The following is a 114794-nucleotide window of genomic DNA, read 5'->3' as shown; positions in this document are numbered from 1 at the left end:
TCCACCCCGCCCTCAAGGCCGCGCTGACCTTCCCCCTGGCCTGGGGAAACTCCCCCCTCCGTGACTTCCGCGCCTGGCGGCGGGCCGCCCGCGCCCAGGTCGAGGAGCTGCTGATCGTCGGACGGCAGGACGGGACGCCGTACGCCCCCGAGTTCGGCGAGCGGCGTCAACAGGACGGCTACACGAGCGAGTTGGTCACCCTCTCCCTCACTCGCCACGAGCGGGTCCGGGCCGTCCTCCTCACCCCCGACGGGCCCGGACCCTTCCCCGCGGCGCTGCTCCTGCACGACCACGGGGCGAAGTTCGACATCGGGAAGGAGAAGCTGGTCCGGCCCTGGTACGACGACGTCCGGCTCGCCTCCGCGCAGGGCTGGACGGACAAGTACTTCAGCGGACGGTTCGTCGGCGACGAACTGGCCCGGCGGGGTTATGTGGTGCTGGTCGCCGACGCGCTCGGCTGGGGCGACCGCGGGCCCCTCGCCTACGACCAACAGCAGGCCCTGGCCTCGAACTTCTACCACCTGGGCTCCTCGCTCGCCGGCCTCATGGCCCGCGAGGACGCCCGCGCCGCCGGTTTCCTCGCCGGGCTCGACCGGGTGGACCGGCGGCGGGTGGCGGCCGTCGGGTTCTCCATGGGCGCGTTCCGCGCCTGGCAGACGGCCGCGCTCAGCGACGACATCGCGGCCACCGCGGCCGTCTGCTGGATGACCGGCCTCAAGGAGATGATGGTGCCCGGCAACAACACGCTGCGCGGGCAGTCCTCCTACTACATGCTCCACCCGGGGCTTCCCCGGTACCTCGACTTCCCCGACGTGGCGAGCATCGCCGCACCCAGGCCGATGCTGTTCTTCAACGGCGGGCTGGACCCGCTGTTCCCCGCCGACGGCGTCCGCACGGCCCACGACAGGCTGCGCACCGTCTGGCGTTCGCGTCACGCCGAGGAGCGGTTGCACCTGAAGACCTGGCCCGACCTCGGCCATGTCTTCGTCGACCGCATGCAGGACGAGGTCCTCACATGGCTCGACTCCGTCCTGTGACCCGTCCCCCCACCGCAGTCGAACGACGAAAGGACCCGCACTCCATGTCTCGTCGTACCGCTCTCGCCGCCCTCGCGGCCCTCACCCTGGGGGCCGGACTCGCCGCGCTCCCCACCCAGGCGCAGGCGGCCACCGTGGTCGTCAGCAACTCCACCGACCTGTCCAACGCCATCAAGAACGCCGTCGCCGGCACGGTCATCCAGGTCCGAGGCGGCACCTACTACCCGACCGCCACCCTCCAGTCCACGGCCAACGGCACCTCGTCGTCGCCGGTCACCCTCACGGCGTACGGCTCGGAGACGGTGAAGATCGACGGATCGTCGCTGCCGTCCGGCGACTGGATCTTCAAGCTCACCGCGGACTACTGGAACGTCTCCAACATCACCTTCCAGAACTCCCCCGACAGCGCGGTCGTCTGCCAGTCCTGCACCGGCACCAACTGGAACAACATCAAGACCATCAACGGCGGCGACTCCGGCTTCACCCTCACCGGAGACGGCACCGTGAACAACACGGTCAAGAACATCGACAGCTACGGCAACTACGACTCCGCCAACCACGGCGAGAACGCCGACGGAGTCGCGGTCAAGTTCGGCTCCGGCACCGGAAACCTCATCACCGGCGCCCGCCTCTACAACAACTCGGACGACGGGATCGACTTCTGGTCCTTCTCCTCGCCCGTCACCGTCGAGCACACCTGGTCCTTCGGCAACGGCGTCAACCGCTGGTCCGACTCGGCGTTCGCGGGCGACGGCAACGGCTACAAGCTGGGCGGCGACGGCGAGGTCGTCGCGCACGTCGTCAACAACTCCGCCGCCTGGGGAAACGCCGGAAACGGATTCACCGAGAACTCCAACACCGGCGCGATCGTCATCAACCGCACCACCGCCTACGCCAACAGCAAGTGGGGCTACTACTTCGCCACCAGCTCCGCCAAACTCGGCAAGAACCTCGCCGTGAGCAACGGCGGCGGCTCGGTCAGCAAGGGCTCGTCGGTCACCTCGTCCGGCAACAACTGGGACTCCGGGATCTCGACGCCGGCGTTCAGGTCGACGGACGCGAGCACGACGTACAACTCCCGTAGTTCGAGCGGCACTCTGCCCACGACCACGTTTCTGACGACGGGCTCGACGACCATCGGGGCGACGATGGACTGACGGCCGAAGGTGAGCCCGGCGACGCCGGCCGGGCTCACCGGACCGGTGTGCCGACGGTGCGCCGGGAGCAGGATTTTTCTGGCCTCGTCCTCGACGCCCACCGGCGCCGTCGCTCTGCCCGGCCTTCACCTTCGTGAACATGCCGACGTGGGCGACATCGATGCCCGGGACCTCCGCGGGGTCTTTGCCGTCGCCCCTCTGTCGAACACCCCCGTTCGCAGTTGCGGTTTCCGACGTCAGGAGGAGCGGGTCAAGAGGAGGTCATGCCGGGATCATGTGCGGGCAATCCCGCCGGTAATGCGCCGACACGGGTTGCGTATCGATCGGATAACGGGCCTCGCGTCGCTGGTGTGATGCGCGTAGACAATGCCCTGACCTGGTGCAACCTTTCTCGAACCAGATCCGGAGATCTCATGCGGAAGTCCCTCAGAGCGGCCGCCGTCGGCGCCGCCTGTGTCGTCGCGGCCGGCGCCCTGTACGGCGCGGGCGCGGCCACGGCCGGTCAGTCCACGGCCAACTCCACCCACGAGCCCTACAACATCGGGCTCCTGGTGAAGGACATCGACACCTACTACGGCACCGCCCTGGACGCCAACGGCGTCTACCAGGCGTCGCCGACCAGCCCGTACGCCAAGGACCTCGCGAGCATCGACAAGGCCGCGAAGAAGTACATCGACGACGCGGCCCGCAAGGCCCGTCACAAGGGCGAGAAGCCCGCGGTCGTCTTCGACGTCGACGACACGCTGCTGCTCAGCCTCGACTACGAGAAGCGCTACAACTACACGTACAACTCGGCCACTTGGGCGGCGTACGTGAACAAGGCGGACCGCCCGGCCGTCTTCGGCAGCCCCGAACTCGTGCAGTACGCCACGAAGAAGGGCGTGACCGTCTTCTACAACTCGGGTCTCGCCGAGGCGCAGCGCGCCGCCGCCGTGGAGAACCTGAAGAAGGTCGGGGCCGACGTCAATCTCGACACCGACCACGTGTTCCTGAAGAACACGGCGGCCCCGCCGTCCTACCTCAGCGCCTGCGCCACCCCGGGCGCCTGGACCTGCACCACCGTCCAGTACAAGTCCGGCACCCGCAAGCACATCGAGGACGACCTCGGGTACGAGATCATCGCCAACTTCGGCGACCAGTACTCCGACCTCGAGGGCGGCTACGCCAAGCGGACGTACAAGCTGCCGAACCCGACGTACTACGTCGGCTGACGCATCGTCATGAGCTGACGTAACGTCAACGGCCGTTCCGTACGGGCTCGATCGACTCCAGGGTCGGCACGACCGGCTCGATCGTCCCGTCCGGGGCGAAGCGGAGCCGGTCGATCGTGGTCTCCCGGTGCATTCCGTCGCCGCCCGGCCGGCCGGGGCCGTTCAGCGCGAACCGGTGGTAGACGATGTACCACTCGTCGGTGCCGGGCACGTTCACCACGGAGTGGTGGCCGGTGGCGAGGATGCCGTACTCGGGACGCTTGGACAGGATCGTCCCCCGCTTGGTCCACGGGCCGAGCGGGGACGGTCCCGTCGCGTACGCCACGTGGTAGTTCTCACTGCGGGTGTCGTCCTCGGACCACATGAAGTAGTACGTCCCGCCGCGCTTGACGACGAAAGACCCCTCGCGGAAGTCGTCCGGGGTGATGTCCTTCACCCGCGCCGGGTCGAACGACACCATGTCGTCGTTCAGCGGCGCCACGTACCCGTGCCCGTTGCCCCAGTAGAGGTACGCCTGTCCGTCGTCGTCCGTGAAGACCGCCGGGTCGATCATCTGACCGCTCCAGGCGCCCCCCTTCGCCACCAGCGGCTTGCCCAGCGCCTCCTTGAAGGGACCGGCGGGGGAGTCGGCGACCGCGACCCCTGTCTGCTGTTCGGCGCAGAAGTAGAAGTAGTACTTACCGTCGCGCTCGGCGATCGCCGGCGCCCAGGCGTAGCCGTCCGCCCAGCTCACGTCGGGCCCCAGGTCGAGGACGACGCCGTGGTCCGTCCAGTGGACCAGGTCCTTGGAGGAGTACGCCTTGAACCGCGTCCCGCTCCAGCCCTGGTAGCCGTCGGTCGTCGGGTAGATCCAGTACTCGCCGTTCAGGTAGTGGACGTCCGGGTCGGCGTTGAGGCCGGGCAGGGTCGGGCTGCCGGTGCGCACGGCCTCCACGGTCCAGGTGCGGACGGTTCCGTCGGCGGCGGTGACCGTGTACGTCTGCGGCGTGCGGAAGTCACGGCGCGTGCCGGACCGCGGGCTGACCCGCGCGCCTTCGCCGACCCAGAGTTTCGGGGCCAAGTTCCTCAGGTCCGCGCCGGGTTGCATCGGCAGGACCACCTTCGAGGACGCCTCGGTGACGATCGCGTACCCCTTCTGGCCGTGCCCCTTCCGGTCCTTCGCCGTCGCGTCGACGACCGACGTCGGCGTGTTCGGGTAGGCGGCGAGCAGCCGGTCGTACTCCGTCTGCGTCACCGGAAGCACCGTGCCGTGCCGGGGGCTGGCCGGAAGCTGGTAGTCCGTCGACATGGTCCAGCGGCCCGAGTCGAGGTCGGTGGTCTCGAAGGGGACGTAGCCGCGGCCGCCGTACTCGTCGATGAACAGGTACCACTTCTTCTCGGTGTTCGACCTGAAGACCGTCGGACCCTCGCCCCGGCTGATCGAACCGCTGCCGATGCAGTCGGAGACGAGGTCGTACGACGTCGACGTCAGGCTCGTCGACTTCTCCCCGGTGACGAACTTCGAGCAGGGCGAGCTGGAGGACGGGTCCCGCTCGTCCTTGGTGTAGCGGTAGTAACTGTTCTTGTACTTCACGACCGTGGAGTCGATGACCGAGTAGCCCGGGTCGTCCCAGACCTTGGGCTCGCTGAAGGTGCGGAAGTCCTTCGTCGTCGCGTAGAGCATCTTGTTGTACGTCGATCCGGTGTGGCCGGGATCGTCGTCGGCGTAGAGCTTGGACGCCCAGAAGACGACGTACTCGCCGAGACTGTCGTCCCAATAGGCCTCCGGAGCCCAGGTGTTGCCCGCGCTGTCGGGAGCCACCTTCACCAGGCGCTGGTCGGTCCAGTGGACCAGGTCCGTGGACTCCCAGATCATGATCGACTTGCTGCCGTGGCGCTGGACCTGGTCCCAGTTGCCGCTGCTGTACCGGTACATCCGCAGGTCGGTGGCGATGAGGAAGAACTTGTCGCCCTCGGGGGAGCGGATCACGAACGGGTCGCGCAGTCCCTTCTCCCCGATGGTCGAGGTGAGGACCGGGCTCCCGCCGTTCAACTCCCGCCAGTGCAGGGCGTCGTTGCCGCGGCTGAGGGCGTAGCGGATCTGTTCGCCGTCGGCGGTGCCCTCGCCCGTGAAGTAGGCGAAGAGGTAGCCGGCGTACTTCGGGTGCGTCACTGGTGGGGCTCCGGAGGTGGCGGCGGCGGTGCTGGGGGGTGAGGCGAGGAGGGTGAGGAGGAGCGCGAGCAGAGTGAAGAGGGGGACCAGGAGCGCGCGAGCGGGGGTGCGGCTGCGGGAGCTGCGGGGGCGCATGTCACATCCTGTGGGGGAGTGGGGGTTTCCGTGGGGTTTCTTTGATGTGTGGTGCCTTCGGAGTGTCACCAGTGGGGGACGGGGCGTCAATCGGTGGGGGCGGGGCGGGAGGTGAGCGAAAGTTTCGAGTTTTCTCGTGCGGGTGCGGCAACCTGTTCCCGCCCTGGCGGCGACTGGTGTGCAGAAACGGGCCGGGGCGGCCCCTCCGGCCCGTTTCCCTCCATCACCTTCATCGAAAGGAACGCCCCGTGCGCATGAGCACCGGACGTCACCGCAGGACGCGCACCCTCTCGATCGCCGCCGCGGTGGCCGTCGCCGCGGGGGCGGGCGGCGTCTACCTCGGCCTGTCGAACGGCGGCGCGCAGGCCGCGTCGTCGACGGTCACCGTCTCCACCACCGCCCAGCTGGAGTCCGCCGTGAAGAACGCGGTCGCCGGCACGGTCATCCAGGTCCGCGGCGGCACGTACTACCCGACGGCCACCCTCAAGTCGACGGCCAGCGGCACGAGTTCCGCCCGCATCACGCTCCAGGCCTACGGCAGCGAGAAGGTGAAGATCGACGGCTCCAAACTGCCGGCCGGCTCCTGGCTCGCCGGGATCTACGGCAGCTACTGGACCGTGCAGAACCTCACCTTCCAGTCCTCCCCGGCCCAGGGCTTCGTCGTCACCTCCTCCACCGGCGGCGTCTTCAAGAACCTGGTCACCGCGAACAACGGCGACTCCGGGTTCACCCTGCGCGGCGACAACACCGTCGGCAACCTCGTGCAGAACCTGGACAGTCACGGCAACTACGACGCGGCCGGACACGGCCAGAACGCGGACGGCATCGCCATCAAGTTCGGCTCGGGGACGGGGAACCGGATCACCGGGGCGCGGCTCTACAACAACTCGGACGACGGCCTCGACCTCTGGCAGTTCTCCACGCCGGTCACCATCGAGCACTCCTGGGCCTTCGGCAACGGCAAGAACCGGTGGAGCGACTCCGCGTTCGAGGGCAACGGGAACGGGTTCAAGCTGGGCGGCGGGGGCGTCGCCGTCGCGCATGTCGTCAACGACAACGCGGCCTGGGACAACACGTTGAACGGGTTCACGGAGAACTCCAACACCGGGGCGATCGTGTTGAACCGCAACACGGCCTACGCCAACACCGAGGCCGGTTTCTACTTCGCCACGAGCAAGGCCCGGCTCGCCCGGAACCTCGCGGTGGGCAACAAGGGCGGGTTGGACAAGTTGGGGTCGTCGACTGTCTCCGCCGCGAACAACTGGGACGGTGGGGTGGCCACGCCGTCCTTCAAGTCGACGGACGCGAGTACTGCGTATGGCTCCCGGCAGGCTGGCGGGGCGTTGCCGGTGACCACGTTCCTGACCACGGGGTCGACGACTATCGGTTCGACGATGGACTGACTGCAGTTCGCGGGCTGCCGGCTGAGCGTGGCTGGTCGCGCAGTTCCCCGCGCCCCTTCAAGTACGCTGGCGCCCCCGCCGATCTTCAGTGGCGGGGGCGTTGCGCGTCCTCAGCGAGCCTTCTCAAACCAGCAGGTCGACGCAGTCGAACGACGTCCCCGGGCTCAGGTAGGTCGTGCCGCTGGAGCCGCTCACGACGTTGAGCTTGAGGACGTTGTACTGGCTCGGGTCCGTCTTCCAGGCGGTGGCGGGGACGTTGAAGGCGAAGGTGTGGTTGTTGCCGCGGTACGAGCCTGTCGTCAGGGAGCGGGTGGAGGGCTGGGTCGGGGCCGCCGGGACGGGGGACACCCAGTCGTTCACCGTGACGCGCGGACGGCCGCCCGCGAACGCGTCCGTCACGCCGACCCGCAGCGTGTGCGCGGCCGCCGCCTGGGCCTTCGTCAGCTTGAAGTAGAGGAGGACGCCGTCGTTGACGTTCTTCCACTGGTACGCGGGGAAGGACGCGGCCGCGTCGGCGTCGCCGATCGTGACGTTCCCCGTCCACCTGGCCGCGCGGGCGTCGGACGGGTGGGCGTACGTCATGAGCTGGGCGTTCTTGAACTCGCCGGGAGTGCCGTCCCAGTCGCCGAGCCGCCAGACGGTCTTCGCGGCAGACGGGTCGCCGGCGATGCTCAGCGTGTGCAGACTCGTCGTGCCGCCCGCGGTCACCTTCACGTCCTGCGTGTGCACCGCCAGTTCGCCCTTGTGGACGGTCAGGGTGTACGTCCCCGGCAGCATCCCCTTGCAGGAGAACGCGCCGGTGCCGGGCGCGGCCTTCGTCCAGTACTGGGCGTCGGAGTTGGCGAAGCCGACGGTGTAGGGATGCCCGGCGGCCATGCCCTTCAGGCCCACGCCCGCCACCTTGCCGCGGCCCGCCCTGCCGACCCAGCCGGTGATGCCGAGACCGTCCGCCCAGGAAGCGTCCAGGTTGGCGTGGAAGAGGGAGGAGGAGGGCGCGGGGCCGTCGGTGAAGGCGAGGACGTACGGGCCCTGGAGGCCGAAGCGTTCGGCCTCCGTCTGGGCCTCGTTGTAGTGCAGGATCTCGTACAGGCCCGCGCCCTTGTCGTTGGAGTGGCGCAGCAGCGAGCGGTAGAAGGGGCCGCCGGAGGCCTTCTCGTGGTTGGAGCGGACCAGGTAGAGGCCGACCGAACCCGTCGTGAAGCCGACGTGGTCGTAGTCGATGGTGCGCTTGCCCGAGTAGTGCTTGGAGTGGGTGGTGCCGTCCGCGCGCCTCCAGACGTCCCCGGCCTCGATGATCGTGTCCGAGGCCTCGATCCAGGAGTCCGAGCCGGTGTTGGGGAACATCCCGGGCTTGAGGCGGACGATGTACCGGGTCGCGGTGAAGGAGGCGTCCGCCTTGTTCGTCCAGAGGTAGACGTTGTTCTGGCCGCTGCGGGCCGCGTACCACTGGGTGATCGCACCGTGCGCGACCTTGATCAGGATCGTCGAGCCGGACTGCCTGACCGTGACGGTGGACGTGCCGAGACCCGACTCGACGTGCGAGTGTCTGCCGCCGTAGCCCTCGTACTCCTTGCCCTTGTAGGCGAGGGAGGTGAGGTCGCCGGTGGTCTTGGAGACCTTGAAGACCAGGGAGGCCCCGGTGTCCACGACGTAGTTCTTTCCGTCGTCGGAGTAGCCGAAGCCGGCGGCGGACGCGGACGAGAGGAGGCCGGCGCCGCCCGCGACGGCCGTGCCGGTGGCGGCGACTCCGATCGCGGAGGCCCCGAGCACACGTCGGCGCGTGAGGTGTCGTTTCTTGTGCGTGCTCAAGGGTCTTGCTCCGTCCGCACCGGCTACTGGTGACTCTTGCGACGTATGGTCGTCACCGGTGCGGAAAGGGTTGCCGCGCTCGCGGAGAATTTTCTGCGAGCTGTTCGGAACCAGTCCTACGAGCTTCTACGAGTCGCCCTCGTCGTCCTCGTGGGAGGCGAAGTCGCCGCCCACCGATCCCTGCTGCTTGTCGGACGTGCCGGTGATCGCGTAGGTGTCGTCCTTCGCGTCCCGGCCGCCCCGGTCGTGGTCGTACTGCCCGGCGAACACCCACTCGCCCTTGGGGACCGTACGGCCGTCCTTGAGCACCCAGGTGTAGACGAGGAAGCCGTCCCGCTCGGCGACCGTGAACGTGAAGTCGTCCTCGGGCAGCGAGCGCCAGGCGCCCGCCGAGGACACCCCGCCGGTCTGCTCGATCTTCAACTGCACGGTCAGCGCGGTGAGTTGCTCGGACGTCTTCAGCGTCACATTGCTCTGCGCCCAGAAGTCGTTGCTGTGCGGGTCGACCGAGCCGTCCGACCACAGCGGGCCGTCCTGGTCGTCGCCGACCGCCGGCAGCAGTGTGGCCGCGGACGCCGAGGGCGTCGCCTTGTCGGAGTGGCTCGGGGAGGTGCTCGGCTTCGCCTGGTCCTGTGCGCCGCCGCCGGAGCTCGGCGTGACCTTCGGGGAGGCCGGCGGGCGGCTCGTCGCCTCCGGGGACTCGACCGGCGTCGGCGAGACGGCGACCGTCTGCTGGGCCGGGGTGTCGCCGCCCTTCACCGCGGACGCCACCGCGTATCCGCCCACCGCGAGCATGCTCGCGACCGCGGCCGTGGCGCCCACGATCCGGGCCCAGCCCCACAGGGGCGTACGGGTCGCCCGGTGGGCGGTCCGGTCCTGGCCCTGTCCCTGGCCCGCCATGCCGCGCTCGACCCGCGCCAGGATGCGCGCCCGGTCGGGTTCGTACGCCTCGGCCGCCTCGTGCAGCCGGGAGCGCAGATCGTCGTGCACGTCCCGCCGCATCGTCATCGGTCCCTTCCTCCGGCCTCACCGGTGCGGGCCATCGCACGCACCTTAAGCGGAGATCCCTTGACGCCGAGCAACTTCTGCAACTCGGCCATTCCCTTCGAGGTCTGGCTCTTCACCGTACCCACCGAGACCCCCAGCGCGAGCGCGGTGTCCTTCTCCGAGAGATCGAACGCGTGCCGGAGCACCACACAGGCCCTTTTGCGGAAGGGGAGTCTACGCAGCGCCGACTGGACGTCCACCGCGCCCGCGACGTCCGGGTTCTCCGTGCTCTCCTCGCGCTGCGACCAGAACAGGGCGATCCTGCGGCGCTCGCGGACGGCGCTGCGGATGCGGGTGCGGGCCAGGTTGGCGACGACGCCACGGGCGTACGCCACCGGATGGTCGGCCGCGCGCACCCGGTCCCAGCGGTTCCACAGCGCCAGCAGCGCGTCCGCGGCCAGGTCGTCTGCGGCGTCCGCCTCACCGGTCAACAGATGAGCGAGCCTGGCCAGTTCGGCGTAGTGGCGGTCGAAGAAGGCATGGAATTCCACGGAGGCCTCGTCGTCCACGACTGTGCCCACGGGTGACCTCTTCTCGGTGCGGTGCTCTGCACCGGCGGGGGTGCCGGCTGTGCGTGTCATGTGAATGACCTGGGGATGTCCCGGGGAGGGCCTGGGACGAGATCCGGAAGCGTAGCAGTGATCTACCTCTTGGATTGGTACGGGGGTTCGAACATCATGTGGCGTCCGGGAGCTGCGCGGAGGCCCGATTCCGTAACACGGCGAAAACCTGAGGACGGTTCAACGCAGGAACAATCCAGCCAGCATCCGCACACGATCATTCAGGTAGCAGGGAGCAGCACGTGGAAACTGTGGACCGGTTCTTCAAGATCTCCGAGCGGGGGTCCACCCTCGGCCGGGAGATACGCGGCGGCTTCGCCACGTTCTTCACCATGGCCTACATCCTTGTCCTGAACCCCATCATCCTGGGCAGCGCCAAGGACAAGTTCGGCCACACCCTCGACCCGGTCCAACTCACCACCGCCACCGCCCTGGTGGCCGCGGTGATGACGATCATCATGGGCGTCGGCGGCAACCTGCCCCTCGCGCTCGCCGCCGGCCTCGGCCTCAACGCGGTCGTCGCCTTCCAGATCGCCCCGCTGATGAGCTGGGACGACGCGATGGGCCTCGTTGTTCTGGAAGGTCTTCTGATCTGCGTCCTGGTGGCGACCGGTCTGCGCGAGGCCGTCATGCACGCCATCCCGCAGTCGCTCAAGCAGGCGATCAGCGTCGGCATCGGTCTGTTCATCGCCTTCATCGGCTTCGTCGACGCCGGCTTCGTCAGCCGTATCCCGGACGCCGCGAACACGACCGTTCCCGTGCAGCTCGGCGGCACCGGCAGCCTCAGCGGCTGGCCGGTCCTCGTCTTCTGCCTCGGCGTGCTGCTGACCATCGGACTGTTCGCCCGCAAGGTCAAGGGCGCGATCCTGATCAGCATTGTGACCATGACGGTGCTGGCCATCGTCATCAACTCGATCGCCGACATCAAGTCCTGGGGCCTGACCACCCCGTCGTGGCCCGACAAGCTTCTCGACACCCCCGACTTCGGGCTGCTCGGTCACTTCAGCCTGTTCGGCGCGTTCGGCGAGACCAGCGCCATCACGGTCGTCCTGCTGGTCTTCACGCTCGTCCTGTCCGACTTCTTCGACACCATGGGCACGGTCGTCGGCATCAGCGCGGAGGCGGGTCTGCTGGACGAGGAGGGCAAGGTGCCGAACCTCGGTCGTGTGCTGCTCATCGACGGCGCGGCGGCGGTCGCCGGCGGCGCGGCCTCCTCGTCCTCCGCGACCTCCTACATCGAGTCCGCGGCCGGCGTCGGCGAGGGCTCGCGCACCGGCTTCTCCAACCTCGTCACCGGCGGCCTGTTCGCCCTCGCCCTGTTCCTGACCCCGGTCCTCACCATCGTCCCGCTCCAGGCCGCCGCCCCGGCCCTCGTCGCCGTCGGCTTCCTGATGATGACCCAGGTCAAGAGCATCGACTGGGACAAGTACGAGATCGCCATCCCCGCGTTCCTGACGATCGCCGTGATGCCGTTCACGTACTCGATCACCAACGGCATCGGCGCGGGCTTCCTCGCCTACGTGCTCATCAAGACGGTGCTCGGCAAGGCGAAGGACGTGCACTGGCTGCTGTGGGGGGCTTCGGCGCTGTTCGTCGTGTACTTCGCGATCGACCCGATCGAGCAGATCCTGGGCACGAAGTAGGACGCGTGAAGTGAGGCGCGTGAAGTGAAGTGAGACGCGTGAAGTGAGGTGAGGGGCGGCTCCTTTCGGGGCCGCCCCTCGTCTTCAGCCCTGGTGGCTAGCTCTTCAGCGCCGCTTTCATCATGGCCTTCGCGACCGGGGCGGCCAGACCGTTGCCGCTGACCTCCGAGCGGGCCGCGTTCGACTGCTCGACCACGACCGCCACGGCGACCTCCTTGCCGGTCGAGTCGGACTTGCCGTACGACGTGAACCAGGCGTACGGCGCCTTGCTGTTGTTCTCGCCGTTCTGGGCCGTGCCCGTCTTGCCGCCGACGGTGACGCCGTCGATGATCGCGTTCGTGCCGGTGCCCTTCTCGACGACCGTCTGCATCGCCGACTGGAGTTGCCCGGCGGTGGCGGAGCTCACGATCCGGGTGCTGGACGCCTCGTCGTCGTAGTCCTTCAGCACGTCGCCGCCGCTGTCGGTGATCTGCGAGACCATGTGCGGCGAGACCAGCTTGCCGCCGTTGGCGATGGCCGCGGACACCATGGCCATCTGCAGCGGGGTGGCGGTCACGTCGAACTGGCCGATGCCGGTCAGGGCCGTGGACGACGCGTCCATGTCCGAGGGGTACACGCTCGCGTACGCCCGCACGGGCACGTCCTGGCTGTCGTCGTTGAAGCCGAACTTCTCGGCCATGGCCCTGAGCTTGTCCTGTCCGAGCTGGACGGCCATGTGGGCGAAGACGTTGTTGCAGGAGTACTGCAGCGCGACCCGGATCGTGGCGTTCTCACAGGGCGCCGAGGTGTTCTCGTTCGCCAGGTCCGTCCGGGTGCCCGGCAGCGTGTACGGGTCCTCGCTGTCGGTCTTCTCGTCCACCGACGAGTACAGCCCGTCCTCCAGCGCGGCCGCCGCCACGACCAGCTTGAACGTCGAGCCCGGCGCCAGCGGCTGGCGCAGCGCCCGGTTGGTCAGCGGCTTGTCGGAGTCCGCGTTGAGCTTCTTCCAGGCCGTACCGGCGGTGTTGGCGTCGGTCAGCGACGACGGGTCGTACGACGGGGTCGAGACCACCGCGAGGATCTTGCCGGTCGTCGGGTCGATCGCGACGGCCGCGCCCTTCTTGTCGCCCAGCGCGTCGTACGCCGCCTTCTGCACGTCCGGGTCGATCGTCGTGATCACGTCACCCGGGTCGGCCCGCTTGTTGGTGACCGTGTCCATGACGGTCTTCAGCCGGGTGTCCGTGCCGTTGAGCAGGTCCGTGTAGATGCCCTCCAGCTGCGTCGGGGCGTAGCTCTGCGAGGCGTACCCGGTCACCGCCGCGTACAGCTCGCCGTCGGTGTACGTGCGTTTGTATCTGAGGTCGCCGCCCGACGTGGCCGCCGAGCCGGTGATCGCCTTTCCGGCCACGATGATGTTCCCCAGCGGGTCCGCGTACGTCTCGATCGCGTTGCGCCGGTTGTCCTTGTCGTCCGCGAGTGCCTGGCCCTCGTAGAACTGCACCCAGGTCGCCCGCAGCAGCAGGGCGAACACCAGGAGCAGCGCGAAGACCGAGGCGCGCCTGATCGTCTTGTTCATTGCGTACAGAAGGACGAGGGGGCGGGAAGGAATCGTTCCCTTACGGTGCTTTTCTCATCGAGTGTTCATACGCGATCGGGTGTGCATGCGTGAGCGGCGGGCCTTGCGTGATCGGGCGGGCCTGCTCGGTCGGGCGCGTCTCACGCCTCCAGGCGCAGCACGACCTCGTCGATCTCCTCGCCGCGCGCGTGCGCGTACCCCCTGGTCCGTTCCGTCGTCCGGAAACCGCACTTCTCCAGGACGCGCAGGGAGCCTGCGTTGTCGGCCGCCGCCCTGGCGTACAGCGGGCGCTCCGGGATCTCGGCCAGCAGGTCGCGCAGCGCGGCCGTGGCGATGCCCCGGCCCCAGTACGCCCGGTCCACCCAGTACGTCACCTCGCGCTCGCCCGGCTCCCCGTACACCGCCGCGCTGCCCACCACGTCCCCGTCGGCCAGGATCGTGCGCAGTACGGCGGACGAGGCGCGGATCTTCTTCCAGTGGGCGTCGAAGGCGTCCCGGTCGGCCGGGTCCTGCGGGGTGAACGCGGCCATCCGGAGGGACTCGGGGTCGTTCGACTGCCGGTAGAACACCGGCAGATCACTGTCGTGGACGCTGCGCAAGGCGATCTGCATGCCTCAGAGCCTACGGGTGGCGAGCGTCAGCCGGTCCCGCGCGTCGAACAGTGCGTCCTTGACCAACTGCTCGTGCGCCGGGGTGAGTCGGGCCACCGGCACCGAGCAGCTGATGGCGTCCCGGGCCGGCGTGCGGTACGGGATCGCCACGCCGAAGCAGCGCAGGCCGAGGGTGTTCTCCTCGCGGTCCACGGCGAAGCCCTGCTCGCGGACCTGGTGCAGCTCCTCGATGAGCTTCTCGCGGTCCGTGATCGTGTGCTCGGTCAGCGCCGGAAGCGTCTCCGGGAGCAGCTTGCGGACCTGCTCGTCGGAGTACGTGCTCAGCAGCGCCTTGCCGAGCGAGGTGGAGTGGGCCGGGAGCCGGCGGCCGACCCGGGTGAAGGGGCGCAGGTAGTGCTGGGACTGGCGGGTGGCGAGGTAGACGACGTTGGTGCCGTCGAGGCGGGCGAGGTGGATGGTCTCGGTGGTGTCGTCCGAGAGCCGGTCCAGGGTCGGCCGGGCGGCCGCGACGACCTCGTCGCCGTCGATGTAGGAGGTGCCGACGAGCAGCGCCCGCACCCCGATGCCGTACCGCGTGCCCGTCGCGTCCGTCTCCACCCAGCCCAGCTCCACGAGCGTGCGCAGCAGCATGTAGAGGCTGGACTTGGGATACCCGACGGCCTCCTGGACCGACGCCAGGGAGTGCATACCGGGGCGGCCCGCGAAGTATTCCAGCAGCTCAACCGTCCGCACCGCGGACTTGACCTGCGCTCCGCCCCCCGTCTCGCCAACCGACATCGCCCTTGACCCCTTCGTTCGACGAGAAATAGTCTCCAGCATATTCACTATCAGAGACAGTGTTCAGCATATCGAACGACCTTGATGTCTCTGATACCCCAGATACACAGCACGTGGAGGGACCCGCGGTGGCAGCAGCACCAGTCTGGAGTGTCGACCCCCGTACCGGGAAGCAGCGCGAACAGGTTGCGGTGGAGGCCACGGCCCAGGAGGTGGACTCCGTCGTCCGCGCCGCCCACCAGGCGCGCGGTTCCCTCGCCGACCGCACCGTCCGCGCGGCCTTCCTGCGCAGCGCCGCCGACCGGCTGCAGGCGGCCAAGGAGCAGCTGGTCGAGGTGGCCGACGCCGAGACCGCGCTCGGCCCCGTCCGGCTGAACGGCGAGCTCGCCCGCACCTGCTACCAGCTGCGGGCCTTCGCGGACATCGTCGACGAGGGCGCCTTCCTCGACGTCGTCGTCAACCACCCCGACGACACCGCCACGCCCCCTATCCCCGACCTGCGCCGCTACAAGGTGCCGCTCGGGGTCGTCGCCGTCTATTCGGCGTCCAACTTCCCCTTCGCGTTCTCCGTCGCCGGAGGCGACACCGCGAGCGCGCTGGGCGCCGGCAACCCGGTCGTCGTCAAGGCCCACCCCGACCACCCGGCCCTGTCCGAGCTGGTCGCCAAGGTGCTGCGTACCGCCGCCGCCGAGCACGGCATCCCGGAGGGCGTCCTCGGTCTCGTGCACGGCTTCGAGGCCGGCGTCGAGCTGATCAAGCACCCGCTGGTCGCCGCGGCCGGCTTCACCGGGTCGATCCGGGGCGGTCGCGCCCTGTTCGACGCGGCGGCCGCGCGGCCCGTGCCGATCCCGTTCCACGGCGAGCTGGGCTCGCTCAACCCGGTCGTGGTGACCGAGGCCGCCGCCGCCGAGCGCGCGGAGGCCATCGGGGCCGGGCTCGCCGGGTCCATGACGTTGGGCGTCGGACAGTTCTGCGTGAAGCCGGGCCTGGTGCTGGTGCCGTCCGGCGCGGCCGGGGACGGCCTGGTCAAGTCGCTGACGGACGCGGTGAGCGACACCGACGCGGGCGTACTGCTCGACCACCGGATGCGCGACAACTTCATCGCCGGGGTCGCCGAGCGCGCGGCGCTGGCGGACGTGGAGTCGCCGGTGACGCCCGGGTCGGGCGGGGAGCACACGGTCAGCGCCGGGTTCCTGACCGTGCCGGCTTCCCGGCTCGCGGCCGAGGGGGAGCACGATCTCCTGCTGGAGGAGTGCTTCGGGCCCGTCACCGTCGTGGCGCGCTATGAGGACGAGGGGGAGGTGCGGGGGGTTCTCTCGCGGCTGCCGGGGAACCTCACGGCGACGGTTCAGCTGTCCGAGGGGGAGGCCGCCGGCGAGGGGCGGGGGGCTGAGATCCTCGCCGAACTGACTCCGCTGGCCGGGCGGGTGCTGGTGAACGGCTGGCCGACGGGGGTCGCCGTCGCGCCGGCGCAGCATCACGGGGGGCCGTACCCGGCCACGACGTCGACGTCGACGTCCGTGGGCGGGACCGCCATCGAGCGGTGGCTGCGGCCCGTCGCCTACCAGAACACTCCTGCGGCGCTGCTGCCGGTGGAGCTTCGGGACGAGAACGAGTTGGGGCTGCCGCGCAGGTTCAACGGTCACTTGGAGCGGTAGCGCTCCGCGCGTGCGCCGTAAGGGGTTTCGGCGGTTCGCGGGCTGCGGGGCCGTTGTGGTGGGTCGCGCCCACGCGGCGGAGCCGCATATCGATACAGTCCCGCGCCCCTTAGGGATCTCACGCTGCCTGAGATGATGGGGCCATGGACGTCTCGCTTCCCGAACTGCCTTTTCCCCTCCGTACTTATGGGCCTCAGGGCAACTGGTCCTACGAGGACGGGGTGCTCACCGGGTGGGCCGGGCCTCGGCAGGATCGGTTCGTGCCGCCGGCCGGGGACGGGGTGGATCCCGCCTCCGACGCGCCCCGGCTGCTCGGCGCGCCGGAGGGCGACTTCCAGCTGATCGCGCGGGTCACCGTGGGGTTCGGCTGGGCCTTCGACGCGGGGGCGCTGTACGTCCATGTCGGCGAGCGGGCCTGGGCCAAGCTGTGCCTGGAGTACTCCCCGGACGTGGCCACCGTCTGCACGGTGGTCACCCGGGGCCACTCCGACGACGCCAACTCCTTCACCGTGGAGGGCAGTTCGGTCTGGCTGCGGGTGAGCCGGACCGGCCGGGTCCTCGCCTTCCACGCCTCCCGCGACGGACAGCGCTGGACCTTCGTCCGGCTGTTCACGCTGGGCGAGGAGAAGGAGAACGACGCGGCCCTGGTCGGCTTCATGACGCAGTCGCCGATGGGGGACGGGTGCGTGGTGACATACGACCATCTCGAGTTCAGGACGTTTTGGCCCGACGACCTGCGGGACGGAAGCTGAGCGGACGGGCGCGGTCCCGCCGTACGGGAACCGGTGCGACGACCGGCGCGTCCTGGCTTGCATGATCGAAGAGAGCCGGACCGAGAACCGAGTGATCCGCACCGCGGTGCCCGCCGAGGCGGAGGCCGTCGCCGCGCTGCATCTGCGCGCCCGGGCGACGTACTACCCCGACGGGATCCCGCAGGACGGCACCGACTGGCTCGCCGTCTGGCGCGCCGCCATCGAGCGCCCCGACGGGCATGTGCTGTGCGTGATCGACGACGGCCGGCTCGTGGGCCTCGCCTCCTTCCGCACACCGGAGGGCGCCCCGGAGGACTCGGTCAAGCTGTTCCAGTTCCACGTCGACCCCGACCGCTGGCGCTCCGGCATCGGTACGGTCCTGCACGAGGCCTGCGTGGAGGAGTGGCGCGCCGACGGCCACCGCGCCGCCGTCCTCGACGTGCACGTCGACAACCGGCGCGCCCAGGCCTTCTACGCCCGCCAGGGCTGGATCCCGGACCCGGAGAACCCGCCCGCCGAGGACGACCACCATCTCTTCCTGCGCTTCTCCGTCGCTTCCGCGTGACCGGGTCCGCGTGACCGGGGAACGAACCCGGCGACCGGGGAATGAACCCCCACCGCTTGAACGTTCACGCACCTAGGCGGAGGGAGTCTCCGTACCCGTACGATCTGGAGAGAGCCGAGACATGCGCGTCGAGATCTGGAGCGACATCGCCTGCCCCTGGTGCTACGTGGGCAAGGCCCGCTTCGAGAAGGCGCTCGCGGCCTTCCCGCACCGTGACCAGGTCGAGGTCGTGCACCGTTCCTTCGAACTGGACCCCGGCCGCGCCAAGGACGACGTACAGCCCGTGCTCGCCATGCTCACCAAGAAGTACGGCATGAGCCAGGCGCAGGCGCAGGCCGGCGAGGAGAACCTGGGCGCGCAGGCCGCCGCCGAGGGCCTCGACTACCGCACCCGCGACCGCGACCACGGCAACACCTTCGACATGCACCGGCTGCTGCACTTCGCCAAGGAGCAGGGCCGGCAGGACGAGCTGATCCAGCTCCTCTACCGGGCGAACTTCGCCGAGGAGCGGTCCGTCTTCTCCGAGGGCGCGGAGCGGCTCGTCGAGCTGGCCGTAGAGGCCGGCCTCGACGCCGACGCCGCCCGTACGGTGCTCGCCGACCCGGCCGCCTACGCCGACGAGGTCCGCGCCGACGAGCGCGAGGCCGCCCAGCTCGGTGCGAACGGCGTGCCCTTCTTCGTCCTCGACCGCTCCTACGGCGTCTCCGGCGCCCAGCCCGCCGAGGTCTTCGCCCAGGCGCTGACCCAGGCGTGGGGCGACCGCTCCCCGCTGAAGCTGATCGACGCCGGCGGCGACGGCGACGGTGCGCAGGCGTGCGGCCCCGACGGGTGCGCGGTGCCGCAGCAAGGCTGAAAGCCGCAGGTCGGGGCCGATCCATAAGCGTTGCTTGGCGAATCCACGGAGAAATCCGCAATGGACTGCGGCTTCCCGCGGCCGCAGAGTGGAGCCATGGAGACCTTCGAGAGCCTCGTCCGCGCCGAGTTCACCCCGAAGACCACGTATCTGAACACCGCGAGCAACGGCCTGCTGCCCGCCCGTACCGTCGCCGCCCTGCACGAGGCGGCGCTGCTGCGGGCCGAGGGCAGGCCGGTGACTGCGCTGTACGAGGACGTCGAGGCCTGCCGGGCCGCGTACGCCCGGCTGGCCGGCGTTCCGGCATCCCGGGTGGCGCTGGGCGCCTCGGTCGCCGCGCACACCGGGGTGATCGCCGCCTCGCTCCCCGCGGGCGCGGAAGTCCTCACGGCCGAGGACGACTTCGCCTCCGTGCTGAACCCGTTCCACGTCCGCGGCGACCTCAAGGTCCGCGCCGTCCCGCTGGAGCGGATCGCCGAGTCCGTCCGGCCCGGCACGGCGCTCGTCGCGGTCAGCGCCGCGCAGTCCGCCGACGGCCGGATCGCCGACCTGTCCGCCCTGCGCGAGGCCGCCCGCACCCACGGGGCGCGCACCTACGTCGACTGTTCGCAGTCCGTCGGCTGGCTGCCGACGGACGCCGACGCCGACGACTTCTCCGCCGCCGTCTCCTTCAAGTGGCTGCTCGGCCCGCACGGCGCGGCCTTCCTCGTGGTCCCGGAGGACTTCGGCGGGCTGTCCCCGATCCTCGCGGGGTGGGTCGCGGGCGAGGTGCCCGGGGAGAGCTGTTACGGCCCGGTGGCCGAACTCGCCCACTCGGCACGGCGGTTCGACCTGACGCACGCCCTGTTCACCTACGCCGGACTGCGCCGCTCCCTCGAACTGGTCGAGGAACTCGGCGTGCCGGCGATCCGCGCCCACGACCTCGCCCTCGCCGACCGCTTCCGCGCGGGCCTCGCCGACCTCGGGCAAGAGCACCTTCCGGCTCCCGGCTCCGCGATCGTCTCCGTGCCCGGACTCGGCTACCGCCAGCCCGAGTTGGCCGCCGCCGACATCCAGGTCTCCGACCGCTCCGGCAACCTGCGCGCCGCCTTCCACCTGTTCAACACGCCCGCCGACGTCGACCGCCTGCTGGACGCGCTGTCAGGCTGAGTTCTCACCGCACCCGGCTCTCACCGCAGGGGGGTGAAATCCCTCGCCCCGATGAACTCCGGCCGCCGCACCGGAGCCGCGAACGGCTCCACGGCCGCGTTCTCCACGCTGTTGAACACGATGAACACGTTGCTGCGCGGGAACGGCGTGATGTTGTCGCCGGACCCGTGCATGCAGTTGCAGTCGAACCAGGTCGCCGAACCCGCCTTGCCCGTGAACAACTTGACGCCGTAGTCGCCTGCCATCGCCGTCAGCGCCTCGTTCGACGGCGTGCCCGCGTCCTGCATCTGCAGCGACTTCTTGTAGTTGTCCCGCGGGGTGGCCCCGGCGCAGCCGAGGAACGTCCGGTGCGAGCCCGGCATGATCATGAGCCCGCCGTTGGTGTCGAGGTTCTCGGTCAGCGCGATCGAGACGGACACCGTCCGCATGTTCGGCAGACCGTCCTCGGCGTGCCAGGTCTCGAAGTCGGAGTGCCAGTAGAAGCCGCCGGCCCCGAAGCCCGGCTTGACGTTGATCCGCGACTGGTGCACGTACACGTCCGAGCCGAGGATCTGCCGGGCCCGCCCGACGAGCCGCTCGTCGCGCACCAGCGCCGCGAACACCGCGCTGAGCCGGTGCACCTCGAACACGGACCGGATCTCCTGGGACCGCGGCTCGACGATCGACCGCTCGTCGGCCCGGATCGCCGGGTCGGCGATCAGCCGCTCCAGCTCCCGCCGGCAGACGACGACCTCGTCGTCGCTGATCAGCTGGTCGACGGCGAGGAAGCCGTCGCGCTCGTACGTCTGGAGGCCGGCCGTCGGGATCGGGCCCGGGGTGTCGGGGGCGCCCCAGACGACCGGGTCCTGGCGGGGGACGGCCACCTCGGCGGCGCGGCGGGTGGGGTACAGATCGGTGAGCATGGTCGTGGTCATGCTGCTCAGGCCTCCTCGGGTTCGGTCAGCAGGGGGTAGACGCCGTTCTCGTCGTGGTCCTCCCGTCCGGTCACGGGCGGGTTGAACACGCAGAGGCAGCGGAAGTCCTCCTGGACGCGGAGCGTGTGCCGCTCGTGCCCGTCGAGGAGGTACATGGTGCCGGGCACGATCGGATACGTCTTCCCGGTCTCGTGGTCGGTGAGCTCGGCGGCGCCCGCGACGCAGACGACGGCCTCGACGTGGTTCGCGTAGTGCATCGACGTCTCGGTGCCGGCGTACAGAATCGTTTCGTGCAGCGAGAATCCGACCCGCTCCCGGGCCAGGACGATGCGCTTGCTCTCCCAGGTCCCGGAAGCGGCCCGGACATGCCGGTCGGTGCCCTCGATCTCCTCGAACGATCGGACGATCACGGTGGAGTGTCCTTCCTGTCGGACGGTGTTGCCTGTCGGACGGTCTTGCCTGTGGGACGGTCTTGCCTGTCAGACGGTCTCGCGGACGGCGCGGGCCAGGATGCTGAGGCCCTCGTCCAGTTCCTCGGGGGTCACGGTCAGGGCCGGCAGCAGCTTGACGACCTCGCTCTCGGGCCCGGACGTCTCGATCAGCAGCCCCAGTTCGAAGGCCCGCCGCGCGATCCGCTCGGCCCGCGCCTTCTCGTGGAACTCCATGCCCCACACCAGACCGCGGCCCCGGTACTCCTTGACGTCGGCGAGGTTCTCCTCCGTGATCGAGATGAGCCCCTGCTCGACCTGCTCGCCGCGCGCCCGGGTCTGCTTCTCCATCGCCGAGCCGTCGGCCCAGTACGTCTCCAGCGCGGCGGCGGCCGTGACGAACGCGGGGTTGTTGCCGCGGAAGGTGCCGTTGTGCTCGCCCGGCTCCCACACGTCCAGCTCGGGCTTGAACAGGCACAGCGACATGGGCAGCCCGTAGCCGCTGATCGACTTCGACACGGTGACGACGTCCGGCATGATCCCGGCCTCCTCGAAGGAGAAGAAGGCCCCGGTGCGCCCGCACCCCATCTGGATGTCGTCGACGATCAGCAGCATGTCCTGCCGCTCGCACAGCGCCTTGAGCGCCCGCAGCCACTCGGGGCGCGCGACGTTGATGCCGCCCTCGCCCTGCACGGTCTCCACGATCACGGCGGCGGGCTTGTTGAGCCCGGACCCCTGGTCCTCCAGCAGCCGCTCGAACCACAGGAAGTCCGGGATCTGCCCGTCGAAGTAGTTGTCGAACGGCATGGGCGTGCCGTGCACCAGCGGGATCCCCGCCCCCGCCCGCTTGAAGGCGTTGCCGGTCACGGCGAGCGACCCCAGGGACATCCCGTGGAAGGCGTTGGTGAACGACACGATCGCCTCGCGCCCCTTCACCTTCCGCGCCAGCTTCAGCGCGGACTCCACGGCGTTGGTGCCGGTCGGACCCGGGAACATGACCTTGTAGGGAAGGCCGCGCGGCCGCAACACCAGGTCCTGGAAGGTCTCCAGGAAGGACCGCTTGGCGACGGTGGACATGTCGAGCCCGTGGGTGACGCCGTCGCGCAGCAGATAGTCGATCAACGCCCGTTTCAGCACGGGGTTGTTGTGGCCGTAGTTGAGGGATCCGGCCCCGGCGAAGAAGTCGAGGTAACGGTGGCCGTCCTCGTCGTGCATACGGCTGCCCTGCGCGCGGTCGAAGACGACGGGCCAGCCACGGCAGTAGCTGCGCACCTCGGATTCGAGGGTCTCGAAGACGCTGAGGTCGGGCTGGGCGATGGACATGGGGAAACGCTCCTCGGTGTGGGGGGTCAGAGGGAGAGGGGGCCGATGCGGTACAGGACCTCGGGGTCGTGCGGGCCGTCCGGGAACAGCCCGGCGTCGAACAGCACCTCGCGGGCGACGCTCGCCCCGTGCCGCTCGGCATAGGAGGCGAACAGCCGCTCCGAGGCGGTGTTGCCCGGGGAGATCGTGGTCTCGACGGCGGTGAGCGGGTATGCGGCGGCGACCTGGGCGGTCAGCCCGTCGAGCAGCGCGGCGGCGAGGCCGCGACCGCGGTGCGCCGGGTCGACGGCCACCTGCCACACCAGCAGGGTGTGCGGGGAGTCCGGCCGTACGTATCCGGTGACGAATCCGGCCGGAGTCCCGTCCTCCGCGCGGGCCACCGCCGAGGTGGCGGCGAAGTCGCGGCACCACAGCAGATAGCTGTAGGACGAGTTCAGGTCGAGTGTTCCGGATTCCTTGGCGATATGCCAGAGCGCGGCCCCGTCAGCCACGGACGGACGGTCGATGAGCAGGTCTGCTTGTGCGGCAGTCATGCGGATTGAACTTACCGAGGGAAATTCAAATATGCATGGAGGGGCGGCGATGGTTCCGTGGTGCTCGCGTGATGAGGGGATAGTTTGGAACGTTATGACCCGAATAAAAGGTGCATATCTCCACCCCTGTGCAATGCGTCACGCGACTGTGATGTGTCCGAAAATTCCCCGTGTTTAGTCACGTGGAATCCGGGCAGAAGAACTTGGGAAAGCTATCCTGGAAATAAAATAAATAACTGTCTCGGAATTACGAACTACGGCTACTGGCGTGACAGCTCGATCTGATAGCGAAGGAAACCGCGGTTCTCCGCGACCTTGTCGTAGAGACGTCGTGCCGTGCTGTTGGACTCGTGGGTGTTCCAGTACACGCGGCAGCAGCCGCGGGCCCGGGCCCAGTCGGAGACGGCGGTGATCAGTGCGCGAGCCGCGCCCTTGCCGCGTACGTCCGGTGCGGTGAAGAGGTCTTGGAGGTAGCAGACGTCCGGTCCCGACGTGCTGGGGTGGACGAGGAAGTGCGTGATGCCGACGAGCCTGCCGTCCAGTCTCGCGCCGAGGGCGTGCAGACGGGTGTCCGCCTGGAATTCGCGCCACGCCCGGTCGTACATCTCGGACGGCTCGACTCGCTGATAGAAGTCGATGTACCCGCGGAACAGGGCCTCCCAGTCGTCCCGCTCGGACGGCACGAGCTTTCCGATGCTGATCATGCGGCACCCCCACTGCTGAACGTAGAAACCGACAGGTACACCATGCCCGGCGTGGGTGTGGGTGTGGGTGTGGGCGTGGGCGTGGGGGTGCTCAGGGCGAACGGCCGGTCGGCCGCCCCCGGCAGGCCGCGCCCGACCGCTCCCCCGGGCCCGCCCCCTACCCCCAAGCCCGCTCCGCCGCCCGCAACGCCCCCACCACATCCACGTCCAGCCCCGCCTCCGCCAGCGCGGCGCCCAGTGCGGTCAGACTGTTGCGGACCGCCCCCGGGGTCGCGTCCGCGCCGTAGTGGTTGACGCGGATCATCTCCTTGGCCAGGGCGCCTCCGCCCGCGGCCAGCGGCAACGCCGGGTCGCTCTGCAGGGCCCGGGTCACCAGGGCCGATGCCGCGACGGTCGACGGGGTGCGCAGGGTGGTGGCGACCGGGGCCGCCTCCGTCGCCTGGTGCACGTACGGCTCCAGGCCGCCGCCCAGGGCCACCGCGCCCGCGCGGGTCGCCCTCGCGGCGGACGCGTGCCGGGCCGTCACCGTGTCCAGGCCCTCCGCCTCGATCCGCTCGACGCACGCCTCCAGAGCCAGCATCTCCAGCTGCGCCGGCGCGTGCAGCAGGGCCTTGCGGCCGCCGTCGATCCAGCGCTCCTTCCAGTCGAGGAGGGAGAGGTACGAGCGGCGCGGCGCCCTCGGGTTCGCGGCCATCCGGGCCCACGCCCGCTCGCTCACCGACACCGCCGACACGCCCGCCGGGCCGCCCATCGCCTTCTGCGCCCCGATCACGCACAGGTCCACGCCCCACGCGTCCGGCAGCACCGGCTCCGCGCCGACGGAGGCGACCGCGTCCAGGTAGAACAGCGCGCCGTGCTCCCGTACGGCCTCGCCGATCTCGGCGACCGGGTTGGTGTTCCCGGTCGCCGCCTCCGCGTGGACCAGCGAGACGAAGTCGATCTCCGGGTGCTCGGCGAACGCCTCCCGGATCTGCGCGGCCGTGACCGCCGTGTGGAAGGGCGCCGCCAGGTCGATCACCGTCGCGCCGCAGTCCCGCAACCAGTCGCCGAAGGTCTGCCCGTAGGGGCCGGTGATCACGTTCAGCGCGGTCGTGCCCGGACCGGCGGTACCGCGGATCGCGCCCTCCAGCGGCAGCAGCGCCTCGCCCTGCATGATCACGACGTCCTGCTCGGTGTGCAGCAGACGCGCCACGCGGTCCTCGATCGACGCGAAGCGGGCGGCGCTCAACGGGGCCAGGTCCAGGAACGGGTGGGTCACGGCGGTGGTCTCTCTTCGCTCACGGGGTACAGATGACGAGAGTAACCGGCACCTACCCCACCCTCCCCGCTGGTTACTTCTTAGGTCGAACGGCCCCATGGCCATCGGTTTAATTTGAGAGCCTCAAACTTCTCCTTATAATCAGAAGCCATCAGAACCCACAGTTCTCTGACAGGAAGGCCCGCCTTGAACACGTTCCCCGGGCGCCGGACCCATGTCCTGGCCGCCGGCACCGCGACGGCCGCGCTGATGCTCGTGGCCGCCTGTACGTCGAGCGACAGCGGCGGCAGCGGTTCCAAGACCGCCGCCGGCGGGGTCGAACTCGTCAAGGCGGGGCAGCTCACCACCTGCACCCATCTGCCCTACCCGCCCTTCCAGTCGGAGATCGACGGCAAGGTGCAGGGCTTCGACGTGTCGCTCATCGACCTGGTCGCCAAGGACCTCGGCGTGAAGCAGCAGATCCTCGACACGCCGTTCGAGAACTTCAAGACCGGCGCCTTCCTCAACTCCGGCGAGTGCGACCTGGCCGCGGCCGGCATGACCATCACCGCGGAGCGCAAGAAGAACGTCGACTTCTCCGACCCCTACTTCGACGCCACCCAGGCCGTTCTGGTCGACAAGAACAGCGGGGTGAACTCGCTGGCCGACGTGAAGGCCAAGGACGTCAAGCTCGGCGCGCAGGCGCAGACCACCGGCGAGGACTACGCCAAGAAGCAGGGCTTCGACCCGGTCTCCTTCGAGTCCTCCGACGCCGTCCTCAACGGCCTGCGCACCGGCCAGGTCAAGGCCGTCGTCATCGACTACCCGGTCGTCCAGGGCTGGCTGAAGGACAAGGCGAACGCCGACGCCTTCAAGGTCGTCGACAACCTCAACACCGGTGAGCAGTACGGCTTCACGGTGAAGAAGGGCAACGCCGAGCTGGTCGCCGCGATCAACAAGGCGCTGGCCGCCGCCAAGGCGGACGGCACGTACAAGACGCTGTACGAGAAGTGGATCGGCCCCTACGACGAGTCCGCCGCCGCCCCTTCGGCCTCCGCCTCGGCCTCCTGACCCCATGGCCGATACGGACGTACGACTCCAGCCTCGCAAAAAGGGTCTGACCAGACGTCAGAAGCGCAGCCTCTCGCGTGGTGCGCAGTACGTCGTCTTCGTCGCCGCCGTGATCGTGTTCGCGGTCACGGCCGACTGGGGGCGGCTGAAGAACCAGTTCGCCCAGTGGGACATCGCCCGGCAGATGTTCCCGGACGTGCTCACGCTCGCGTTGAAGAACACCGTGCTGTACACGGTGTCCGGCTTCGCCCTCGGGCTGGCGCTCGGGCTGGTCGTCGCGCTGATGCGGCTGTCCTCCGTCGGCCCGTACCGCTGGGTGGCCGGCGTCTACATCGAGATCTTCCGCGGCCTGCCCGCCCTGCTGATCTTCGTGTTCATCGGCGTGGCCGTGCCGCTGGCCTTCCCCGGCACGGAGATCGTCGGCGGCACCTACGGCAAGGCCGCGCTCGGTCTCGGCCTGATCGGGGCCGCGTACATGGCGGAGACGTTCCGCGCGGGCATCCAGGCGGTGCCCAAGGGGCAGACGGAGGCGGCCCGTTCGCTGGGCTTCTCGCCCGCCCGCGCGATGGTCTCGGTCGTCATCCCGCAGGCGTTCCGGATCATCCTCCCGCCGCTCACCAACGAACTCATCATGCTCTTCAAGGACTCCTCCCTCGTGCTGCTGCTCGGTGTGACCCTGGAGGAGCGCGAACTGTCCAAGTACGGCCGTGACCTGGCCAGCACGACCGCCAACTCCACGCCGATCCTGGTCGCCGGCCTGTGCTATCTGCTGGTGACCGTCCCGCTCGGCTTCGTCGTGCGCCGTATGGAGGCCAAGGCACAGGAGGCCGTGAAATGAGCCGACCGGAGATCGAAGTACGCGGTCTGCACAAGTCGTTCGGCGCCAACGAGGTTCTGCGGGGCATCGACCTGGAGATCGGCCAGGGCGAGGTCGTCTGCGTCATCGGCCCGTCCGGCTCCGGCAAGTCGACGCTGCTGCGCTGTGTGAACCTGCTCGAAGAGCCCACCAAGGGCCAGATCTTCGTCGGCGGCGCCGAACTCACCGACCCGGACGTCGACATCGACGCCGTACGCCGGCGTATCGGCATGGTCTTCCAGCAGTTCAACCTCTTCCCGCACCTCTCGGTGACCGAGAACCTCACGCTTCCGCAGCGCCGGGTGCTGCGCCGGGGCAAGGCCGAGGCCGCCCGGATCGCCGCCGAGAACCTGGCCCGCGTGGGCCTGTCGGAGAAGGCGGACGCCTACCCCGCCTCCCTCTCCGGCGGTCAGCAGCAGCGTGTCGCCATCGCCCGGGCCCTCGCCATGGGCCCCGAGGTGATGCTCTTCGACGAGCCGACCTCGGCGCTCGACCCGGAGCTGGTCGGGGACGTCCTCGCGGTCATGCGCATGCTGGCGAACGAGGGCATGACGATGATGGTCGTCACCCATGAGATGACCTTCGCCCGCGAGGTCGCCGACCGGGTCGTCTTCATGGACGGCGGAGTCGTCGTCGAGGACGGCGCCCCCGCCCAGGTCATCGGCGCCCCCGGCCACGAACGCACCCGCCACTTCCTCTCCCGCCTCCTCGACCCCGCGATGGCGGAGGTGGAGGAGGAGCCGCAGGAGCGGCTTGACTAAGGTGCCGGGCATGAGCGATCAGGCGGTGCTGCACGTGAAGGGACGGGTCCTCGCCGGCCCGGCCGAGGACCAGGTCCACGACGAACTCTGGGTGATCGACGGCCGTGTCTCCTACGACCGTCCCGTCGGCGCCCGTGACCTGCGGACCGTGGAGGGCTGGGCGCTGCCCGGCCTCGTCGACGCCCACTGCCATGTGGGCCTCGGCCCGCACGGCCCGGTCGGCGTGGACGTCGCGGAGAAGCAGGCGCTGACCGACCGCGAGGCGGGCACCCTGCTGATCCGCGACGCCGGCTCCCCCTCCGACACCCGCTGGACCGACGACCGCGACGACCTCCCGAAGATCGTCCGGGCCGGCCGGCACATCGCCCGCACCCGCCGCTACGTCCGGGGCTACGCCCACGAGATCGAGCCCGACGACCTGGTGGCGTACGTCGCTCAGGAGGCCCGGCGCGGCGACGGCTGGGTCAAGCTGGTCGGCGACTGGATCGACCGCGACCTGGGCGACCTGGCCCCCAGCTGGCCCCGGGACGCGGCCGCGGCGGCCATCGCGGAGGCCCACCGGCTGGGCGCGAGGGTGACGGCCCACTGCTTCGCCGAGGACTCGCTGCGCGACCTGGTCGAGTCGGGCATCGACTGCATCGAGCACGCGACGGGGCTCACGCAGGAGCTGATCCCGCTGTTCGCCGAGCGCGGTGTCGCGATCGTCCCGACGCTGGTCAACATCGCCACGTTCCCCGACCTCGCGGCCGGCGGCGAGGCCAGGTTCCCGCGGTGGTCGGCCCACATCCGCCGACTGCACGCCCGCCGCTACGACACCGTCCGCGCCGCCTACGACGCCGGCATCCCGGTCTTCGTCGGCACGGACGCCGGCGGCACCCTCCCGCACGGCCTGGTCGCGGCCGAGGTCGCCGAACTGGTCACGGCGGGCATCCCGGCCCTCGACGCGCTGGCGGCGACCGCCTGGCGGGCCCGCGCCTGGCTCGGCCGCCCCGGCCTGGACGAGGGCGCACCGGCGGACCTGGTGGTGTACGAGAGCGACCCGCGCGCGGACGTGCGCGTCCTGGCGGCTCCGCGCCGGGTGGTGCTGAACGGGAAGGTCATGCGCTGAATCGGGCCGTGCTCAAGGAGGGGGCGCGGGCGGCTGTGGAGAACATGTGTGCCGTCAGATTCGAAGAAGTGCACGAAAATCTCACGTTGGAGTGAACTCGCGTCAGCTTGCTGACCGTTCACGCCTCGTGCGCGATTCTTGCCGGGTCCCGAAGCGTTCTCTTCTGGGGGTCCCACCCTTGCACAGCATCGACTTCCGCATGCCCGCACGCCGTTGCGTCACCGTCGTGGCGGCCGCGACCCTGGCCGCAGGTCCCGCGGCCCTGGCCGCGGCGGGCTCCGCCCACGCGAGTGACGACCAGGGGCGCGCGAGCGCCGCCGTCCTGCGCACCGGCCTCGACGTGGCCCTGCTCAACAAGACCGTCCACGTCCCGCTCGCCGTCTCCCTCAACGAGGTGCGGGCCCCGAAGAGCGCCGAACGGACCGCGCTGACCGCCGAGTTGGACGGGGTCGACGGCGGAAGGCCGTTCAGCGTGCTGCGCGCCGAGGTCGCCGAGGCCGAGGCGACGGTCGACGACGCCAAGGCCGAGGCGTCCACCCGCCTCGCCCACGCCAAGCTGCACGTCCCCGGCCTTCCCCTGCTCTCGGTCGTCGAGGTCGGCACGGTCACCTCGAAGGCGACCTGCGAGGCCGGCAAGACCCCGGTCGCCGAGTCCAACCTGCTCGGCTCGGTGACCGTCCTGGGCAAGAAGGTCTCGGTGAGCACCGGGGGCACGACGGATGTGAAGGTACCGGGCGTGGGCGAGGTCCGCCTCGACCTGTCGAAGCGCGAGACCACCTCGCGTACGGCCGCCGCCACCGCCCTCGAACTCACCGTCTCGCTCAACCCGTTGAACCTCAACGTCGCCGAGGTCCATGGCACTCTGACCCTCGCGAAGGCGACCTGCGAGGCCCCCTCCGCACGGAAACGGGAGCCGGAGCCGGGACAAGAGCAGGAGACAGGGCAGGAAGCCGGGGAAGCCGGGCACGGTCAGGAGCAGGCGTCCGGGCCGAGCGCCGCACCGGCCGCCGACGTCAAGCCCCAGGGCGCGCCCGCGCAGGCGGACCTGGCGCAGACCGGCGGGAGCACGATGACGCCGTACATCGCCGGCGGGGCCGCGGCGCTGCTGGTCGCGGGCGGGGGAGCGGTGGCTCTGGCCCGCCGCCGCCGAGGCTGACCGACCGGAGGCCGTGATGGACAGTGGAGCGGCGCGGCACGCCGGGCCACTGTCCACCACGGCCCCCTGGGAGCGGTTCCGCTTACCCCCGGGTCACCGTCAACGCCTGGTCCAGCGCCTGGAGGAAGCGGTTCACCGTCGTCCGGTCCCGGACCGCGAGGCGCAGCCACTCCTCGTCGAGCCCCGGGAAGGTGTCCCCGCGCCGGACCGCGAACCCCAGGGCGCGCAGCTGTCGGCGGACGGCGGCGGCCCCGGGCAGCCGTACGAGGACGAAGGGGCCCTCGGCGGGCTCCACGACCCGCAGCCCGTCCGGGCCGAACTCGGTGAGTCCCGCCACCAGATGGGCCCGGTCGGCCGCGCCGCGACGGGCCGCGTGGGCCGCCTCGGCGAGCGCCTGGGGGGACACGCACGCCTCCGCCGCCGCCAGCGCCGGAGTGGACACCGGCCACAACGGCTGGGCGCGCTCCAGCTCGGCGATCGTCTCCGGGGCGGCGAGGACGTAGCCGATCCGCAGCCCCGCAAGGCCCCAGGTCTTCGTCAGGCTGCGCAGCACCACCAGACCCGGCACGTCGGTCCGTTCGGCGAGGGACTCGCGCTCGCCCGGCACCGCGTCCATGAACGCCTCGTCGACCACCAGCGTCCGCCCGATCCGGGCCAGCCGGGCGAGCGTCGTCGCCGGGTGCAGCACCGACGTCGGGTTGGTCGGGTTGCCGACCACCACCAGGTCGGCCTCCTCGGGGACGGCCGCCGGATCCAGCCGGAAGCCGTCCTCGGCCCGCAGCACCACCCGCTCCACGCTGTGCCCGGCATCCCGCAGCGCCGCCTCGGGCTCCGTGAACTGCGGGTGCACGACGACCGGCCGACGGACCTTCAGGGCGCGGGCGAGCAGCACGAACGCCTCCGCCGCGCCCGCCGTCAGCAGCACCCGCTCCGGCGGCAGCCCGTGCCGCGCCGCCACCGCGGCCCGCGCGGCCCGCCCGTCCGGGTAGGCCGCGAGCGAGCCCAGGGAGGCGGCGATGTGCTCGCGCAGCCAGCGCGGGGGCGTGTCGGCGCGGACGTTCACGGCGAGGTCGACCAGCGCCGAGCCGTCGTCGCGCACCTCGGCGTCCCCGTGATGGCGCAGATCGTGGTCCCCGTCAGTGCGCATGCGCGTGCCCACTGTGATGGTGGTGATGGTGGCCGTCGTCGTCCGGGTGGAAGTGCGGCTGCTGCGGCAGCCCCACCCTGTCCTCGAAGCCCGGCAGCGCGATGCGGTACACGCACGAGTCGCAGTTCATCCGCAGATCGCCCTCGACGGCCTCCCGGTACCGCTCCATCACCAGGTCGAGCAGCTCGGGCTCGGGACCGATGACGTCCGCCGACCGCACCTCGACCTCCGGGTGCGCGGCCGCCCAGCCCTCGGTCTGCTGGCGCACCCGGTCCGGCAGGATCCCGGTGAACAGGAAGTAGGGCAGGACGACGATCCGCCGCGCGCCCAGCTTCACGCACCGGTCGAGCCCGCTCGGCACGTCCGGCGCGGCCAGCGACACGAACGCCGTCTCGACGCCCGCGTAACCGCGCCCCTCCCACAGCAGCCGCGCCGCCTTGTACACCTCGGCGTTGGCGTCCGGGTCCGTCGAGCCGCGCCCCACCAGCAGCACGGTCACATCGGCCAGGTCCTCCGGCGTGCGCCCCACGGTGCCCAGCGCCTCGTCGAGCCGTCGCTCCAGCACGTTCAGCAGCGCCGGATGCGGGCCCAGCGGACGTCCGTACGTGTACGAGATCCCCGGGTGCCGCTCCTTCTCGCGGGACAGGGCCGCCGGGATGTCGCCCTTGGCGTGCCCCGCGGACACCAGCATCAGCGGCACGGCGGCGAACCGGCGTACGCCCCGCTCCACCAGTTCGGCGACGGCCTCGCCCAGCGGCGGCGGGGACAGCTCGATGAAGCCGCCCGCGACGGGCAGTTCGGGGTGGCGGAGCCCCAACTCCCTGACGAAGGAGCGGAACGCCTCGGCCCCGGCGTCGTCCCGGGTGCCATGGCCGGCGATGAGCAGGGCGGGCGGCGGCGGGGTGGTCACGATTTCTCCTGGTGGTGCGCAGCGGAAGGTGAGACAGGGTGGTACAGCAGGGCGTTGAGCGCGGCCGCGGCGACCGCCGACCCGCCCTTCTCGGACACGTTGCTCACGGCGGGCAGTCCGCTCTCGCGGAGCGCGGCCTTCGACTCGACCGCGCCGACGAAGCCGACGGGCAGCCCGATGACGAGCGCGGGGGAGGCGTCGAGCGTCAGCAGCTCCTCCAGGGCGGTCGGAGCGTTGCCGATCACCCAGAGGGCGCCGGGCCCGACCTCCTCGTAGGCCAGCCGGATCGCGTGCGCCGAACGCGTCAGCCCGGGACCGGACTCGGCGTCCTTGAGCCGGCAGACGGTCTCGCGCCTGGTGATCCCGGCCGCGACCATCTCCACGTCCACGACCACGGGCGCGCCGGCGTGCAGTGCGGCGTGGGCCTTCGCCAACTCGCCCTCGTCCAGCACCAGATCGGAGGCGTACTCCAGGTCGGCCGCGGAGTGGACGACCCGCTCGACGACCGCCCGGGTCAGCGGCGGGAAGTGCGAGGTGTCCAGGCGGGCGCGCAGCCGGCGGAAGGACTCCTGCTCGATCGGATGGACCACACGGTTCACTGGGCGCCCTCCTGCGATGCCTGCCAACGGTAGCCACGCGGCGTCACCATGCGCCCCGCGATGTCCCGGGTCGCCGTGTTGCCGACGGTCACGACCGTCATCATGTCGACCCACGCCGGGTCGAGCGCGGCCAGGGTCGTCAGCCGACTGGTGCCGTCCGGCCGCGAGGCGTTCCGGACGATGCCCACCGGCGTCGTCGGCTCCCGGTGCTCGGCGAGGATCGCGAGCGCCTTGGGCAGCTGCCAGTCGCGGCCCCGGGAACGCGGGTTGTAGAAGGTGACGACGATGTCCGCCTCGGCCGCGGCCCGCACCCGCCGCTCGATGACCTCCCACGGCGTGTGCAGGTCGGAGAGGCTGATCGACACATGGTCGTGGCCGAGCGGCGCCCCGAGGATCGCGGCGGCCGCGAGCGCGGCGGTCACGCCCGGCACCCCGACCACGTCGATGTCGTCGGACGCCTCCGCAAGCGCGGGCGACGCCATGGCGTACACGCCGGCGTCGCCGCTGCCGATGAGTGCGACGGCCTGCCCCTTCCGCGCCTCGGCCACCGCCGTACGGGCCCGCTCCTCCTCTGCCCCGAGCCCCGACTCCAGGATCCGGGTGCCCGGCCGCAGCAGGTCGCGGATCTGGTCGACGTACTGGTCGAGCCCCACGAGCACGGCGGCGCGCCGCAGTTCGGCCAGCGCGCGCGGGGTGAGCAGATCGCGGGCGCCCGGCCCGAGCCCGACCACCGCGAGCCGCCCGCGCACGGGCCGCCGTACGACGGCACAGGTGGCCATCGCCGGCTGCCCGTCCGCGCGCGTCGACTTCCGCTTGGGGACGAGGAGTTCACCCCCGGCGACCAGCGCGGCGGCCTCCGCGACGGACGGCGTGCCGACGGCGGCGAGGGGTGCGGCGGAGGGGTTCGGCACGGCGACGGCCGCCAGCTCCTGCGCGGAGTAGGCGACCACGGGCACTCCGAGCCGTGCGGCCGCCTCGACGATCCCCGGCTCGTCGGCCTTGGCGTCGACGGTGGCGAGCACGGCGACGCTACGGGCGGACAGTCCCGCCTCCCGCAGCGCGCCCCCGATCACGTCGAGCACCTCCTGGACCGGGGCGCCCTTCGACGCGCCGACGCCGACGACGAGGGACGGCGGACGCAGCAGCACCTCCCGGTCACCGGGTTCGACGGACCGGTCGGTGATCCGGACGGTGTGGGAACCGGAACCGCAACCGGAATCGGAACCCGAAGCGAGGCCGGTGAACGGCACCGGTGGCAGCGGCCACGCCGTCTCCGCGTCCAGCGCGACCGGCTCCCCGTCCAGCAGGGCCCGCGTCACCTCGGCCACATCGCCCTCCACGGGCAGGCCGAGGGTGTCCAGGCCGGGGACGCCGACGGCGTCCGTCGCCGTGGTCACCACCGGCTCGGCGCCCAGCAACTCGCCCACGGCGAGGGCGAGTTCATTGGCGCCGCCGCCGTGTCCGCCGACCAGCGACACGGCGAACCGGCCGCCCTCGTCGACGCACACCACACCCGGGTCGGTCGCCTTGTCGCCGAGCAGCGGCGCGATGAGCCGGACGACGGCCCCCGTCGCCAGGAAGCACACGAGCTGCTCGCACTCCGCGAACGCCCGCCGTACGGCGTCCCCGACAAGGCCGTCGTACACGCGCGCACGGTCCGGCCACGCCGCGGCCAGCCGGTCGCGTGCCGCCGCCCCCGCCGCGGTGGCGGAAATCAGGCCGATCACAGAGCAACTCCTTCATGAGAAAAGGGGATCGAGCCCCCGAGATGTCGGGTCCCCCACAGCAGAAAGACGGGATTGGTCGCCGCGAGCCGGGTCACGTCCCCCGGCAGCGGCGCGAGCCGCGAGGACTGCAACAGCACGCCGTCGCAGTCGAACCCGGCGTCGGTGAGCGCGCCGCGCACGGCCGGGACCCGGTCCAGCGCGGCCAGCGCGACGACCACGGTCCGCCGGGCCCGCCGCGCGCACGCGGCGACGATCCCGGGCAGGTCACGGCCCCCGCCGCCGACGAACACGGCGTCGGGGACGTCGAGTTCCGCCAGCGCGTCCGGCGCCGTGCCGGGCACCACGTGCACGTCGACGCCGTGCGCGGCGGCGTTGGCGCGGATCCGGCCGACCCCGTCCGGGGACTTCTCCACCGCGCTGACGGCCGCGCCCAGCCGCGCGCACTCCACGGCGACGGAACCCGACCCCGATCCCACGTCCCAGACCAGGTCGCCGGGGCGCGGCCCGAGCCGGGCCAGCGCCAGCGCCCGCACCTCGAACTTGGTGATCATCGAGTCGCGGTGCGCGAAGTCGTCCTCGGCCAGCGCCCACCCGGCGGGCGGCTGGGCCGGCCCCGAAAGCGTGCGAGGGCCGCCCGGCGGGCGGGACTCGTCCAGGCACAGGACGACGCTCACCGCCGTACCCCAGTCGCGGCCCGCGGCCTCGGCGGGGGAGACCCGCTCCACCCGCTCGCGCACCGGGTCGCCGAGCGCGGAGGCGACCACGAGGACCCGGTCGGGCGCGGTGCGGGCGAGCGCGGCGCCCAGCTCGGCCGGCCCGGCGCCCGGCCCGGTCAGCACGCCGACCTTCGCAAACGCCCGGCAGACGTGGACGGCGGTCCGGGGATCCCGCCCGTGCGCGCTGACGACGACGGCGTCGTCCCAGGTCAGCCCGAGCCGCGCGAAGGCGGCGGCCACGGAGGACACCCCCGGCCGTACGTCCAGCAGCTCGGCCCCGAACCGCTCGGCCAGCGCCCGCACGATCCCGAAGAACCCCGGATCCCCGGAGGCGAGCACGACGACCGGCCGCCCCTTCTCGACGTACTCCTCGACGACGTCGAGCGCCGGCGCCAGCGGACCGAGCACGATCCGCTCCGCGCCGTCGGGCAGTCGTACGGCGTCCAGGTGCCGACGCCCGCCCACGGCGAGCTCGGCCCCCGCGAGGACGTCCTCGGGCGGCGGCGCACCGGTTCCGGTGCCGACGACCGTGATCACGTACTCGCACCCCGCGCGCGCAGGGCCCGGCGGGCCTCCGGGTCGGCCTTGCGATAGCCGTGGAAGTGGCCGGGGTGGTAGAGGTGCGAGCGGGTGCCGTGGGCGCCGAGGGCCGGGCCGACCAGGAACAGGGTGTGCTTCCAGAGCTTGTGCTCCTTGACCGTCTCCTCCAGCGTGCCGATCGTGCACGTCACGATCAGCTCCTCCGGCCAGGTGGCCTGGTAGGCGACGACGACCGGGGTCTCGGTCGGGTAGCCGCCCTCCAGCAGCTCCCGCACCAGCTGCCCGCTGCGGGCCGCCGACAGGAAGATCGCCATGGTCGTGCCGTGCCTGGCGAACTCCCGCACCTCCTCGCCGGGCGGCATGGGCGTCTTGCCGCCGCCGAGCCGGGTCAGCACGACGGACTGCGCGACCTCGGGGATCGTCAGCTCGCGCTGGGCGAGCGCGGCCACCGCGGAGAACGAGGAGACGCCGGGCACGATCTCCGTCTCGATGCCGATCTCCCGGCACCGGTCCACCTGCTCCTGCGTGCCGCCCCACAGGGCCGGGTCGCCGGAGTGGATCCTGGCCACCCGGAAACCCTCTCGGTGCGCCCGCTCGTACACCGCCACCACGTCCTCCAGGGACATGGCGGCCGAGTCGAGGATCTGCGCGCCCTCGCGCGCGTGCTCGAGAACCTCCGCCTGGACCAGGCTCGCGGCCCAGATCACCACGTCGGCGTCGGCGATGGCGCGCGCGGCACGGAACGTCAGCAGATCGGCGGCGCCGGGGCCGGCACCGACGAAGGTCACCTTGCCGGTGGGGGCATCGGCCATGGATTCGGGTCCTCTCACAACAGTCATAACGGGGTGTATCGGGATTCAGTGGGCGTGATGCCGTGGCCGGATGTGCGCGATGGGGGGTCGATCGGATAGCAAGGCCCTATGGCGGTCTTCGTCGCGCTCGGCGCGTTCCTCATGACGCTGGCCGGCGGCTGGACGGCACAACGCGTGACCGACCGCCGCCACCTGGTCCTCGGACTGGCGGGCGGCCTGATGCTGGGCGTGGTCGGCCTGGACCTGCTGCCGGAGGCGCTGGCCACGGCGGGCACGGAGGTCTTCGGCGTCCCGGCCGCCCTCCTGCTCTTCGTGGCGGGCTTCCTGCTCGCTCATCTGGTGGAACGTCTGCTGGCCGTACGCCAGGCCGCGCACGGCGCCGAGGAGCACGACGGCCGGGCCCCCGAGGTGGGCCTGACGGCGGCCGCGGCGATGGTCGGCCACAGCGCCATGGACGGCGTGGCGATCGGCGCGGCCTTCCAGGTCGGCGGCGGCATGGGTCTGGCGGTGGCCCTCGCGGTCATCGCCCACGACTTCGCGGACGGCTTCAACACCTACACGATCACCAGCCTGTACGGGAACGCCCGCCGCAGGGCCCTGGCGATGCTGTTCGCGGACGCGGCGGCCCCGGTCCTCGGCGCCGCCTCGACGTCCTTCGTCACCATCCCGGAGCAACTGCTCGGCGGCTATCTCGGCTTCTTCGCCGGCGCGCTCCTCTATCTGGCCGCCGCGGAGATCCTCCCCGAGGCCCACCACGAACACCCCGCCCGCTCGACCGTGCTCTGCACGATCGCCGGCGCGGCCTTCATCTGGCTGGTGGTCGGCCTGGCCTCTTGAGGGCCGGGGGGCCGGGGACGGCCAGGGGGCCTGGGAGGGCGTTGAGGGCTGCGCGGATCGTGAGGGCGGTGACGACGGCCGGGACGGCCACGAGGCTTGAGACGGCCGGGACGGGGAAGACGCCCACGACGGCCGGGCCGGTGAGGAAGGCGCGGTCGGCGACGACGGCCCCGACCCACGGGGCGACGACGACGGCCGTGGGGTCACAGCTTGCCGCCCCGCCCGCCCTCGCGCCGCGCGGGCGCGATGAGCGTCGAGAGATACGGCAACGCTTCGCCGTCCAGCTCGGCGGCGGGCCGGATGGACTCCTCCGCCAGCCCCAGCGCCGACCCCCACACGGCGTCCCCGAGCCGACCGGTCTCCCGCAGCGCCTCGGCGACCTCGGCGGCCTGCCGCCCGAACTTGTACGCCACGACGGTCCCCGGCCCGGCCAGCGCGTCCTTCAGCACCGCCGACCCGGCGGTCACGGGCACCAGCGTCAACGGCTCGGTGCCCTCCGTCAGCACGGCCCCCGACCGCGCCGCCAGGTCCTGCATGGCGGTGATCCCCGGCACGGTCTCGACCCGGGTGCCCGGCACCAGCTCGACGATGGTCTGCGCGAGATAGGTGAACGTGGAGTACACGTTGGGATCGCCGATGGTCGCGAAGGCCACGGACGCGTGCTGCCCGAGCAGCTCGGCCACCCGCGCCCCGGCCGCGTCCCAGGCGGCCTCGCGCCGCCCCCGGTCGGTCCGCTCGTTCAGCGCGAAGACGACCCGGACGACCTTCTCCTGCGGCACGTAGTGCAGCACGGTCGCCTCGGCCCGCCCCGGCTCACCGCCGTCCTTTCCGTCGGACGCGGCCATCACGGGTACGACGACCACGTCGGCGGCGCGCAGGGCGTTGACGCCCTTGACGGTCACCAGCTCCGGATCCCCGGGCCCCACCCCGACTCCGACCAGTCTGCTGCTCATGACGTCCGGCACCTCTCCACGAACCGACGGGCCACACCGGGCTCGGACGCCCAGTGCGTGTGCAGATAGCTCGCGTGCACACCGCGCTCCACAAAACCTTCCACCCGCCGTTCAGGAGTGCGCACACCCCAGGCGGGAACCGCCCCCGAGCCGGGCTCGACCACGGTCCGGTGGAACTCGTGCCCCCGCATCCGCGTCCCGGCCACGGCCAGCACACTGTCGCTCACGGCCACCGCGTCCCGATACCCCAAAGTGAGCCGCTCGCTCATCCGCGCCGTCGCGTCCAGCACCCCGCACATCGGCAGCCCGTCCAACTCCCGGCACAGGTACAGCAGTCCGGCGCACTCGGCGGCGAGAGGAGCGCCACGCTCCGCGAGTTCCGCGACCGACTTGCGCAGCTGCTCGTTGCCGGACAGCTCGGCGGCGTACACCTCGGGAAACCCGCCCCCGATCACCAACCCGGCCGTACCGTCCGGCAGTTGCTCGTCACGCAGCGGATCGAACACGACGACCTCGGCGCCGGCGGCGGTGAGGAGTTCGGCGTGTTCGGCGTAGGAGAAGGTGAAGGCGGGGCCGCCGGCGACGGCGACCCTCACCGTCGAGCCCGGCCCGGCTGTGTCCAGCCCGTCCGGCGTTTGAGGGCGAGGCCCCTTCAGGGCCGAAAGCGGGGGTCCGGGGGCGCCGGCCCCCAGGGCCTCAGCCGCATCCCAAGCCGCACAGGACAAGGCACCCGCACTCCGCGCCAGCCCGAGCAGCGCCTCAAGATCACACCCGGCGTCGACCTGCGCGGCCATCGCGGCCACGGCCTCCACCGCCGCAGCCTGCCGCTCGGCGACCGGCACCAACCCCAGATGCCGCGACGGCGTGTCCACCTGAGCCACCCGCCGCAGCACACCCAGCACCGGCACCCCGGCCGAGTCCAACGCCTCCCGCAGAAGAGACTCGTGCCGTTGCGACCCGACCTTGTTCAGGATCACGCCGCCGACCCGCACCTCCGGATCCCAGGAGGCGAACCCGTGCACCAGCGCGGCGACGGACCGCGACTGCGACGAGGCGTCCACGACGAGCACGACCGGCGCCCGCAGCAGCTTGGCGACATGGGCGGTGGACGCCAGTTCGCCCTCGCCCGCCGCCCCGTCGTACAGCCCCATCACACCCTCGACGACGGCGAGATCGCACCCCCGCGCCCCGTGCAGGAACAGCGGTCCGACCAACTCGGGCCCGCACAGATACGCGTCGAGGTTCCGCCCCACGCGCCCGGTGGCGAGCGCGTGGTATCCGGGGTCGATGTAGTCCGGCCCGACCTTGTGCGGGGACACGGCGAGCCCCCGCGCGGCGAACGCGGCCATCAACCCCGTGGCGACGGTGGTCTTGCCGCTGCCCGAGGAGGGCGCGGCGATGACCAGCCGAGGGACGGCGGAGGAAGAGGACGGGGAGGTCAGCACGGCGTCACCACTCGATGCCCCTCTGCCCCTTCTGCCCGGCGTCCATGGGGTGCTTGACCTTGGACATGTCCGTCACCAGGTCCGCGACCTCGACGAGCTTCTCGGGAGCGTTGCGCCCGGTGATCACGACGTGCTGGGTCCCGGGCCGATCCCGCAGCACCTCCACCACCTCGTCGACGTCCACCCACCCCCAGTGCATCGGGTACGCGAACTCGTCGAGCACATACAGCTTGTACGTCTCGGCGGCGAGGTCCCGCTTGACCTGCTCCCAGCCCTCGCGGGCCTTCTCCTCGTTGTCCATCTGGGAGTCGCGCTGGACCCAGGACCACCCTTCGCCCATCTTGTGCCAGTCGACGGAGCCCCCCCCGCCGCTGGCCCCCAGCACCCGAAGGGCGTTCTCCTCCCCGACCTTCCACTTCGCCGACTTGACGAACTGGAACACCCCGATGGGCCACCCTTGGTTCCAGGCGCGCAGCGCCAGCCCGAAGGCGGCGGTCGACTTGCCCTTGCCGATGCCCGTGTGCACGACGACGAGCGGCCGGTTACGCCGCTGACGTGTCGTCAGTCCGTCGTCCGGTACGACACTCGGCTGCCCCTGCGGCATTACGCGGCCCTCCTAGAAGTCCCCGAAGTCCTCTGAACATCCCTGACCAGCCCGGCGATCGAGTCGGCCCGCAGTTCGTCGAGCGTCACCGCGGCACCCCCCAGCTCACCCGCGACCTGCCCCGCGAGCCCCAGCCGCACGGGCCCCGACTCACAGTCGACGACCACGGACGCGACGCCCTCGGCGGCGAACAGCCGGGCCGCCCGCCCGGCCAGCGCGACCGGCTCGGGCCCGCCCGTGGCCCGCCCGTCGGTCACCAGCACGACGAGCGCCCGCCGCGCCGGATCCCGCAGCCGCTCGACCCGCAGCACGTCATGCGCCTTGAGCAGCCCGGCGGCCAACGGCGTCCGCCCACCGGTCGGCAACGACTCCAGCCGTACCGCCGCCGCGTCCACCGACGAGGTGGGCGGCAGAGCGACCTCCGCGGCCGCGCCCCGGAAGGTCACCAGCCCCACCTTGTCCCGCCGCTGATACGCGTCCAGCAGCAACGACAGCACAGCACCCTTCACGGCGCTCATCCGCTGCCGGGCGGCCATCGATCCGGAGGCGTCGACGACGAACAGCACGAGGTTGCCCTCGCGTCCCTCCCGGGTCGCCTGCCGCAGATCGTCCCGCCGGATCACGAGCCCGCGCCCGGACCGCCCGCGCGCCCGCTGATGCGGCGCGGCCGCCAGCACGGTCGCCGCCAGGTGCAGCTTGGTGAGCGCCCCCTGAGGCCGTCGGGACCCGGTGGTCCGCCCATGCTCGGTCCGCGCCCGCGACCGCCGCCCGGCGGCCCCCTCACCGATCCCGGGCACACTCAGCACCTTCGTACGGAACGGCTCGGCGGCCCGTACGGCGGACTGCTCCCCGGCGCCGGAGGGCTGCGGCTCCCCGCCCTCGCCGGCCTCGGGCCGCGCGGCGGTGTCACCGCCCTCGGGGCCGTCGCCGTCGGACTGCGGCGGCTGCCCGCCGCCCCCGCCGGGCCCGTCGGGATCCGGATCCTCGTCGCCGTCGCTCTCGCTCTCGCCGGAGAACTCCTCCAGCGTCTCGTCCAGCTTGTCCTCGTCGAGCCCCGGCGCGTCGAACGGATTGCGCCGCCGCCGGTGCGGCAGCGCGAGCAGCGCCGCCTGCCGTACGTCCTCGGCGAGCACGTCGGTCCGCCCGGCCCAGGCGGCCAGCGCGACCGCGGTCCGCGCCATCACGATGTCGGCGCGCATGCCGTCCACCTCGAAGGCCGCACAGGTCGCCGCGATCTGCCGCAGCGCCCCGTCCCCGAGCCGCACGGACGGCAACAGCTCCCGCGCCGCCACGATCCGCGCCCGTACGGCGGACTCCTCGTCGGCCCACCTCTCGGCGAACCCCTCCGGATCGTCGTCGTAGGCGAGCCGTCGCCGCACGACCTCCACCCGCTGGTCGGGCTCCCGCGAGGCGGCGACCTCCACGGTCAGCCCGAACCGGTCGAGCAACTGCGGCCGCAGCTCGCCCTCTTCGGGATTCATGGTCCCGACGAGCAGGAAGCGGGCCGCATGCCGTACGGAGACGCCCTCGCGCTCGACGTAGGAGGCGCCCATCGCGGCCGCGTCCAGCAGCAGGTCGACGAGATGGTCGTGGAGCAGGTTGACCTCGTCGACGTACAGGATGCCCCGGTGCGCGTCGGCCAGCAGGCCCGGCTCGAAGGCCTTCACGCCCTCCGCGAGCGCCCGCTCGATGTCGAGCGCGCCGACCAGCCGGTCCTCGGACGCGCCGACCGGCAGCTCGACCATCCGGGCCGGCCGGGACTCGAACGCGCCCGGCTCGTGCGGCCCGTCCGGGCAGGCGGGGTCGGGTGAGCCGGGGTCGCACGAGAACCGGCACCCGGTGACGACGTCCAGCGTGGGCATCAGCGCCGAAAGCGCCCGCACGGCCGTCGACTTGGCGGTGCCCTTCTCACCGCGCACCAGCACACCGCCGACCGCCGGAGACACGGCGTTCAGCAGCAGCGCGAGCCGCAGATCGTCCTGGCCGACCACGGCCGTGAACGGGAACGGGGTACTCACTGGTCGCCCTCCAGATCGCCTTCGAGCTCCAGGTAGGTGGCGCGCAGACGCTCGAGCGTGTCCGCGTCCGGCTCGGCCCACAGCCCGCGGTCGGCGGCTTCGAGGAGCCGCTCGGTGATGCCCCGCAGCGCCCACGGGTTGGACTTCTTCATGAAGTCCCGGTTCTCCGGATCGAAGACGTACTCGGCGCTGAGCTTCTCGTACATCCAGTCGTCCACGACCCCGGCCGTCGCGTCGTACCCGAAGAGGTAGTCGACCGTCGCCGCCATCTCGAACGCGCCCTTGTAGCCGTGTCGGCGCATGGCCGCCATCCAGCGCGGGTTGACCACCCGCGCCCGGAACACGCGGTGCGTCTCCTCGCCGAGCGTGCGCGTCTTCACCTGGTCCGGCGTCGCCGAATCGCCCACGTACGCCTCGGGGTTGGCCCCCGTCAGATGCCGGACCATGGCGACCATGCCGCCGTGGTACTGGAAGTAGTCGTCGGCGTCGACGAGGTCGTGTTCGCGGGTGTCGACGTTCTTCGCCGCCACCGCGATCCGCTTGAACGCCGTCTCCATGTCCCCGCGCGCCGCCCGCCCCTCGAGCCCGCGCCCGTAGGCGTAGCCGCCCCAGACGGCGTACACCTCGGCCAGGTCCGCGTCCGAGCGCCAGTTCCGCGCGTCGATCAACGGCAGCAGCCCGGCCCCGTACGCCCCCGGCTTGGAGCCGAAGATACGGGCCGTCGCGCGCCGTCGGTCGCCGTGCTCGGCGGCGTCCTCGTCGACGTGGGCGCGCACGTAGTTCTGCTCGGCGCTCTCGTTCAGCTCGGCCACCGTCCGCACCGCGTCGTCGATCAACCCGACGACGTGCGGGAACGCGTCCCGGAAGAAGCCGGAGATGCGGACCGTGACGTCGATGCGGGGCCGGCCCAGCTCCTGCGGGGGGACCACCTCGAAGCCGGTGACCCGGCGTGAGGCGTCGTCCCACACCGGGCGGCAGCCCAGCAGCGCCAGGATCTCGGCGATGTCGTCGCCCTGGGTGCGCATCGCGGACGTGCCCCACACCGTCAGGCCGACGGACTTCGGGTACTCCCCGGTGTCCTGCAGATACCGCTGGACGAGGGAGTCCGCGAGCGCCTGGCCGACCTCCCAACTCAGCCGGGACGGAATGGCCTTGGGGTCCACCGAGTAGAAGTTGCGCCCGGTCGGGAGCACGTTCACCAGCCCGCGGGTCGGCGAGCCGGACGGGCCCGCCGGGACGTAACCGCCGTCCAGCGCCTTGAGGATGTGGTCGATCTCGTCGGTCGTCCTCGCCAGCCGCGGCACGACCTCCGTGCACGCGAACTCCAACACCGCGACGGCGTCCGGGAGTTCGGCCCCCACCACCTCGCGCACCAGCGCCGGGACGGCGGCCGTCTCCCAGCCCCGCCGCTCCATGCCCTCCGCGAACCGGCGGCACAGCTGCTCCAGCAGGTCGATCGCGTCGGCCGCCGAACGGGCCGGACCCTCGACCAGGTCGGTCAGCTCCACCGGCGCCTTCACCGGCGCGCCCGGCTCGGCGAGCAACTCCTTCTCGACCAGGCCGAAGTGCTCGGCGAGGCAGGCCCGCAGCCCCGGCAGCGCGTTCGCCGTGCCGCCCCACACCTGCGAGGCCCGCAGCACGGCCAGCACGAGGTTCACCCGCGCCTCGTCGACCGGACCGCCGCCGAGGATGTGCAGCCCGTCGCGGATCTGCACGTCCTTGATCTCGCACAGATAGCCGTCGATGTGCATGACGAACTCGTCGAAGGCGTCGTCGTCCGGCTGGTCGTCCACATGCAGGTCGTGGTGGAGCTCGGCGGCCTTCACCAGCGTCCAGATCTGCGCCCGCACGGCCGGCGCCTTGGTCGGGTCCAGGTCGGAGACGAGCGCGTACTCGTCGAGGAGCTGCTCCAGCTTGGCCAGGTCGCCGTAGGTGTCGGCGCGCGCCATCGGCGGCACCAGGTGGTCGACGACCGTGGCGTGTCCACGCCGCTTGGCCTGGGTGCCCTCGCCGGGGTCGTTGACGATGAACGGGTAGATCAGCGGCAGTTCGCCGAGGACGGCGTCCGGCGCGCACCCGCCGCTGAGCCCGAGTCCCTTGCCGGGCAGCCATTCCATCGTGCCGTGCTTGCCCATGTGGACGACGGCGTCCGCGCCGAAGGAGTGGTCCAGCCAGCGGTAGGCCGCCATGTAGTGGTGCGACGGCGGCATGTCGGGGTCGTGGTAGATCGCGATCGGGTTCTCGCCGAAGCCGCGCGGCGGCTGGATCATCACGACGACGTTCCCGAACTGGAGGGAGGCCAGCACGACGTCGTCGCCGTCCACGTACAGGTTGCCCGGCGGCTCGCCCCACGCCTGCAGCATCCCGTCCCGCAGCTCCGGGTCGAGCCGGTCGAACCAGGCCCGGTAGTCGGCGAGCGGCACGCGCGCGGGCGCGGCGGCCAGCTGCTCCTCCGTCAGCCATTCGACGTCGTGGCCACCGGCGTTGATGAGCCGGTGGATCAACTCGTCCCCGTTGTCGGGGTGTCCCTCGACGACGTATCCGGCGTCCCGCAGCGCGTCCAGCACCCGCACCGCGGAGGCCGGGGTGTCGAGTCCGACCGCGTTGCCGACCCGCGAGTGCTTGGTCGGGTAGGCGGTGAAGACGAGCGCCAGCTTCTTCTCGGCGTTCGGCTTGTGCTTCAACTGCGCGTGCCGTACGGCGATTCCGGCGACGCGTGCGGCCCGCTCGGGGTCGGCGACGTACACCGGGACGTCGTCCGGACCCTGCTCCTTGAAGGAGAAGGGGACCGTGATGAGCCGCCCGTCGAACTCGGGGATGGCGACCTGCATCGCCGCGTCCATGGGGGACACGGCCGCGTCGGAGTCCATCCAGGCCGCATGCGACGAGGTCAGGCAGAGTCCTTGCAGCACCGGCACGTCGAGGTCGGCGAGGGCGCCGATGTCCCAGGCCTCCTCGTCGCCGCCGGCCGAGGCCTGCGAGGCGTGCGTGCCGCCGGCGGCGAGGACGGTGGCGACGAGGGCGTCGGTCCTGCCGAGGATCTCGTACAGCCCGGAGTCCGCGCCGCGCAGCGAACCGCAGTACACGGGAAGGGCGTTGGCGCCCTTCGACTCGATCGCGTCGCACAGGGTGTCCACGAAGCCGGTGTTGCCGCTCAGCTCGTGGGCCCGGTAGAAGAGCACGCCGACGGTCGGCCGCCCGTCGACGACGGCACGCTCGCCGTGGACGCCGTACTCCGGCATCTGCTGCGGCTCCAGGAAGCCCTCGCCGGTCAGCAGCACGGTGTCGGACAGGAACCGGGCCAGCTCGGTGAGGTTGGCGGGACCGCCCTCGACGAGATAGCGCAGCGCCTCCGCCACGACACCGGCCGGCGCCGACGACTCGGCCATCAACTCCGCGTCCGGCACGGTCTCGCCGCCCAGCAGCACCGTCGGCACGCCCGACGCCTTCAGCGCGGCCAGCCCGTCCTCCCAGGCCCGCTTCCCGCCGAGCAGCCGTACGACGGCGAGGTCTGCGCCGTCGAGCAGCGCGGGCAGCTCCGTCGCGACGTCGACGCGGGTCGGGTTGCCGATCCGGTACGCGGCGCCGGAGGCGGCCCGGGCCGCCAGCAGATCCGTGTCGGCGGTCGACAACAACAACACTGTGCTCATGCGGGCGCTCCCGGTGGAATGAAAGGCAGTCCTTGCGGCGCGCCCGACTCGATGAGCCGCCAGAGCGCGTCGGTGTCCGCGTGCTGTTCGATCAGGTCGCCGAGCCGGTCGAGCTGCTCCTCGCGCAGCGCGGCGAACGAGGTGTCGGCGGCCGGCGTGAAACGGCGGCCCGCGGCGGCCGCGACCTCGCGCAGGAAAGCGCGCCGGAAGCCGTCCGACTCCAGCGAGCCGTGCCAGTGCGTGCCCCAGGTCTGTCCGACCCGGCAGCCGTCCAGGAAGGCGGCTCCGCCCAGGATCTCGGCGACCCCGTGGTGGATCTCGTACCCCTCGACGGCCTCGCCGAGGGCTTCCCCCACCGGCCGGGTGAGGGTCTTCTCCCGGGCGAACCGCACCCGGACCGGAAGGAGCCCCAGCCCTTCCACGTGCCCCTGCCGGCTCTCGACCTCGTCCTCGATGTGCTCGCCGAGGATCTGGAAGCCGCCGCAGACGCCGAGGATCGGCCGGCCCTCGGCGGCCCTGCGCATCAGGGCCTCGGCCAGGCCGCGTTCGCGCAGCCACTCCAGGGCCCGGACCGTGCCCCGGGTGCCGGGGACGACGACGAGGTCGGCGTCGGCGAGCTCCTCGGGCCGGTCCACGAACCGCACGACGACGCCGGGCTCGGCGGCCAGGGCGTCCACGTCGGTGAAGTTGGACAGGAGGGGGACCGCGCAGACGGCGACCCGCAGGACGTCCTCGCCGACGGGCGGGGAGACGTTCGACTCCCGCACGGTCCCGCGCAGCGACACCCGAAGCCCGTCCTCCTCGTCGATCCCGAGCCCGTGCCGGAACGGCAGCACGCCGTACGTCCGCCGTCCGGTGAGCCCGTGCAGCATGTCGAGCCCGGGTTCCAGGAGGCTGACGTCTCCCCGGAACTTGTTGACGAGGAACCCGGCGACCAGCTCCTGGTCCTCGGGGGAGAGAAGGGCGACCGTGCCGAAGAAGGAGGCGAAGACGCCCCCGCGGTCGATGTCGCCGACGACGAGCACGGGGAGCCGGGCGCCCCGCGCGATCCCCATGTTCACGATGTCGGTCCGCCGCAGGTTGATCTCGGCCGGGCTGCCCGCCCCCTCGCAGATCACCGCGTCATACGTGGCCCGCAGCTCGGCGAGAGACTCGAGAACGGTGTTGAGGAGTCTCTGCTGCCGCCCTCCGTGATAGCCGCGTGCGCTCATCTCCCCGACGGGCTTCCCGAGCAGCACGACCTGACTGCTCTGCTCGCCGCCGGGCTTGAGCAGCACGGGGTTCATCAGCGCGGTCGGCTCGATGCGGCAGGCCTGCGCCTGCATGGCCTGCGCCCGCCCGATCTCCGCGCCCTCCCGCGTCACGAACGAGTTGAGCGACATGTTCTGCGCCTTGAACGGCGCGACCTTCACCCCCTGCCGCACCAGCCACCGGCAGATCCCGGCCGTGACGACGCTCTTGCCGGCGTCGGAGGTGGTGCCGGCGACCAACAGCCCACCGCTCATGACGTACGCCCCTTCAGCCGGACCTTCGAGTCGAGGCGCGCGGCGACGGTGCGCGCGGCGACCGTGCGCGCGGCGACCGTGACGCCGAGCGCGAGCAGGCCGACGCGGCGGGAGAGCCGGGCGGCGCGTTCGATGTCGTGGACGACGACGGCGCGTCCCGCCGCCCCGTTGAGCACGGGCCGGTGCTCGACCCGGCCCCCGTACGACAGGGTCCCGCCCAGCCGTACCCCGAGCGCGCCCGCGAAGGACGCCTCCACGGGCCCGGCGTTGGGGCTGGGGTGCTTGCGGGCGTCGGCGCGCCAGGCCCGTACCGCACCTCGCGGATCGTCCCCGGCGACGGCCGCGAGGACGGCGGTCAGCCGCGCCCCCGGCCAGCCGGCGAGGTCGTCGAGGCGCGCGGACGCCCACCCGTAGCGTCGGTGACGGGCGGACCGGTGCCCGACCATGGCGTCCAGGGTGTTGACGGCCCGGAACCCGAGCAGCCCCGGCACCCCGGCCACCCCGCCCCACACCAGCGCGCCCACGACCGCGTCCGAGGTGTTCTCGGCGACGGACTCGACGACGGCGCGGGCGATCCCGTCGGCGTCCAGGGACTGCGGATCCCGCCCGCACAGATGCGGCAGCCGCGCCCGCGCCGTCTCGACGTCCCCCGCGTCGAGGGCCTGCCCGATGGCCCGGGCCTCGCGGGCGAGGGAGGTCCCGCCGACGACGGCCCAGGCGGCCGCGCCGGTGAGGGCGACGGAGGCGGCGGGGGAGGCGCGTACGACCCGGGCGGCGAGGGCCCCCAGGGTCACCGCGCCGCCGGCGCACACCGCGGTGTGCAGCGCGCCCCACCCGCGGTGGTCCCGCCACAGCACCCGCTCCACGGCGCCCGCGGCCCGGCCGAACGCGGCGACCGGATGTCCCCGGCGCGGATCGCCCAGGAGCAGGTCGCAGAGGAGGCCGGCGGCGGCGCCGTACGCGTAGACGCGATCGGCACGCACCGGGTCAGCCGACGGTGGGGGCGGGGGCGGGGGCGGGGTGCGAGCCGGGACTGGTCCTCGAACGGCAGCCGAGCATGGCGATATGTCCTCACTCAGGGTGTCCACGCCCTGGTTCGACGAGACCGGCGGTGAGAGTTCCTGGCTCCCGGGGCTTTCTACCCCGGTGACAGTGGCGGGACCGCACCGGATTCACACCGGTTTCCTCTCCAGCCGCCGTACATGGCTCCGGCAGTCCACCACGGGCCCGGAAGGGCCGTCAACTTGCTGTTGACCTGCGAGGCTGGAGTGTGCTGAGCCCCACACAGGGGTGGTTCGCGAGGCCACGAAAGAGGGGTGCGGGACGGCGATCCGTCCCGCACCCCTCAGTGCTCGAGATGACCCGTCAGGCCACGATCAGCGAGATCCCGTACGCCACCGCCGCCGCGCACGCCGCGAAGCAGGCGTACGCGCCGGTCACCGCGAGGGCGGCCGAGCCGCCCTGCTCGGCGGCGCGTTCCTGACGCGACAGGCCCATGATGCCGAGGGTGAACAGGGCGACGACGCCCACCGTGACCACGAGGCTGACGCCGAAGACGGAGCCCAGGGCTGCCCAGTCGATCTTCATACTGCTTCTCTTCCTTCGTACCGGGGGCGCGGGCTCAGACGGCCGCGGCCGGCGGGGCGGCGGGCGCTGCGGGAGCGGTCGACTCGGCGGCCGGGGACAGGATGGTGGCCGTCAGGTCGTCGGTGACCGTGCCCGTGGGCGGCGGGGTCACGGCCGCGATCGCCGTGGTGACCACACCCGGCGGCTCCTCGGCCTCGACGACGTTCGACGCGTCCACGACCTCGCGCCGGGAGATCTTCCAGATCGCCGCGCTGGAGGCGATCAGGAAGGCCGCGACGACGGCCGTGCCCCAGTCGCCGAGGTCCGTCACCGACTCGGCGAGCGCGCCCACCAGGGCCGCCGCCGGCAGCGTCAGCCCCCAGGCCACGAACATCCGGGTCGCCGTCGACCAGCGGACCACCCCGCCCTTGCGGCCGAGGCCCGCGCCCATCACCGAACCGGAGACGGAGTGCGTGGTGGAGAGGGAGAAGCCGAGGTGGGAGGAGGCCAGGATGACGGTCGCCGCACTGGTCTGGGCGGCGAAGCCCTGCTGCGGCTGAAGGTCGGTCAGGCCCTTGCCCATGGTGCGGATGATGCGCCAGCCGCCGAGGTAGGTGCCGAGCGCGATGGCCATGCCGGCCGAGAGGATGACCCAGGTGGGCGGGTCGGAGTCGGGGGCCACGGCGCCGCCGGCGACCAGGGCGAGGGTGATGATGCCCATCGTCTTCTGCGCGTCGTTGGTGCCGTGGGCGAGGGAGACCAGGCCGGCCGAGGCGATCTGGCCCGTGCGGTAGCCCTTCGCCGCAGCCTTGCCGTCGGCCTTCTTGCCGAGGGTGTAGGAGAGGCGGGTGGCGAGCATCGCCGCCACGCCCGCGACGATCGGGGCCGCGATCGCCGGGATCAGGACCTTGGTGACCAGCACGTCACCGTGGACCGCGCCGGTGCCGGCCGAGGCGATGGTCGCGCCGATCAGACCGCCCATCAGGGCGTGCGAGGAGCTGGAGGGCAGACCCACCAGCCAGGTCAGCAGGTTCCAGAGGATCGCGCCGACGAGGGCGGCGAAGATGACCTCGGGACGGATGCCGGTCTCGTCGACGAGACCCTTGGAGATCGTGTTGGCGACCTCCACCGAGAGAAAGGCGCCCACAAGGTTGAGCACGGCGGACATGGCCACCGCGACCTTGGGCTTGAGCGCACCGGTCGAGATGGTCGTGGCCATCGCGTTGGCGGTGTCATGAAAACCGTTCGTGAAATCGAACGCGAGTGCGGTGATTACCACAATCGCGAGGATCAGCGAGAAGTTTTCCATTTACCCAGGCAATCGTTCGAGGTCATTGGTTGGTTGACCGTAGGCAACCTGGGTGAACGGAAGATGAACTGGGGCGGGCTTCGCGGTGTCTTGATGAAGGGTTTGACGCCACGCCCGGATCGGCGGCCCGGCGGCGGCCCAACTGCCGCACGGCTAGGCGCCCCGGGCGAACCTCGCCAGCTGTCCCGCGGAGCCGTTGAAGAGATTCTGGTCACCCGGCAGACCGCCCCTGTCGGCGTACTGCCAGAAGGTCCACGACGACCAACCGGCGGGCAGCGTCCCGGCGTCCGCCGACCCGTGGCGGGCGATCCACAGCGCGTGGTCTGCGGCGAAGGCGCCGCTGCCGCCCGTGCAGGCGTTCCACCAGTGGGTGGTCGTGTAGATCACCGGGCGGCGGCCGGTGAGCCGGTTCACCTCGTCGCTGAACGCCCTGATCCAGGCCACCGTCCCCGCCCTGCTCAGGCCGTAGCACGGACGCCGCGCGTCGTACGGGTTGTACTCGACGTCCAGCGCGGGCGGCAGCGTCCTGCCGTCGGCGCTCCAGCCGCCCCCGTTGTGTACGAAGAACGCCGCCTGCGCCTCGCCCGGGCCCTGGTCCGGGCGCGCGAAGTGGTACGCGCCGCGTACCAGTCCGGCGGCTCCGGCGCCGTCGAACTGCGGGCCGAAGTACGGGTTGCGGTAGGCGGTGGACTCGGTCGCCTTGACGTAGACGAACGTGGCCCCGGCGGCCTTCGCCGCCTCCCAGTCGACGGCCCTCTGGTGGGAGGAGACGTCGTGCCCTCTCGGCTGCTCCGCCGCCACGGCCGCGGTGGCCGCGGGCGGATCGGCCAGCGCGGTTCCTGCCGCGGCGAGCGCCACGAGCAGGACCGCCCAGAGGCGGGCACGGGCGGAGGTACGGGTGTGGGCCATGGTTTCCCCCGGAACGGCGGCGTGCGCGACGGTGTGCACGACGAACGCCCCAGAGGCTAGGGGAAGATCCGGCCGGATCGGTGGATGCCGGTCGATACCCGGCCAATCACCTGGACCAGATGATGTACGCCGATATGCGCCCACCGTGTCCGCGGGCGACGACGGGCCACGGCCCCTGCTGGCAGGATCGCGGCATGGCTGAGCAGCGACGTGATCAGGGAGAAGCCCGGGACTCCCGGGACGGCGTACAGGGCGTGGAGGGCATGGAGGGCGTGGGCGTGGAGGGCCGGGTGGGCGTGGCGGAGGCGCGGGCCTGGGAGGCGCTCGTCGCGACGGCCCGCCGCACCGTGGCCGACGGACTGGTCGTCGGCACCTCCGGCAACGTCTCCGTCCGTGTCGGCGACACCGTGCTGGTCACCCCGTCGGGCGTGCCCTACGACCGGCTCGCCCCGGCGGACGTGACCGGCGTCGACCTGTCCGGCCGACAGGTGCTCGGCACGCTGGTCCCGACGAGCGAACTGCCCATGCACCTCGCCGTCTACCGCACCACCGACGCCCGCGCCGTCGTCCACACCCACGCCGTGCACGCCACCGCCGTCTCGACCCTCGTCACCGAGCTGCCCCGCGTCCACTACATGGCGGGCGCCCTCGGCGGCCCCGTCCGGGTCGCCCCCTACGCGACGTACGGCACCCAGGAGTTGGCCGAGAACATGCTCCGCGCCCTCGCCGACCGCACCGGCTGCCTGCTCCAGAACCACGGCACCCTCACCTACGGCGCCACCCTCGACCAGGCCTACGACCGCACGGCCCAGCTGGAGTGGATGTGCCGCCTCTGGCTCACGGCCTCGTCCCTCCCGGACCGAACCCCGACCCTCCTGACGGAGGAACAGGTGGCGGAGGCGGGGGAGCGACTGCGGGGGTACGGGCAGAAGCCTTCGTCCGAGGGCGCGGGCGCGGGCGCGGGCGAGGGCGCTGGCGGCGGCGAGGGTGCGGGCGAGGGCGCGGGCGACTGACCGCGTTTCGAGCCGCGATGGAGGCTGATCATGGCTGGCTGGCTGGCTGGCTGGCTGGCTGGCTGCGATGGCGGATGCCCGTCGCCGACTGACCTTCCGGCCGCGACGGTGATCGGCCGTGGCTGTCTGCCCCTTCCGGCCGCGATGGCGACCGCCCATGACTGACCGCCCCTCCCGCCCCGACCGCGACCCGCCGTCGCCGACCACCCCGCTGACCGCGACGCCGACCGGCCGCGACCGACCCCGAGGGCCCGAACCGGGGGCGCCGAGCCCCCTACACGCAACCCCGACGCAACCCCGACACCACCCCCGCGCCCTGCCGCGCGTCACCCCGAGTCGCTCCACCACTGGCCGGTCCGAGGGATGGCCAGGACACTGGACGGGTGCGCACTGTCACCGCGACGGCCGCCGCCGTCACCGCAGCCCTCGCCGCCGGCGCCGCCAGTGTCGCCGCCGGCCGGTTCGCCAGCGACGCCGCGCTCAAGGCGCCGCCCGGCCGGCCCCTGCCCACCGAGCCCCGGCTCACCGTGCACGGCACCGCCGCGGGGCAGGTCACGCTCACCCGCGCCCTCGCCGCCCTGCGCCCCGGCACCTACGGCCTGTCCGGCGACGGCTCCCACGCGGTCGTCGGGCCCGTCCTGGCCCACGCGGCGCACTCCGCCGACACCGTCGTACGCCGCCTGGAGCGCGTCACCCACGGCAGCCTCGACCCCGGCGACTCGGTCTGGCTCACCCCGAACCTGTACGTCGGCAGCCCGAGCGCCGCCCTCGGCCTCGACCACGCCGACGTCGACGTGCCCGGCGAGCTCGGCGCGCTGCCCGCCTGGTTCGTGCCCGGCGCCCGGCGCACCTGGGTGATCGTCGTGCACGGCCTGGGCGCCACCCGGGAGCACGCCCTGAACGTCCTGGGCTTCCTGCACCGCCGCCGCTTCCCGGTCCTCGCCCTCGCCTACCGCGGAGACCTCGGCGCCCCGCGCCCCCCGGACGGCCTGAACCACCTCGGCGCGACCGAGTGGCGCGACGTCGACGCGGCGATGCGCTACGCCGTGCGTCACGGCGCCGAACGCGTCGTCCTGTTCGGCTGGTCCACCGGCGCCGCCATGGCCCTGCGCGCCGCCGCCGACTCGGGGCTGCGCGACCTGGTCTCGGGGCTCGTGCTGGACTCGCCGGTCCTCGACTGGCAGGCGACGCTGCGCGCCCTCGCCTCCGCCCGGCACACCCCGGGCGCGCTGCTGCCGCTCGCCGTCCGCGCCGCCCAGGGCCGCACCGGGCTGCACGGCGGCCGAAGCGGCCGAAGCGGCCGTGACGATCACGGCGGTCTCGCGGCCGCCGACCCGGCCCGGCTGAAGGTCCCGACCCTGATCTTCCACGGCCCCGACGACGCCGTGGCCCCCTGGCAGGCCTCCCGTCGCCTCGCCGACCGCCGCCCCGACCTGGTCACCCTCCACGCCGTTCCGCGCGCCCCGCACAGCGCGATGTGGAACGCCGACCCCGCCCCCTACGAAGAATCCCTGCGCCGCTTCCTGACCCCCCTGAGCTGACCTCGCCACTGACCTCGCCACTGGCCTTGCCGCTACTCGCCGCCGACCTCGCCGCAGCCCCCGTCGGCGAACCGGCCCGGACCGGTCGCCAAGGTTCCGTTTAAGCCCGTACCACTGGCCTGAACACGCCTCCTCGCCCCTCTCCGCACCCCGTGCCTTGGCCAGTCCCGTAGCCCGCCGTGACATTCCGTTTGGGTTTTCGGACCGTCAACCGGAAGACTGCACCCGTGACGTCCCGTATCCCGCGCGACTCCAGGCTTCGACTCGTCCGCCCGCGACCCCTGGCCGCCGCCCCCTCAGCTGTGAACGAGCGGCGCTCGCGCCGCCCCGCACCCCGCCCGCCGGAGGGCACCCCGGCACCCGCGGAGCTGGCCAGAATGGCGCGCTCCGGACTGGCCTCGGCGGCGCGTGTCGCCCGCTGGGCCGACAACGCCCTCGGCCCCGGCCGCGACGCGGCGACCGACGACGGCAAGGCCACCCTCTCCGACGCGACCGCCGAACGCGCGGCGAGCGATCTGGGCCTGACACCGGCCCAGATCCGCGCAGACTGGGACACCGCCCGCCTCGCCGGTCTCGTCGAGGTGCACGGCGACAGCGCACGCCCCGGATGGCGACTGCGCGCCTGGAACCGCGACGACAGCGCCGTCCTGCGCGGCTGGGTCGCCCTCTTCGACGCCTGGTCGCTCGCCTCCGCGGAACCCGCCGAGGAAGAGCCCGCCGCCGTCGCCGAGGTCGTCTCGGCCATGCCCCAGGTGCTCTCCTTCCTCCAGCTGTCCGCCGGGCCCGTCCCCGTCGACCAGCTCCTGGACCTGCTGCGCCAGCGCGTCACCGAACTGCGCACCGCGCGCTGCGAGGTCCCCTACGGCGCCGGCACCGAACCCGCCGAGCCCGCCGCCGTGCCCCCCGTCGACACCGAGCCGGCCGAGCCCGCGCGGGACGCCGAGCTCGCCCCCCTCCTCGACTGGGCCCTGCACGCCCTCGCCGCCGTGGGCGCGCTCACCTGCGGCGACGGCCACGCCACCCTCACGCCCCTGGGCAGCTGGGCGGTCTGGGTCAAGCTGGAGCAGATCTGCGTCGCCGCGCAGAGCCCCGCCGGGAACATCGAGCAGGCCGCCGAGGACATGCTCCGCGGCTGCGCCCAGCTCCGCCCGAACGCGGCCCGCGCCGAGTACCGCGCCTGGCTCGCCGCCCGCACCGTCGGCAGCGCCGTCAACGAGCTGCTGGCGGCCGCCCGCGGCGAGGACGCCCTGCTGCGCGGCCTCGCCTTCGAGGCGCTGCGCGTCGTCGGCGCCCCGGCCGAGCCCGACGTCCGCGCCGTCGTCGACGACTCGGCCCTGCGCCCGTACGCCCTGCTCTGGCTCGCCGAGCACGACGGCGTCGACCCCGAGGACGCGCACGAGGTCCTCACCCGCAAAGAGGCCACCTGGCTCTGGGTCGACACCGCCGCCGCCGTCGCCGACCACGGCGAGGCTCCCATGCTCGTGCGCCACCTGGAGTCCGCACTGCAGCCGACCGTGCCCGCGCTGCTGGCCGAGGTGCGGGCCGTGGGGCATCCGCGCACCGTGCAGGTGCTGGTGGCGCTCGCCGCCGCGCACCCCGACCCGGCGCTGGCCAAGGCCGTCCGCCGGGCCGCCTTCCAGGTGCACACCGGCGGCAGCTGAGCGGGGCCGCTCGCCGCCCCCGTGTCCGGGCCGCCGAGCCCCCGTGTCCGGGCCGCTCAGGCCTGTATGTCGGGGGCGTACGTGCCGAAGCTCCAGATGTTGCCCTCGACGTCCCGGGCCATGTAGTCCCGGGAGCCGTAGTCCTGGTCGGTCGGGGGCAGCAGGATCTCCGCGCCGTGCTCCACGGCCCGCCGGTGGTGTGCGTCCACGTCGTCCACGACGACGTACACCCCTGTCGGGCCCGCGTCCTTCATCGCCGTGTCGAAGACGCCGCCGCGGCCCTTGGAGCCGAGCATCACCGCCCCGTTGCCCTGCACCAGCTCGGCGTGCATCACCGAGCCGTCCTCGCCCTCGTAGACCGACAGCTCCGTGAACCCGAAGGCCTCGGTGAGCTGGCGGATCGCCGCTTTCGCGTCCGCGTACAGCACCGTCGGGTAGAGGCTCGGACGTCCGCTGTTGGCGCCTGTCATGCCGATCACTCCCTTGTGATCACCGGTGATCACCGCCGGAAATGTCACCTGCGGTCCAGTCTGGCAGCCACCACCGACAACGGCCCTCGAGCCGAGATCGAACACCAGAACACAGAAAAAGTGCTTGCACGGTCCCGTTAGACTGGCCTCATGGCCATTCTCCTCGCGCATTAGACGGCGGGAACGTCCTCAGCCGCCCATCCCGCCAACAACCCCGCCTGGAGTCTGTCCGTGATCTCCGCCTCCGGCATCGAGCTGCGCGCCGGTGCCCGCATCCTCATCGAGAACGCCTCCTTCCGCGTCGCCAAGGGCGACCGAATCGGCCTCGTCGGGCGCAACGGCGCCGGCAAGACCACGCTGACCAAGGTCCTGGCCGGTGAGGGCATCCCCGCCGGCGGCCAGGTCACCCGCTCCGGCGAGGTCGGCTACCTCCCGCAGGACCCCCGCACCGGCGACCTCGACGTCCTCGCCCGCGACCGCATCCTCTCCGCGCGCGGCCTGGACATCCTGATCCGCAAGATGCGCGAGAACGAACAGCGGATCGCCAACGGCTCGGGCGCCACCCGCGACAAGGCCATGCGCCAGTACGAGCGCCAGGAGACGGAGTTCCTCACCAAGGGCGGGTACTCCGCCGAGGCCGAGGCCGCGACCATCGCCGCCGCGCTCAACCTGCCCGACCGGGTGCTCGGCCAGCCCCTGCACACGCTCTCCGGCGGTCAGCGCCGCCGCGTCGAACTGGCCCGCATCCTGTTCTCCGACGCGGACACCCTGCTCCTCGACGAGCCGACGAACCACCTGGACGCCGACTCGATCGTCTGGCTGCGCGACTACCTCAAGACCTACCGCGGCGGCTTCATCGTCATCAGCCACGACGTCGACCTGGTCGAGACGGTCGTCAACAAGGTGTTCTACCTGGACGCCAACCGCTCTCAGATCGACGTCTACAACATGGGCTGGAAGCTCTACCAGCAGCAGCGCGAGTCCGACGAGAAGCGCCGCAAGCGCGAGCGGCAGAACGCCGAGAAGAAGGCCGCCGCCCTGCACTCGCAGGCCGACAAGATGCGCGCCAAGGCCACCAAGACGGTCGCCGCGCAGAACATGGCCCGCCGCGCCGACCGGCTGCTCTCCGGCCTGGAGGCGGTCCGCCAGGCCGACAAGGTCGCCAAGCTGCGCTTCCCCGAGCCCGCCCCCTGCGGCAAGACCCCGCTGATGGCCGAGGGCCTGTCGAAGTCGTACGGCTCGCTGGAGATCTTCACCGACGTCGACCTGGCGATCGACAAGGGCTCCAGGGTCGTCATCCTCGGCCTCAACGGCGCCGGCAAGACGACCCTGCTGCGGCTGCTGGGCGGCGCCGAGCAGCCCGACACCGGCGAGGTCATCGAGGGCCACGGCCTCAAGCTCGGCTACTACGCGCAGGAGCACGAGACCCTCGACCCGGAGCGCACGGTCCTGGAGAACATGCGCTCCGCCGCCCCCGACCTCGACCTGGTCGAGGTCCGCAAGACGCTCGGCTCGTTCCTGTTCTCCGGCGACGACGTCGACAAGCCCGCAGGCGTCCTCTCCGGCGGCGAGAAGACCCGGCTGGCCCTGGCCACCCTGGTGGTGTCGTCGGCGAACGTGCTGCTGCTCGACGAGCCCACCAACAACCTCGACCCGGCCAGCCGCGAGGAGATCCTCGGCGCACTGCGCACCTACAAGGGCGCGGTCGTCCTCGTCACCCACGACGAGGGCGCCGTCGAGGCGCTGCAGCCCGAGCGGATCATCCTGCTGCCCGACGGCGTCGAGGACCTGTGGGGCTCCGACTACGCGGATCTCGTCGCCCTGGCTTGATCGAATACGTGATCCACGGCGTATGGATCATTCGGCCTACCGGTGATCCATCATCTGTGTGAGATCTCCTCGTATCGAGGTGTGTCCTACATCGATTTTCCGGCCGATCCCTTTGTCGACAAGGGATCGGCCGTCGCGCGTCTCTGACCAGGCACTTCGCACGGCAACCCGTTCGGCCCCACGAACGCCACTGGGTGGAATCACAGATTCCACTTGTGGGGACGCGCTCCTGTCGTCAAAACCATGTCGCACGGACCTTGCCGAATGGGTGGCCATCGCGCCCCGGAGGGGTGATCATGAGGGGACCAGAGCGCACTTCCCATGAGGAGGCACGGGTGGCCGAGACTCTGAAGAAGGGCAGCCGGGTAACCGGCGCCGCGCGCGACAAGCTCGCGGCAGACCTGAAGAAGAAGTACGACTCCGGTGCGAGCATTCGGGCGTTGGCCGAGGAAACCGGCCGCTCGTATGGCTTCGTGCACCGGATGCTCAGCGAGTCGGGCGTCACGCTTCGTGGGCGTGGCGGGGCGACCCGAGGCAAGAAGGCCGCCTCGTCCTGACACGGGCGGCCCCTGTTCGGGCGGCTCATCGGCTTCGACGGTGGCCACCCGGTCGGTTCTCCGATCGACCGGGTGGTTACTGTGCAGTCACTTAGCTGACCGCTAGCTGACCGCACCCATCGGAGGCATCCCATGGCCACGCCCGACCAGGAACTCGTTCCCCTGCTCGACAAGGACGGCGTACGGCTCACCGTCGACGACGCGCTCGCCACGGTGACGCTGGCCAACCCGGCCAAGCGCAATGCGCAGAGCCCCGCCATGTGGCGGGCTCTGGGCGAGGCCGGACGGCAGCTGCCGGGCTCCGTCCGCGTGGTCGTGCTGCGCGGCGAGGGCAAGTCCTTCTCCGCCGGGCTCGACCGGCAGATGTTCACGCCCGAGGGGATCGAGGGCGAACCGTCCTTCATCGATCTCGCGCGCAGTGGCGACGCCGAACTCGACGCCGCCATCGCCGAGTTCCAGGAGGGCTTCACCTGGTGGCGGCGCAGTGACGTCGTGTCCATCGCCGCCGTCCAGGGCCACGCCATCGGTGCGGGCTTCCAGCTCGCGCTCGCCTGTGACGTGCGCGTCGTCGCCGACGACGTGCAGTTCGCCATGCGCGAGACGAGCCTCGGCCTCGTGCCGGACCTGACGGGCACGCACCCCCTCGTCTCCCTCGTCGGCTACGGCCGTGCGGTCGAGCTCTGCCTCACCGGGCGGTTCGTCGGCGCACAGGAGGCGGTCAGCTCCGGCCTGGCCAACCTCGCCGTACCGCCGGCGGAACTCGACGCCGCGGCGCACGACCTGGCCACGGCGATCCTTGCCGCGCCCCGGGAGGCCGTCATCGAGACCAAGGCGCTGCTGCGCGGCGCCGGGGACCGTGCCTACGACGACCAGCGCGCCGCCGAGCGGGCGGCGCAGGCCCGCCGACTGCGCGACCTGGCCGGCCTCGGCGAGTGAACCCGAGGCGCGTGCACCCCAGCTGACCTCAGCCGACGGCCGTCACCAGCACGGCGACCGTCGGACGGTCCGCCAGCGCCAGCGACACCGCTCCGCGGACCTCCCGGGCCACCTCCACGGCCCGGCGGTCCGCGCTCACCGTGATCTCCACGCGCACATGCCGCCGAGGCAGGGCGGCTGCCCCGGCCGTCCCGTCTCCGTGCAGCTCCTCGATACGCACCGCCCGCCCGAGAACCCCACTCGTCCCGGTCACCCCCGGCACCCGCAACGCAACGGCAACAGCCCGCGCTTCATCCCCGGCCGGACCCGTCCCGGCCGGACCCGTTCCGGCCGGACCCGTTCCGGCCGGACCCGTTCCGGCCGGGGCTGCCCCGGCCGACGACGGCCCGCCCGCCGACGGCCCGGCAGACGGCAGAGGCGGTTCCGCCTGAGCCTGCGTCTCCGCTTCCACCCGCGCCTCCCTCTTCGCCCCTGCCCGCGCCTCCTCGTCCAGCAGCTCCGTCACCCGCAGGTCCACCTCCGTCACCACCAGCCCCAGCCGCTCGGCCGAGGCCGTCGCCAACGTGGTGCGCAGACGGGCGGCCGCCGCGGGCAGCGGTTCGGACGCGCCCGCCGCGAAGTCCGCCGTCACCCGCAGCGGCCCCGGCGGCAGCGCGCTCGGCGGTGGCGGTACGACGGGCTCGCCCGCCTCCGCCGTGTCACCGCCGGAGGCCGTCCCGCCCGCCGGCCCCACCCTCAGCACCCCGAGGCGCACGCCCCGCAGCTCCCGCACCGCCCCTCGCAGCACCGTCTGCGCCGCCTCCTCCGTGATCCACGCGCCGTCGCGCGCTCCACCCAGGGGAAGCAGCCGCCCGAGGCCCAGCTGATGCCGTACCGCACTAGTCCACCCGTCAGCCGTCATTCCTCCAGCCTGCCGCATCCCCGGAGCGCAGCGGGGCAACCGCGCTTACGGTGGTGGAGAGGACGACGACCGAAGCGGACGTAAGGACGTACGGGCGATGACCGACAACGTGACGGAACAGAACCGGACGCAGAGCTCGGACGGCGGTTCGGAGCCGCTCGGGACCCGCAAGGCAACCACCAGACGGGGCGGCGGGGATCCGGCGACCCGCGGCCGGACCACCATCGCCGACGGAGTCGTGGAGAAGATCGCCGGCCTCGCGGCCCGTGACGTCCTCGGCGTGCATGCGATGGGCAGCGGCTTCAGCCGCACCTTCGGGGCCGTGCGGGACCGGGTGCCCGGCGGGTCGAAGTCGGTGACGCGCGGGGTGAAGGCCGAGGTCGGCGAGGTGCAGACCGCGCTCGACCTGGAGATCGTCGTCGACTACGGCGTGGCCATCGCGGATGTGGCGCAGGCCGTCCGGGAGAACGTGATCGCGGCCGTGGAGCGGATGACCGGGCTTCAGGTCGTCGAGGTCAACATCGCGGTCAGCGACGTCAAACTGCCCGACGAAGAGGACGAGGAACCGGAGCCCCGGATCCAGTGACATGACGGCAGACAGCGACGAGGGGAGTGCACCTTGAGCATGGCAGTGGTCGGCATGATCGCCGGCATGGCGCTGGGCTTCGCCGGATACTTCGGCGGGTTCGGAGCCTTTCTGCTGGTGGCGGCGCTGGGCGCCATCGGGTTCGTCGTCGGCCGGTTCCTCGAGGGGGACCTGGAGCTCGGCGACTTCTTCCGCACGCGTACGCGTGACGACCGGCGCCGGTGACGCAGATGAGCGCGGGGACCGACGTGCCGGACAGCCGCCCGGCCGTCGTCCCGCCGGGCGAGCGCGGCGCGACCCGCATCGCCGACCGGGTCGTGGCGAAGATCGCCGCGCAGGCCGCGCGCGAGGCGGCCGGTCCGCTGCCGCCCGACGCGGCCCGCCCGCACGCCACCGTGGTCGTGCACCATGACGCCGCGCACGTCCGGGTCCATCTGGAACTCGGCTATCCGACCGACATCGGCGCCCGCTGTCACGAGGTGCGTCGACATGTCGCCGAGCGGGTAGGCGCGTTGGTGGGACTGGAGGTTCCCGAGGTCGCCGTCCAGGTCGAACGGCTGCACCTGACGGCGGCCCACGGTGCGGCGCACGGGAGGACGCGATGAGCGAGCCCCGCGGCTCGGAGACCACACTGCCCGTCCTGGACAAGCCCCCACAGGGCCCACGGGACCAGGGCGACGCCCCGCCCCCGGACGGCGGCGAGCGCCGCTTCTGGTCGGCCCGCCGCGTGCCGGCGGGCATCGTCGCGGCCGCGCTGCTGGTCCTCGCGGGAGCGTTCCTCTACGACGTGGCCGCCGTCCGGGCCGGCCGCTCGGCCCTCGCCTGGCGGCGTGGCCTGGCCCGGCAGCTCGCGGAACGGCCCCTCGACGACACCTGGGTCCTGCTCGGCGCGGGCGTCGCGGCCGCCCTCGGCCTCTGGCTCGTCCTGCTGGCCGTCACCCCGGGCCTGCGGGCCGTCCTGCCGATGCGCCGCCCCCACCCGGACGTCCGCGCCGGACTGCACCGGAGCGCCGTCGCGCTGGTGCTGCGCGACCGGGCCATGGAGGTGGCCGGCGTGCAGTCGGTCCGGGTCCGGGCCCGCCGCCGCAAGGCCGACGTCCAGGCGGTCTCCCACTTCCGCGACCTGGACGACGTACGCGCGGACCTGGACGCCGTGCTCGCCGACGCGCTGCGCGGTCTGGGCCTGGCCCGTCCGCCCGCCCTGTCGGTGCATGTGCGGCGCACGGTACGGAAGGGGTGAGGGCGATGCTCAGGACCGTCAACCGCGTCCTGCTCGGAGTCGTGGGGCTCGTGCTGCTCGCCTTCGGCGCCGCGACCCTCGCCGTGGGCCTGGGCGCGTCCCCGCCTGCCTGGTGGCTGTACGACGGCCCCCACGACGTCCTGCTCAGCACCGCCCGGCGCACCCGCTGGCGCGACGACGGCTGGTGGTGGCCGACGGTCATCGCCGTGCTGGCGCTGCTGGTGCTGCTCGCCCTGTGGTGGCTGGCGTCGGTCCTGCGCCGCCGTCGGCTCGGCGAGGTCCTCGTCGACACGGGCGACGGCGCGGGCGCCCTGTTGCGGGGCCGCGCCCTGGAGGGCGTACTGGAGCGGGAGGCCGCCGGCCTGGACGGGGTGGCCCACGCCCATGTGCAGCTGACGGGCCGCAGGGAGGCCCCGCAGACCCGCGTGCGGCTCCAGCTGGAGCCGCATGTGGATCCCGGAACGGCCCTGCGGCACCTCACCGATCAGGCCCTCGCCCACGCCAGGGACTCAGCCGCCCTGAAGGCACTGCCGGCGGACGTGCGGATGACCGGCGTCAAGCACAAGGCGGAAAGGGTCAGCTGACCCCTGGTACTCCAATACTCCGGTCCTCCGGTCCTCCACGGCGACCGGAGTACTGGAACCTGTGCCGCATCCCGCCGTCAGAACCCGTGCCGCATCCCGCCGTCGACCGGCACCATGGTCCCCGTCAGATAGGAGGCGGCCGGAGACAGCAGGAACGCGGCGACCCGTCCGAACTCCTCCGGGGTCCCGTACCGGCGCAGCGGGATCCGGGACTCGTTCGCGGTCCGGGTGGCCTCGGGGTCGGCCGACAGCGCGTCCAGCTCGCGCACGCGGTCCGTGTCGATCCGGGCCGGCAGCAGCCCCACGACGCGGATCCCGCGCGGGCCCAGCTCGTCGGAGAGGGACTTCGCGAATCCGGCGAGCCCCGGCCGCAGCCCGTTGGAGATGGTCAGCCCCGGAATCGGCTCGTGCACCGACCCCGACAGGACGAACCCGATGACCCCGCCGGCCTCCAGCTCGGCGGCGGCCGCCCGCGCGAGCCGCACCGCGCCGAGGAACACCGACTCGAACGCCGTCTGCCACTGCTCGTCCGTGTTGTCCGCGACGAACCCGGGCGGCGGCCCGCCCACGCTCACCAGCACGCCGTCGAACCCGCCGAAGGCCTCTCGCGCGGCCGCGATCAGCCGGGCCGCCGCCTCCGGGTCGGCGTTGTCCACGGCGACCCCGAGCGCGTCGGGCCCCAGCTCGGCCGCCGCGTCGGCGACGCGCTTGTCGTCCCGCCCGGTCACGACCACCTTCGCGCCGTCCGCAACGAGCTCGCGCGCGGCCGCGTTGCCGAGACCGCGGGTGGCTCCGGTGACGACGTACACCCGGTCCTTCAGTCCAAGATCCATGGCTCCTATCCTCCCCTACCGTGCCCGCGGGCCGTCGAACAGGGCGAGGGCGGTGTTCACCAGGCCGATGTGGCTGAAGGCCTGCGGGAAGTTGCCGAGCTGTCGGCCGGCCACCGGGTCGTACTCCTCCGCCAGCAGTCCCACGTCGTTGGCCAGGTCCACCAGCCGTTCGAAGAGCTCGCGGGCCTCCTGCGTCCGGCCCGTCATGTGCAGCGCGTCCGCGAGCCAGAACGAGCAGGCCAGGAAGGCGCCCTCGTCGCCCGGCAGACCGTCGACGACCTCGCCCTCGGTGCTGTAGCGGCGCACCAGACCGCTGTGGCCGAGCTCCTCGCGCACCGCGTCCACGGTGCCGACGACCCGGGGGTCGTCCGGCGGCAGGAAGCCGACGCGCGGGATGAGCAGCAGCGCCGCGTCCAGTTCGGCGGAGCCGTAGTACTGGGTGAAGGTGTTGCGTACGGGGTCGTAGCCCTTCTCGCAGACCTCGGCGTGCACCTCGTCGCGCAGGGCGCGCCAGCCCGCCAGGTCGCCGTGCAGGCCCGGGTCGTCCTCCATGCCGCGTACGGCGCGGTCGGCGGCCACCCACACCATCACCTTGGAGTGCACGAAGTGCCGTTGCCCGCCGCGCACCTCCCACAGCCCCTCGTCCGGCTTGTGCCACTCCGTGCGCAGGAACTTCAGCAGCAGCGCCTGCAGCGACCACATGTGCGGCTTGCTCGGCAGCCCGGACCGCCGGGCCAGCGACAGCGAGTCCAGGACCTCGCCGTAGACGTCGAGCTGACGCTGCTTCACGGCGCCGTTGCCGATCCGTACCGGCGCCGAGCCGGCGAACCCCGCCAGCCACGGCACCTCGTACTCCGGCAGGCGCCGCTCACCCGCGAGGCCGTACATGATCTGGAGTTCCGCCGGGTCGCCCGCCACCGCGCGCAGCAGCCAGTCGCGCCACGCCTCGGCCTCCTCCAGGTAGCCGACGGCCAGCAGGGCGTTCAGGGTGAGCGTGGAGTCGCGCAGCCAGCAGAAGCGGTAGTCCCAGTTGCGCACCCCGCCCAGCTCCTCGGGCAGCGAGGTGGTGGCGGCGGCGACGATGCCGCCGGTGGGGGCGTAGGTGAGGGCCTTGAGGGTGATCAGGGAGCGCATCACGGCCTCCCGGTGCGGCCCCTGGTAGCGGCAACGGGCCGCCCATGCCCGCCAGTCGGCGACGCTGGTCTCCACCGCCTCGAAGGGGTCGCACAGCGGTGGGCGGGGATGGTGCGAGGGGTGCCAGGTCAGGACGAACGCGACCTTCTCGCCGGGGCCGACGGTGAACTCCGAGAGCGTGGAGAAGTCCTCGCCCCAGGTGTGCACGGGCGGCTCGCTGCGCAGCCAGGTCGAGTCCGGTCCCGCGACCGCCACCCGATGGCCGTCGACCCGGCGCATCCACGGGACGATCGAGCCGTAGTCGAAGCGCAGCCGCAGCGTGCTGCGGACGGTGACCCGGCCGCGCAGGCCCTCGACGACGCGGACGACGTCGGGGGCCTGTTCGCGCTGCGGCATCAGGTCGGTGACGCGGATCGCGCCCTCGTCGGTCTCCCACTCGGTGTCCAGGACCAGGGTGTCGGGGCGGTAGGCGCGGCGGGTGCAGTGGCCCTTCGCGCCCTTGGGGGCGATGCGCCAGTGGCCGTTCTCCTCGTCGCCGAGGAGGCGGCCGAAGCAGGCCCCGGAGTCGAACCGGGGCAGGCAGAGCCAGTCGACGGAACCGTCCATGCCGACCAGGGCGGCGGTCTGTTCGTCGCCGATGAGGGCGTAGTCCTCGATACGGGGGTGCACGGGATTCCGGGTTCCCGGCGGAACCCGGGTGCAATCAGGGGTGCGGCCGGGGGAGTGACGCGGCGCTCGCACCGCCGCCGGATCCCGAGAAGATCACCCCGGGGTGCGCCGGGGCCTGGTTGAGCACCCATAGGCCGATCAGTGTGGCGAGGGCGAAGACGACGGCGATCAGCACGGCGAGCACCAGCCGGCGCCGGCGTTCGCGCCGCAGCCATGCGCCGCGCGCCGTGCGATAGGCGTCCGGGGCCGGGCGCACCCCGCCGGCCAGTGCCTGAAGGGCCTCGCGCAGCTCCCGCTCGGTCCGGTCCGTGTCGTTCATCGCCGGGCCTCCATCGCCTGGGTGAGCGCGGCCAGGCCGCGTGAGGTGTGCGTCTTGACGGACCCGCAGGAGATGCCCATCGCGGCGGCGATCTCGCTCTCCTTCAGCCCGAGCCAGTGCCGCAGCACGAGCGCCTCGCGCTGGCGGGCCGGCAGCTGCTGGAGGGCGTCGATCAGTACGCGCTGGTCGTCGTGGAGCAGGGCGGTGCTCTCCGCGGAGGCCACGGTGTCGTCGGGCAGCTCCGGCGGGCTCTCCACGTGCCGGCGGGCGACCTGGAGGTGACGTATCCGCATCCGGGTCAGATTGCAGACGGTGGAGCGCAGGTAGGCCTCGGCCGCCTCGACGTCCCGCAGCCGCCGCCACTTGCGGTAGATCTGGTAGTAGGCCTCGGCGACCACGTTCTCCGGGTCGTCGGCGCCCAGGAGCACGGCGAGCCGCAGCATCGAGGCGTAGTGCAGCTCGAAGAGCCGGGCGAGACCGGCCTCGCGCTCCAGCTCGGCCGGGTCGCTCGCCACGGGGGTGAGCGGCTCGACGTGGGGCCGCTGCAGGGGGATCGGGTGTCTGCGTCTCACGGGTGGTTCGCTCCCGTCTCGGGGCGCCGCCTGAGGGTCAGGCGGGACGGCAGGTCGGTCGTGTCGGCGCCGCGCGGGACACGGAGGCGTTCCAGGACCGCGGTGCCGGCCACCGCGACCGTCAGGTTGAGCAGCAGGGCCGCGATCCCGGCGTAGATCTCCAGCGGGCCGAATCCCAGGGCCACGATGGACGAGAAGCCCTCGCGTACGACGAGGAAGGTGCCGGCCGCCATCCCGGCCGCCCAGCCGGCGAGCAGCGCGCGCGGATGCAGCCGCCCGGTGAACAGCCCGACGGCCACCGCCGGGAAGATCTGCAGGATCCACACCCCGCCCAGCAGCTGGAGGTTGACGGCGTCCTGGTCGCGCAGCCCGAACACGAACGCCACCGCTCCCCCTTTCGCGGTCAGCGACACGGCCTTGGCGATGCGCACCTGCCGTTTGGGCGTGGCCGTCGGATGGACGTACTCGACGTACACGTTCCGTACGAAGCTGGTGGCGGCCGCGATCGACATCACGGCGGCCGGGACCAGGGCTCCCACGGTGATCGCGGCGAACACCAGCCCGGCCAGCGGGCCCGGCATCAGCCGGTCGACCAGCATCGGCACGGCTGCCTCGGCGCCCCCCTTCGGAGCGCGTACGCCCGCCGCGAGGGCGGCGACGCCGAGGAACCCGAAGAGGGCCAGCAGTCCGGTCCAGGCGGGCAGCGCCGCGGAGACCTTGCGCAGGGTGCGCGGCCCGTCGGCGGCGAACCCGGCGGTCAGGACGTGCGGGTACATCAGCAGCGCCAGCGCGGAGCCCAGCGCGAGCGTGGCGTAGGCGGGCTGCTGCGCGGGGGAGAGGAACAGCGGGGAGTGGGCCACGTCGGCGCCGCCCAGCCGCCGGGCCGCGCCGTCGAACACGGCCCCGGGCCCGCCGAGCCGCTCGAGCACCAGCCAGCACACGGCGGTGAGCGACACGAACACCGCCACCGCCTTCAGCGCCGAGATGACCGCGGGCGCCCGCAGCCCGTGCCGGTAGGTGGCCACCGCGAGCCCCGCGAACAGGGCCACCATCACCAGGTCACCGACCGCGCCCCGCGGATACACGCCCCCGGCGGTCAGCACCGCCCGTATCCCGAGCAGTTGCAGCGCCAGATACGGCATCGTCGCGAGGATCCCGGTCAGCGCCACCACCAGCGCCAGCGGCGGCGACCCGTACCGCCCGCGCACGAAGTCGGCGGCGGTGACATAGCCGTTCCTGCGGGCCACGCTCCACAGCCGGCTCAGCAGCACGAAGGCGAGCGGGCAGACGATCACCGTGTACGGCACCGCGAAGAACGCGGGCGCGCCGTTGCCGTACGCCAGTCCCGGGACGGCCGTGAAGGTGTACGCGGTGAAGATCGTGCCGCCGAGCAGCAGCCAGGTCCAGACGGGGCCGAGGGAGCGGTCGGCCAGCGCCCAGCCCTCCAGGGAGGGCAGCCGGTCGCTGGGGCGCAGCCGGCGCGCGGTCACGGCGAGCAGCGACGCCCCGCCGATCACGGCGAGGAACGTCGTGGTCATGGCGCCGTCGGCCATGGGTCACCGTCCTTGGTGTGCCTGTCCCCTCACCGGTCAGTTGCGCGGACGGCGGTTTCGGTTGACGTGAATCAGGCGGAAATCCTCTGGAAATTCGCTGTCAACCACTTCCGGAGGGTGGGCAACTCTTGCACAGACCGACAGCTAGCGGGAGAGCCGCCCGCAGCTGACCTCTGCGACAACTGCAACCTCTGCAACCTCCGCACCCTCTGCTGTATCTCTCCGCGCACCTCGGGTCCCGAGGTGAACCGCACCGCCCAGGCGAGGAGCCGCCATGCCTACGTCCACCCTGCCCGAAACCGGCCTGCCGGTGCCGGAAAAGTCGCGTATATCACCAAGGTCCGTCCTGCTGTGGAGCGTCGTCGCCCTGCTCGGCGCCGTCGCCTGGGGCGTCCTCGCCCTCGCACGGGGCGAGAAGATCTCGGCGGTCTGGCTGGTCGTCGCGGCCCTCGGGTCGTACGCCATCGCCTTCCGCTTCTACTCCCGCTTCATCGCCCGCCGCGTGCTGAAGCCGGACGACCGCCGGGCCACCCCCGCCGAACGGCTGGAGGACGGCGTCGACTTCCAGCCCACCGACCGCCGGGTCCTGCTCGGCCACCACTTCGCCGCGATCGCCGGCGCGGGACCGCTGGTGGGACCGGTGCTCGCGGCCCAGATGGGCTATCTGCCCGGCACCCTGTGGATCGTCGCCGGGGTGATCTTCGCGGGGGCCGTGCAGGACATGGTCGTGCTGTTCCTGTCGATGCGCCGGGACGGCAAGTCGCTCGGGCAGATGGCCCGCGACGAGATCGGCCGCGCGGGCGGGGCCGCCGCCCTGATCGCCGTCTTCGCCATCATGATCATCCTGCTGGGCGTGCTGGCGCTGGTCGTCGTCAACGCGCTCGCCCACTCGCCGTGGGGCACCTTCTCCGTGGCGATGACCGTGCCCATCGCCCTGTTCATGGGCTTCTGGCTGCACCGCATCCGCCCGGGCCGGGTCGTCGAGACCAGCTTCATCGGCGTCGCGCTGCTTCTGCTGGCGATCGTCGGCGGCGGCTGGGTGCAGAACTCCTCGCTGGCCGACGCCTTCACCCTGAGCCCGACGACCCTCGTCTTCTGCCTGATCGGCTACGGCTTCGTCGCCTCCGTCCTGCCCGTGTGGATGCTCCTCGCCCCGCGCGACTACCTCTCCACCTTCATGAAGATCGGCACGATCGCGCTGCTCGCGGTCGGCGTCGTCGTGGCCGCGCCCGTGCTCAGGGCGGACGCGGTGAGCGACTTCGCCACCTCGGGCGCCGGCCCGGTCTTCGCGGGCTCCCTCTTCCCCTTCCTGTTCATCACCATCGCGTGCGGCGCGCTGTCCGGCTTCCACGCGCTCGTCGCCTCCGGGACCACCCCCAAGCTGATCCAGAAGGAGTCCCAGGTCCGGCTGATCGGCTACGGCGCGATGCTGATGGAGTCCTTCGTCGCGATCATGGCGTTGATCGCCGCGGCGACCCTGGAACCGGGCCTGTACTACGCGATGAACGCGCCCGCGGGACTGCTGGGCGCGACGGCCGAGTCGGCGTCCCACGCGGTCGCGGGCCTCGGCTTCACCATCACCCCCGACCAGCTCACCCAGGCCGCCAAGGCGGTCGAGGAGCAGACCCTGATCGCCCGCTCCGGCGGCGCGCCGACCCTCGCCGTCGGCATGTCGGAGATCTTCTCCGGGGTCTTCGGCGGCACCGCGATGAAGGCCTTCTGGTACCACTTCGCCATCATGTTCGAGGCGCTGTTCATCCTGACCACCGTGGACGCGGGCACCCGGGTCGGCCGCTTCATGCTCCAGGACATGCTCGGCAACGTCTGGAAGCCGCTGGGCCGGGTCAACTGGAAGCCCGGCATCTGGCTCTGCAGCGGCCTGGTCGTCGCCGCCTGGGGCTACTTCCTGCACTCCGGCGCCACCGACCCGCTGGGCGGAATCAACCAGCTCTTCCCGCTCTTCGGCATCGCCAACCAGCTGCTGGCCGCCATCGCCCTGACCGTCTGCACGACCGTGCTCGTCAAGTCCGGCCGGCTGCGCTGGGCCTGGGTCACCGGCGTCCCGCTGGCCTGGGTGGTCGCGATCACCTTCACCGCCGGCTGGCAGAAGATCTTCTCCGACGATCCCAGGGTCGGCTTCTTCGCCCAGCGCACGCGCTACGCCGACGCCCTCGACGCCGGCCAGGTCCTGCCGCCCGCCAAGTCGCCGGCCGACATGCACACGGTGGTCGTCAACTCCACGGTGGACGGCGTCCTCATCGCCGTCTTCCTGCTGCTCGTCGCCGTGGTCATCGTGAACGCGGCAGTGGTGTGCGTCCGGGCCGTACGATCCCCCGTCCCCCTCCCGACGACCGAGGCGCCGTACGTCGAGTCCCGCATCGACGCGCCGGCGCGGCCGACGGAGTCCCTGGCGGGGGCCCTGGCGGAGCCCCGGACGTGAGGGTCGCCCTGCGGTGGGCGCGGGCCGTGCACTGGTATCTGCGGGAGCTGACCGGGGAGACGGAGTACGACCGCTACTGCGAGCGGCACCGGCGCCACCACCCGCTCGCTCCGGTCCCGAGCAGGCGGGAGTACCAGGTGCTGCGCGCCCTGCACCGCGAGGAACACCCGCAGAGCCGCTGCTGCTGAACCGCCGGCTGCGCGGTGGGCCGTAGGCAGTGGGCTGCGGGCGGCGATCGTGGGCCGGCGAGGGCCGGCGAGGGCGGAACGAGAGCCGGCGAGGGTGTGACGGACGTAGGCGCGTCCGCTACACCGTCGCCGGTTCGGCCTGTTCCGTCTGCTGGGCCGCCGCCTGTGCCCGGTCGCGGGCCTCGCGGCGGGCCTGGACCGCCCAGCCGACGGGGACGCCCGCGGAGAACAGCCACCACTGGATGGCGTACGCGTAGTTCAGCGCGGCGTCCTCGCTGCCGGGCGCGCCGACCAGCTCCGGCGTGCCGCCCTTCGGCTCGGGCGCCGTCTGCGCGACGTACCCGCCGAGGACCTTCTCGCCGAGCCGCCGGGCCTCCTGCTCGCTGTTGATCAGCATGACCTGTCGGTCGGGCAGCCCCTTGAGGTCCTTGATGCCGCTCGCCGCGGTCGTCTCGTCGGGCATCAGCCGCCCGGTGACGGTGGTCCTGCCGCTGGGCGGCGCGGGAATCTCGGGGAACGAGGTCTGGGTCGGCGCGTCCGCGGGGATCCAGCCCCGGTTGACCAGCACCACCGTGCCGTCCGTCAGGACGAACGGGGTGAGGACGAGGAAGCCGACCGTCTCGTCGGAGTTGACGCGCCGCCGCACGACGACTTCCCGCGCCGTGTCGTACGTGCCGGTCGCGGTCACACCGCGATAGCGCTGGTCGGTGGTGACGGTGTGTCCGGGCGAGGTCAGCTTCTCCACGGGCACCGGCTCGGCGTGCAGCGCGTCGGAGACCAGCTGGTTGCGGGCGGTGCGCTCCTCGTAGCGGTGCATCTGCCAGAAGCCCAGCCTGATCATCGTGGGGATGAGGACGAGGGCGACCAGCGTGAGGATCACCCACTGCCGGGACAACAGGAAGCGGTACACCCCACGACCGTACCTCTCGGTCGTGGGGCGCTCTCGGCGGGGTACCCGGTCACACCTTGTCGACGATGCCCGCCTTCCCCTCGGCCCGGGCGCAGTGGGCGCCGCAGTACCAGTGGCTGTCGACCTCGACGCCCTGACCGATGATCTGCACCCGGCAGTGCTCGCAGATCGGGGCCATGCGGTGGATCGCACAGGAGAAGCAGTCGAAGACGTGCACCGCTCCCTGGGCATGGATCTCGAAGGTCATTCCGTAGTCATTGCCGCATACTTCGCATCTCGCCATGCGCCACAGGGTGAGCCGTCGCCCCTGCGCGGGCGAGCGGGCGGCGGGCGAGTCGCGCGCCAATCACCCGTACGTCGGTCCGTCCTCGTACGTCGGCCCGTGGACGCCGGTCAGTCCCCGGCGGCCGGCTCCACGTCCCGCAGCAGCTGACCGAAGGCGGCCTCGTCCACGACCGGCGTCCCGAACTGGCGCGCCTTCAGCACCTTCGACGTGCTCGAGTCCGGGTCGTTGGTGACCAGCAGGCTGGTCAGCCGGGACAGGCTCGTCGCCACATGCAGCCCCGCCTCGGTCGCCCGGTCCTCCAGCAGCTCGCGCTCGATCGACGTGTCGCCGGAGAACGCGATCCGCATGCCCTGCTTGAGCCTTTTGCCGTCTTCGTACCGCCCGGGGTTGGGGTAGGGGCAGGCGGGCCTCTTACGGGACGGACGCCAACTGGTCGGCCGGTATCCGCCGTATCCGCCGTAGCCGCTCTGACCGCCCGGCTGCTGTCCGATCCGGGGCGCGGGCCGGTCGGCCCACTCCGTCAGCGGCCGGCACTCGTGCAGCGGCAGCCGGACATTGCCCGCCGCGGCGGCCCGCAGGCTCGGCCGGAACGCCTCCGCCAGCACACGGGCGTCGTCCAGCGCATGGTGCGCCCGCTGCTGGACGACGCCGAAGTGGGCCGCCAGCGACTCCAGCTTGTGGTTGGGCAGCGGCAGGCCCAGCTCCTTGGAGAGCGCGATGGTGCACAGCCGCTGACGCACCGGAGCTTCGCGCTCCGCGCGCGCGTACTCCCGCGCGATCATCTGCCAGTCGAAGACCGCGTTGTGCGCGACGAGCACCCGCCCGTCGAGCCGGCCCGCGAACTCCTCGGCCACGTCCCGGAAGAGCGGCGCGCCCTCGAGTACCTCGCTCGTCAGACCGTGGATCCACACCGGTCCCGGGTCGCGCTCCGGGTTGACCAGGGTGTACCAGTGGTCCTCGACCTCACCGCGCGCGTCCAGCCGGTAGACGGCGGCGGAGATGATCCGGTCGTCCCGGGCCAGGCCGGTGGTCTCCACGTCAACGACCGCGTACCCCTGGGGATACGCGGTCGGCCACTCCGTCGGCCACTGTGGGGGGGACGACACTGCGGTCGTGTGGTCTTCGAGCATGGTTCACGAGGATACGGGCCGCCACTGACACCTCGCCGCGCGGATCGGCAAGAGAGTGCGCACGGAAGCCCGCCGGGTCGTACGGCAGTTCCTCTCACGCACGCGTGCCTCACCGGCCGTCAGCCCAGCGCGGCCACCAGGTCCCCCGCCGCCAGCGCGGTCAGACCGCAGCCGTCGACCGGGCCCGGCAGCAGCCGGTACACCTCGCCGGTCGCTCCCTCCGGCGCCACCCCGCCGTGCACCAGCGCCAGCAGCACCCGCTTCTTCGCGGCGGCTTCGGCGGCGAGCGCCTCCACGGAGCCGCCCCGCGGAACCTCCCGCCGCTCCGGCGCGTCCAGCGCACGCACGCGTGCCGCGAACGCGGCGTCCGGCTCACCGGCGCGCCGACGGTAGTGCCACAGCTCGTCGAGGACGCCCGGCGACGGCGCGCGCCGGAGCACGGCGACCTCGTCGGCGCGGGCGGCCGCGTGCCACACCGCCAGGTCCCACAGCGTCGTCCGGCCGGAGGCGAAGTACTGGTACAGGTCCCGTCCGGCCCGGCCCAGGTCGGCGGCGTGCCGGTACACGTTGTGATAGCCCTCGGCGGCCGACAGATGCAGGTCGGTCCACAGGAACGTACGCCGGTGCAGGTCGACCAGGAGCGGGACGTGCACCCGGGAGTCGCCGACCAGGTCGTAGCGCTGGCGCACGGTGCGCGGGTCGTACGACGCGTCGCGCGCCTCCTCGGCCGCCGAGGGCAGCGTCATGAAGCCCGCGAAGGCGTCCAGGAGCCGCTCGAAGGGGATGTCGTTGTAGCTGAAGACGACGGGCAGCGCGTAGCGCACGCCGAGGCTGCCGAGCGAGGCGAGGTCCAGGTCGACGTACTCGGTCGCCCCGTGCGGCGCGGGGGCCGAGGTGAGGTCGCCGGAGTGCACGGCCCACCGGTCGCCGTACACCAGGCTGGTGTAGTCGCACAGGCCGGCGAACTCCCAGTTCTCGTCGTACAGCGCCACCGACAGATCGAGGTCGACGCGGGTCTTCGCGGGCTCCGTCCAGTGCAGGAACAGCCGCATGACCTCGCCCTCGGGCAGCGGCTGGGTGCTGCCCCGGGGCACGGAGACCAGGCTCTTGGCGTCGGCGCGCTCGGTGGCCGGGACGGCGAGTCCGGTGAGCGCCGAGTCGAGCACGGCCAGCTCCACGCGCGAGGCGGCGGACAGCCGGCGCACCGCCTCGGCCTCCAGCAGCGCGCACACCGCGCCGGTCAGCGCGGCCGACAGCGGCGCCCGCGTGTCGTCGAGGGTGTACGCGTGCGTGACCTGCCCGCGCGGGAAGAACACCCGCCGCGCGGCCGGAAGGTGACGGATCCTCATCCGCCCCAGCGCGGCCAGCAGCGGCGCGGGCCCGGCCTGCGGCAGGGTGCGCCGCAGCACGTCCGCGAACTCCTCGGGCAGGACGTCGAGTTCCCGCAGCCGCAGGAGGTGGTCCAGCCGCCGCAGCAGCTCGCCGGGGCGCTGCGCGAGCAGCGCGAGCGCGGCCGGCACGTCCGCGACGGCCAGCGCCTGCTCGACGCGCGCACGCCAGCCGACGGGCCGCAGCCGGGTCCCGACGACCCGTACGGCGTCCGGGTGCGCGGCGGCCGTACGCAGCAGCGCCCGGCCGAGTTCGCCGAGTTCGCCGACATCGGCGCCCGTGGGGTCGTCTCCCGCTCCCGCGAGGTCCGTCCCGCGCAGGACGGCGAAGGCGAGCGCGGCCTTCGGGTGGCGGGCGTGCTGCTCGTAGGGGTGCAGGATCTCGGCGGCGCGCTTCCAGAGGGACGGGTGGCGCAGCACGTCCTCCACGAGGGAGGGGGCCGGCAGTCCGTCGAGGACGGAGAGCAGGCGTCGCCGCAGGGCGCGCGGCAGCGTCCGCAGCCGCACCGGCTCGATCAGGTCGGCCTCGCCGCCGGACCACACGCACAGCAGCCGCAGCACGTCCGTCGCCGTCGTCAGATGACGGTCCAGCAGCTCCAGGGCGTCGGACCGCCGCGCGCGCGTCCGCAGCATCCGCCCCAGCACCAGCGCCTTGGTCTCCCGGACCGGCACGTCGTCCGGGAACCACTTGACGCCTGGCGGGGTGTGCGACAGCAGCACCGCCAGATCCGCCCGGTCCCGGGGCGGCAGCGGCGTACGACGGGCCAGCAGCGTCCGCAGCGCCGTCACGGCGTCCGCCCGCGCGTCCAGGCCGAGCGCGAGCAGCTTCAGCGGGCCCACGGCCACCTCGCGCGCGTGCCGCGGCGGCGCCGGCTTCAGGAACGGATCGTCGGGGTCGATACGGCGGTGACAGATCGGGCAGCCCGAGTAGTCCGCGCCGTCCCAGCACTCCCCGCACACCAGATGCGCGCACGGCGACACCGGCTGGACGCCGCCGACCGTGCCGCACAGCACACAGGGCTGCTTCGGCCACTGGAGCAGCAGCGTGAAGACCCGGTCGACCCACAGCTGGAAGGTGTCGTCCGGCACCGAGGCCGGGAAGCTGCGGAACAACGGCATGTGCGTGCGGTCCGCGCCGAGTTCGGCGTCGAGGTGCGCGACGACCTGCTGTCCGGCCTTCGCGAGCCCCGCGGGCCCCAGCCACGCCAGCGCCGCCCGCAACGGCGCGTTCGGCGCGAACCCGCGGTCCAGCAGCTCGGCTTCCAGGGCGAGGAGCCCCAGCTCGGTCGACGGATCACCGGGCCGCGGCCCGGCCTGGTCGACGTAGACGGTACGGAGACGGCGGAGCAACACGGACGCCAGTGCGGACAAGCGGGATCCCCCGGAACGCTAGGAATGTCCCCGGACTCGGCGGGGCGAGAGGTCTGTGGAAGAGGCCCGTGAAAAGAGGCCTGTGGAAGAGGTCTGCAGAGGCGGGGGCGGAGAGTGGGCGCGCTACGAGATCCGTAGGAAGGGAGAAGGAAGCACACCGGCGGAGCCGCCCCCGCGATGACGACTGTAGGAGGGGCGGGAGATGGAGCGCCACTGGTTTTCGTCCACCGTTGTGGCACCTGTCGTGTGGGGTGGGAGCCCGCCTGCCCGCTTTCCGTGTGCCATCCTGGCCTGTCGCGATGGACGGTCGGGGGAGGCGGTCGGTCATGGGGAACAGACAGGCGTTGATCATTGCCGTTCCGCTGTACGAACTCTCGGACCGGTTCCCCGACTTGACGGAAACGGTCGGCCGGGACGTCGAGTTGATGACCGGGGCGCTGCACTCCTCCGGGTACAGCGTCGAGTGCATCGGAGCCGCCCCGGGCGAGCCCGCGCTGCGCTCACGGATCCGGAGCGTGATCAGCAGGGTCTGCGCCACCGCGCCCGAGGACGGCACGGTTCTCATCCACTTCACCGGGCACGGACTGTCCGTGGACGGGGCGGACCATCTCGTTCCCCCGGACGCCCAGTTGACGTGGGCGACGGACCCGCCGGAGGTGATGCTGGACAGCCTCATCGGCCTCGACCTGGCCGAGTTGCTGAAAGGCTGCCGGGCCGGCACGGTCCTGCTGACCGTCGACGCCTGCCGCGACGAGCCGGCTTCCGAAGGCGCGTCCCATGGTGGACCCGCGACGAACTTCCCGGCCTGGCGGGAGCGGGTGGCCGTGCTCTTCGGCTGCGGCCCCGGCCAGACCTGCGGCTCCGACGAGGAGAACGGCAGCCATTTCACGCGGGCGCTCGCCGACGCCCTGCACGCCGACACCGCGCCCCGTACCGTCGCCGACGTCATCCGTCACACCGTCCGCAGAACGGCGGAGTTCGCCCGCAGCGCCCGCCAGGTGCAGACGCCCACGGCTCACTATGCGCCCAGCGGCCCGGACGCGATCCGCGCGGTCGAACTCTGCGCAGGCCGCGCCCTTCACGAGGAGTGGGCGACCGCGGTCCGCGACCCCGAACTGTGGGCGGCCGTCGAGGGCTGCACGGACGTGCGCCGCGCCGAACTCCAGCGCGCTCTGGTCGGGTTGGCGGGCGAGTGCGCCAAATTGCGCGGCAGCGCGCTCGCCGGAGTCCCGGATCCCTGGACGGACGACGACTACCCCGTGCGGGTGCTCGTCCGCGGGCTCAGGCCCCTGCTGGCGCCGTCGCAGACGCAGGGCGGTCCGCTGCTGGACGCGGGGGAGTTCGCGGTCCTCGCCGCCGCGCCCTTCGTCCGTGAGGCCGTCTACGCGATGGGCGTCAAGGAGGTCACCGCCGTCGACCCCTTCCGTCTCGACCCGGACACCGGCCCCCTGGGGCGCGAGCCCGTGCGCGTCGACCTGGAGCACACCTTCGCCGCGCACGCCCTGCTCTGGCGCAAGGGGCGCGAACTGGCCGGACGAGGCCGGGAGGAGGACGCGGAAGCCGTGGCGGCCTGGCTGATGCACCGTCATATCGGCGGCAACGAGCAGCTCTGGGACACCTATGCTCCCCAGCTGCTCGTTCCTCTCGCCAAAGCGCTGCTCGGTCCGGACACGACAGTCGCCCGCATCGAGGAACTCGCCGACGAACTGGTGCGGGTCTGCCGACAGACCGGAGTCGCCCCGGCCGAGCCCTACCAGGGGGAGCGGGAGAACGCGGACACCCGCTGGCGCGTGGACGAACTCGCCCGCACGGACGGCACGGTGGAGCGCTGGCGCCCGCGCGAGCTGTCCTGGCTCATCGGCGTCGCCGGAATGCTCGGCGGCGACCTGCGCCAGCTGCCCGGCGTCCTCGTGGACAACATCGGCATCACCGACGGTCTGCGGCCCGCCGAGGCCGTGGCGAGCGTAAGGGAGCTGCGCTGGGACCGGGGCCGTCTGAGCCGGAACCTCGACCTGGACCTGCCCTGCCCGCACCCGGCGGTGCACGCCGCGCTGGAGACCCTGACCGGCTGGGCCGACGACGCCGTACAGAACATCCGGCGCCACGTCGCCCCCGCCGAGCCCGCCGCACTCCTCGCCCAGCTGCCCGAGCGGATCACCTGCCGCAGGCTGCGTCCGCAGTACGACCGGACCACCAAGGGCGACGTCTACGGCGTGCCGCTCATGCGGTTCGGCCTCGCCGAGGACGAGATGCGCGAACTCCTCATGGGCACCCAGCTGTACGGCGACCCGGCCCTGGCCCTGCGCGAGCTGTACCAGAACGCCCTGGACGCCTGCCGCTACCGACAGGCGCGGCTGCGCTACGGCAAGGCCGACGGGAACGTCCCGTACACCTGGCAGGGCGAGATCGTCTTCCGGCAGGGCGTGGACGAAGAGGGCCGTCCCTACGTGGAGTGCGAGGACAACGGCGTCGGCATGGACCGCATGACCCTGCGCGGCACCTTCTCGCGGGCCGGCCGCCGTTTCGAGCAGTCCCGCGAGTACCGCAGGGAACAGGCCCGCTGGCGCCGTGCGGACCCCGCGCTGCGGATCTACCCCAACAGCCGGTTCGGCGTCGGGGTGTTCAGCTACTTCATGCTGGCCGACGAGATCAGCATCTGGACCCGTGCGACGGACGAGTACGGCCGTGCCGACTCCAGCGGAGGACTCCGCGTCGACGTGGCCTCCACCGGCAGCCTGTTCCGCATCCGGCGGGGCGAGGAGGCACAACCCGTCGGGGGCACGCGCGTGCGGCTCTACCTCCAGAAGAGCGACATCGACGTGGCGGGGGAACTCGGCAAGCGGGTGTGGCGGTCCGAGTTCGGGATGCGGGTGGAGAACGGGGAAGAGGCGGTGCGGAGTTGGGAGAAGGGGGCGCTGTACTACTTCGGCGACGCGGAGCGGCCCGTCCCCGCGACGCCGGACGCGTGGTGGGTGGAGGGGAAGGGGTGTCTGCTGGTGGACGGGATCCTGGTGGACGGGGTGTCGATGGGAGTGCTGGAGGACGGTAGCGCCCGTGCCTGGCTCGACTCGGTCGGCAGGCATCGCACTTCGGACACCGACTCCAGGGAGTGGCATCAGCAGGGCGCCCATCCCTTCGGGTTCGTGGTGGATCTGCGGGAGACGCACGCACCCGACATCACCACCGACAGGTCCAGGATCCTGTCGTACGACCGGTCCTGGGTGGACGCGCAACTGCTCCAGGCCGCAGACGCGTTCGAAGCCCCCGAGTGGCTCACGCTGGAGTGGCTCTGGGCGTTCGCCCAGGTGCATCCCGCCGCTTCGGTCCGGGTGACGGAGCTGCTGCTGGCGGCCGACGCGCGGATCACGAGCAGAGCCGAGTGGGACCGAACGGCGGTCGTCGACTTCCGCCGTGTGGGCTGTTTCCCCGCGGACGCGTTTCTGGTGCGCCTGAGCGAACGCGGAGGGGCCCGTCTGCCGGGGAGCCTGTCGAGGGATTCGGGCGTGATGTCCTGGCGGGCGGCTGCCTTGCATGAGGTGGGAATCGAGCTGGGCAGCCCGGCGTTGGAGGCGCTGGCGCTACCGGACACGGTGGAGGGCTACCCGGCCCCGGAGGCCTGGGAGGCGCGACTCGACCTGCATGAGATCTACATGTTCAGAGCCTTGTGGCAGGCGGCTCTGCCGCAGTCCCCGGACGAGCGGGTCACCTTGGGCGAACTCATGGGGCGTATGCGCCGGTACGTCGTGGCGGGCCTCGACGTGCCCGCTGTCACCGGACTCGACGGGGCGCACCGGATGCAACTCGACGCGACCGACTGCGCGATCCTTTACAGCCGCGGTTACTTCGGAGGGCTTGTCGGCGCACGAGGTCCGAACCCCGCCCGTGAGGACGTGATCGACGTGCTCCGGCGATTCAGCGTGACGCAGTCCCTTTCGATACGGGAGGCCATGACCAGGGCCCGGCGTTTCGCCGCGGCCGGATTCCCGTTGGAAGTGCCGGAGAACGCCGACACGGCTCCGCAGGACGCGATCGCCACACGGGAGGAACTCGCCGTGCTGCGCTGGCATCCCCGGTTCTACGATCCCGATGCGCTGCTTGAAGGCACCGCTCCTGCGCAGGACGTGTACGACGAGGTCCTTCGCCGGTACGCATGGCTCGGCTGGCCGACGGAGGGACCGGTTCCCGCCACCCCGCCCACTGGTGGACGCCCCGGGCGGGCAGCCGTGCGGGACCTGCCGCAGTCCTGGACCCCGGAGCAGCGTGACGAATACACCAAGAGCTTCGGCATCCGCGAATCCACGTCCGACAGTGAGCTGTCGCTCCGTCAGATGGCCCGTGCGTCAGGGATACTGGCCCTTTCGATGACGCAGGTGGCCCAACGGTTCCAGGGCGTCCTCGCGTCGAAGGCGCTGCGCGTCCCCGAGCTGGGAGATCTCGGCGAACGTGTCTTCACCAGACTCGACAGCGACCTCCTCGGCGCCGTCAACGGCGATTTCTTCGACGACGCCTGGCTGCCCGCCCAGGCTCCCTGTCCCGCGTCCCTGCTGGAGGTGGCGCAGGCGGTGCGCCGGGTCCAGGCGCCGGAGGGGCCGGTGAGGGAACGGCTCGCCGACCTCGCGGACGCCGGACTCGTGGACGAGCGCGCACCCGGACTCGTCGCAGGCTGGCGTGCCGTCACGGTCGGTGACTGGGACCTGTTCCTGTGCAAGGACCGGAACTTCAGGTCAGGCATCAGCTTCGGCTGGGATCGTTCGCCGTCCATGCATGGCATCAAAAGAGCCGTGCAGGGCACCGCGGTACGTCATGGCCTCGACGTCTTCTTCGCACTCCTCGCCGCGGCGGCGGCCGGAATCACGCTGGGCTCCGCGATCGAACGACTGCTCGTCCTGGGGCCCCTCCTCGGCCTTGACGTCTCGCCCCTGAACCAGGCGGCCACAGCAGCCACGTCAGATCTCCGGCCCACCCCCGCCGACCTCCTGTCCTGCTGCACGACGGTGGACGACGTCCCGCGCTGGTGCCCTCGTCCGGACCCCGCCCTCCTGGTGGCCCATGCCCGGGACAGCGACGGCACACTCGGCGACAGCGTGACCGCCCTCACCCGTTACGCGCCGCTCGGCGCCCCCTGGCAGGATCCCCCCGAGACCGGCGCCCCCTGGGCCGACCACCGTCCCTCCGCACACGACAGCGCCCTGTTCCAGCCGGATCTCGTCGGCGACGGCCCCGTCGGCCCGCTCCAGCTGCTGCGCGTCGCCGCCCGCTTCGGCTGGTCGCTGACCCGCGCGTGGGACCGGCTGGCGCTCTACCGGCCGTTCGGCCTCGACCTGCTGGTGGACCGGCCGGAGCCGGCCGTGGACACGGTGCCGACCTGGCGCGACCTGATCCTGCTCACCGAGCAGTACACCGGCCGGGAACCCGCGCTCACCGGCGAGGTGACGGCCGACCGCATCGCCGTCGCCGCCCGCGAGCTGGGACGGCCGACCCGCTGGGTGTACGACCGACTCGCCCTGTACGCCTCCCTGTTCGGCCTCGTCCTGTCCGCAGGGCCGCCCGCCGAACCCGCACCGACACCGCCCGCCGAGCCGGCCCTGCCGGCCGCCGACGTCTCCTGAGGAATCCCATGCCCGAACATCGGCAGACCGCCTTCCACGAACACGAGACGGAGGTCCGACCCGAGGAGCCGTTCGCCGTCGTGCGGTCCGACGACGGCCGCTGGTACACGGTGACCGGCCCCTGCCCGACCTGCGGGGCACGGACCGTCTTCCGGGTCGCGTACGGCGTCCTCGGAGCGTCCAAGGGCCGGCGCAGCCCCGAGCCGCTCACCGGAGCCGTCCCCGTCTACTGCCAGTGCGGCTACCCGCACCCCGAACGGCCCCCGGAGTCGCCCGACACCGGCTGCGGCGCGTTCTGGGACGTCCCGGTACCCACGGCGGGGCAGGGCGGAGCACCGTGACGGACCTCGCGAAGAAGCGCTTCGCCCAGCTCGGGCAGCAGCTCCAGTACGACCAGCTCGGCACCGTGCGCCGGCAGGCCGAGGGCTGGCGCAACGGTCTGACCGGGCTCACGGGACTCGTGGGCGTGGTCTTCGTGCTCAAGGGGCGCGAGAGCGTCGCGGGCATGCCGGAGGCCTGGCGCTGGACCACGGCCCTGCTGCTGGTGCTCGCCTTCGTGCTCCTCCTCGCCGGTGCGCTGGGCGCGGTTCGGGCCGCGCACGGCCAGCTGGGCGAGCAGACCTGGCTGAGCGGCGACCGGCTGCTCACGGCCGTCCTGGACGAGGTCGAGCGCACCCAGGACGCGCTGGTCAGGGCGCGGCGGCTGGCCGTCGCCGGGCTGTGCGCCATCGTCGCCGCGATCGCGGTGTCCTGGCTGGCGCCCGTGGCGGACCCCGCCTCGGACTCGGGGAAGGGCGGTCCGTACGTCGTGGTGGACACCGACAGCGGTGTGCGGTGCGGGGAGTGGGCGGTGAGCGACTCCCGGGCGGTGACGATCAAGCCCGCCAAGGGGAAGGCGTGGATCCGGATCCCGATGGGGAAGGTCCGGTCCGTCACGCCGACGGACGCCTGCTGACGTGTACACGTGGTGGGGTGTCGGCGTGGGCCGACGGCCTGCGGGGATGCCATCCTCCGTCCTATGAGTCCTGAGACGGAACCCACCCACGGCGAGGCGCACTCCGGTTCGCTCGGCTCGCGCCTCAACTGGCTGCGTGCCGCGGTCCTCGGCGCCAATGACGGCATCGTGTCCACGGCCGGCCTCGTGGTCGGTGTGGCCGGGGCGACGGACGACCGGTCCGCGCTGCTGACCGCGGGTCTGGCGGGGCTGCTGGCCGGGTCCATGTCCATGGCGGCGGGGGAGTACGTCTCGGTGTCCACCCAGCGGGACTCCGAGAAGGCTGCCCTTGCCCTGGAGCGGCGGGAGCTGCGCGAGCAGCCGGAGGCCGAACTGGAGGAGCTGACCCAGCTGTTGGAGGAGCGGGGCCTGACCCGGGAGGTGGCCCGCGAGGCCGCCGTGCAGCTCACGGAACGCGACGCGCTGCGCGCCCACGCGCGCGTGGAGCTGGGCATCGACCCCGACGACCTCACCAACCCCTGGCACGCGGCCTGGGCCAGCTTCCTCGCCTTCACCGCGGGCGCCCTGCTGCCCCTCCTGGCGATCGTCCTGCCCCCGCCGGACTGGCGGCTCCTGGTGACCGTCGGCTCGGTGCTGGTCGCCCTGGCCGGCACGGGGTGGAGCAGCGCTCGGCTGGGGGAGGCCGCCGTGGGGCGGGCGGTGCTGCGGAACGTGGGGGGCGGGGCGCTGGCGATGGGGGTGACGTACGCAGTGGGGGTCTTGTTGGGGGCTGCGGGGGTTTGAGGCCCCGGCATCGCCGGGCGTGCTGGGCGGCGGGCGGGGTGGCGCGCTTGGCGGGGCGGCGCGCTTGGCGGAGATCGCCAAGAAGCAAGCGCATACCCCCGGTAATACTTGTGGGTAACAACGTCTAGCCGCGGCCGACCAGCGGTTCTACGGTTCCCCCATGCCGAACCTGCCCGATGTCGTGCTGTGGTCGATACCCGCCTTCGTGCTGCTCACCGTGGTCGAGGTGATCAGCGTCCGGATGCATCCCGACGAGAACGCCGCGGGCTACGCGGCCAAGGACGCGGCGACGAGCATCGGCATGGGCCTGGGGAGCCTCGTCTTCGACTTCGTCTGGAAGATCCCGATCGTCGCGATCTACACGGCGATCTACGAACTGACGCCCCTGCGCGTGCCCGTCCTGTGGTGGACGGTCCCGCTGATCCTGCTCGCGCAGGACTTCTTCTACTACTGGTCCCACCGCGGCCACCACGTCATCCGCGTCCTGTGGGCCTGTCACGTCGTCCACCACTCCAGCGAGAAGTTCAACCTCACCACCGCGCTGCGCCAGCCCTGGACCACCCTGACCGTCTGGCCGTTCTACGTCCCCCTCGTCGCCCTCGGCGTGCACCCGGCCGCGCTCGCCTTCTGCTCCTCGGCCAACCTCGTCTACCAGTTCTGGATCCACACCGAGCGGATCGACAAGATGCCCCGGTGGTTCGAGTCCGTGTTCAACACGCCCTCCCACCACCGCGTCCACCACGCCTCCCAGGGCGGCTACCTCGACCGCAACTTCGGCGGCATCCTCATCGTCTGGGACCGGCTCTTCGGATCGTTCGTGCCCGAGGTCGACCGGCCCGTCTACGGGTTGACGAAGAACATCAATACGTTCAACCCGATCAAGGTCGCCACCCATGAGTACGTCGCGATCGTCAAGGACATCAAGGCGGGGCGCGGTTGGCGCGAACGCGCGGGACGGGTGTTCCGCGGACCGGGCTGGCAGCCGGCGCCCGTGCCGGAGCAGAGCGTTCCGGCCGAGGAGGCCACGGCCGCGTGAACCCGCGTCGCGTCCTGTCCGTCGCCTTCGGCCTCGCCGTCCTCGTGGACCTGGTCTCGCTCGCCGTCGGCTCCGACCTCGGGCACACCGTCGCCAAGCCCGTCCTGATGCCGCTCCTGGCCGGGTACGCGGCCCTGCGCGGCGCACCGCGGCTCCTCGTCGCCGCCCTTCTGTGCGGCTGGGCCGGCGACTCCCTGCTGCTGTCCGCCGCCGACCCGGCGTTCCTCGCCGGCATGGCCTCCTTCGCGGCCGGTCACGTCTGCTACCTCGCCCTCTTCAAGACGCACGGCTCAGCGACCGCGACCGCGACCGCGACCGCGACCGCGACCGCGACCGCGACTGCGAGTGTGACCGCGAGTGCGACTCCACGCGTGCGTGCCGGTCTTCTCGCCCTCGGCTACACAGCCGCACTCGGCGCCGCCGTCGCCCTGCTCTGGCCGGACCTCCCCGCCGACCTGCGCATCCCCGTGGCCGGCTACAGCACCCTCCTCACGGCCATGGCCTGCGCCGCGGCCATCCGGCTCGGCCTCGTCGCCGGGCTCGGCGGCGCGCTCTTCCTGCTCTCCGACACCCTCATCGCGACCGGGGTCGCCGACTGGCCCCAGCCGCCCAGGCCCGACTTCTGGATCATGCTCACGTATGCCGCCGCCCAGTTCCTGCTGGTCCAGGGCACGCTCGGTACCCTCGCCGAGCGACGCGCTCCGTCGGCGGCGTACGGTGAAGTGCGCTCGACCACCCCCTGAGCGCACCGCACCAGCAGACCGGCACCGCACCAGCGGACCCGCGACGAGAAGGACCCTCGCCATGCGCGCCACCACCATCCACGCCCCGTTCGACATGCGCGTGGAGGACGTGCCCGAGCCCGTGGTGCAGCTGCCCACCGACGCCGTGGTCCGGGTGCTGCGCGCCTGCATCTGCGGCAGCGACCTGTGGGCGTACCGCGGCGAGGCGGCCCGGCAGCCGGGGCAGCGGATCGGGCACGAGTTCCTCGGGATCGTCGAGGAGACCGGCTCCGAGGTGAGCGGCGTCAAGGCCGGCGACCTCGTGGTCGCGCCCTTCATGTGGTCCGACGGCGTCTGCGACTACTGCCGCGAGGGGCTCACCACCTCCTGCGTGCACGGCGGCTTCTGGGGCGCCGTGGGCTACGACGGCGGCCAGGGAGAGGCGGTGCGCGTGCCCTACGCCGACGGCACCCTCGTACAGCTGCCGAAGGACGCGGCCTCCGACGACCACCTGCTGTCCGCGCTGCTCACCCTGTCGGACGTCATGGGCACCGGCCACCACGCGGCCCTCGGCGCGGGCGCCGGCAAGGGCGCCACGGTCGCCGTCGTGGGCGACGGAGCCGTCGGCCTGTGCGCCGTGCTCGCCGCCAAGCGGCTCGGCGCCGAGCGGATCATCGCACTCGGCCGCCACCGGGTCCGTACGGACATCGCCCGCCGCTTCGGCGCCACCGACGTCGTCGCCGCGCGCGGGGACGAAGCCGTCGAGGCCGTCCGCGAACTCACCCGCGGACAGGGCGCGCACGCCGTCGTCGAGGCGGTCGGCACCGAGCAGTCCATGCGGACGGCGGTGAGCATCACCCGCGACGGCGGCGCCATCGGCTTCGTCGGCGTCCCGCACGGCAGCGGCACCGGACTCGACCTGGGCGTCATGTTCGACCGCAACCTCGCCCTGCGCGGCGGCGTCGCCCCGGTCCGCGCCTACATCCCCGAGCTGCTGCCCGACATCCTGGACGGCACGATCGACCCGTCGCCCGTCTTCGACCTGACGGTCGGCATCGAGGGCGTACCGGACGGCTACAAGGCGATGGACGACCGCACCGCCCTCAAGGTCCTGGTGACCAACTGACGCCCTGACCGACGGGAGTACGTCACTGGCGTCACTGGCCGGAGTGCGTCATCTGGGCGGCAGAGGCAGCGCCGTCAGCAGCCCCGACACCGCGACCACCACACCCAGCACGGCGACCTCCACGCGCGCGGGGACGCAGGCGGTCAGCGGGTCGGGGGCCCGGCGCAGCCGCGTCCGCGCCCCCAGGGCGAGCAGGGCGATCGCACCGACGAGGAGCACCTTGGCGAGCAGCACGCGCCCGTACGCCGTCGTCGCCAGATGGCCCAGCATCGTGTCCAGCGGCATCCGGCGCAGTGAACTGCACACGCCGGTCGCGGTGACCCCGGCGAGCAGCAGGGCCGCCACGCGCGCGTAGAGGCCCAGCAGCGCGGCGCCCGCCGCCGCGCCGTCCGCGGCCCACGACCGCAGGGTGCGCAGCACGTGCAGCAGCCCGCCCGTCCACATCGCCGCGCACGTCAGATGCACGACCGTCAGCGTGGAGCCCAGCAGCGGAGTGTGCTCGGTCCACGGATGCGCCCGCAGCGCCTCCGCCAGGACCACCACGGCCAGCGGCCACGCCTGGCGCACCGGCCGACGGGACAGCGCGCATACCCCCGCCGCCGCGAACGCGCCCGCCGCCAGGAGCGCCAGGACGGCGTCCCGTGGCCGGTACAGCGCCTCCAGGTCGATCGAGGCGAGCCCCAGCGCCGCCACGAGCCCCACGCCGGCCGCGTACGGCGCCCAGCTGCCCGGCAGGTCCTGCGCGCTGCACCGGCGGGCCAGCCCGTTGATGAACAGCTCGCCCACCGGCACGCAGAGGGCGACGAACAGCACCGTCCGCAGCAGCGCGACACCGTCGGCGTCGGGCGGCGCGGCCTCCCCGGTGCCGTGCAGGGCCAGGGACGGCCCGAGCAGCGGGACCAGCGTGGCCAGCCCCACGAGGACGAGAAGCGCGACGGAACGGCCGGTACCGGTACGACCGGTGGGGCGGGCCGCCTCGGTCACCTGGGTGGTCGGTGGTATCAGGTTCACGCCACGATCTTCACCATCCATGATGAAGTGGGACAAGTCGGATAAAGCGATCGGAGGAATGGCGTCACCGCCACGGCATCCTCAGGCCCAGCGCGCCGGATCGGCCCCCCAGGGCCCCGGCGGCCGCGCCCACTCCACCGGCCCGCCGTCGAAGGACACCGGCGAACGGGCGTACCGCAGCCGCCCGATCCCGCTGTCGGTCTCCGCGAGCCAGGCGTCCGGCCCTTCGTGCGCCGCCCCGGACGCTTCCGTCTCCCCGCCCGCTTCCCCGCCCGTCTCCGCGCCCTTCTCTCCGCCCGCCGCCACTCCCGCCGCCAGGCCCCCGGTCAGCCACGCCGCCGTCCGCGCCAGCGCCAGCCGTACGAACCGGCCGCCCCCGTCGTGCGACTGCTCGGTCAGCGCCCGCAGCACGGCCGCCGCCAGCAGATAGCCGGTGCCGTGGTCGAGGGCCTGCGCGGGCAGCGTGCCGGGCCGCTCGGCCGCCCCCTCGACGGCCGCGATGCCGGTGGCCGCCTGCACCAGGCTGTCGAAACCGCGCCGCCCGCCCCACGGCCCGTAAGCGCCCCATGCCGACACCTGTGCCACGACCAGCCCGGGCCGGCGCTCGGCCAGCGCCTCGGGGGAGAGCCCGAACCGGTCCAGGGCGCCCGGCCGATACCCGGTGACCACCACGTCCGCCTCCGTCAACAGCTCTTCGAAGGCGCGCCGGTCGGCCGTCAGATCCAGCAGCGCCGACCTCTTCCCGAAGTCCGTGTCGGCGTGCTGGTCGGGCAGTTCGGGCAGATGGGGCGTGTCGAGACGCAGCACGTCCGCGCCCAGCAGGGCGAGGGTGCGGGTGGCGACCGGCCCGGCCAGGACCCGGGTGAGGTCCAGGACGCGCAGTCCGGCGGCGGGCAGCAGGGGAGTGCCATGGAGCGGCGGGAGCGCACGCGCGCGTACGCCGTCCAGTCGGCCGCGTTCGATCAGGGGGCGTGCGGCCACCGCGGCCGCCTGCTCGTGCGCCGCCCATTCCTGCGGTGTACGCAGGGCGACGGCCAGGCCCCCGGCCTCGTACACCGCCTCCTCGACCTCCCGCGCCGACCGCGTCGCGAGCGCCGCCTCGACGGCCGCCGGGTCCTTTGCCGTGCCCAGCACCCCCAGCAGCCGCGCGCGGTGGTGCGGATAGTTGGCGTGCGTGCGCACCCACCCGTCGGCCGTCCGCCAGAACCGCGACAGCGGCGCGAAGGAGACCGGCGCCCGCCCGTCGACCAGCAGATGCCGCTCGCTGACGAACGCGGTCGCCACCGCCCCGTCGTCCACCCGCACCCCGGGCACCCGGGGCAGCCCGGCCCGCCGCGCCCCCAGCTCCGCCCCGGCCAGCGCGCACGCCCCCACACAGGCCCGTGCCAGCTCCCGCACGGGCAGGCGCGCGGGCAGCACGCCCTCGCGTACGACGGTCGACACGCGCGCGAGGAGAGCGGGATCGCCGCCCAGTTCCGACCAGGCGAACTTGATGTCAGTCATGATTTCACTATGCATCATTGATTCAATCAACATATACAGAAAAGGGCCGGGCGGATGTCCGCCCGGCCCTGACCTGCTTTGCCCTGTCCTGTTCCCGAAGGGCTACTTCAAGACTCGGCTACTTCACGACTCGCCTACTGCACGACTCGGCTACTTCACCGCACGCAGCGCGTTCACCACGCCGAAGCCGAAGAAGCCGTTGTAGCGCTTGCCGCCCACGCACGTCGCGTCGACCACGCCGTCGCCGTTGCCGTCGTACGGCTCGGCCGGGCACCCCGGGTTGTCCGCCTGCAGCTTGAGCAGCGCCTGCAGCTGGGCCGGAGTCGCGTGCGGGTGCGTCGACTTCAGCAGCGCGGCGACGCCGGCCACGTGCGGGGACGCCATCGACGTGCCCTGCAGGAAGCCGTACGTGTTGTTCGGCAGCGTGGACAGGACGCGGCCGTTGGCCGACGGGGTGTCGGGGATCTGGTACTTGTCGCCGCCCGGAGCCGCCACGTCGATGGCGCCCAGGCCGTACGTGGAGTAGTACGACTTGGTCCCCTTGACGCCCACGGCGCTCACCGTGACCACGCCCGGCAGCTGGGTCGGCACGTCGAAGCACTCGTGCGGGTCGATCGTCCGCGTCACCGGAGTGGAGTCGTCCGGGCTGCTGGAGTCGACCAGCGCGTCGGAGTCCAGGTCGTGGTTGGAGTTGCCCGCCGAGGCCACATTGAGCGTGCCCTTGTTCTGGGCGTACAGCTGGGCCCTGTTGACCGAGTCAACAATGGCCTTCTGGTCGGGGTCGTCCATGCAGTTGTACAGCCACGGGTCCACGTAGTAGCTGTTGTTCGTGATCTCGACGCCGTGGTCGGCGGCGAACACGAAGGCGCAGACGACGTTCTCCGGGTAGAAGAGGCCGTCCTTGGGGTCGCTCACCTTGATGCCGGCGACCTTCACCCCGGGCGCGACGCCGGCTACGCCGATGCCGTTGCGGGCCGCCGCGATCTCACCGGCGACATGCGTGCCGTGGTAGTCCTCGGCGGTGTACGGCCGCCAGGCGCCCTCGCTGGTGTCCGCGACGCCGCCGACGCAGTTCGCCGACTGGGACGCGGAGAAGTTGGGCGCGAGGTCCGGGTGGGTGTCGTCGACGCCGGTGTCGATCACGGCGACCGTGACCTTCTTGCTGCCCGGGTTGATCTCGGCGGCCTTGTCGGCGCCGATCGCGCGCAGGTCCCACTGGTCGGCCTCGAGCGGCTCGCTCTGGCCCGCCGCGTCGGACGCCTTCTCGATCTTCGCGGCCTCCGCCTTGGACAGGACCTGGGCGGCCCCCTCGTCGGTGGTCCCCGCGGGGCTGAGCGGCGCGGTACGCGTCGCGCCCGCCGACTGCACCCCGCGCACCGCGCGTATCTGCGGCCCGAAGTCGGGGTTCGCCGAGTGCACGACGAGCACGCCGATCTTGTCGTACGCCGCGACGACCGTGCCGCCGGCCGCGACGACCGCCTTCTTCACCGACCCGATCGTGCGGTGGTCCACCTTGGTGTTGACGACGTACGCCAGGGTTCCGGCGTCGGCCGTCTGGGTGGCGGGGGTCGTGACGGGGGCCGCCGAGGCCGCCGTCGGCAGGGAGCCGAAGGCGGCGGTCAGCGACAGCACGACGGGCACCGCGAGGGCGAGTCGACGTCTGGAAGGCAGATGAGCCATGGGGTCTCCACATCATCCGGAAACGAGACCGTCCAAGCACAGGTCGCGCTTGGACAGGTACATGACGGGTGGTGCTCGCCCGAAGCTATCTTCCCGACTCGCTGGCCAGCAATGACCTTCGGCGACGACTTCCGAAAGAACCCGATCGAGTTGAACCGGCCCTAGCGTGCCGCCGTGACCTTGGGCAGGGAGCCCGAGGACGATCGAGCCCCCGCACACCAGCCGTCCGCAACGCGAGGAGACTCCGTGGCCACCGAGACACCGCCCCCCTCGAAAGCCCCCACCCAACTCCCGCCCACCGAGGAGTTCGTCGCGGTGCAGGAGAGCGCGGAGTTCGGTGAACTGCGCCGCTCCTACCGCGGCTTCGCCTTCCCGCTGACGGTCGCGTTCATCGCCTGGTACCTGCTGTTCGTCCTGCTGTCCAACTACGCGGGCGACTTCATGGGCACCAAGCTCTTCGGCAACATCAACGTCGCCCTCGTCCTGGGCCTCGCCCAGTTCCTCACCACGTTCCTCATCGCCTGGTGGTACGCGCGCACCGCCGCCGCCAAGTTCGACCCCAAGGCAGAGGCGATCAAGTCCCGGATGGAGGGCGACGCATGAGCATCGCGCAGCAGAGCGTGCTGGCCGTCTCGGACGGCGGGTTCCTGGCGGCCGGCGAGGCCAGCGAGCACCGTACGCTGATCATCAGCCTGTTCGGGGTGTTCGTCGTCGCGACCCTCGTCATCACCGTCTGGGCGGGCCGTCAGACCAAGGACGCCGCCGACTTCTACGCCGGCGGCCGCCAGTTCACCGGCTTCCAGAACGGCCTCGCCGTCTCCGGCGACTACATGTCCGCCGCGTCCTTCCTCGGCATCGCCGGCGCCATCGCCCTCTTCGGCTACGACGGCTTCCTGTACTCCATCGGCTTCCTGGTCGCCTGGCTCGTCGCCCTGCTCCTGGTCGCCGAACCACTGCGCAACTCCGGCCGCTACACGATGGGCGACGTCCTGGCGTACCGCATGCGCCAGCGTCCCGTCCGTACCGCCGCCGGCACCTCCACCATCGTCGTCTCGATCTTCTATCTGCTGGCCCAGATGGCGGGCGCGGGCGTCCTGGTCTCCCTGCTGCTGGGCATCACCAGCGACGGCGGCAAGATCGGCATCGTCGCCCTCGTCGGCGTCCTGATGATCGTCTACGTCACCATCGGCGGCATGAAGGGCACCACCTGGGTCCAGATGGTCAAGGCCGTGCTGCTCATCGCGGGCGCCCTGCTGCTGACCTTCCTGGTCCTGCTGAAGTTCGACTTCAACGTCTCCGACCTGCTCGGCTCGGCCGCCGACAACAGCGGCAAGGGCTCGGCCTTCCTGGAGCCCGGTCTGAAGTACGGCGCCACCGGCACGACCAAGCTGGACTTCATCTCCCTCGGCATCGCCCTGGTCCTGGGCACCGCCGGTCTGCCGCACATCCTGATCCGCTTCTACACGGTGCCCACCGCCAAGGCCGCCCGTAAGTCGGTCCTCTGGGCCATCGGCCTGATCGGCGCCTTCTACCTGATGACCCTCGCCCTCGGGTTCGGCGCCGCCGCGCTGATCAAGCCGGACGAGATCACCGCCTCCAACAAGGCGGGCAACACGGCCGCGCCACTCCTGGCGCTGCATCTGGGCGGCGTCGACTCCAACTGGGGCGCGGTCCTGCTGGCCACCATCTCCGCCGTCGCCTTCGCCACGATCCTCGCCGTCGTCGCGGGCCTCACCCTGGCGTCGTCCTCGTCCTTCGCGCACGACATCTACGCCAACGTCATCAAGAGGGGCACGGCCACCGAGAAGCAGGAGATCAACGCGGCCCGCTACGCCACCATCGGCATCGGGGCCGTCTCCATCCTCCTGGGCGCCCTCGCCCGCGACCTCAACGTCGCCGGCCTGGTCGCCCTCGCCTTCGCGGTCGCCGCCTCCGCCAACCTCCCCACGATCCTCTACAGCCTCTTCTGGAAGCGGTTCACCACCGCGGGAGCCCTCTGGTCGATCTACGGAGGCCTCGTCACCGCGGTCGGCCTGGTGCTGTTCTCGCCGGTCGTCTCCGGCAAGCCCACCTCGATGTTCCCGGACGTCGACTTCCACTGGTTCCCGCTGGAGAACCCCGGCATCATCTCGATCCCGGTCGGCTTCCTGCTGGGCGTCGTAGGCACCCTCCTGTCGAAGGAGGAGCCCGACACGGGCAAGTACGCCGAGCTGGAGGTCCGCTCCCTGACCGGCACCGGAGCCCACTGAGTCCACTGAGTCCACTGAGTCCACTGAGTCCGCCTCCGAGTGCGGCCCCTCCGAGCGGCCGCGTCGTAGATCCCTACGACGCGGCCGCGCCCCATGTCGTGCGATCGGGCCCTGTCGCTGTCAGTGGCGTCACGTAGGCTCGCAGGTGACGGAAGAAGTCAGAGCTGCGACGAGGGAGGGGGCCCACGTGCTCATCGACACCTACGGCCGGGTGGCCACCGACCTACGGGTCTCGCTGACCGACCGGTGCAATCTGCGCTGCACCTACTGCATGCCCGAGGAGGGCCTGCAGTGGCTGGCCAAGCCCGACCTGCTGACGGACGACGAGATCGTCCGGCTGATCGACATAGCGGTCCGGACGCTAGGCGTCGAGGAGGTCCGCTTCACCGGCGGCGAGCCCCTGCTGCGCCCCGGCCTGGTCGGCATCGTCGAGCGCGTCGCCGCCCTGACCCCGCGCCCCCAGACGTCCCTCACGACGAACGGCATAGGCCTCAAGCGCACCGCCGCCGCCCTCAAGGCCGCCGGCCTGGACCGGGTCAACGTCTCCCTGGACACGCTCCGCCCGGACGTCTTCAAGACCCTCACCCGCCGGGACCGTCACAAGGACGTCCTCGACGGCCTCGAAGCCGCCCGCGAGGCAGGCCTGACCCCGGTGAAGGTCAACTCCGTCCTGATGCCCGGGCTGAACGAGGACGAGGCCCCCGACCTGCTCGCCTGGGCCGTGGCACACGACTACGAACTGCGGTTCATCGAGCAGATGCCCCTCGACGCCCAGCACGGCTGGAAGCGCGAGGGCATGGTCACCGCCGGCGACATCCTCGCCTCCCTGCGCACCCGCTTCGACCTGACCCCCGAGACAGACGCGGAGCGCGGTTCGGCCCCGGCCGAACGCTGGCTGGTCGACGGCGGCCCGCAGCGCGTCGGGGTCATCGCCTCCGTCACCCGCCCGTTCTGCGCGGCCTGCGACCGCACCCGCCTCACGGCCGACGGCCAGGTCCGCACCTGCCTCTTCGCCCGCGAGGAGACCGACCTCAGAGCGGCCCTGCGCACCGGCGCCCCCGACGAGGAGATCGCCCGCGTCTGGCGGCTGGCGATGTGGGGGAAGAAGGCCGGTTCGGGACTGGACGACCCCAGTTTCCTCCAGCCGGACCGACCGATGTCAGCGATCGGCGGGTAGGGGACGTCAGGGATCGGCGGGTAGCGGACGTCAGCGATCGGCCGGCAGCGAAGCCCCCGGCTCCTCCCACTCCGTCAACGGCACGACGTCCTTCAAGAACCCTCGTACGCCCAGGAACTGGGACAGGTGCTCCCGGTGCTCCTCGCACGCGAGCCACGTCTTGCGCCGCTCCGGCGTATGGATCTTCGGGTTGTTCCACGCCAGCACCCACACCGCGTCGACACGGCAGCCCTTGGCGGAACAGATCGGGGTCTCGTCACTCACAGGGCTCAGGGGAATCACAGGTTCGGCTCACAGGCTTGTCTCGCCCCGCGCACACAAAGGCGACGCCGAGCAGCCACGGGGGGAGCTGCCCGGCGTCGGTCCGTCGCTCCGACGGGGGATGCGGAGCGCGTACGAAGTATGTCACGGCGAGCCCGTCGCACGGCACTGGAACAACATGATTGATCTGAGCTTTTCTTGAGCTTGGCGCACAGCCGACTCATGGCCGACGCTCAGCCTGTTCGGACGCCGTGTCCTCGTGGACGGAGCGCTCGAAGGGCTCCGCTTTCGGGACGGATTCCGCCGCCCGGTCCTCCACGATCACCGGTTCGATCATGGGCCTCACGGGTGCGGTCACGAAGGTCGAGGGAAGCCCCGGTGCGTTCTCCCGCCCCGCGTTGGCGAACACCACCGCGACATAGGGGAGGAGCGCGCCGATGACCAGCGCCACGAAGGCGACGTGCTGTTCCACGTTCCACAGCACCGCGGCGAGGATCACCGACACCGTACGGATCGACATCGAGATGATGTACCGCCGCTGCCGGCCCCGCACATCGTCCTGGAGTCCCTGGCGGGCGCCGGTGATCCGGAACACCTGGACGTTGCCGCCGCCACCATGCTTCCGCATCACATTCCACCATCCGCCCGCATCGGACTCGCCCCGGCCCGTCGCCGGTCCCCACCCCTTCGGGGAACCGGGCCGGGACACCCTCCACGGTACGCCGCGCCTCCGTCGCCTTCGAGACCGGGTCGCCTCGGGCCTGGGGAGACGTCCTGCGCCGTAGCGCGTACGGCCGCACCCGACATGCGCCGTACAGAGGGCGGACCGAGACTGAGGGCACTGCTCACGTCGAGCTGAAAGAGGAGGCAGCCATGGGCTGGTTGTGGGCGATCATCGTGGGGTTCGTACTGGGTCTGATCGCCAAGGCGATCATTCCGGGCAAGCAGCACAGCCCCCTCTGGCTGACCACCATCTTCGGCATGCTGGGCGCGATCGCCGGCAACGCCCTCGCCCGCGCCGCCGGAGTCGAGGCCACCTCCGGCATCGACTGGACCCGCCACGCCTTCCAGCTGATCGCCGCGATCATCATCGTCGCCCTCGGCGACATGCTGTACATGGCGACGCTGGGCAAGCGCAAGCAGCACACCTGAGAAGCCAGGCCCTGACGCGAAGGGGGCGACCTCCGCCGGGAGGCCGCCCCCTTCACGTCGTACGCCTTCGGTCACATGCCTTCGGTCACACGCCCTGACTGACCGAGCTCATGTTGAAGTCCGGCACCCGCAGCGCGGGCATCGCCGCCCTGGTGAACCAGTCGCTCCACTCCCGGGGCAGCGTCTTCTCCGTGCGCCCCGCCTCCGTCGCCCGGCCCAGCAGCCCGACCGGCGACTCGTTGAACCGGAAGTTGTTCACCTCGCCGACGACCTCGCCGTCCTCGACGAGATACACGCCGTCCCGGGTCAGGCCGGTCAGCAGCAGGGTCGCCGGGTCGACCTCGCGGATGTACCACAGGCAGGTCAGCAGCAGTCCGCGCGTGGTGTCCGCGACCATCTCCGCCAGCGAGCGGTCCGCGCCGCCGTCCAGGATCAGGTTGTCGACCGCCGGGGCGACCGGCAGCCCGGTCAGGGCCGCGCTGTGCCGGCTGGTGGTGAGATGCCTCAGCTCGCCGTCGCCGATCCACTCGGTGGCGCCGGTGGGCAGCCCGTTGTCGAACACCGACTGGTCGCCGCCGGAGGAGTGCGCGATGACGAACGGCGCCGACTCCAGGCCCGGCTCGTTGGGATCGCTGCGCAGGGTCAGCGGCAGCTCGGTCAGCTTCTCGCCGAGCCGGGTGCCCCCGCCCGGCTTGGAGAACACCGTCCGGCCCTCCGAGGCGTCCCGGCCCGACGCCGACCACAGCTGGTAGATCATCAGGTCGGCCACCGCGGTCGGCGGCAGCAGCGTCTCGTACCGCCCGGCGGGCAGCTCGATCCGCCGCTGCGCCCAGCCGAGGCGTACGGCCAGCTCGGCGTCGAGCGCCGCCGGGTCCACGTCCTTGAAGTCCCGGGTGGAGCGCCCCGCCCACGCCGAGCGCGTCCGGTCCGGCGACTTGGCGTTGAGTTCCAGCGTCCCGTTCGGCTGGTCGTGCCGCAGCCGCAGCCCCGTCGAGGTGCCCAGATACGTCGACACCAGCTCGTGGTTGGCGAAGCCGTACAGCTCGCGCCCGCCCGCCCGCGCGCGGGCGAACGCCTCGCCCAGCGCCGGCGCGAAGTCGGCGAACACGGCGGACGACGTCTCCACCGGAGGCTCGGTGAACTCGGGAGCCCCGGGGAACTTCGTCACCTCCGTGACCAGCGGCTGAGCGTCCTCGGAGGGCCCGGCGCCGCGCGCGGCGGCCTCGGCGGCCCGCACCAGCGGCTCCAGTTCGTCGGCGGTCACGGCCGACCGCGAGACGACCCCGGAGGCGGTGCCCTCCTTGCCGTCGACCGTCGCGATCACGGTGAGCGTACGACCGCGCGTCACGCCGTTGGTGGTCAGCGCGTTGCCCGCCCAGCGCAGGTTCGCGGTGGACTGCTCGTCGGCGATCACGACACAGCCGTCGGCCCGCGACAGCTCCAGGGCGCGCTCGACGACCTCGTGCGGCTGGTACGCCTTGTTGGTGCGCGCGCTCATCGACCGGCCTCCTGCGTGGTGTTCAGAATGTTGACGCCCTTGAACAGGGCCGACGGACAGCCGTGCGACACCGCCGCGACCTGCCCCGGCTGGGCCTTGCCGCAGTTGAAGGCACCTCCGAGGACATACGTCTGCGGGCCGCCCACCGCGGCCATCGAGCCCCAGAAGTCGGTGGTCGTCGCCTGGTAGGCCACGTCCCGCAGCTGCCCGGTGATCCGCCCGTTCTCGATCCTGAAGAACCGCTGGCCGGTGAACTGGAAGTTGTAACGCTGCATGTCGATGGACCAGGACCGGTCGCCGACCACGTAGATGCCCCGGTCCACGCTCCCGATGAGATCCTCGGTCGACATCCCGGCCGGATCCGGCCGCAGCGACACGTTGGCCATGCGCTGCACGGGGACATGGCCGGGGGAGTCGGCGAACGCGCATCCGTTGGACCGCTCGAACCCGGTCAGCTTCGCGATCCGCCGGTCCAGCTGGTAGCCGACGAGCGTGCCGTCCTTCACCAGGTCCCAGGACTGGCCCGCGACGCCCTCGTCGTCGTAGCCGACCGTCGCCAGACCGTGCTCGGCGGTGCGGTCGCCGGTGACGTTCATCAGGTCCGAGCCGTAGCGCAGCTTGCCGAGCTGGTCGAAGGTGGCGAAGGAGGTGCCGGCATAGGCGGCCTCGTAGCCGAGCGCCCGGTCCAGCTCGGTGGCGTGCCCGATGGACTCGTGGATCGTCAGCCACAGGTTCGACGGGTCGACCACCAGGTCGTACAGTCCCGGGTCGACGCTCGGCGCCCGCATCTTCTCCGCGAGCAGCTCCGGGATCCGGGCCAGCTCGTCGTCCCAGTCCCAGCCGGTGCCCGTGAGGTACTCCCAGCCGCGGCCGACGGGCGGCGCGATCGTCCGCATCGAGTCGAACTCACCGCTGGACTCGTCGACCGACACCGCGTTCAGCGTCGGGTGCAGCCGCACCCGCTGCTGGGTGGTGACCGTCCCGGCCGTGTCCGCGTAGAACTTGTTCTCGTGCACGGTGAGCAGCGAGGCGTCCACGTGGTTGATCCCGCTCGCCGCCAGCAGCCGCGCGCTCCAGTCCGCGAGGAGCGCCGCCTTCTCCTCGTCGGGCACCGCGAACGGATCGATCTCGTACGAGGACACCCACGTCTTCTCGGCGTGCACGGGTTCGTCGGCCAGCTCGACCCTCTCGTCCGACCCGGCCGCCTTGATGACCTGCGCGGACAGCTTCGCCATGGCCACGGCCTGCGAGGCGACCCTGGCGGCCGCGTCCATCGTCAGGTCCACGCCGGAGGCGAAGCCCCACGTACCGCCGTGCACCACCCGCACCGCGTATCCGAGGTCGGTCGTGTCCGAGGACCCGGCGGGCTTGGCGTCCCGCAGCCGCCAGGCCGCACTGCGCACCCGCTCGAACCGGAAGTCCGCGTGCTGCGCCCCCAGGGCACGCGCGCGTGCGAGAGCGGCGTCGGCGAGGGCGCGTAGGGGTAGTGCCACGAAGGTTTCGTCGATGGTATGAGGCACCTACGTCTCTTTCTGTCGGAGTGGCCCGGTTGCTGAGCGGGGCTTCGATCATGTCGCGCCGGGCGGTCCCCGGACCACACCTTTCCGCCCCGCGTCCGCAAACTTTCTGTAGGGACCCCACAGCCAGCCCCGCGAGCCACTGTCGGTGCCCGAATGTCCGTAAGCCGAAGCCGACCGATAGGTTTCGAGGGAAGCCGCCTGCCGTCCAGGTTCCGGGCGGGCGTGTCAAGACCGCTATCGAAAGGGTGATCCGTTGAGCCGCTCGGTTCTCGTCACCGGAGGAAACCGGGGCATCGGCCTCGCCATCGCCCGCGCGTTCGCCGACGCCGGCGACAAGGTCGCCATCACGTACCGCTCGGGCGAGCCGCCGACGGGCTTCCTCGCGGTCAAGTGCGACATCACCGACCCCGAACAGGTGGAGCAGGCCTACAAGGAGATCGAGGCCGAGCACGGCCCCGTCGAGGTCCTGATCGCCAACGCCGGCGTCACCAAGGACCAGCTTCTGATGCGGATGTCCGAGGAGGACTTCACCTCGGTCATCGACACCAACCTCACCGGCACCTTCCGTGTCGTCAAGCGCGCCAACCGCGCCATGCTGCGCGCCAAGAAGGGCCGCGTCGTCCTGATCTCGTCGGTCGTCGGGCTTCTCGGCTCGGCGGGGCAGGCGAACTACGCCGCCTCCAAGGCCGCCCTGGTCGGCTTCGCCCGCTCCCTCGCCCGTGAGCTGGGCTCGCGCAACATCACCTTCAACGTCGTCGCCCCCGGCTTCGTCGACACCGACATGACCAAGGTGCTCACCGACGAGCAGCGCGCGGGCATCGTCGCGCAGGTCCCGCTCGGCCGGTACGCGCAGCCGGAGGAGATCGCCGCGACGGTGCGGTTCCTCGCCTCGGACGACGCCTCGTACATCACTGGAGCCGTCATCCCCGTTGACGGCGGACTGGGAATGGGTCACTGATCACCATGAGCGGAATTCTCGAGGGCAAGCGCGTCCTGATCACCGGTGTGCTGATGGAGTCCTCCATCGCCTTCCACACCGCCAAGCTGGCCCAGGAGCAGGGCGCGGAGATCATCCTGACCGCGTTCCCGCGGCCCACCCTGACCGAGCGCATCGCCAGGAAGCTGCCGAAGCCCACCAAGGTCATCGAGCTCGACGTCACGAACGAGGAGCACCTCGGCCGGCTGGCCGACATCGTCGGCGAGGAGCTCGGCGGCCTCGACGGCGTCGTGCACTCCATCGGCTTCGCCCCGCAGGACGCCCTCGGCGGCAACTTCCTCAACACGCCGTTCGAGTCGGTCGCCACGGCCATGCACGTCTCCGCGTACTCGCTGAAGTCGCTGACCATGGCCTGTCTGCCGCTGATGCAGAACGGCGGCTCGGTCGTCGGCCTCACCTTCGACGCCCAGTACGCCTGGCCGCAGTACGACTGGATGGGCCCCGCCAAGGCCGCCCTGGAGGCCACCAGCCGCTACATGGCGCGTGACCTGGGCAAGCAGAACATCCGCTGCAACCTCATCTCCGCCGGACCCATCGGCTCCATGGCCGCCAAGTCCATCCCGGGCTTCGGCGAGCTGGCCTCCGTCTGGGACACGCGCGCCCCGCTGGAGTGGGACCTCAAGGACCCCGAGCCGGCCGGCAAGGGCGTAGTCGCCCTGCTGAGCGACTGGTTCCCGAAGACCACCGGCGAGATCATCCACGTGGACGGCGGTCTGCACGCCATCGGCGCGTGACGCCGCCGCTGGGGCATCGCTGACGGGTGGGGGCCCGCGTCTTCTCGGACGCGGGCCCCCACCCGTCACTCGTTCGGGCTACCTGGCCAGGCGGGTGACGGCCCTGACCAGCCACTATGAAGTACGCGTTCACCCACGCGCTGCCCTCCCCAGCTCTGCCGAGGAGGTTCCCTTGTGCGCCTGTTCCGTTTCCTCGCCCCAGTGACCGTGACCGCAGCCGCCCTCGTCCTCTGCCTGCCGTACGAAGCACTGCCCCACGAAGCGCTGCCGTACGAGACGCAGCCCCACGCGCGCGTGGCGGACCGCCCGGAGCCCTTCGGCTCGGAGTGCCGGACCAGCGTCCGCGGCTCCCAGGTCGTCGCCTACTGCCACAACCCCTACGCCGACACCGACCGGGTCGCCCTGCACATCGAGTGCGAGCGCTGGTGGGACCTCGACACCGACGGCGCCCCCGTCGACGCCGGACCCGCCATGACCGTACGGCTCACCGGCCGGTGCTGGAAGGAGGTCCGCTCGGCCTGGGTCACCCACCAGAAGCTGTGAACCGCCCGGGCCGGCACAGCAGGGGATAGCCGGCCGCCTCCGTCGCGGCCGTCTCCGCGGCGCCCGCGCGGATCGCGTCCACCAGCCGCGCGTGGTCCATGTACGTCTCCGGCGTCAGGTCCTCGCCGACGTCCTCGCGCAGCCAGTCCCGCAGCACCTCGCCCAGGTCCGCGTACATCGCGGTCATGACGTCGTTGTGGGAGGCGGCCACCACCGCCAGATGGAAGGTCGCGTCCGCCGTCACGAAGGCCTCCGCGTCGCCCGACGCCCAGGCCTCCTCGCGCCGCCGCAGAAGCGCGTCCAGCTGCTTGAGGTCCTTCTCGGTGCGCCGCTCGGCGGCCAGCCGCGCCGCGCTCGACTCCAGCGTGGCGCGCAGCTCGGCGATGTGCCTGGGGTCGGCGTCCGCGAAGCGCCGGTGCATCACGCCCGCCAGCTCGCTGGTCGCCACGACATAGGTGCCCGAGCCCTGCCGGATGTCCAGCAGACCGTTGTGCGCCAGCGCGCGGACGGCCTCGCGGACGGTGTTGCGGGCGACGCCCAGCTGCTCGACCAGCTCGGGCTCCGTGGGGATGCGCGAGCCGACCGGCCACTCGCCCGAGGTGATCTGGGTGCGCAGCGCGGCGATGACCTGCTCGGACAGCGCCGAGCGACGGGGATGGCTCAGGGGCATGGCACACCTTCGCACGGGCGGGGCGGGGAACAGGCACCCGGGGATGGACAACCAATCATCCCATGATTCTATGATGGGCGGCATGGCAAGCGAGCAGACACGGACGCCGACGTCCCCGCCCCCGCGCATCTCAGCGACGAGCGAGCCCCCACGAACGGCCACGCGCGCGTGGCGGACCCGGCTGGTCGTCGTCGGCATCGTGCTGTCCGCCGTCAACCTCCGCCCCGCCATCACCAGCCTCGGCGCCCTCCTCGAAGAGGTCCGCGCCGGCCTCGGCATGAGCGGCGCCTTCGCCGGTCTCCTCACCTCCGTGCCCCCGCTCTGCTTCGCCGTCTTCGGCGTCATGGCCCCACGGCTCGCGCGTCGCTTCGGAGCGGGCGCGGTGGTGTGCGCCGGCATGGCCGCCATCGCGGCCGGCCTGCTCATACGTCCGTACGCCGGAGGCACGGCCGGATTCCTCGCCGCCAGCGCCCTCGCCCTCATGGGGATCGCCGTCAGCAACGTCCTGATGCCGGTCATCGTCAAGCGCTGGTTCCCCGACCGGGTCGGCTCCATGACCGGCCTGTACTCGATGGCCCTCGCCCTGGGCACCTCGACCGCCGCCGCGGTCACCGTGCCCATGACCGAGGCCCTGGGCGGCAGTTGGCGGTCGGGGCTCGCGGTGTGGGCGGGCCTGGCGGCGGCGGCCGTACTGCCGTGGATCCCGTTCGTGCGCGACCGGGGCGCGGGGCCCGCCGGGCAGCAGGGCGGACCGGACGAGCGGCGGGGCGGCAGGAAGGACGGGCAGGACGGCAGGAAGGACCGGAAGGACGGCAGGAAGAACGGCAGGAAGGACCCGCGGGGCGGCACGCGGACACGCGCGCGTGAGGAGCGGCCCGCGCTGCGCATCACCCGCAGCCGCACCGCCTGGGCGCTCGCCGTGTTCTTCGGACTCCAGGCCACCGCCGCCTACATCACCATGGGCTGGATGGCGCAGATCTTCCGGGACGCGGGCGTGTCCGCCGGCTCGGCCGGGCTGCTGCTGGCCGTCACGATGGCGATGGGCGTGCCCCTGGCCTTCGTCATCCCGCGCGTCGCCACCCGGCTCCCGCACCAGGGCCCGATCGCGATCGCCCTCGGCGTCTGCGGTCTCGCCGGATACGCCGGCCTGTACCTCGCGCCCGCCGGCGGCGCCTGGGCCTGGGCCGTGCTGCTCGGCATCGCCAACTGCTCCTTCCCGCTGGCGCTCACGATGGTCGGGATGCGGGCCAGGACCGGCGCGGGCGTGGCCCAGCTGTCGGCCTTCGCGCAGAGCACCGGCTATCTGATCTCGATCCCGGGTCCGCTCCTGGTCGGCGTGCTCTACCAGCACAGCGGCGGCTGGGGGCCGCCCCTCGCGCTCATGGCCGCGCTGATGGTCCCGCAGATGGTCGTGGGCGTCCTGGCGGGCCGCGACCGCACGGTGGAGGACGAGGCGGCCCGCCGACCGAACCCCTGACCGAACCCCGGAGGAGCCGGCGGGGGCGACGGGTGCGAGACTTGCCGTATGCCAGTGCTCGACCCGAATCCGCAGAACGGCCAGAAGAAGATGCTGCTCGTCTTCGGCTCGTTCCTCGCCATCTTCGTGATCATCGCCGTCATCGCGACCATCGCCTCCCCGTGACGGACCGCCCATGGTGGGGTTAGCCCCCTGTCCCCTAGGGGGTGAGGGTCAGGGTCAAGTGGGTGGATCGCCGGATGGGTTGAGGGCCGTCGATTCCGTAACTTCGAGGTGTGGCCGCGCGACGCGGACCACGGACCCTCGAAGACCAGCGGAGGCACCCATGTCGGCCCGTACGCACCCCCGGCCCCACCCGGCTGCTGCCCCGGGCGGCGTCGACATCCGGTTGCCCTGGTGGGCACTCGCCCTCCCGACGCTCGCCTTCGTCACCCTGCTCGTGCTGATACTCAACCCGGTCGACGCCCAGGCGGCCGCCGGCGACCCGGCGATCACCCACCTCGTCGAGCGCGTGCAGCAACTGATCACGCGCTAGCCGTGCCGATCACGCCCCGGGCGTGCTCCACGCCCCCCGCCAGGCCCGTGAATCCGCATGTCAACTCCCTGCGCCCCATGGCCTGTTTCATGCGAAGCTGGGAAGTATGAGCGTCGCAGAACCCCGCAGGATCGTTCTCTTCCGGCATGCGAAGGCCGACTGGCCACAGGTGACCGACCACGAGCGGCCGCTCGCTGAGCGGGGCCGCAAGGACGCCGCCGTCGCCGGACGCAAGCTGGCCGACACCGGCATCCCCTTCGACCTGGCCCTCTGCTCCACCGCGGCCCGGACCCGGGAGACCTGGAAGCTCGCCGTCCACGAGTTCCCGCAGCGGCCGAAAACCGTCTACGAGGACCGGATCTACGAAGCCTCCCCGGGCGAGCTGATCGCCCTGCTCGAAGAGACCCCGGACGACGTGGGCACCGTGCTTCTGATCGGTCACAACCCGGGCGTCCAGGGCCTCGCCGACGTCCTGTCCGGCGAGGTCGAGCCGGACGCCGGCGAGCGGATGACCCGCCACGGCTTCCCGACCGCCGCCTTCGCCGTCGTCACCTTCGACGGCTCCTGGAAGTCCCTCGAACCGGGCGTGGCCACCCTGACCGACTACTGGGCGCCCACCGAGTAACCCCCACCCTCCGGCATACACGAGGGCCCGGTACCGATACGGTGCCGGGCCCTTCTGCGAGTGTGAGGACTGCTGCTCGCCCTACTCCTCGTCGTGCGTGTCCGCGGCCTCGACCTCTTCACGGGTGATGCCCAGCAGATACAGGACGGTGTCCAGGAACGGCACGTTCACCGCGGTGTGCGCGGCCTCCCGCACCACCGGCTTGGCGTTGAAGGCGACCCCGAGACCGGCCGCGTTCAGCATGTCCAGATCGTTGGCGCCGTCGCCGATCGCCACGGTCTGCGACAGCGGTACGCCCGCCTCGGCGGCGAACCGGCGCAGCAGCCGCGCCTTGCCCGCGCGGTCCACGATCTCGCCGGTGACCCGGCCGGTCAGCTTGCCGTCGACGATCTCCAGCGTGTTGGCCTGGGCGAAGTCCAGCCCCAGCCGCTCCTTCAGATCGTCGGTGACCTGGGTGAAGCCGCCGGAGACGACCCCCACCTGGTAGCCGAGCCGCTTCAGCGTCCGGATCAGCGTGCGGGCGCCCGGCGTCAGCCGCACCTCGGTGCGCACCTTGTCCACGACCGAGGCGTCGAGCCCCTTCAGCAGCGCCACGCGTGCGTGCAGCGACTGCTCGAAGTCGAGATCCCCGCGCATCGCGGCCGCCGTCACCTCGGCGACCTTGTCCTCGCAGCCGGCGTGCGCGGCGAAGAGCTCGATCACCTCGTCCTGGATGAGGGTGGAGTCGACGTCCATGACCACGAGCCGCTGGGCCCGCCGGGACAGACCCGCGTCCACGACGGCGACGTCCACGCCGACCTCGGCCGCGTCCGTGACCAGCGCGGTGCGCAGCGGCCCGGTCTCCACGCCGGAGACGGCGAACTCGACGGCCGTGACGGGGTACTTGGCGAGCCGGAAGATACGGTCGATGTTGCCGCCGGCCTTGGTGATCCGCGCGGCGATCGCGGCCGTGGCCTCCGCGGTGAGCGGGTGCCCGAGCACGGTGACCAGGGAGCGGCCGAGACCGCGCGGCCGGTTGTCGCCGAGGCCGGAGATGATCTCCGCCTGCATCTTCACCGACTCCGCCCAGCTGTGGACGGTCGAGCGCAGGTCGCCCTCCAGCGAGCGCGGCGGCGCGGTCACGAGCGCGCACAGCACCATCCGGCCGCGGGTGACGACCTGCTCGATGTCGACCACGTCGACGGAGTAGGCGGCGAGGGTGTCGAAGAGACCGGCCGTGATGCCCGGCCTGTCCTTGCCGAAGATCTTGACGAGGAGCGTGGGGACATCGGAAGGCGAGGTCGACGGGGCCGACGGGGTCTGCGAAGCACTCATGGTGTACCCACCGTATCCGGCACGCAGTGCCTTTTGCCCCCGAGGTCCGCCTAGCGGACATGGAACAGTGGATGGCGCATGGGTGACATACACCTCAACGGCGGCCTCATCGACTTCAGCGCGTTCCTTTCGGTCCCCTCGGCCCCCGAGGCGGCGCCGGGGGAGGGGGCGGAGGCGGCGGGGGAGGCCCCTCCTCCGGACGCGGGCCGCCGGGACGCGGTCCGGCCGGTCGTCGCGGCCCCCTCGGCGGCGGCCCGATCGGGCGGACCACGGTCGGAGCGCCGTACACGTCGTCCGGCCCGTCGTCCGGCCCGCTCCGCCCGCCCGGCCGCGACGGCCCCTCCGGCGGCCGCCCACTGCCCGCCGGGGGCTCACCCCGCTCACCCGGCTCTCCCCGCTCGCCCCGCCGGGAACCCTCGTACGCCCTCGACGGCTCCGACCGGTCGCCCCGCCCCCCTCCCGGGTCCCCCGGCCGCGCGTCCTCCGGCTCCCGCAGCTCCTCCGGCACCCGCAGATACGGGTTGGTCGCCGGATTCGGCGGCCGGTACGACGTACCCGGCGCGTAGGGCGAGTGCGGCGCGTACGGTCCGGACGGGTCACCGGAGTACGGCGCACGCTCTTCGCCCGCGCCCGGCCGCCCCTGCGCACCGGCCCCCGCGTCACCCCGTGCCAGCGGCGCAGCCCGCCGCCCCGCCGCCCCGGTCGCGCACGCCAGCAGCGCACCGGCGGCCCCCGCGCCCGCGCCCCAGGCGGCGCCGAGGAGCAGGGCCATGCCGAGGCGCCCGTGCAGCTCGATCCCGGCGCCGAACGCGTCGAAGCCGAGCACGGACAGGGAGGCGTTCACGGACAGGTCCGTCAGCCAGGCCAGCAGCGGCAGCGCCAACGCGGTCGCGACCCCGAGCCGCACCGCACAGCGCCCCACGAAACCGCCGACGCCGTGCCCTCGTAAGCCCACGGCCCCCGCACCCCGTCCAGCGTCCGTGCCACCGCCGGAGGCCCGCCGCTCCGGCCGAGCCGGTTCACCGGCCGCCGCACCCCACTCGGGCCGAGCCGGTTCGGCAGCCGCCGTGGCCCACCCCGGTCCAGCCCGTTCGCCGGCCGCCGCAGGCCACTCGCCCCCGGTCCCGCCCCGGGCCGCCGCACCCCGCCCGGCCGCCCACTCCGCCTCGGCCCCCGCCCGTCCCGCACGCCCGCCGCCCGCAGGGAGCCCCGGCGGCGGCCCCGCGGGAACCCCTGGAGCAAGCCCCGTGCGACCCCACACCGGAGTCCGTACCGCCGCCAGCACCCCCGCCAGCAGCATCATCACCGCCGCGGCCACCCCCAACAGCCATACCCGTCCGTCCAGTTCGGCCAGTCGTCCCAGCGTCACCGACTGCCCGGTCCCGGCGCCGAGCAGGTCGTCCAGGGGGTCGGGCAGCACCTTTGTGAGCACGCCGGTGGCCCGGCCGTCCCAGGGCACGAACAGGCCGATCGGGATGCCCAGCCACACCCCGTTCGGCGCGCCCAGCAGCGCCGCTCCCGCGATCCGCCGGGGGTGGTCGTCGCCGATCGCCGCGTACCCCGCCGCCGCGAACCCGGCCGCCACGGCCACCAGCAGCACGGTGACGACGGCGGACACGGCGGGCCGTACCACCCGGTGCACCGCCTCCCACCCGGGCGGAAGCGGCGTACGGCGCGAGGCCAGCAGGGCGATCAGCAGGATGCCGATCGACCAGCCGAGGCCGCCGAGCAGGGTGGGCGCCGTGTCGACGGTGAACCCGACCGCCGCCTTCGCGTCGACCAGGTCGCCGAGCCGGTCCGGCAGCAGCCCCCCGATGTCCCCGATCCCGGGGATGTCCAGGCCGCCGCCCCCGCCCCCGCCGCCCCCGCCCACGCCGGGCAGGTCGTCCAGCCCCAGCGAGCCGCCGTCGAGCGTGACGACGTCGTGCCCCGCCCAGGCCAGCCCGCCCAGCATCGCCACGAACAGCGCGACCACCGAGCCCGCGCGCGCGAGGAGTTCGGCCGGGGAGACCACGACTCCGGCTGTGCGCAGGGATCGTAGAAAAAACCATGACAGCAGCAGGGCTCCGACCAGGCTCACGCCCAGTGGCGTGATCTCGATGGCCGTGTTCGCCTCCGCGCCCGTCAGTCCGAAGGCGGACACATCCCCCGACGGCGTCACCGAACCGCCGGCCCCCAGGGCCACCACCGCGGCCGTCATCGGGCCGAGCGAGCCCGCGGAGTCCGCCTCCAGCAGATGCAGGCCGAGCGCGGCCGTCCCCGCCATCCCGATCAACGCCCAACTCACCGCGGCGACCGCGGACATCACCACGTCCGTCCACGGCACGCCCCTGCCGTGCCCGCCGTGCTGTGCGCTTCCGCCGGTCCCGCCGTTCTCGACACCTGTGCCGGCACTCATGCAGACCCCCCGATCCGCGGCGCGGAGCGGCGGAGATCGCCGCTTCCGTCCCCCTCGCGTGCGTTTACCACTCTCCGGCCCGGTTTCAACCCCGTCAACGGAAACGGCCGATGCGCTCACGCAGGCTCTTCACAAGGCCCGACTTTCGGTCAGGGGGCCGCTACTGAAATAGTTCCCGACGATGTTCGACATCCCTAGACTCCCTGTGATGGGGGTAACTCGGGGGACTACTCAGTGGGGCATGGAGTGCCGGAACTCGTACTGGAATTGAACGGACGCACCTGGACGCTAGATCCGTCCAGGCCATACACGCTCGGACGCGATCCGCAGGGGGACGTGGTCCTCGACGACGCCAGGGTCTCCTGGCGTCACGCCACGGTCAGTTTCAACGGCCGCAGTTGGGTGATCGAGGACCACGGCAGCACCAACGGCACGTTCGTGCAGGGCCAGCGGATCCATCAACTGGAGATCGGCCCGGGCACCGCGGTGCATCTGGGCAACGCGACCGACGGACCGCGCGTGAACCTCTCGGGGGCGCAGGCGCCCGTCGCGCAGCCCCAGCAGCAGCCGTACGCCGCGCAGGCCGCGAACCCGGGCTGGGCCCAGCAGGCGCCTCAGCCGCAGGCCGCCCAGGTCCCGCAAGGCGGCTGGCAGCAGCCGCAGCAGGCCGCGGCGCCGCACATCCCGCAGCAGGGCCCCGGTGACGGCGCGGGGGCGCCGCCGGTCTACGGCGACCGCAGCCCCACCACCTTCCACCAGTTCTCCTTCGGCCGCGTGATGCGCATCGGCCGTGCCCTGGAGAACGAGCTGGTCGTCTCCGACCTCCAGGTGTCCCGCAACCACGCCGAGTTCCACTCGACGCCCGACGGCCGCATGGAGATCCGCGACCTCGGCTCGCACAACGGCACGTTCGTCAACGGCCAGCCGATCGCCAAGGGCGGCACCCAGCTCCTCGGCCCCGCCGACATCGTGGGCGTCGGCCACTCGACGTTCCGGATCGTCGGCGACCGGCTCGAGGAGTTCGTCGACACCGGCGAGGTCTCCTTCTCGGCCCGCCACCTGACCGTCACGGTCGACGGCGGCAAGCAGATCCTCAAGGACGTCTCCTTCGGCGCCCCGGAGAAGTCGCTGATCGCGGTCATCGGACCGTCCGGTTCCGGCAAGTCGACGCTGCTCAAGGCGCTGACGGGCTACCGGCCCGCCAACCAGGGAGACGTCCTCTACGACAACCGGAACCTGTACAAGCAGTTCGCCGAGCTGCGCCAGCGCATCGGCCTGGTTCCGCAGGACGACATCCTGCACAAGGAACTGACCGTCAAGAAGGCCCTCAAGTACGCGGCCAAGCTCCGCTTCCCCGCCGACACCACGGGCGCCGAGCGCGACGCCCGCATAGACGAGGTGCTGCGCGAGCTCAAGCTGGACATCCACAAGGAGAAGAAGATCACCTCCCTCTCCGGCGGCCAGCGCAAGCGCGTCTCGGTGGCCCTGGAGCTCCTCACCAAGCCGTCGCTGATCTTCCTGGACGAGCCGACCTCCGGCCTCGACCCGGGCATGGACCGCGACGTCATGCAGCTGCTGCGCGGCCTCGCCGACGACGGCCGTACGGTCCTGGTCGTCACCCACTCCGTGGCCGAGCTGGCGATCTGCGACAAGCTGCTGGTGATGGCCCCGGGCGGTTCGGTCGCCTACTTCGGCCCGCCGGAGGAGGCGCTGAACTTCTTCGGCTACGACACCTGGGCCGACGTCTTCTCCGCCTTCGAGAACTACCGCGACTACGACTGGGCGGGCCGCTGGAAGGGCTCGCAGCACTACCAGATGTACGCCGCGGACATCGACGCCATCGCGCCGCAGTCCGTACAGATGCCGCCGATGCAGGCGATGCGGCCGCCGAAGCCGCAGGGCTGGATGTCCCAGTTCGTCACACTGGTGCGCCGCTATGTCTCGGTGATCGTCTCCGACAAGGGCTTCCTGGCCCTGACGGTGATCCTGCCGGCCGTGCTCGGCGCGGTGAGCCTGCTCATCGACTCCGGCAACAGCCTGCTGCCCAACCCGCTCAATCCGAAGACCGGCCGGATCATCCCCAACGGCACGGCCACCACCGTCCTGCTGATCCTCGCGGTCGGCGCCTGCTTCGCGGGCGCGGCGAACTCGGTCCGCGAGCTGATCAAGGAACGGGTCATCTACGAGCGGGAGCGCGCGACCGGTCTGTCGCGCTCCGCGTACCTGATGTCCAAGGTGTTCGTGCTCGGCGTGGTCACCGTGCTGCAGGGCCTGCTGGTCGGCGTCATCGGCTTCGCCAGCCGGGAGATCCCGAAGGAGGGCCTGGTCCTCGGCAGCGCCACCATGGTCGAGCTCTCCATCCCGATCATGGCGCTGGGCTTCACCTCGATGATGTTCGGCCTGGTCATCTCGTCGCTGGTGAAGACGGCCGAGAAGACCATGCCGCTGCTGGTGATGTTCGCGATCATCCAGGTCGTGTTCACCGGCTGCCTGTTCTCCCTGAACGGCGCGGTCGGCGTCAACGAGTTCTCGTACCTGATGCCGTCGCGCTGGGCGGTCGCCGCCGCGGGCGCCACGCTGGACTTCAACAAGATCAGCCCGCCCAAGGACGGCGGGGACACGGACCCGCTGTGGGACCACACCCTCGGAGCCTGGAGCCTGGACATGGTCGCGCTGATCGTCCTCGGCGTGATCTGCGGCTTCTTCGTGGCCCGCTTCCTGCGCCGCCACGAGCCCGAGGTCATGCGCAAGTAGTCCACCCCGTACGACGCCGATGGGCGGCACCCCCGGTACGGGGTGCCGCCCATCGGCGTACGGAGGTCGCTCAGTACGCGCTGTCGACGTTGTCGATCGAGCCGTACTTGTCGGCCGCGTAGTTCGCCGCGGCCGTGATGTTGGCGATCGGGTCGTAGATGTTCCAGGACGTGCCGTTGACGTGGTACGCCGAGAAGGTCGGCGGGATCACCTGCAGCAGGCCCTTCGACGGGATGCCGTTGACGGCGTTGACGTCCCAGTTGTTGATCGCGTTCGGGTTGCCCGAGGACTCCCGCATGATGTTGCGGTACAGGCCGTTGTAGGAGCCCGGGATGCCCTTGGACTTCATGATGTCCAGGGAGTGCTTGATCCAGCCGTCGAGGTTGTTCGCGTAGGACTTCGCGACGACCTGCTTGATCGTGGCGCGCTGGGCGGCGCGGCTCGCGGCCTCCCTCGCCTTGCGCGCGGCGGCGGCCTTCTTCTTCGCGGCGGCCGCGGCGGCGGCCTTCTTCTTCGCGGCGGCCGCGGCAACCGCCTTCTTCTTCGCCGCGGCGGCCTCTGCGGCGGCCTCCGTGGCGGCCTTCTTCTTGGCGACGGCGTCCTTGGCGGCCTTTGCGGCCTCCTTCTTCGCCTCGATGGCGTCGACCTTCACGCTCGCACCCGCCAGCTGGTCGGTCACGCTGGCCTTGACGTCCTGCACCGGCTCGGAGCTGTAGGCGACCCGGGACGAGGAGACGGCGTCCTTCGTGGTGGTCTGCGCGTCGGCCGGCACCACGGAGAAGGCGAGGGCGGCGGCGCCGAGGGTGGCGACGCCGGCGATCGCGATCTTGTGAGTGTTCTTGGGCATGGCGGAAGGACCTCTTCGAATAGCGCGGAGGTCGCTCTCATCGTCCGACGGTGGACAGCGGGTGCTTGCGGCACGAACGCCGCGGGGAAGAACCCGCGGCGATGAGCGACGAGAGCCATTCTTAGCGGCCGCAAAATGGCCAGGCAAAGGTGTGACGTACGATCCCGGGTAGTGGATCGGGGATGGGCAAAACGGGACAGATGAAACTATCTGCCCCGTTCATGTGGCCCCCCTTTGTCTCCTATCGTCCTTCGTACGTGATGTGCGCCCTATGCGCGGGCTCACACCAGCCCCGGCTCGTTCTCACCGGCAGTTGCCGAAGCAACGCTCTGGGTCAGGTCCCCCTCCGGGAGGATGAGGTGCACGTCCCCGAACTCGTGCCACAGGTACAGCCCCCGCAGCGCCTCGTCGTACCCCCGGTCGATCGCGGCCCGCCCCGCCACCGCCTCCAGCATCAGCAGATGCGAGGCCTCCGGCTCGTGCAGCCCGGTCAGCAGCCCGTCCACCGCCCGCACCCCGCGCTCGGGCGTCACCACGAGATCGGTCCACCCCTCACGCGCGCGTACGACCCCGTCCGCCACGGCCGCCGACTCCACGGCCCGCACCGCCGTCGTCCCGACCGCGATCACCCGCCCCTTCCCGGCCCGCACGGCGTTGATCAGCCGGGCCGACGCCTCCGGCACCGCGAACCGCTCCGGATACGGCGGCTCGTGCGCCTCCGCCGAGGCGACCCCCGTGTGCAACGTGATCGGCGCGAACTGCACCCCCCGGCTCACCAGCTCCGCCACCAGCCCCGCCGTGAAGGGCCGCGCCGCGCTCGGCATCTCCGCGCTGCCCGACCCGTCCGCCGACGGCAGCGCGAACACCGTCTGATACACGGACAACGGCTGATCCCGCTCCGTATAGGAGTAACGAATGGGCCGCCCGTGCTCCCGCAGCAGCCCGAGCACCGCCCCGCCGGACACCCGCGCCCACCACAGCCGCCCACCGCCACCGCTCAGTGCCCCCTCCAGGATCAGCCGCACCCCTCCCGGCAGCCGCACCTCCGCCCCCGCCGGCCCGCCCGCACGCGCGCGGGTGGTGCCCTTCCCGTCCGGATCCCGCAGCTCGACCGCCCACCGCCCGTCGTCCCCACGCGTGGAGAAGTGCACCACCACACGCGCGTGCCCGATCCGCCCGTCCACCGCGGCCGCCAACGTCGCCGACGTGTTCACCACCAGCAGATCCCCGGCCCGCAACAGACACGGCAACTCCCGGAACACGTGATGCGCGACCTCCGCCCCCCGCGACACCAGCAGCCGTACGTCGCCCCGGTCCCGCCCGGGCCCGCGCTGCTCGGCCGGCACCCGCGCCGACAACTCCTCGGGCACCTCTACGGTCAGCGTCATCGCCGTCCCTCCGACAGCGCCGGAGCCGCGTACCGGCCGCTCGCCGGCCGCTCGTCCAGCAGCCGCAGAAAGCCCGGCGCCACACTGCCCGGCTCCGGCCGCGCCTCCCCGTCCTCCGGTACGGCCGCCGCGTACAGGTCCGTGGCCATGTCCCCGGGGTCCACCGCCCACACCCGCAGCCCCGGCTCCTCCGCGCCGAGCACCGCCGCCAACTGGTCCAGGGCCGCCTTCGACGCCCCGTAGCCGCCCCACGTCTCGTACGCCTCGGCGGCCGCGTCCGAGCTGACCGCGATCACCGCGCCCTCCCGCGCGTCCCGCAGCAGCGGCAGCGCCTCCTGGACCAGCCCCAGGGCGGCCACGACGTTCACCTCCAGCGCCCGCCGCAGCCCCGCCAGGTCCAGCGCCTCCAGCCGCACCAGCGGCTCGGCGCCCAGCGCGCTCGCGTTGCTCACCACCAGATCGCAGCCGCCGAGCCGCCCGGCTGCCGCCACCAGCGCCGACCGGTGCACGGGATCCGTGACGTCCCCCGCGAGCGCCTCCACCGCGCCCCCGTGCTTCCCGACCGCCGCCGCCGTCTCCTTCAGCACCTCCGCCGTCCTCGCGTCGAGCACCAGATCCCACCCCCGCGCGGCCAGCGCCTCGGCCAACGCCCGCCCCAGCCCCTTCGAGGCCCCCGTGATGATCGCTACCGGCATGACAACCGTCCCCTCGTCCGACCGCCGGTGCTCGGTGTGCTCGGCGGTGACCTCACCGTAGGAACGGCGCCGCCCTCCCCGCCTCGGCCCGCAGGCCCCGGTTCACCGGGCCCTTCGGCGTACGCCCGCACACCCGGTCCCTCGGCCCTACGCCGCCGAACCGAGGACCTCCGACCTAGGTCTCCCGCCCTACCCGGGGCCGCCACAGGCCCGATCCCGCTGTCGGACCCCGCCGGTACCGTGAAGGCATGAGTCAAGGCCCCCGGTCCGGCCTCGCCGCGGTCAGCGCCGCGCTGCTGGCCATGAGCAGGCACCTCGAGGTGCGCGACGTCCTCAAGACGATCGTCGCCTCCGCCCGCGAACTGCTCGACGCGCAGTACGCCGCCCTCGGCGTCCCCGACGACCACGGAGGCTTCGCCCAGTTCGTCGTCGACGGCGTCAGCGACGAGCAGTGGAAGGCCATCGGCCCGCTGCCCCGCCAGCACGGCATCCTGGCGGCGATGCTCCAGGAGGCCAGGCCCGAGCGCCTCGCCGACGTGCGCAAGGACCCGCGCTTCGAGGGCTGGCCGTCCGCCCACCCCGACATGTCCGACTTCCTGGGCCTGCCCATCCGCGACGGCGACGAGGTCATCGGCGCGCTGTTCCTGGCCAACAAGCTGTGTGCTGCGGAGGGAGACCCTCCGCACCCCCCGCGCGGGAAGCCCGAGGGGAGCTGCGGCTTCACCGAGGACGACGAGGAGCTGCTGGCGATCCTCGCCCAGCACGCCGCGATCGCCCTCACCAACGCCCGCCTCTACGAGCGCAGCCGCGAGCTGACGATCACCGAGGAACGCTCCCGGCTCGCGCACGAGCTGCACGACGCGGTCGCCCAGAAGCTGTTCTCCCTGCGCCTCACCGCCCAGGCCGCCGCCGCCCTCGTCGACCGAGACCCGGTCCGCGCCAAGGGCGAGATCCAGCAGGTCGCCGCGTTGGCCGCCGAAGCCGCCGACGAACTGCGCGCGGCCGTCGTCGAGTTGCGCCCCGCCGCCCTGGACGAGGACGGCCTCATCGCCACCCTGCGCACCCAGATCCAGGTCCTCGACCGCGCCCACACTGCGCGCGTGACCTTCGCCGGCCGGAGCTTCCGCGCCCTCCCGGCCGCACAGGAGGAGGCCGTGCTCCGGGTCGCCCAGGAGGCCCTGCACAACGCCCTGCGGCACTCCGGAGCAGAACACGTCGAGGTGACGCTGGAGCGCCGTGCCCGCGGGGCCGTCCTCCGGGTCGCCGACGACGGCGGCGGCTTCGAGCCCAGGACGGTCCGCAGCGCGGGACGCCACCTCGGCCTCGTCTCCATGCGGGACCGGACGAACGGGGTCGGCGGCACGCTGACCGTGGAATCGGCGCCCGGCAAGGGCACCACGATCGAGATGGAGGTCCCCGGTGGCTGACGCCATCAAGGTGCTGCTCGTCGACGACCACCAGGTCGTCCGCCGGGGCCTGCGCACCTTCCTGGAGGTACAGGACGACATCGAGGTCGTCGGCGAGGCGGCCGACGGCGCCGAAGGAGTCGAGCGCGCCGAGGAGTTGAAGCCCGACGTCGTCCTCATGGACGTCAAGATGCCGGGCACCGACGGCATCGAGGCGCTGCGCAGGCTCCGCGCACTCGACAACCCCGCGCGCGTGCTGATCGTCACCAGCTTCACCGAACAGCGCACGGTGGTCCCGGCCCTGCGCGCGGGCGCCGCCGGATACGTCTACAAGGACGTGGACCCGGACGCCCTGGCCGGCGCCATCCGCTCCGTCCACGCGGGCCACATCCTGCTCCAACCCGAGGTGGCGGGTGCCCTGTTGTCCCAGGAGGAGTCCAACTCAGGCCAGGGGAGGGGCGGTTCGCTGACGGAACGGGAGCGCGAGGTGCTCGGCCTGATAGCGGACGGCCGCTCCAACCGCGAGATCGCCCGCGCCCTGGTGCTGTCCGAGAAGACGGTGAAGACCCACGTCTCGAACATCCTGATGAAACTCGACCTCGCGG

The 114794-nt window shown here is 72.0% G+C and carries 103 protein-coding genes and 1 riboswitch (2 of these 104 running past the window's edge); of the genes, 50 read left to right on the top strand and 53 right to left on the bottom strand.

Going from position 1 to position 114794, the window contains the following annotated elements:
* The 3 genes from OG562_RS08855 to OG562_RS08845 all read left to right on the top strand — a co-directional run.
* Window positions 1-1037 carry the 3' portion of a dienelactone hydrolase family protein gene (locus tag OG562_RS08855; RefSeq protein WP_266395673.1) on the top strand. The gene continues 166 nt to the left of window position 1, outside the view, so only the last 1037 of its 1203 coding nucleotides appear in the window; its start codon lies off the left edge, out of view; its stop codon occupies window positions 1035-1037.
* Between the two features lie 44 nt (window positions 1038-1081).
* Window positions 1082-2194: a chondroitinase-B domain-containing protein gene (locus tag OG562_RS08850; protein ID WP_266395671.1), complete on the top strand. Its 1113-nt coding sequence runs from the start codon at window positions 1082-1084 to the stop codon at window positions 2192-2194.
* A gap of 413 nt (window positions 2195-2607) precedes the next feature.
* Window positions 2608-3405 (top strand): HAD family acid phosphatase, encoded by a 798-nt coding sequence (locus OG562_RS08845; protein ID WP_266395669.1) that lies wholly within the window; start codon window positions 2608-2610, stop codon window positions 3403-3405.
* A 25-nt stretch (window positions 3406-3430) separates the two neighbouring features.
* Here the strand turns inward: OG562_RS08845 and OG562_RS08840 are convergent, their stop codons facing one another.
* Complete coding sequence (locus OG562_RS08840) at window positions 3431-5692, bottom strand: family 43 glycosylhydrolase (protein ID WP_266395667.1); 2262 nt, start codon at window positions 5690-5692, stop codon at window positions 3431-3433.
* 248 nt (window positions 5693-5940) lie between these two features.
* Between OG562_RS08840 and OG562_RS08835 the strand changes: the two genes are divergently transcribed.
* Window positions 5941-7095: a right-handed parallel beta-helix repeat-containing protein gene (locus OG562_RS08835; RefSeq protein ID WP_266395666.1), complete on the top strand. Its 1155-nt coding sequence runs from the start codon at window positions 5941-5943 to the stop codon at window positions 7093-7095.
* A 123-nt stretch (window positions 7096-7218) separates the two neighbouring features.
* Here OG562_RS08835 and OG562_RS08830 read toward each other — a convergent pair whose 3' ends face one another.
* The 3 genes from OG562_RS08830 to OG562_RS08820 form a co-directional block, all read right to left on the bottom strand.
* Window positions 7219-8904: a rhamnogalacturonan lyase B N-terminal domain-containing protein gene (locus OG562_RS08830; protein WP_266395665.1), complete on the bottom strand. Its 1686-nt coding sequence runs from the start codon at window positions 8902-8904 to the stop codon at window positions 7219-7221.
* Window positions 8905-9030: 126 nt separating this feature from the next.
* Window positions 9031-9912, bottom strand: a complete 882-nt coding sequence (locus OG562_RS08825; protein WP_266395664.1) for a hypothetical protein — start codon at window positions 9910-9912, stop codon at window positions 9031-9033.
* A complete protein-coding gene (locus OG562_RS08820) occupies window positions 9909-10472 on the bottom strand; it encodes a SigE family RNA polymerase sigma factor (protein ID WP_266395663.1) in 564 nt (187 codons plus the stop codon). The genes OG562_RS08825 and OG562_RS08820 overlap by 4 nt, the downstream gene beginning before the upstream one ends.
* 281 nt (window positions 10473-10753) lie before the next feature.
* Between OG562_RS08820 and OG562_RS08815 the strand changes: the two genes are divergently transcribed.
* Window positions 10754-12154 carry an NCS2 family permease gene (locus OG562_RS08815; RefSeq protein WP_266395662.1) on the top strand — a complete coding sequence of 467 codons (1401 nt, stop codon included), beginning with the start codon at window positions 10754-10756 and terminating at the stop codon, window positions 12152-12154.
* 97 nt (window positions 12155-12251) lie between these two features.
* On the opposite strand, the gene OG562_RS08810 is transcribed toward OG562_RS08815, so the two are convergent.
* The 3 genes from OG562_RS08810 to OG562_RS08800 all read right to left on the bottom strand — a co-directional run bounded on the left by OG562_RS08810 (window position 12252) and on the right by OG562_RS08800 (window position 15097).
* Window positions 12252-13709 (bottom strand): penicillin-binding protein 2, encoded by a 1458-nt coding sequence (locus OG562_RS08810; protein WP_266395661.1) that lies wholly within the window; start codon window positions 13707-13709, stop codon window positions 12252-12254.
* Window positions 13710-13849: 140 nt separating this feature from the next.
* Entirely contained in the window at window positions 13850-14320 is a 471-nt protein-coding gene (locus OG562_RS08805; RefSeq protein WP_266395660.1) for a GNAT family N-acetyltransferase, read from the bottom strand.
* 3 nt (window positions 14321-14323) lie between these two features.
* Complete coding sequence (locus OG562_RS08800; protein ID WP_266395659.1) at window positions 14324-15097, bottom strand: IclR family transcriptional regulator; 774 nt, start codon at window positions 15095-15097, stop codon at window positions 14324-14326.
* 128 nt (window positions 15098-15225) lie between these two features.
* On the opposite strand from OG562_RS08800, the gene OG562_RS08795 reads away from it, so the two are divergent.
* The 5 genes from OG562_RS08795 (at window position 15226) to OG562_RS08775 (ending at window position 20074) form a co-directional block, all read left to right on the top strand.
* Window positions 15226-16755: an aldehyde dehydrogenase (NADP(+)) gene (locus OG562_RS08795; RefSeq protein ID WP_266395657.1), complete on the top strand. Its 1530-nt coding sequence runs from the start codon at window positions 15226-15228 to the stop codon at window positions 16753-16755.
* A 143-nt stretch (window positions 16756-16898) separates the two neighbouring features.
* Entirely contained in the window at window positions 16899-17507 is a 609-nt protein-coding gene (locus OG562_RS08790) for a DUF1349 domain-containing protein (RefSeq protein ID WP_266395656.1), read from the top strand.
* Between the two features lie 61 nt (window positions 17508-17568).
* Window positions 17569-18072: a GNAT family N-acetyltransferase gene (locus tag OG562_RS08785; protein ID WP_266395654.1), complete on the top strand. Its 504-nt coding sequence runs from the start codon at window positions 17569-17571 to the stop codon at window positions 18070-18072.
* A 121-nt stretch (window positions 18073-18193) separates the two neighbouring features.
* Complete coding sequence (locus tag OG562_RS08780; RefSeq protein WP_266395653.1) at window positions 18194-18925, top strand: DsbA family oxidoreductase; 732 nt, start codon at window positions 18194-18196, stop codon at window positions 18923-18925.
* Window positions 18926-19021: 96 nt separating this feature from the next.
* Complete coding sequence (locus OG562_RS08775) at window positions 19022-20074, top strand: aminotransferase class V-fold PLP-dependent enzyme (protein WP_266395651.1); 1053 nt, start codon at window positions 19022-19024, stop codon at window positions 20072-20074.
* 20 nt (window positions 20075-20094) lie between these two features.
* Here the strand turns inward: OG562_RS08775 and thpD are convergent, their stop codons facing one another.
* From thpD to OG562_RS08745, 6 genes are all read right to left on the bottom strand, one after another.
* On the bottom strand, window positions 20095-20988 hold the full coding sequence (gene thpD, locus OG562_RS08770) for an ectoine hydroxylase (protein ID WP_266395649.1): 894 nt from the start codon (window positions 20986-20988) through the stop codon (window positions 20095-20097).
* A gap of 5 nt (window positions 20989-20993) precedes the next feature.
* Window positions 20994-21398 carry an ectoine synthase gene (locus OG562_RS08765; protein ID WP_266395647.1) on the bottom strand — a complete coding sequence of 135 codons (405 nt, stop codon included), beginning with the start codon at window positions 21396-21398 and terminating at the stop codon, window positions 20994-20996.
* Window positions 21399-21467: 69 nt separating this feature from the next.
* Window positions 21468-22739: a diaminobutyrate--2-oxoglutarate transaminase gene (gene ectB / locus OG562_RS08760; protein WP_266395646.1), complete on the bottom strand. Its 1272-nt coding sequence runs from the start codon at window positions 22737-22739 to the stop codon at window positions 21468-21470.
* Window positions 22740-22765: 26 nt separating this feature from the next.
* The gene (gene ectA / locus OG562_RS08755) at window positions 22766-23272 is read right to left on the bottom strand and encodes a diaminobutyrate acetyltransferase (RefSeq protein WP_266395645.1); all 507 of its coding nucleotides are present in this window, start codon (window positions 23270-23272) and stop codon (window positions 22766-22768) included.
* 260 nt (window positions 23273-23532) lie between these two features.
* Complete coding sequence (locus OG562_RS08750) at window positions 23533-23976, bottom strand: GNAT family N-acetyltransferase (protein ID WP_266395644.1); 444 nt, start codon at window positions 23974-23976, stop codon at window positions 23533-23535.
* Between the two features lie 157 nt (window positions 23977-24133).
* The gene (locus OG562_RS08745) at window positions 24134-25234 is read right to left on the bottom strand and encodes an alanine--glyoxylate aminotransferase family protein (protein WP_266395643.1); all 1101 of its coding nucleotides are present in this window, start codon (window positions 25232-25234) and stop codon (window positions 24134-24136) included.
* Between the two features lie 186 nt (window positions 25235-25420).
* On the opposite strand from OG562_RS08745, the gene OG562_RS08740 reads away from it, so the two are divergent.
* The 5 genes from OG562_RS08740 (at window position 25421) to OG562_RS08720 (ending at window position 30165) form a co-directional block, all read left to right on the top strand.
* Window positions 25421-26284 (top strand): transporter substrate-binding domain-containing protein, encoded by an 864-nt coding sequence (locus OG562_RS08740; protein ID WP_266395642.1) that lies wholly within the window; start codon window positions 25421-25423, stop codon window positions 26282-26284.
* Window positions 26285-26288: 4 nt separating this feature from the next.
* Window positions 26289-27122 carry an amino acid ABC transporter permease gene (locus tag OG562_RS08735; RefSeq protein WP_266395640.1) on the top strand — a complete coding sequence of 278 codons (834 nt, stop codon included), beginning with the start codon at window positions 26289-26291 and terminating at the stop codon, window positions 27120-27122.
* Window positions 27119-27901, top strand: coding sequence for an amino acid ABC transporter ATP-binding protein (locus tag OG562_RS08730; RefSeq protein ID WP_266395638.1), 783 nt, complete (start codon window positions 27119-27121; stop codon window positions 27899-27901). The genes OG562_RS08735 and OG562_RS08730 overlap by 4 nt, the downstream gene beginning before the upstream one ends.
* Before the next feature lie 10 nt (window positions 27902-27911).
* Window positions 27912-29009 (top strand): amidohydrolase family protein, encoded by a 1098-nt coding sequence (locus tag OG562_RS08725; RefSeq protein WP_266395636.1) that lies wholly within the window; start codon window positions 27912-27914, stop codon window positions 29007-29009.
* Window positions 29010-29187: 178 nt separating this feature from the next.
* Entirely contained in the window at window positions 29188-30165 is a 978-nt protein-coding gene (locus OG562_RS08720) for an SCO1860 family LAETG-anchored protein (RefSeq protein WP_266395635.1), read from the top strand.
* Between the two features lie 82 nt (window positions 30166-30247).
* On the opposite strand, the gene cobC is transcribed toward OG562_RS08720, so the two are convergent.
* Genes cobC through cobM form a run of 6 tightly spaced genes read right to left on the bottom strand, consistent with a single transcriptional unit; the run spans window position 30248 to window position 36616 of the window.
* Complete coding sequence (gene cobC / locus OG562_RS08715) at window positions 30248-31312, bottom strand: Rv2231c family pyridoxal phosphate-dependent protein CobC (protein ID WP_266395633.1); 1065 nt, start codon at window positions 31310-31312, stop codon at window positions 30248-30250.
* Window positions 31302-32222 (bottom strand): sirohydrochlorin chelatase, encoded by a 921-nt coding sequence (locus OG562_RS08710; RefSeq protein WP_266395631.1) that lies wholly within the window; start codon window positions 32220-32222, stop codon window positions 31302-31304. Before OG562_RS08710 ends, cobC begins: the two co-directional genes overlap by 11 nt.
* Window positions 32219-32821 (bottom strand): precorrin-8X methylmutase, encoded by a 603-nt coding sequence (locus OG562_RS08705; protein WP_266395630.1) that lies wholly within the window; start codon window positions 32819-32821, stop codon window positions 32219-32221. Before OG562_RS08705 ends, OG562_RS08710 begins: the two co-directional genes overlap by 4 nt.
* Window positions 32818-34548, bottom strand: a complete 1731-nt coding sequence (gene cobJ, locus OG562_RS08700; protein WP_266395628.1) for a precorrin-3B C(17)-methyltransferase — start codon at window positions 34546-34548, stop codon at window positions 32818-32820. The genes OG562_RS08705 and cobJ overlap by 4 nt, the downstream gene beginning before the upstream one ends.
* A complete protein-coding gene (cbiE, locus tag OG562_RS08695; RefSeq protein ID WP_266395626.1) occupies window positions 34545-35801 on the bottom strand; it encodes a precorrin-6y C5,15-methyltransferase (decarboxylating) subunit CbiE in 1257 nt (418 codons plus the stop codon). The genes cobJ and cbiE overlap by 4 nt, the downstream gene beginning before the upstream one ends.
* Window positions 35798-36616 carry a precorrin-4 C(11)-methyltransferase gene (gene cobM / locus OG562_RS08690; protein WP_266395625.1) on the bottom strand — a complete coding sequence of 273 codons (819 nt, stop codon included), beginning with the start codon at window positions 36614-36616 and terminating at the stop codon, window positions 35798-35800. The genes cbiE and cobM overlap by 4 nt, the downstream gene beginning before the upstream one ends.
* Before the next feature lie 108 nt (window positions 36617-36724).
* On the opposite strand from cobM, the gene OG562_RS08685 reads away from it, so the two are divergent.
* Window positions 36725-37453, top strand: coding sequence for a ZIP family metal transporter (locus OG562_RS08685; RefSeq protein WP_266395624.1), 729 nt, complete (start codon window positions 36725-36727; stop codon window positions 37451-37453).
* Window positions 37454-37656: 203 nt separating this feature from the next.
* Here the strand turns inward: OG562_RS08685 and cobI are convergent, their stop codons facing one another.
* From cobI to OG562_RS08635, 10 genes are all read right to left on the bottom strand, one after another.
* Window positions 37657-38406, bottom strand: a complete 750-nt coding sequence (cobI, locus tag OG562_RS08680) for a precorrin-2 C(20)-methyltransferase (protein ID WP_266395623.1) — start codon at window positions 38404-38406, stop codon at window positions 37657-37659.
* Window positions 38403-39848, bottom strand: coding sequence for a cobyrinate a,c-diamide synthase (locus OG562_RS08675; RefSeq protein ID WP_266409111.1), 1446 nt, complete (start codon window positions 39846-39848; stop codon window positions 38403-38405). Before OG562_RS08675 ends, cobI begins: the two co-directional genes overlap by 4 nt.
* 7 nt (window positions 39849-39855) lie before the next feature.
* Window positions 39856-40455, bottom strand: a complete 600-nt coding sequence (gene cobO, locus OG562_RS08670; protein ID WP_266395621.1) for a cob(I)yrinic acid a,c-diamide adenosyltransferase — start codon at window positions 40453-40455, stop codon at window positions 39856-39858.
* A complete protein-coding gene (locus tag OG562_RS08665; RefSeq protein ID WP_266395619.1) occupies window positions 40455-42473 on the bottom strand; it encodes a putative cobaltochelatase in 2019 nt (672 codons plus the stop codon). Before OG562_RS08665 ends, cobO begins: the two co-directional genes overlap by 1 nt.
* Window positions 42470-46123, bottom strand: a complete 3654-nt coding sequence (cobN, locus tag OG562_RS08660) for a cobaltochelatase subunit CobN (protein WP_266395618.1) — start codon at window positions 46121-46123, stop codon at window positions 42470-42472. Before cobN ends, OG562_RS08665 begins: the two co-directional genes overlap by 4 nt.
* On the bottom strand, window positions 46120-47628 hold the full coding sequence (locus OG562_RS08655; RefSeq protein ID WP_266395617.1) for a cobyric acid synthase: 1509 nt from the start codon (window positions 47626-47628) through the stop codon (window positions 46120-46122). The genes cobN and OG562_RS08655 overlap by 4 nt, the downstream gene beginning before the upstream one ends.
* Entirely contained in the window at window positions 47625-48611 is a 987-nt protein-coding gene (locus tag OG562_RS08650; protein WP_266395616.1) for a cobalamin biosynthesis protein, read from the bottom strand. Before OG562_RS08650 ends, OG562_RS08655 begins: the two co-directional genes overlap by 4 nt.
* A gap of 111 nt (window positions 48612-48722) precedes the next feature.
* Window positions 48723-48865, bottom strand: a riboswitch (cobalamin riboswitch).
* A 128-nt stretch (window positions 48866-48993) separates the two neighbouring features.
* A complete protein-coding gene (locus OG562_RS08645) occupies window positions 48994-49215 on the bottom strand; it encodes a hypothetical protein (RefSeq protein ID WP_266395615.1) in 222 nt (73 codons plus the stop codon).
* Between the two features lie 34 nt (window positions 49216-49249).
* Entirely contained in the window at window positions 49250-50503 is a 1254-nt protein-coding gene (locus OG562_RS08640) for an inorganic phosphate transporter (protein WP_266395614.1), read from the bottom strand.
* A gap of 153 nt (window positions 50504-50656) precedes the next feature.
* On the bottom strand, window positions 50657-51412 hold the full coding sequence (locus OG562_RS08635) for a lysozyme (RefSeq protein WP_266395611.1): 756 nt from the start codon (window positions 51410-51412) through the stop codon (window positions 50657-50659).
* Window positions 51413-51606: 194 nt separating this feature from the next.
* On the opposite strand from OG562_RS08635, the gene OG562_RS08630 reads away from it, so the two are divergent.
* From OG562_RS08630 to OG562_RS08620, 3 genes are all read left to right on the top strand, one after another.
* Window positions 51607-52425, top strand: coding sequence for a class II aldolase/adducin family protein (locus OG562_RS08630; protein WP_266395610.1), 819 nt, complete (start codon window positions 51607-51609; stop codon window positions 52423-52425).
* 383 nt (window positions 52426-52808) lie between these two features.
* The gene (locus tag OG562_RS08625; protein WP_266395608.1) at window positions 52809-53966 is read left to right on the top strand and encodes an alpha/beta hydrolase; all 1158 of its coding nucleotides are present in this window, start codon (window positions 52809-52811) and stop codon (window positions 53964-53966) included.
* 227 nt (window positions 53967-54193) lie between these two features.
* Complete coding sequence (locus OG562_RS08620; RefSeq protein WP_266395607.1) at window positions 54194-55627, top strand: hypothetical protein; 1434 nt, start codon at window positions 54194-54196, stop codon at window positions 55625-55627.
* Window positions 55628-55683: 56 nt separating this feature from the next.
* On the opposite strand, the gene OG562_RS08615 is transcribed toward OG562_RS08620, so the two are convergent.
* Complete coding sequence (locus OG562_RS08615) at window positions 55684-56097, bottom strand: VOC family protein (RefSeq protein WP_266395605.1); 414 nt, start codon at window positions 56095-56097, stop codon at window positions 55684-55686.
* A 231-nt stretch (window positions 56098-56328) separates the two neighbouring features.
* On the opposite strand from OG562_RS08615, the gene OG562_RS08610 reads away from it, so the two are divergent.
* The 3 genes from OG562_RS08610 (at window position 56329) to OG562_RS08600 (ending at window position 59420) form a co-directional block, all read left to right on the top strand.
* A complete protein-coding gene (locus tag OG562_RS08610) occupies window positions 56329-57927 on the top strand; it encodes an ABC-F family ATP-binding cassette domain-containing protein (RefSeq protein ID WP_266395603.1) in 1599 nt (532 codons plus the stop codon).
* 335 nt (window positions 57928-58262) lie between these two features.
* Window positions 58263-58484, top strand: a complete 222-nt coding sequence (locus tag OG562_RS08605; RefSeq protein WP_004002281.1) for a helix-turn-helix domain-containing protein — start codon at window positions 58263-58265, stop codon at window positions 58482-58484.
* Window positions 58485-58616: 132 nt separating this feature from the next.
* On the top strand, window positions 58617-59420 hold the full coding sequence (locus tag OG562_RS08600; protein ID WP_266395601.1) for an enoyl-CoA hydratase/isomerase family protein: 804 nt from the start codon (window positions 58617-58619) through the stop codon (window positions 59418-59420).
* A gap of 28 nt (window positions 59421-59448) precedes the next feature.
* On the opposite strand, the gene OG562_RS08595 is transcribed toward OG562_RS08600, so the two are convergent.
* Entirely contained in the window at window positions 59449-60321 is an 873-nt protein-coding gene (locus tag OG562_RS08595) for a nucleopolyhedrovirus P10 family protein (RefSeq protein ID WP_266395599.1), read from the bottom strand.
* Between the two features lie 97 nt (window positions 60322-60418).
* Between OG562_RS08595 and OG562_RS08590 the strand changes: the two genes are divergently transcribed.
* From OG562_RS08590 to amaP, 5 genes are read left to right on the top strand one after another with little or no spacing between them, the layout of a single operon-like run.
* Window positions 60419-60907 carry an Asp23/Gls24 family envelope stress response protein gene (locus tag OG562_RS08590; RefSeq protein ID WP_266395598.1) on the top strand — a complete coding sequence of 163 codons (489 nt, stop codon included), beginning with the start codon at window positions 60419-60421 and terminating at the stop codon, window positions 60905-60907.
* Between the two features lie 33 nt (window positions 60908-60940).
* Window positions 60941-61132, top strand: a complete 192-nt coding sequence (locus tag OG562_RS08585; RefSeq protein ID WP_079663167.1) for a hypothetical protein — start codon at window positions 60941-60943, stop codon at window positions 61130-61132.
* A 5-nt stretch (window positions 61133-61137) separates the two neighbouring features.
* Window positions 61138-61512 carry an Asp23/Gls24 family envelope stress response protein gene (locus OG562_RS08580; protein ID WP_266395595.1) on the top strand — a complete coding sequence of 125 codons (375 nt, stop codon included), beginning with the start codon at window positions 61138-61140 and terminating at the stop codon, window positions 61510-61512.
* A complete protein-coding gene (locus OG562_RS08575; protein ID WP_266395592.1) occupies window positions 61509-62147 on the top strand; it encodes a DUF6286 domain-containing protein in 639 nt (212 codons plus the stop codon). The genes OG562_RS08580 and OG562_RS08575 overlap by 4 nt, the downstream gene beginning before the upstream one ends.
* Before the next feature lie 5 nt (window positions 62148-62152).
* Complete coding sequence (gene amaP, locus OG562_RS08570) at window positions 62153-62731, top strand: alkaline shock response membrane anchor protein AmaP (RefSeq protein WP_266395591.1); 579 nt, start codon at window positions 62153-62155, stop codon at window positions 62729-62731.
* 77 nt (window positions 62732-62808) lie between these two features.
* Here amaP and OG562_RS08565 read toward each other — a convergent pair whose 3' ends face one another.
* From OG562_RS08565 to OG562_RS08545, 5 genes are read right to left on the bottom strand one after another with little or no spacing between them, the layout of a single operon-like run.
* The gene (locus OG562_RS08565) at window positions 62809-63564 is read right to left on the bottom strand and encodes an SDR family oxidoreductase (RefSeq protein WP_266395590.1); all 756 of its coding nucleotides are present in this window, start codon (window positions 63562-63564) and stop codon (window positions 62809-62811) included.
* 15 nt (window positions 63565-63579) lie between these two features.
* Window positions 63580-65367 (bottom strand): glycoside hydrolase family 15 protein, encoded by a 1788-nt coding sequence (locus OG562_RS08560; protein WP_266395588.1) that lies wholly within the window; start codon window positions 65365-65367, stop codon window positions 63580-63582.
* A gap of 34 nt (window positions 65368-65401) precedes the next feature.
* Window positions 65402-65686: a hypothetical protein gene (locus OG562_RS08555; RefSeq protein ID WP_266395585.1), complete on the bottom strand. Its 285-nt coding sequence runs from the start codon at window positions 65684-65686 to the stop codon at window positions 65402-65404.
* Complete coding sequence (locus tag OG562_RS08550; RefSeq protein WP_266409110.1) at window positions 65683-66240, bottom strand: RNA polymerase sigma factor; 558 nt, start codon at window positions 66238-66240, stop codon at window positions 65683-65685. The genes OG562_RS08555 and OG562_RS08550 overlap by 4 nt, the downstream gene beginning before the upstream one ends.
* Before the next feature lie 14 nt (window positions 66241-66254).
* Complete coding sequence (locus tag OG562_RS08545; protein ID WP_266395582.1) at window positions 66255-67811, bottom strand: sodium:solute symporter; 1557 nt, start codon at window positions 67809-67811, stop codon at window positions 66255-66257.
* Window positions 67812-68085: 274 nt separating this feature from the next.
* Here OG562_RS08545 and OG562_RS08540 point away from each other — a divergent pair, with 274 nt between their 5' ends.
* Window positions 68086-70251: a carbon starvation CstA family protein gene (locus OG562_RS08540; protein ID WP_266395580.1), complete on the top strand. Its 2166-nt coding sequence runs from the start codon at window positions 68086-68088 to the stop codon at window positions 70249-70251.
* Window positions 70248-70439: a YbdD/YjiX family protein gene (locus OG562_RS08535; protein ID WP_266395578.1), complete on the top strand. Its 192-nt coding sequence runs from the start codon at window positions 70248-70250 to the stop codon at window positions 70437-70439. Before OG562_RS08540 ends, OG562_RS08535 begins: the two co-directional genes overlap by 4 nt.
* 118 nt (window positions 70440-70557) lie before the next feature.
* Here the strand turns inward: OG562_RS08535 and OG562_RS08530 are convergent, their stop codons facing one another.
* From OG562_RS08530 to OG562_RS08515, 4 genes are all read right to left on the bottom strand, one after another.
* Window positions 70558-71349: an SURF1 family protein gene (locus tag OG562_RS08530; protein WP_266395576.1), complete on the bottom strand. Its 792-nt coding sequence runs from the start codon at window positions 71347-71349 to the stop codon at window positions 70558-70560.
* A gap of 49 nt (window positions 71350-71398) precedes the next feature.
* Window positions 71399-71632: a hypothetical protein gene (locus OG562_RS08525; RefSeq protein ID WP_266395573.1), complete on the bottom strand. Its 234-nt coding sequence runs from the start codon at window positions 71630-71632 to the stop codon at window positions 71399-71401.
* Between the two features lie 110 nt (window positions 71633-71742).
* Window positions 71743-72765, bottom strand: a complete 1023-nt coding sequence (locus tag OG562_RS08520) for a DEDDh family exonuclease (protein WP_266395571.1) — start codon at window positions 72763-72765, stop codon at window positions 71743-71745.
* 119 nt (window positions 72766-72884) lie between these two features.
* Entirely contained in the window at window positions 72885-75524 is a 2640-nt protein-coding gene (locus OG562_RS08515; protein ID WP_266395569.1) for an MXAN_6230/SCO0854 family RING domain-containing protein, read from the bottom strand.
* Between the two features lie 326 nt (window positions 75525-75850).
* On the opposite strand from OG562_RS08515, the gene OG562_RS08510 reads away from it, so the two are divergent.
* The 7 genes from OG562_RS08510 to OG562_RS08480 all read left to right on the top strand — a co-directional run bounded on the left by OG562_RS08510 (window position 75851) and on the right by OG562_RS08480 (window position 85755).
* Window positions 75851-81133, top strand: coding sequence for a caspase family protein (locus tag OG562_RS08510; protein ID WP_266395568.1), 5283 nt, complete (start codon window positions 75851-75853; stop codon window positions 81131-81133).
* Between the two features lie 8 nt (window positions 81134-81141).
* Window positions 81142-81474: a hypothetical protein gene (locus tag OG562_RS08505; RefSeq protein WP_266395565.1), complete on the top strand. Its 333-nt coding sequence runs from the start codon at window positions 81142-81144 to the stop codon at window positions 81472-81474.
* Window positions 81471-82088: a hypothetical protein gene (locus tag OG562_RS08500; protein WP_266395563.1), complete on the top strand. Its 618-nt coding sequence runs from the start codon at window positions 81471-81473 to the stop codon at window positions 82086-82088. Before OG562_RS08505 ends, OG562_RS08500 begins: the two co-directional genes overlap by 4 nt.
* Before the next feature lie 63 nt (window positions 82089-82151).
* Complete coding sequence (locus tag OG562_RS08495; RefSeq protein WP_266395560.1) at window positions 82152-82871, top strand: VIT family protein; 720 nt, start codon at window positions 82152-82154, stop codon at window positions 82869-82871.
* Window positions 82872-83031: 160 nt separating this feature from the next.
* Window positions 83032-83907 carry a sterol desaturase family protein gene (locus OG562_RS08490; RefSeq protein WP_266395557.1) on the top strand — a complete coding sequence of 292 codons (876 nt, stop codon included), beginning with the start codon at window positions 83032-83034 and terminating at the stop codon, window positions 83905-83907.
* Window positions 83904-84650: a lysoplasmalogenase gene (locus OG562_RS08485; RefSeq protein ID WP_266395555.1), complete on the top strand. Its 747-nt coding sequence runs from the start codon at window positions 83904-83906 to the stop codon at window positions 84648-84650. The genes OG562_RS08490 and OG562_RS08485 overlap by 4 nt, the downstream gene beginning before the upstream one ends.
* A 61-nt stretch (window positions 84651-84711) precedes the next feature.
* Complete coding sequence (locus tag OG562_RS08480) at window positions 84712-85755, top strand: zinc-dependent alcohol dehydrogenase family protein (RefSeq protein ID WP_266395551.1); 1044 nt, start codon at window positions 84712-84714, stop codon at window positions 85753-85755.
* Window positions 85756-85803: 48 nt separating this feature from the next.
* On the opposite strand, the gene OG562_RS08475 is transcribed toward OG562_RS08480, so the two are convergent.
* The 3 genes from OG562_RS08475 to OG562_RS08465 all read right to left on the bottom strand — a co-directional run bounded on the left by OG562_RS08475 (window position 85804) and on the right by OG562_RS08465 (window position 89949).
* Entirely contained in the window at window positions 85804-86766 is a 963-nt protein-coding gene (locus OG562_RS08475; protein WP_266395549.1) for a CopD family protein, read from the bottom strand.
* Window positions 86767-86847: 81 nt separating this feature from the next.
* Window positions 86848-88269 carry a CoA transferase gene (locus OG562_RS08470; RefSeq protein ID WP_266395546.1) on the bottom strand — a complete coding sequence of 474 codons (1422 nt, stop codon included), beginning with the start codon at window positions 88267-88269 and terminating at the stop codon, window positions 86848-86850.
* Between the two features lie 150 nt (window positions 88270-88419).
* The gene (locus OG562_RS08465) at window positions 88420-89949 is read right to left on the bottom strand and encodes a S8 family serine peptidase (protein ID WP_266395544.1); all 1530 of its coding nucleotides are present in this window, start codon (window positions 89947-89949) and stop codon (window positions 88420-88422) included.
* Between the two features lie 246 nt (window positions 89950-90195).
* On the opposite strand from OG562_RS08465, the gene OG562_RS08460 reads away from it, so the two are divergent.
* The 3 genes from OG562_RS08460 (at window position 90196) to moaA (ending at window position 93375) form a co-directional block, all read left to right on the top strand.
* Entirely contained in the window at window positions 90196-90552 is a 357-nt protein-coding gene (locus OG562_RS08460) for a DUF485 domain-containing protein (RefSeq protein ID WP_266395541.1), read from the top strand.
* Window positions 90549-92198, top strand: coding sequence for a cation acetate symporter (locus tag OG562_RS08455; protein ID WP_266395538.1), 1650 nt, complete (start codon window positions 90549-90551; stop codon window positions 92196-92198). The genes OG562_RS08460 and OG562_RS08455 overlap by 4 nt, the downstream gene beginning before the upstream one ends.
* A 187-nt stretch (window positions 92199-92385) precedes the next feature.
* Window positions 92386-93375, top strand: a complete 990-nt coding sequence (gene moaA, locus OG562_RS08450) for a GTP 3',8-cyclase MoaA (protein ID WP_266395536.1) — start codon at window positions 92386-92388, stop codon at window positions 93373-93375.
* 30 nt (window positions 93376-93405) lie between these two features.
* Here moaA and OG562_RS08445 read toward each other — a convergent pair whose 3' ends face one another.
* Window positions 93406-93639 (bottom strand): hypothetical protein, encoded by a 234-nt coding sequence (locus OG562_RS08445; RefSeq protein WP_266395534.1) that lies wholly within the window; start codon window positions 93637-93639, stop codon window positions 93406-93408.
* Between the two features lie 217 nt (window positions 93640-93856).
* Complete coding sequence (locus OG562_RS08440) at window positions 93857-94264, bottom strand: DUF3099 domain-containing protein (RefSeq protein WP_266395532.1); 408 nt, start codon at window positions 94262-94264, stop codon at window positions 93857-93859.
* A gap of 245 nt (window positions 94265-94509) precedes the next feature.
* Between OG562_RS08440 and OG562_RS08435 the strand changes: the two genes are divergently transcribed.
* Complete coding sequence (locus tag OG562_RS08435) at window positions 94510-94788, top strand: GlsB/YeaQ/YmgE family stress response membrane protein (RefSeq protein ID WP_266395529.1); 279 nt, start codon at window positions 94510-94512, stop codon at window positions 94786-94788.
* Window positions 94789-94873: 85 nt separating this feature from the next.
* On the opposite strand, the gene OG562_RS08430 is transcribed toward OG562_RS08435, so the two are convergent.
* Window positions 94874-96286 (bottom strand): metallopeptidase TldD-related protein, encoded by a 1413-nt coding sequence (locus OG562_RS08430; protein WP_266395527.1) that lies wholly within the window; start codon window positions 96284-96286, stop codon window positions 94874-94876.
* On the bottom strand, window positions 96283-97806 hold the full coding sequence (locus tag OG562_RS08425) for a TldD/PmbA family protein (RefSeq protein ID WP_266395525.1): 1524 nt from the start codon (window positions 97804-97806) through the stop codon (window positions 96283-96285). Before OG562_RS08425 ends, OG562_RS08430 begins: the two co-directional genes overlap by 4 nt.
* A gap of 253 nt (window positions 97807-98059) precedes the next feature.
* On the opposite strand from OG562_RS08425, the gene fabG reads away from it, so the two are divergent.
* The 3 genes from fabG (at window position 98060) to OG562_RS08410 (ending at window position 100080) form a co-directional block, all read left to right on the top strand.
* Window positions 98060-98764, top strand: a complete 705-nt coding sequence (fabG, locus tag OG562_RS08420) for a 3-oxoacyl-[acyl-carrier-protein] reductase (protein WP_266395522.1) — start codon at window positions 98060-98062, stop codon at window positions 98762-98764.
* 5 nt (window positions 98765-98769) lie between these two features.
* Window positions 98770-99537 (top strand): enoyl-ACP reductase FabI, encoded by a 768-nt coding sequence (fabI, locus tag OG562_RS08415; RefSeq protein ID WP_266395519.1) that lies wholly within the window; start codon window positions 98770-98772, stop codon window positions 99535-99537.
* A 174-nt stretch (window positions 99538-99711) separates the two neighbouring features.
* Window positions 99712-100080: a hypothetical protein gene (locus OG562_RS08410; RefSeq protein ID WP_266395517.1), complete on the top strand. Its 369-nt coding sequence runs from the start codon at window positions 99712-99714 to the stop codon at window positions 100078-100080.
* Here the strand turns inward: OG562_RS08410 and OG562_RS08405 are convergent.
* Complete coding sequence (locus OG562_RS08405; RefSeq protein ID WP_266395514.1) at window positions 100061-100750, bottom strand: FadR/GntR family transcriptional regulator; 690 nt, start codon at window positions 100748-100750, stop codon at window positions 100061-100063. The two genes, OG562_RS08410 and OG562_RS08405, sit on opposite strands and share 20 nt — an antisense overlap.
* Before the next feature lie 70 nt (window positions 100751-100820).
* Between OG562_RS08405 and OG562_RS08400 the strand changes: the two genes are divergently transcribed.
* The 4 genes from OG562_RS08400 to OG562_RS08385 all read left to right on the top strand — a co-directional run bounded on the left by OG562_RS08400 (window position 100821) and on the right by OG562_RS08385 (window position 103387).
* A complete protein-coding gene (locus OG562_RS08400; protein WP_266395512.1) occupies window positions 100821-102227 on the top strand; it encodes an MFS transporter in 1407 nt (468 codons plus the stop codon).
* A 48-nt stretch (window positions 102228-102275) separates the two neighbouring features.
* Entirely contained in the window at window positions 102276-102392 is a 117-nt protein-coding gene (locus OG562_RS08395; RefSeq protein WP_097262240.1) for an SGM_5486 family transporter-associated protein, read from the top strand.
* A 160-nt stretch (window positions 102393-102552) separates the two neighbouring features.
* Window positions 102553-102762 (top strand): hypothetical protein, encoded by a 210-nt coding sequence (locus OG562_RS08390; RefSeq protein ID WP_266395503.1) that lies wholly within the window; start codon window positions 102553-102555, stop codon window positions 102760-102762.
* A 106-nt stretch (window positions 102763-102868) separates the two neighbouring features.
* Window positions 102869-103387, top strand: a complete 519-nt coding sequence (locus tag OG562_RS08385) for a histidine phosphatase family protein (protein ID WP_266395500.1) — start codon at window positions 102869-102871, stop codon at window positions 103385-103387.
* Between the two features lie 81 nt (window positions 103388-103468).
* Here OG562_RS08385 and serB read toward each other — a convergent pair whose 3' ends face one another.
* Window positions 103469-104701, bottom strand: coding sequence for a phosphoserine phosphatase SerB (serB, locus tag OG562_RS08380; protein ID WP_266395498.1), 1233 nt, complete (start codon window positions 104699-104701; stop codon window positions 103469-103471).
* Window positions 104702-104816: 115 nt separating this feature from the next.
* Window positions 104817-107006, bottom strand: coding sequence for a streptophobe family protein (locus OG562_RS08375; RefSeq protein WP_266409109.1), 2190 nt, complete (start codon window positions 107004-107006; stop codon window positions 104817-104819).
* 327 nt (window positions 107007-107333) lie between these two features.
* Between OG562_RS08375 and OG562_RS08370 the strand changes: the two genes are divergently transcribed.
* Window positions 107334-109853: an FHA domain-containing protein gene (locus OG562_RS08370; RefSeq protein WP_266395496.1), complete on the top strand. Its 2520-nt coding sequence runs from the start codon at window positions 107334-107336 to the stop codon at window positions 109851-109853.
* A gap of 70 nt (window positions 109854-109923) precedes the next feature.
* Here the strand turns inward: OG562_RS08370 and OG562_RS08365 are convergent, their stop codons facing one another.
* The 3 genes from OG562_RS08365 to OG562_RS08355 form a co-directional block, all read right to left on the bottom strand.
* Window positions 109924-110700, bottom strand: a complete 777-nt coding sequence (locus OG562_RS08365) for a transglycosylase SLT domain-containing protein (RefSeq protein WP_266395493.1) — start codon at window positions 110698-110700, stop codon at window positions 109924-109926.
* Between the two features lie 281 nt (window positions 110701-110981).
* Complete coding sequence (locus OG562_RS08360) at window positions 110982-112088, bottom strand: S-adenosylmethionine:tRNA ribosyltransferase-isomerase (RefSeq protein ID WP_266395490.1); 1107 nt, start codon at window positions 112086-112088, stop codon at window positions 110982-110984.
* Window positions 112085-112783, bottom strand: coding sequence for an SDR family oxidoreductase (locus OG562_RS08355; protein WP_266395487.1), 699 nt, complete (start codon window positions 112781-112783; stop codon window positions 112085-112087). Before OG562_RS08355 ends, OG562_RS08360 begins: the two co-directional genes overlap by 4 nt.
* 248 nt (window positions 112784-113031) lie before the next feature.
* Here OG562_RS08355 and OG562_RS08350 point away from each other — a divergent pair, with 248 nt between their 5' ends.
* Together OG562_RS08350 and OG562_RS08345 are read left to right on the top strand one after the other, a co-directional pair.
* Window positions 113032-114210 (top strand): GAF domain-containing sensor histidine kinase, encoded by a 1179-nt coding sequence (locus tag OG562_RS08350; protein WP_266395484.1) that lies wholly within the window; start codon window positions 113032-113034, stop codon window positions 114208-114210.
* Window positions 114203-114794, top strand: the 5' portion of a protein-coding gene (locus tag OG562_RS08345) for a response regulator transcription factor (RefSeq protein ID WP_266395482.1). The gene runs 50 nt beyond the window's last position; 592 of the gene's 642 nt are visible here — the first part of the coding sequence; the start codon lies at window positions 114203-114205; its stop codon lies beyond the right edge, outside the window. Before OG562_RS08350 ends, OG562_RS08345 begins: the two co-directional genes overlap by 8 nt.

This window comes from Streptomyces sp. NBC_01275 (genome assembly GCF_026340655.1).
In the GTDB taxonomy this organism is placed as follows: domain Bacteria; phylum Actinomycetota; class Actinomycetes; order Streptomycetales; family Streptomycetaceae; genus Streptomyces.
The sequence above is the reverse complement of the archived record's forward strand: the minus strand, read 5'-3'. Positions and strand labels throughout refer to the sequence as shown.

Coding starts and splice junctions, on each gene's coding strand:
- OG562_RS08490 (WP_266395557.1), top strand. CDS start 83,032: ATGCCGAACCTGCCCGATGTCGTGCTGTGGTCGATACCCGCCTTCGTG.
- OG562_RS08725 (WP_266395636.1), top strand. CDS start 27,912: ATGAGCGATCAGGCGGTGCTGCACGTGAAGGGACGGGTCCTCGCCGGC.
- OG562_RS08845 (WP_266395669.1), top strand. CDS start 2,608: ATGCGGAAGTCCCTCAGAGCGGCCGCCGTCGGCGCCGCCTGTGTCGTC.
- OG562_RS08395 (WP_097262240.1), top strand. CDS start 102,276: ATGCCAGTGCTCGACCCGAATCCGCAGAACGGCCAGAAGAAGATGCTG.
- OG562_RS08785 (WP_266395654.1), top strand. CDS start 17,569: ATGATCGAAGAGAGCCGGACCGAGAACCGAGTGATCCGCACCGCGGTG.
- OG562_RS08510 (WP_266395568.1), top strand. CDS start 75,851: ATGGGGAACAGACAGGCGTTGATCATTGCCGTTCCGCTGTACGAACTC.
- OG562_RS08575 (WP_266395592.1), top strand. CDS start 61,509: ATGAGCGAGCCCCGCGGCTCGGAGACCACACTGCCCGTCCTGGACAAG.
- OG562_RS08825 (WP_266395664.1), bottom strand. CDS start 9,912: ATGACGATGCGGCGGGACGTGCACGACGATCTGCGCTCCCGGCTGCAC.
- OG562_RS08480 (WP_266395551.1), top strand. CDS start 84,712: ATGCGCGCCACCACCATCCACGCCCCGTTCGACATGCGCGTGGAGGAC.
- OG562_RS08465 (WP_266395544.1), bottom strand. CDS start 89,949: ATGGCTCATCTGCCTTCCAGACGTCGACTCGCCCTCGCGGTGCCCGTC.
- OG562_RS08780 (WP_266395653.1), top strand. CDS start 18,194: ATGCGCGTCGAGATCTGGAGCGACATCGCCTGCCCCTGGTGCTACGTG.
- OG562_RS08495 (WP_266395560.1), top strand. CDS start 82,152: ATGAGTCCTGAGACGGAACCCACCCACGGCGAGGCGCACTCCGGTTCG.
- OG562_RS08685 (WP_266395624.1), top strand. CDS start 36,725: ATGGCGGTCTTCGTCGCGCTCGGCGCGTTCCTCATGACGCTGGCCGGC.
- cobC (WP_266395633.1), bottom strand. CDS start 31,312: ATGCGCACTGACGGGGACCACGATCTGCGCCATCACGGGGACGCCGAG.
- OG562_RS08390 (WP_266395503.1), top strand. CDS start 102,553: ATGTCGGCCCGTACGCACCCCCGGCCCCACCCGGCTGCTGCCCCGGGC.
- OG562_RS08640 (WP_266395614.1), bottom strand. CDS start 50,503: ATGGAAAACTTCTCGCTGATCCTCGCGATTGTGGTAATCACCGCACTC.
- OG562_RS08600 (WP_266395601.1), top strand. CDS start 58,617: ATGGCCACGCCCGACCAGGAACTCGTTCCCCTGCTCGACAAGGACGGC.
- OG562_RS08790 (WP_266395656.1), top strand. CDS start 16,899: ATGGACGTCTCGCTTCCCGAACTGCCTTTTCCCCTCCGTACTTATGGG.
- cobI (WP_266395623.1), bottom strand. CDS start 38,406: ATGAGCAGCAGACTGGTCGGAGTCGGGGTGGGGCCCGGGGATCCGGAG.
- OG562_RS08590 (WP_266395598.1), top strand. CDS start 60,419: ATGACCGACAACGTGACGGAACAGAACCGGACGCAGAGCTCGGACGGC.
- thpD (WP_266395649.1), bottom strand. CDS start 20,988: ATGACCACGACCATGCTCACCGATCTGTACCCCACCCGCCGCGCCGCC.
- OG562_RS08540 (WP_266395580.1), top strand. CDS start 68,086: ATGCCTACGTCCACCCTGCCCGAAACCGGCCTGCCGGTGCCGGAAAAG.
- OG562_RS08840 (WP_266395667.1), bottom strand. CDS start 5,692: ATGCGCCCCCGCAGCTCCCGCAGCCGCACCCCCGCTCGCGCGCTCCTG.
- cobO (WP_266395621.1), bottom strand. CDS start 40,455: ATGCCGCAGGGGCAGCCGAGTGTCGTACCGGACGACGGACTGACGACA.
- cobN (WP_266395618.1), bottom strand. CDS start 46,123: ATGAGCACAGTGTTGTTGTTGTCGACCGCCGACACGGATCTGCTGGCG.
- OG562_RS08385 (WP_266395500.1), top strand. CDS start 102,869: ATGAGCGTCGCAGAACCCCGCAGGATCGTTCTCTTCCGGCATGCGAAG.
- OG562_RS08730 (WP_266395638.1), top strand. CDS start 27,119: ATGAGCCGACCGGAGATCGAAGTACGCGGTCTGCACAAGTCGTTCGGC.
- OG562_RS08365 (WP_266395493.1), bottom strand. CDS start 110,700: ATGCCCAAGAACACTCACAAGATCGCGATCGCCGGCGTCGCCACCCTC.
- OG562_RS08580 (WP_266395595.1), top strand. CDS start 61,138: ATGAGCGCGGGGACCGACGTGCCGGACAGCCGCCCGGCCGTCGTCCCG.
- OG562_RS08470 (WP_266395546.1), bottom strand. CDS start 88,269: ATGACTGACATCAAGTTCGCCTGGTCGGAACTGGGCGGCGATCCCGCT.
- OG562_RS08505 (WP_266395565.1), top strand. CDS start 81,142: ATGCCCGAACATCGGCAGACCGCCTTCCACGAACACGAGACGGAGGTC.
- serB (WP_266395498.1), bottom strand. CDS start 104,701: ATGAGTGCTTCGCAGACCCCGTCGGCCCCGTCGACCTCGCCTTCCGAT.
- OG562_RS08375 (WP_266409109.1), bottom strand. CDS start 107,006: ATGTCCGCGGTCGCCGCGGTGAGTTGGGCGTTGATCGGGATGGCGGGG.
- OG562_RS08810 (WP_266395661.1), bottom strand. CDS start 13,709: ATGAACAAGACGATCAGGCGCGCCTCGGTCTTCGCGCTGCTCCTGGTG.
- OG562_RS08440 (WP_266395532.1), bottom strand. CDS start 94,264: ATGCGGAAGCATGGTGGCGGCGGCAACGTCCAGGTGTTCCGGATCACC.
- OG562_RS08805 (WP_266395660.1), bottom strand. CDS start 14,320: ATGCAGATCGCCTTGCGCAGCGTCCACGACAGTGATCTGCCGGTGTTC.
- OG562_RS08555 (WP_266395585.1), bottom strand. CDS start 65,686: ATGAACGACACGGACCGGACCGAGCGGGAGCTGCGCGAGGCCCTTCAG.
- OG562_RS08520 (WP_266395571.1), bottom strand. CDS start 72,765: ATGCTCGAAGACCACACGACCGCAGTGTCGTCCCCCCCACAGTGGCCG.
- OG562_RS08750 (WP_266395644.1), bottom strand. CDS start 23,976: ATGATCAGCATCGGAAAGCTCGTGCCGTCCGAGCGGGACGACTGGGAG.
- fabI (WP_266395519.1), top strand. CDS start 98,770: ATGAGCGGAATTCTCGAGGGCAAGCGCGTCCTGATCACCGGTGTGCTG.
- OG562_RS08435 (WP_266395529.1), top strand. CDS start 94,510: ATGGGCTGGTTGTGGGCGATCATCGTGGGGTTCGTACTGGGTCTGATC.
- OG562_RS08630 (WP_266395610.1), top strand. CDS start 51,607: ATGGCTGAGCAGCGACGTGATCAGGGAGAAGCCCGGGACTCCCGGGAC.
- OG562_RS08455 (WP_266395538.1), top strand. CDS start 90,549: ATGAGCATCGCGCAGCAGAGCGTGCTGGCCGTCTCGGACGGCGGGTTC.
- OG562_RS08775 (WP_266395651.1), top strand. CDS start 19,022: ATGGAGACCTTCGAGAGCCTCGTCCGCGCCGAGTTCACCCCGAAGACC.
- OG562_RS08735 (WP_266395640.1), top strand. CDS start 26,289: ATGGCCGATACGGACGTACGACTCCAGCCTCGCAAAAAGGGTCTGACC.
- OG562_RS08360 (WP_266395490.1), bottom strand. CDS start 112,088: ATGACGCTGACCGTAGAGGTGCCCGAGGAGTTGTCGGCGCGGGTGCCG.
- OG562_RS08655 (WP_266395617.1), bottom strand. CDS start 47,628: ATGAGCGGTGGGCTGTTGGTCGCCGGCACCACCTCCGACGCCGGCAAG.
- OG562_RS08635 (WP_266395611.1), bottom strand. CDS start 51,412: ATGGCCCACACCCGTACCTCCGCCCGTGCCCGCCTCTGGGCGGTCCTG.
- ectA (WP_266395645.1), bottom strand. CDS start 23,272: ATGACTGCCGCACAAGCAGACCTGCTCATCGACCGTCCGTCCGTGGCT.
- OG562_RS08615 (WP_266395605.1), bottom strand. CDS start 56,097: ATGACAGGCGCCAACAGCGGACGTCCGAGCCTCTACCCGACGGTGCTG.
- OG562_RS08400 (WP_266395512.1), top strand. CDS start 100,821: ATGATGGGCGGCATGGCAAGCGAGCAGACACGGACGCCGACGTCCCCG.
- OG562_RS08545 (WP_266395582.1), bottom strand. CDS start 67,811: ATGGCCGACGGCGCCATGACCACGACGTTCCTCGCCGTGATCGGCGGG.
- OG562_RS08595 (WP_266395599.1), bottom strand. CDS start 60,321: ATGACGGCTGACGGGTGGACTAGTGCGGTACGGCATCAGCTGGGCCTC.
- OG562_RS08645 (WP_266395615.1), bottom strand. CDS start 49,215: ATGAAGATCGACTGGGCAGCCCTGGGCTCCGTCTTCGGCGTCAGCCTC.
- OG562_RS08430 (WP_266395527.1), bottom strand. CDS start 96,286: ATGAGCGCGCGCACCAACAAGGCGTACCAGCCGCACGAGGTCGTCGAG.
- OG562_RS08350 (WP_266395484.1), top strand. CDS start 113,032: ATGAGTCAAGGCCCCCGGTCCGGCCTCGCCGCGGTCAGCGCCGCGCTG.
- cobM (WP_266395625.1), bottom strand. CDS start 36,616: ATGGCCGATGCCCCCACCGGCAAGGTGACCTTCGTCGGTGCCGGCCCC.
- ectB (WP_266395646.1), bottom strand. CDS start 22,739: ATGTCCATCGCCCAGCCCGACCTCAGCGTCTTCGAGACCCTCGAATCC.
- OG562_RS08405 (WP_266395514.1), bottom strand. CDS start 100,750: ATGCCCCTGAGCCATCCCCGTCGCTCGGCGCTGTCCGAGCAGGTCATC.
- OG562_RS08565 (WP_266395590.1), bottom strand. CDS start 63,564: ATGGATCTTGGACTGAAGGACCGGGTGTACGTCGTCACCGGAGCCACC.
- OG562_RS08525 (WP_266395573.1), bottom strand. CDS start 71,632: ATGGCGAGATGCGAAGTATGCGGCAATGACTACGGAATGACCTTCGAG.
- OG562_RS08355 (WP_266395487.1), bottom strand. CDS start 112,783: ATGCCGGTAGCGATCATCACGGGGGCCTCGAAGGGGCTGGGGCGGGCG.
- OG562_RS08850 (WP_266395671.1), top strand. CDS start 1,082: ATGTCTCGTCGTACCGCTCTCGCCGCCCTCGCGGCCCTCACCCTGGGG.
- OG562_RS08800 (WP_266395659.1), bottom strand. CDS start 15,097: ATGTCGGTTGGCGAGACGGGGGGCGGAGCGCAGGTCAAGTCCGCGGTG.
- amaP (WP_266395591.1), top strand. CDS start 62,153: ATGCTCAGGACCGTCAACCGCGTCCTGCTCGGAGTCGTGGGGCTCGTG.